This window comes from Algoriphagus ratkowskyi (genome assembly GCF_002150505.1).
Taxonomy (GTDB): domain Bacteria; phylum Bacteroidota; class Bacteroidia; order Cytophagales; family Cyclobacteriaceae; genus Algoriphagus; species Algoriphagus ratkowskyi.
The window spans coordinates 1-115,343 of record NZ_MSSV01000006.1; the positions used below are offsets into that span (position 1 = coordinate 1).

Here is a 115,343-nt window from a genome sequence, read left to right on the forward strand (position 1 = left end):
AATTTATAGGATATGTGACCATTAGCCGTACGCATTCAGGGAGAGATCCTATCGATCTAGGAGTACTGACGCTTGTGGAAGATGCACAGGTATTAGGAGAAGTGATCATTCAAGGGCAGAATCCTCTTGGTGAGATGAGAGGTGATACTACTTCATTCAATGCGAGCGCCTTTAAAACAAAAGAAAATGGTATGGCTGAGGATTTGATAGGGAAAATTCCGGGTGTTACCATCTCCAACGGTGAAGTACAAGCTCAAGGTGAATCTGTACAAAAGATCTTAGTAGATGGACGTGAGTTCTTCGGTTCCGATCCTAATATTGCCTTGAAAAATTTACCAGCAGATGCTATAGATAGAATAGAAATTCTGGATCAAAGATCTGATCAAAGTCGTTTGACTGGATTTGATGATGGAACCTACACTAAGACGATCAACATCATTTTGAGAGAGGATAGAAAAAATGGTCAATTCGGCAGAGTATATGGTGGATATGGTACTGACGATAGGTATACCGCTGGTGGTAGTTTAAATCTTTTTGGTGGAGATAGAAGAGTATCCGTGTTAGGACTATTTAATAATATAAACCAACAGAATTTCTCCAGTGATGACCTTGCTGGGGTAAATGCAAATGCTTCTGGAGGAGGAGGTAGAGGTAGCCGTGGAGGATCCGGTGGTGGAAATAGTAATTTCTATGGAGGAAATGATACAGGTACAATTACAACAAATGCATTTGGACTCAATTTTAGTGACAAATTTGGACCTAAAGTTAACTTCACTGGAAGTTATTTCTTCAATAATACACAAAACACACTGCGTCAAACCACTAATCGTCAGACAGTAATCAACGAGACAACAACTCAAAATTATCAAGAAAGTCTGATTAACTTTGTAGAAAATTTCAATCACAGAGCGAATGCTAGAATCGAAGCAGATTTGAACGATAAAAATTCCTTGGTTATCAGTCCTACTTTCTCTTATAGAACAGGTAATACCTATAGTGACAGGGATGCTTTGACTTTGGCAAATGATACAGATTCACTTTCTTCTTTGCGTTCTATCACAGATGCTTTATCTAGTTCTTTTAGCCTTTCAAATAACATAACTTACCGTTATAAATTTGATAAAAAAGGAAGAACACTTTCTACAGATATAAATACTTCATGGAATAACAGTGACCAAGATTCTGATTTAGGTGGAACTAGTAAAGATTATAACAGGAATTTATTTGATACTACCCTACAACAGACAGATTTGATCTCTAAGGGATTTACCTATCGTGTGAATGCAACGTTGACAGAACCATTAGGAGAAAAGTCAATTGGTACTTTTGGCTATCAGATTAGTAATACTAAAACTGATTCAGACCAAAGGACAAGAGTACTAAACAATGAAAATATTACTGTTCTAGATACTGCTTTAAGTAATGACTTTGAGAACAAGTTCATTACTCAGAGATTAAGAACAGGTTATGCGTACAATAGCAACGGTTGGAATGTGAACTTGAATTTGGATTATCAATATGCAAAGCTTGACAATGAATCTTTCTTCCCTACTGAAGGAGTATTTGTCAAAGATTTCAACAACTTATTGCCAAGTGCTAATCTTAGCTATAGAAATAGAGAGTCGGGGTTAAATTTTAGATTCAGATATAGAACTAGCACAAATGAGCCATCTGTAACGCAGCTTCAAAATGTCGTTAATAACCAAAATCCACTTAGTCTAAGTGTAGGTAATCCAAACTTAAGTCAAAGTTATGCGCAGAACCTAAATGCTAACATTGGTAGATTTAATTTGGAGAAAAACAGTTCGTTCTTCGTGTTTGCAAACTTTACATCTACAGATAATTATATAGGTACGAGTACCTACATCGCATCTACCGATACGTTGATCAATAACGATATTCGTCTTGCTCCAGGTGGACAGATAACTCAGCCCGTCAATTTGGATGGTAATTTCAATGCGAGCATGTTCATGAACTATGGTACACCAATCAAGGGCATCAAAACGAACATTACCTTAAATACTAGAGTGTCTTTCACAAGATCTCCTGGTATTATTAATGGACTTAAAAACATTAATGATAATACTAACTTAGGTCAAGGAGTTTCATTTACTTCTAACATAAGTAAGGATTTTGACTTTACTCTTGGTACCACAGGTACTTACACGATCGTTAATTCAAGCTTGCAAGAAACCTTAGATAATAACTATTACATTCAAGAATCAAATTTGAAACTTTATTATTCTCCAAATGATGGAAAATTATTTGTGGGAAATACAGTAAGTAATAGCTTATATCGTGGTCTTTCTGATGGATTTAATCAGTCAATATGGCTATGGAACATTGAAGCGGGTTACAGATTTGCTAAGAACAATAAGGCTGAAGTGAAATTAGTCATCTTTGACTTGTTGAATCAGAATACTAGTATCTCACGTACGATCTCTGATGTATCGGTATCGGATGTCTATACTAATGTTTTGACACGCTATGGCTTACTTACATTTACTTATATCATTGGTAAATTTAAGAGTGATGCTGCGCCATCTGATCGCCCTCAAAGAGGAGGCCCTCCAGGCGGAGGTAGCAGAACTTGGTAATAGTCCCATCTGTATTCTAAAATATCAAACCGACTGGATAAATTCAGTCGGTTTTTTTTTATCTTTTCTACTAAAAATTAGTATTTTAACTAAATTACATGGTACATGAAGGGTCTATATTTATTTTCTTTAGTTTTCATCTTCTGTTCTTGTGTATCAGAATCTGAGAATGAATCTACGATAACAATAGAAGTAAATGATTTTGAGGAGATCAAACTTAGTTCTGAAAAGCACTATTTTGAGGAGATAATCAATCCTTCAAGTTTGGCGCTACAAGGAGATATGGTACTAATAAGTGAATACCATAATGTCCCAGATGAGTTTCCACGAATTCACATAATCAATTCTAAAGATTGGACTTATGACAAACCTAAAGGAAGGTATGGAAAAGGTCCATTAGAAACCGCTATACCCGAATTTATAGGTTCGAAAGACCCAGATAATTTTTGGGTATATGATTACAATAACAGAAAGATCTCAACTTTTTTATTTAATGACACTATTCTTTTAGCCAGTAGTGATCGGAAAATCACAGATCCAAGTATGGGGCCCATAAGCCTAGTATTAGCTCCAAACGGAAATTACTTGGGGTCTCCAAGGGAGAATGAAAATAAAATACTGGAATTTGTCCCTGAGGGAAAGCTGATTGGTACATACGGAAAGCATGAAAGATTAAAAGAAAAACCTGAGCTAAAAAATTTTCAAATTAGTCTACTTAACGGTGGGCGATTCGGTGGAAATCCTACTATTGGAATTTATGTCATAGCAAGTGTTTATAGAGACTTATTGGAAATATTCGACTATCACACAGCCAATTTTATTTCAGTTATAGGATCAGGTACAAAGCTTCCGGAATTTGAATATCATGAAAGTAAATTTGGTGGAATGCTAAGTTTTGCGCCCGATGTTCCAACTAAATATCAAGGAATTTCCATATCCGAACAATATATTTTTGCTCTCTATTCAGGGTACTCTCCTTTAGACTACTCTAATTCTGGACTAACTGCTAAAGAAATTCGGGTATTTGATTTAGAAGGTAATCCTAAATGGAGATTTATACTAGATAGATCAGTTTCTCAAATTTCCATAAACGAACAGACCCATGAAATCTATGGACTCACTACCGATGAAAATCCTGGGATTGCTGTTTTTAAAATCTCGAAGGTCTTATTGGAGTAACCCTATACAGGGTCTAATTATTCAGTAGGATTTTCTTCTACTTGAAATCTAAAATCATTCTTACGACAATTTTTTAAAGACAAGATACATTTAAGGCAACATGTACGAATAATCAGCTAATCAGTCATAAAGAAATAAATTTGTTAATAATCACAGGCAAAATTGAAATATTTCTTTTTAATTTGAATTAACGTTAATTATTTAAACTTATAATCATGAAAAATGTGTGTTTTTTTGGACTTGTCATAATGGTTATGGCAAGTTGTACGGACCTATCTCAAAATGATAACTTGCTTCAGGAAAAAGACCAGATTGAGTTGGCAAAACCTGAACTTGAAATTGACTTTTCTAATCTTGAATTGAAAATGAAATTTTATGAGCAAAAGAATCAGGAAAGATTGGCCAATGCTACCCATTTGAAGAAAGGCTGTGATTCCAATGTTAAAGTTCCATTGGATTTCTCCAGTATTCAGGAAGCAGTGGATAATGTTTGCGATGGGGGACATGTAATGGTAAGCTCCGGGGAATATTATGAGGAAATTTATATTAATAAACCAGGTGTTAAAATAAAAGCAATCGGAGATGTTGTATTAATCGGAGGATTCATTTTAAATGAATATGCTGATGAAACTACTATTCAAAATTTTAAAATTAAGCTACATGGCGCTATAAATGGAATTTTTTCATACAAAGCAGATAAGCTAAGAATCAGCCAAAATGAGATAGAAGATTTTCCTTTTTATAATAATTATGGAATCCTCTTAGGGAATACTAATGAGTCGATTATTCATAAAAATAAGATTATTCGAACCGGTAATGGTATAACTTTAATGACGGATGATAATTATGAGGGAATAAGTCAAAAAAATGATATTTCCTTTAATTATGTAAACAGTTACTTTATTTCTGGAATTAGTTTTATAGGAAATCTAGATGAAAATTCAATAAAAAATAATACTGTAAGCCTTCACGCTTTTTATAGAGAACGCTTTTTCGGAGGAGGAATTGCTTTAATTAGTAGAGTAAACTCCAATCATTTTATTAGCAGTGATAATAACCAAATCAAGAACAATAATATAAGTGATGGAACTATAGGTCTTTTAATCACGGATTTCAATTCTGGAAATGAAGTTACAGGGAATGAAATTTCCAATAATTTTATGTACGGAATTTATTCTTTATCCCTTGACGAGGGGGCTAATCCCAATATTTTTAAAAACAATACAGTTCGTGATAACTTTTCCTGTGATATTGTAGATGTTTCAGGTATAAATATTTATCTCAAAAATACTGCGGATTGTACTATTGGAATTTAAAGACACAAAAAAGCCGACTCCATCAGGAGCCGGCTTAGCAATTGGGTGACCAACAACTTACTTTTTAGGAAGAACCACTGAGTCTACAGAGTGTATCACGCCATTTGACTGCCATACATCCGATATAGTAACTTTGGATTCGCCACCATTTTCGTCAGTGATATAAAGGTCTTTACCTTTCATCCAAGCAGTTAACTTTCCGCCTTGAACGGTTGTAAGAACAGCTTTACCATCTCCTTTTTTGATCGCAGCAGCAATTTCTTTAGATCCCATTTTACCAGCAACTACGTGGTATGTAAGGACAGCCTGAAGTGTCGCTTTATTTTCTGGCTTCAAAAGCGTCTCTACTGTTCCAGCAGGAAGTTTCTCAAAAGCCATGTTATCTGGAGCAAATACCGTGAAAGGTCCTGCTCCCTGTAATGTCTCTACTAAACCTGCTGCCTTTACAGCTGCTACTAATGTGGTGTGATCCGCAGAATTCACTGCATTCTCCACTATATTTTTAGAAGGATACATTTCTGCGCCACCAACCATTTTTGTTTTTTCCATTTGAGCAAAAGCCATGTTTGCAGAAAGAAAAATGAAGGCTGCGAAAGCCATTTTGAAGAAATTTTGAATTTTCATAATCGTATTAGTTTGAATTTTTTTTGGTTTCTTTATTTGGGATGAGATACGAGCGCTTTTGCAAGTCTGGATTTAGTGATGTAAAAAATACTACATATTATTATATTCGATTAACGAGATCATGAGCACATTAATCAGTTCATTTATCTTCAGTCCTTTTACTTCAAGACATCACATGGTTTTTGAATTTCTAGCTTATCAAAACCTAAAGTCAACCTTTAGGCTTTCCAAAAGACCCCAAAAGCCTTAGCTTTGCCATTCGAATAATTTGAATCCCATGTACCAAGAGAAAATCGAATCAATTAAGGCCGCTATTGCAGCAGCAGATGCCAATAGCCCAGAAGAGTTAGAAACCTACAGAATGGAGTATATCTCTAAAAAATCTGTGGTGGGAGAGCTTTTTGCAGACATGGGAAAAGTGCCTAATGAGGAGAAAAGAACCTATGGACAGTTGGTAAATGGCGTCAAGCAACTTGCCGAAGAGAAGTTCCAAGAGTTAATCGAGAGAATAAGTCAAACAAATAAGAAGTCTAAAGCCGCTGATATAGACTTAACATTACCTCCTTCCAATCAAAGTCTCGGCGGTATTCATCCGCTGACAGCTACTCGTCAACGAATTATCGAGATCTTCGAGCGTATTGGATTCAATCTATCTGAAGGGCCAGAGATCGAAGATGACTGGCATAACTTTACAGCCTTAAATTTTCCGGAAAATCACCCTGCTCGTGAAATGCAGGATACATTTTTCATCGAAAAGAATCCTGATATAGCACTCAGAACACATACTTCATCAGTACAGGTGCGTGTGATGGAAAATCAGAAACCTCCTATACGTACTCTTTCTCCGGGAAGAGTATACAGAAATGAAGCTATATCAGCGCGTGCACATTGTATTTTCCACCAAGTGGAAGGTCTGTATGTCGACGAGAATGTAGGTTTTGCTGATTTGAAAAATACACTTTACCACTTTGCCAAAGAGATGTTTGGCAAAGAAACCAAAGTAAGATTCAGACCTTCTTATTTCCCATTTACCGAGCCAAGTGCGGAGATCGATATCACTTGTCTGATCTGTGGAGGCAAAGGATGTAACGTCTGCAAAGGATCTGGCTGGGTGGAGATCGGCGGATCAGGAATGGTGGATCCAAATGTGTTGGAAAACTGTGGAATTGATGCTAAAAAATACACTGGCTTTGCCTTTGGTATGGGCATCGAGCGAATCGCCATGCTTAAATATCAGATCAAAGACCTTCGTCTATTCACAGAGAATGATGTGAGGTTCCTAAGGCAGTTTAGGACGGTGCTATAAAAAAATGGAAGGCGTTGAGAAATTATTAGCTTTTTTTTACCACAATGGTCACAGAGTTTTTCGCAGAGAGCGCAACTGGCAATGTTATCCTGCTTCTCCAGAAGCAAGATTATGTGAAATGAGATAGATTGTTGCGTACCAATGATATTTCTCTGTGACTTCTTTGCGTGAACTTTGAACGCTTTGCGGTTTCAAATACCATTGCCACTTCTGAATACGTATAAAATTACCTATTCCTGAAGACTTGAACAGCGGCAAATTTGAGACAAAAAAACAGGTTCAAATCTATGATCTGAACCTGTTTTTCCTTCTCTGCCTGAACTCAGCAGACTCCGTGATAAAAGACTACACCGCTTTTGCTGTTTCCATTTTATAGATGATATTCTCGTAGTCGAGCTTATTCCAATTCTCTGTAATCAGCGGATCAGCCATCACACGATCCATGATTGCTTCCTGTAGTTTTCCTTGAGTATAAGCTTCTGAATACCTCATGTCGGTGAAAGTCACCATAGAATACAATGGAATCCAGTCATTAGGATATAACTCGTATAGCTTGGCCTCTATTTTCTTTCGAAGTACAAACTTCGGGTCAGCCACAGAATCTTTCATTTCTTCAAAATTCTCCATCGCCAATTGGCAGATTGCGTCGGTATCTATTTTTCGTTTTTTCTGGAATTTTTCAAACACTAAATCCCAGGAGTTAGTCCCAAACTTATCGATCAAGCCATTCAAAATTGAGCAATCTTCAAAGCCACAATTCATACCCTGCCCATAGAATGGAACCATAGCGTGGCTCGCATCTCCCATCAGCAGACTAGTTCCTTGTACCCAAGGGAAGCATTCGACATTGATCAGAGCTGAAGTAGGATTTGCGAAGTACTCTTTCTTCAGATCCGGCATCATTTGGTACGCATCGTCAAAATAATTCGAAAATAAGATCTCTAGATCATTCTCGTCATTGATTTTGTCGAAGCATATTTTGGAGCCACTATGCGGCAAAAATAGCGTACAGGTAAATGTCTTATCAGGATTTGGAAGAGCGATCAGCATAAATCTGCCTCTTGGCCAGATATGCAGCGCATTCGGATCCATTGCAAATTCGCCTTCTGCAGTTGCCGGGATCGTTAGCTCCTTGTATTCATGAGTGATGTATTCTTGTTTGTAATTGAAGCGAATTTGCTTTTGCATCGCTAGTCTAAGCGAAGAATAAGCTCCATCAGATCCGAACAACACAGGTGCAAGGACTTTCTTTTCGCCTTCTGGCGTCTGGAAATTGATCTCCTGAGTACGGAAATCTACATCGGTGCATTTATGCTCAAATTTGAAGTGAACTCCCAAGCGCTCGCCTTCTTCTACAAGCAATTGATTGAATTTGCCTCTGGAAAGGGAGTAGATAGCCTGATCTTCTTTCCCGTAAGAAATAAAAGTAGTACCGCCATGCTCATCATGAATCTTACGACCATACATAGGGATGGCCAATGGCATCACTTTGTCTCTTAGACCAACTTCCTCAAGTGCTTTCCATCCTCGATGGCTAAGAGCCATGTTGATTGATCTTTTCCCTTCGTCAAAAGTTGATTTGCGTTTGTCAGGTCTTTTGTCATAAACTTGGACATCTAAACCTTGACGCTTTAGATATATAGCCATTAGTGAACCTATCAATCCGGCTCCTAACACAGTTACTTGATTCTTTTCCATTTGGATTGTTTTATCCACGCTTCCTTTAAGCGAATTTCTTCAGAGATTGTTCCAAAATCTGTGCAAATTGGAATACGTCTAGGAAGCTGTTATAGAGTGGTGTAGGTGCCAGACGAATCACATTGGGATTGCGCCAGTCTCCTACGACTCCTTGTTTATACCATTCATCGAATACAGCCTTGCCTCCGCGATGAATGTGCAAAGATAACTGACAGCCTCTTTCCGCAGGATTTTTAGGAGTAATTATTTCCAAAACCCCTGATTTTCCGCTGATTTCTTCGATTAGATAAGCCAAATATCCTGTGAGCTGTTCTGATTTCTTTCTTAGATTTTCTATTCCCGCATCCTGAAATATATCCAATGATGCCTGATGGACAGCCAATCCTATGATATCGGAATTGGACAATTGCCATCCATCTGCTCCATGCATAGGCATAAAACCTTTCTCCATCTTAAAACGCTGCTCCTGATCATGACCCCACCATCCAGCAAATCGATTCAGGTCAGGTCGCTCTGCAAATCTCTCATGAATAAACACGCCAGAAACGTTCCCCGGGCCTGAATTCATATATTTATAACTGCACCAAGTAGCAAAATCCACATCCCAATCATGAAGACTTAGGGGTGCATTTCCAGCAGCATGTGCCAAGTCAAATCCCGCATAAGCACCCACTTCGTGTGCTGCAGCAGTGATAGCTTTCATGTCAAAAATCTGTCCCGTATAATACTGTAAACCAGCCATATTCACCATTGCAAGGGAATCTCCTTGTTTCCTTATTTCGGCCAAAATATCGGCAGTTCGGAGTGTATGCTCCCCTTCTCGAGGGTTTAGTTCTACAATGGTTTCGGCAGGATCTAAACCATGAAACTTTACCTGTGTTTCCAACATATATTGATCAGAGGGAAAAGCTCCTCCCTCTATGATTATTTTAAATCGCTCTTTGGTTGGCTGATAAAATGACACCATCAAGAGGTGGAGATTCACCGAAAGATTATTCATCGCGACCACTTCGTGCTCATGTGCTCCGACAATCTCGGCCAAAGCTGGTTTCGATTTTTGCTTTACATACATCCAAGCATCTTCTCCATGAAAATGCCCATCTACAGCCATTTCAGACCAATTTGCTAGCTCTTTTGCTATGTAATCTTTTACAGATTTGGGTTGTAATCCAAGTGAATTTCCACAAAAATAAATCGCATCTTTTCCATCTACTTTGGGGAAAAGAAAACGATCTCTGAAAGTAGAAAGAGCATCTTTCTCATCCATCTCCCGAGCAAATTCTTCTGAATATTCGTAGTTCATTTTTTGAAACTGTTGGGTTTATAAATTCTTTATATGATTATGCGTAATCTTGTCCGTACCATAATTTTCTTTCCTTTTTAGGATAAAATACGGATACGGGTGACCGAAGCAGTCTGAATTCAAGTGTTTACCTTCTAATTAAGCTGCGTTTTATCTTTTAGATTTACATAAACTTTAAGTAGTACACTTTAAAGACAAATGCATCCTAGGATTTGTTTAACGACATCGATTTGGAAGCAGCGGTCATCTAGCATCGGACATCATTTCAATTCTCCATCACTGTTCCGCAGTTTTTGCAGGTGTGATTCTCAGAATTCCCCCAAAATCTTTCCTGCACTGGAGGCAGCTGCGTGACAATATCTGTAACCTCGAAAAATTCTTCATAAAGTTTATCACCGCAATTCTCACAATGCCAGATAAATCCATCAATCTCACCTGCTCTTCTGTAGCGCTCGATTACCAATCCAATTGTATTGACAGGACGACGTGGAGAATGAGGTACTTTGGCAGGCAACAAGAATATTTCCCCTTCTCGAATTGCAATATCTTTGGGCTTTCCCTCTTCGATCACTTTCAAGACAATATCACCTTCTAGTTGATAGAAAAACTCTTCTCCCTCGTTCGAATGGTAATCTTTTCTGGAATTAGGTCCACCGACCACCATCACGATGAAATCATCATTTCCTTTATAAACTTGCTGATTTCCAATTGGGGGTTTGAGTAGATGTCTATTTTCATCTATCCATTTTTTAATATTGAAAGGTTGTGAAAAGGCCATATTGCTTATTTTAAGGGTAATATTTATTCCAATCAAGATTAACTTACAAAGGAATCCTCCCTAAAAGTATTAAAAAACATAGGGTTTTTTGACTTACCTTGTCTTAACCCCTAAAAACGATGAAATTGAGCATGACTCAAGTGTCACACACAGTGTGAACATAAATTCTGCGAGATTCCATATGGCCGTTAAAAGAAAAATTATAATCAGATGAAATTCCCTATAATTGACATGCACTGTGATTTATTGTCCTATTTGGCCAAGATACCATGTGCAGATCCTTTTGTAAAAGACGACATAGCCTGTGCTATTCCATGGTTAATTGACGGTGGAGTTCGTATGCAAGTGTTGGCAATTTACACCGACGTAAAGCCTGAAAGCATGAACTTGGCGGCTAGGCAAGCAGTAATTTTTGAAGAGCTTCATCAGAAATACAGCACTGAATTAGCATTAATAGATTCTGGTTTTTTGTTGAATTGGGACAAACAAAACCGCGTCGGAATTAAAGCATCAGTTGAAAATGCTGCAGGTTTTGGCAATGAAACTGCGAGTTGGGAAGAGATCTATCAGCAGTTTGATTTTATACTGGAAAAAGTAAAATCCCTAGCATACATCAGCCTAACGCATCACACCGAAAACCGTTTTGGTGGTGGTAACTACACCAAGGGAATTGGTTTGAAAGATGACGGTAAAAAGTTGTTGGACTACATGGCAGGCAAGAGAATTCCTGTTGATTTCTCGCATACGTCTGATTTGCTGGCAGAGGGAATTTTGAACCATATCGACAGCAATAAGCTGGATATCCCCGTGATCGCAAGTCATTCGAATATGAGGGCAATCTGGAATCATCCAAGAAACCTTACTGATGAATTTGCCAAGGAAATCATACATCGTGGAGGTATTATCGGAGTGAATTTCCTGAGAGCTTTCCTAGATCCAGAAGTTCCAGAGCGCTTATTTGAGCATATTATTCATGGCTTCGAATTGGGAGGAAAAAATGCTATGTGCTTTGGTGCCGATTATTTTTACACCAAAGACTTCGGAGATCCAGCACGCTTGCCTTTCTATTTTCCTTTGGCAGAAAATGCCAGTAAATACCCTTCTCTAATCGAAAGTTTAGAAGACAAATTAAGCGCAACTGATTTGGAAGGCTTGGCCTTTAGAAATTCTTTGGAGTTCTATCGTAAAATCCAATCTTAATGTCGTCTCACCACTTCGTCAAAGATAAGCAAGAACCTGCTATTCTAATTTTGGATGCTGATCACCTTCGATTTGATCAAGTATCTCCTTTGTTAGAATGGGTTCCCACAGTTCTTGTAAGCGAAAAAGCGCTAGAGCAAGTGTTGAGTTGGGGAATTAAAATAGACGTGATTCTTGCATCAACCACTTTTCAACAAGAAAACCAACAACTTCTCGAAGAGCAATACCCCTTGAAATTTATCACAGGTTCGGATGCGGATGATTTGCAAACTGGACTGGATTATCTTTTATCTACGGACCACAAAGCTGTTCATTTGGTAGGAATTTCGCATCTAAAAGCGCTAGATCTTTACAACCAATTGGAGCAGATTAACCTCACAATTATCGATGGGGATTGGAAATATTATCCGGTAAAATCTGGAGTGTTTAAAAAGTGGTTTGCTGAAGGAAATATTCACATCCATGGCAAAGAAGGCATGCCTGTTGAAATCAAAAATGAAAATGGGGAGCTGATCTTGCCCATTACTTATGCGACGATGCTGGAAGTGCCCGAGGGAACAACAGAGATCAAAGCTCCTGGGATTTTCTGGCTTGGGGAGCAGGTTTGTTCATAAACTGATAGAATACCCAAGTTCCAATTATATAGCATAGGACGTCGAGCGGATCTGCAGAATAGGCGTTAGAATAATTCGGGAGGAATAATTCAAAAACTACCGAAAAATATACCAGACCGATGATTAGCTGCTTTTTGCTAAAAGTGAGCTCAGAATACAATGGATGAATCCATCGCATCAGCTGCAAGCAAATTCCATAAACTACAGGCAAAGCCATCAAATCATCACCGTACGCATGATAAATAGGGACAAAGATTCCGAGAGAATTCTCTAAGAATTGATTGATCCAGAAAGCTAAGAAAGCGAAGATAAAAATGGGATGTTTGAAGATGTCTATCATCCCGGCAATGCTGCAATGAGCCACATGATGAATGTCATAATAGCCATGAAAACGGTGTAAAAAACATTTCCGGAATTTTTAAAGAATCGTTTGATCCCAGAATCTTCAGGTTTGATGTAGAACATCCCGCTTTTTTCATTTTTTATATTTTCCACCTCTTTTTTCTGCTGTCGCGCTAAATCTACAGGTGATAAAATCTCTCCGCAATGCTCACATCTATCCTCGTAATTATTTGTCCAAATTGACCATTCTCCACAATTCGGGCATTTCTTCTGACTCATATTTGGGGTTTCTTAGTACTTTCAAAAATTTCTAGGCCAGTTCTTTTTTTGATTTACCAACCAATATTTCGGTCGGCAAACCAAGCACTTCACTTAGACCTCTAATCATATCAACTGTCAGAGCTCTTTTTCCTGAAAGTATCTTCGATATGTTTCCTGCATCTCCCATGATTGGTTCGAGATCTTTATTTTTAAGGTTAAGATCTTCCATCCTATTTTTTATAGCCTCAATGGGGTCTAGAGAAGTCAAATGAAAATTTTCTTGTTCATAGAGCCTGACTAGAGTTACCAACAATTCTAATTCATCACCTTTTTCTGTGCCTTTCTTAGCATCAAATATTTCATCTATTCTAGCTAGATAGTCTTGATAGGTCGAGTCATTTTGGATTATTTTAATCATTATAAGTTAGGTTGAACGGTTAAAACATCTATTCTGTCATATTCTTTATGTCTTCCAAACCATTTGATTTGTAACACTTTGAACTGAAAGCTAAATCTTACAACTAGTCTGAACTTGTTTCCTTTTACATTAAATACTATTCTATCATCACCTACTTGATCAGCTGAGGGATAGGAAAGCTTCACGTCATTAAAATTTGTCCAATTAGCCTTTTCAGCTATTTCATACCATGTATTTAGCCAATCTGAAGCTTCAGGAAAATCTTGCATATATTTCTGCAGAGTAGCTTTTGTGATGACATTCATTACGGTAAATATAATAATTTGTTGTCAAATTGACAATATCCCTACTACCAATCTTTCCTTCTGATTTAAATCCTTCATAATTCTTACTTCAGAATATCCCAGATCTTGCATCAAGCTTGCCACAGCATTTCCATATTTCTCATTAATTTCAAAATATAGTTTGCCGTTAAGCTTCAAGAGTTGATTACCCATTTCAGCGATCCTTCGATAGAAAATCAGTGGATCATCATTACTCACGAAGAGCGCCAGCTCAGGTTCGAAATCCAGCACATTTCTATGCATTTCAGTTTTCTCCTGCTCAGGTATATAAGGAGGATTAGAAACCAAAATATCCAGTTCTGTCACTTCTGGAGTCTGGTTAAGAATGTCACATTTAGAAAAAGTCACTTTTGCATCTAACGCAACAGCATTGTTCTGAGCGATTAGCAAAGCTTCCTCAGAAATATCCACTGCAAAAACTTCCGGATTGTTCATCTCCAATGCCAAGGAAATAGGAATGCAACCCGTGCCGGTCCCTATGTCCAAGATCTTCAAACCAGCATTTCGATTCTCCTTGATAATCAGGTGCACCAATTCCTCCGTTTCATTTCTGGGAATTAAAGTAGCTGAACTGACGAAAAACTCTCTGCCGTAAAAAGGCCCTTTTCCAAAAATGTACTGAATAGGCTCTCCGGTTTTCAATCGCTCCAAATCCTCAAAGATTTTTGAAGGAAAGGAATTCACATCGGCTTCATTTAAAATTTCCGTCCTTCGCCAACCTAAGTGATGCTCAAATAGCCAGCTGACCAAAGATTCAGCCTCTTGCTTATCGTAATCTGTAAGTTTGGAAGCCCAAGAAGTAAGAAGTTCTTGATAAGAGGACATGGATCGTTAGATTTTGGATAGTTGATCTACAAAGGTATTAAAACCAAAATTTCTATTTCAGATGCAAGTCTGAATTCCCAAAGCTCCCTTTTCAATCCCTTTAAAATAGGATTCTGACAGACTCAGAAAGAAAAACTACCTTTGTGGAGAATTTTATTTCTATGAAACTACACAACAACACTATCCGCGGAGTCCATACCGCACTTGCAGCTATTTTTGAAGAAGGTCAGTACGCCGACAAAGTGATCGAAAGAACGCTGAAATCCAACCCAAAATGGGGTGCGCGCGATCGATCTTTCATTGCAGAAACTACCTATGAAATGGTACGTTGGTGGCGTTTGATTAACTATTTGAGCCCAAGTAAGGAGCCTTATGATCTATTTGGAACGTATTGGTTGATGCAGGGTCATAGCCTTCCGCCTTGGGAAGAATTTGCAAAAATCAATCCTGACAAGATCAAAGAAAAGTATGAGAAACTGGAAGATCCAGCTAAGTTGGAGTCTGTTCCTGATTGGCTTTTTGAAAGAGGTCAAAAAGAATTGGGAGACAAATGGGAGGCTGAAATCCACAGTTTGAATCAGGAGGCACAGGTAGTTTTGCGTGTAAATACGCTTAAAATCACCCGTGAGCAGCTGAAAAACAGACTGGTTGAGGATAACATTCATACGCATATTATCAAAGGCTATCCAGATGCATTGATATTAGATGAGCGAACCAACGTTTTCCGTAACGCAGCTTTCAAAGAAGGAATGTTTGAAGTGCAGGATGCATCTTCTCAGCTGGTGGCTCAAGCATTAGCTGTAGAGCCAGGAATGCGAGTGATAGATGCTTGTGCAGGTGCTGGTGGGAAATCCCTTCATATTGCTGCTCTGATGCAAAACAAAGGGAAAGTTCTTTCTATGGATATCGAAGAGTGGAAACTTCAGCAGACCAAACTTAGAGCTCGTCGAGATGGCGTTTCTATCATTGAGCGAAAAGTCATTGAAGGTTCTAAGACTATCAAAAGAATGAAAGAAACTGCTGATAGATTGCTATTGGATGTCCCTTGTTCTGGACTTGGAGTACTTCGCAGAAATCCTGATACCAAGTGGAAACTCAGCGAAGAATCTATAGAGAAAGTACGTAAAACCCAGCAGGAAATCCTGCAAAGCTATCCCTCCATGGTGAAGCCAGGCGGGCAAATGGTCTATGCTACTTGCAGTATTTTACCCTCAGAAAATCAGGATCAAATCGCCATATTCCTTGCCAGTGAAGCTGGAAAAGATTTTACCTTGATCGAAGATCAGAAAGTCCTAGCGCAGGAAAGTGGCTTTGATGGCTTCTATATTGCGAGGCTTCAGAAAAAGGAAGCTTAATACTATTTCTTAAACTTACCTAAATATGGGATCTTCAAAATATAATTGCTGATCCCATATTTTTTTGCACTTATCTGGTTTCGCATAAGAATTTGTTTTTAACTTTGACGTGCAAATAGGGTTCCTACATACCAATATTTGCCATGAATACAAATTCAGATAAATTCCTTTATGAAGCACTCACTTACGACGACGTGCTTCTTGTCCCAGGTTATTCAGAAGTCCTTCCCCGCGACACGAATACCTCTACCCAACTCACCAAGAAAATCAGGCTTAACATTCCTCTAGTTTCCGCTGCTATGGACACTGTCACTGAGGCTGAATTGGCTATTGCCATCGCGCTTGAGGGCGGTCTTGGCTTTGTTCACAAGAACATGACCATAGAGCAGCAGGCGGCACAAGTACGTAAAGTAAAGCGCTCTCAGGCGGGAATGATCCTAGATCCTATCACCCTTCACATAGATGCGAAAGTTCGAGATGCTGAGAACATCATGCGCGAATTCAATATTGGTGGTATTCCTGTAGTCGATGAAAATAAGATTCTAAAAGGTATCATCACCAACCGTGATCTTCGCTTCATAAAGGATCAAGAGCGTCCTATTCGGGAGATTATGACAACTGAAAACCTGATTACTGCCAAATCTGGAATTTCACTGGAGCAGGCAGAGGAAGTACTTCAGGAATATAAAATCGAGAAACTTCCGATAGTAGATGATGAATATAAACTATCAGGACTCATCACGTACAAAGATATTCTGAAAAGAAAGGACAAGCCAAATGCTTGTAAAGATGAGTTTGGAAGACTACGTGTAGGTGCGGCAGTAGGTGTGACTGCAGATATCGTGGAGCGCGTAGAAGCATTGATGCATGCAGGTGTAGATGTGGTTTCTATCGATACTGCTCATGGACACTCCAAAGGTGTAATCGAAACGTGTAGAAGAATCAAAGCTGCTTTTCCTGATCTCGAAGTTATCGTAGGAAATATTGCAACACCAGAAGCAGCTATCGCTCTGGCTGATGCAGGTGCCGACGCGGTGAAAGTAGGCGTAGGCCCAGGGTCTATCTGTACTACTAGAATCATTGCTGGTGTAGGTGTTCCTCAATTATCAGCTGTGTATGAATGCGCAGAGGCTTTGAAAGGCCGTGGTGTTCCTGTCATCGCTGATGGCGGAGTTCGCTATTCTGGTGACTTGGTGAAAGCTATTGCTGCAGGTGGAAGTTCAATTATGATTGGTTCTCTACTTGCCGGAACAGAAGAAGCTCCTGGAGAGATGATTATTTTTCAAGGAAGAAAATTCAAGTCTTACAGAGGCATGGGCTCTTTGGAAGCGATGGAATCTGGTTCCAAAGATCGATACTTCCAAGACGCTGAAGAAAATGTCAAAAAGTTGGTTCCAGAAGGAATCGTAGGCAGAGTTCCTTATAAAGGTTTGGTCTCAGAAGTACTTTATCAACTAGTAGGCGGACTGCAAGCTGGAATGGGCTACTGTGGAACACAGACTATAGAGGATCTTCAGAAGAACGGGAAGTTTGTAAAAATCACTGCTGCTGGTGTGAAAGAATCTCATCCACACGATGTGAGCGTAACGAGAGAAGCTCCTAATTATAGCGTAAAAAGTTAATCAATAGCTTTTAAGATATTTATAAATAGTAAGGGCCGGGAATATTCTCGGCCTTTATTTTTTACTACTAACCAATCTACCAATTTTGTAATTTTTCAATCTCAAGAATTAACTTCAAAACTCACATCCCATTCCTCCACTACAGTTACAGATTTTTGAAAATCAGGATGCAGAGGATTGATTAATAAATTATGCTCGCTTGAATAGCTTTTTAGAGGAATTCGGCAAGAGGGGATTTTCAATACTGGAGATATCATCCCTTTTGCCCAGGCTGTACCAAACTCCTGAGTTGATCGATGATGCGGTCTGTTTCTCCAGTCTGATGGCAACTGCGAAGCGTCTAATTCTGGAATTGGAGTCTGAATCTCTAGTACGACAAGCTTCCACTTGCTTTCTGTGACTACAGCTCCTTTGATACTTAGCAATTCTAAGAAATTAAGTGAGGAAATACTGCATACGTAGATTATCGGGGTGCCGAATTGATTCCATCTTCCAGCTCCGAGGCCAAAGCCAAGTGAACTTCTACCTGCAAGATTTTCAATCAATCGAAAATATCTCACAGCCTATAAAATCGCTCCCCAGGACATCGCTTCCATCGCCTCATCCACATGATCAACTCCATAAGGACTCTTCATTAGTGTAGATGGCTTTTGACCACCTAGGGAAGTATTCTCAGTATGAAGCCATTGGGAAAGCAACTCCTCAGTACCAAATAGCCTGATGCCTTTGGCAATCACTTGATCCATCTCCAGAATATTCTTAGTGAGTATTTTATTGAGTTTTCTGTCTTCTTTGCGCCAGCGAGAAAGCGTACTAGGATCTACTTCTAGCATCTCTGAAACGTCCTGCTGGGTAAATTCCAGAAAGTCAAATATCTCGCCTGTATCGTGAAATGAAACGGCAACATCATAAATTGCTGCTGGCTCGCTGACCATGGATAAAAGCTCTTGGAAAAAATAATAAGAATCGTGACCTGTGCGTATGGTCTCAGCTCCTGCCTTACCAAACGAAATCTTCCAAGTGTGTGTCATGGCTATTCTTCTAACTCACACTAAGTTACAAATATCTATTGCAAATACAATATTCCAGTATTGTATTTGCAATAGATGTCTAAAATTCAATTATGCGAGTAGCTGCTTGATCTCATAATCCTGCAGATGCGAATTGAGCCATCCAGCTTCCAGGGTAGCTCCATATTTTCTGTAGAAATTGATTGCTGGTTCATTCCAATCCAATACTTGCCACATCATACCAGTGCAATTTTCCTCTAAGCATTTTGCCATGATTCGGTCAAAGAGCAATTTCCCTGCTCCATTTCCTCTTTCAGATTCCGTGACGATCAAATCTTCCAGATAAATTCTTCTTCCTTTCCAGGTGCTGTAGCGATAGTAGTAAATCGCCAGGCCGACAATCTCAGAAGTCTCCGCTTTTATGCAGACAAACGTGCCAAAAACGGGATTTTCACCAAATCCATCGGTCTCCATCATCTCAAGTGTATTGGACACTTGCTCAGGTGCGTTCTCGTAAATTGCGAGTTCATTTATCAATTCCAATATCCGTGGAAGATCCTCTATTTTTCCTTCTCTTAGCGTATACATGTTCAAAGTTTATAAATCCGTTTAATTTTGGGAAAGGCTAATTTAATCAAATCCGAGAAACAATGTTTTTAGCAATAGATGCGGGGAATTCAAATGTGGTGTTTGCGCTATACGACGAGGTGAATAAGGGGTGGAAAAATCACTTTCGTATTGAAACCAATGAGGCTAAATTTTCTGGTCAACTGCACAAAAAAGTACCAATGTATTTTTTGGAGCATGGGATAAGTCCTGGGGATATTACGCGAATAGGCTTCAGCTCTGTCGTTCCTGAGATCAATGAGCAGATTCATCAATTTTGCGAAAATTACTTCGGTACCCAACCTTATCTTATTTCTCCGGCTAGTTATGAAAAACTTTCTATAACATCGCTCAGGCCAAATGAGATCGGTACAGATCTGATGTGTAACGCGTTGGCCGGTTATTCGAAATATAGAAAAGAATTGATCGTAGTAGATTTTGGCACCGCACTTACATTTACAGTGGTGGATGCTAAAGGAGAAATTATTGGTGTTAATATCGTTCCCGGATTGCAAACTGCTATCAAGTCTCTCTTCAACAGCACCTCCAAACTTCCCGATGTCCCTTTAATACTTCCAAAATCTGCACTTGGAAAAGACACTATTCATGCTATCCAGGCAGGAGTTCTTTATGGATATATTAGTTTGGTAAAAGGCATGGTCGAGACCATCAGGGAGGAAACAAACATGGAATTTACTGTAATAGCCACTGGTGGTTTGGTAGAAATTCTCTCGCCTTTGGAAAGGGTTTTTGATGAAATCGATAGGAATTTAACCCTTGAAGGACTTCGATTAATCACCCAAGCCAATCATTAAAAATAGATCTTAACTTGATAGTAATCAGAACAGACTATTTTTAAGATGTCCCTATAGCACCTCACTACGCAGAATCAAGTTGGGATTTGGACAAATTATCCTGTATTGCTCTACTTCCCGTTGAGAACAAACACCAGGAAAGTCCCCAATATTTCCTAGTAAATCCCATATCAACTGAAAATGTAAATGTGGAGGCCAATCGCCATTTTCTGGAAAGGGTCCTACATGAGCTAGCAGTTCTCCAGCCTTTACTTCTTGGCCTATTTTTAATCCTTCTAGATCAGACAGAGTAAGATGACCATACAAAGAGTAGAGCTTTTTTTCTCCTAACTCATGCTCCAAAATGATAGTAGCTCCATAATTCCCAAACCCTGCATTGTCCTGAAAGCTGTGAATTATACCATCCAGTGTAGCGAAAATAGGTGCACCAGCTTCAGTCCAGACATCTACGCCCAAGTGAATATTACGGAAATCAGCTTCTGCGGTGGCAAAAACGGCACTTCTTCTATAGATCGCCCGATGCTCCAAGTATCCTCCAACACCATATTTACTTCCTGAAGCTTTAATCTGATGAGTTACATAGTTGTCGAACGTAGCAGTATTTGCCAAGTCTAAACTATCCAAATCTGTGTTGGTCGGACTGAAATCCAACTTGATCGTATTCTCACTGGTTAGCTTTTCACCCATCATCGGGAAAAAATCAATTTCATTCCAATTCATCCCTCAAGATAAATAATCCTCTTAAAGTGATTTAACTATTTCTCCAATCTCTAAATCTCTTTTCTCTTTTTCTCAGTAATTTTAACCATGCAAACCACTTTCCCTTCTCTCGCTGATATTCAAGCTGCGCACGAGCGTATCCAACCTTTTATTCATCGTACGCCAATTTTGACTTCATCTGCAATCAATGAGATCGCAGGATGTGAGATTTTTTTCAAATGCGAAAACTTCCAGAAAGTCGGTGCTTTCAAAGCAAGAGGCGCTGCAAATGCGGTCATGAAACTTACAGACAAACAGAAATCTAAGGGAGTTGCTACGCATAGTAGTGGTAATCATGCTGCAGCACTTGCTAGAGCGGCCAGAGTTGCTGGAATTCCTGCATATATCGTGATGCCGTCCAATGCACCCGAAATCAAAAAAAGAGCGGTCAAAGGCTACGGAGGAGAGATCATCGAATGTGAGCCGAATCTAAAATCTCGTGAAACTACTTTGGAAGAAGTGGTAGCCAAAACTGGAGCGACGTTCATTCCTCCTTACGACTTTATGGACGTGATCGAAGGACAGGCAACTTGTGCCTTGGAGCTAATCGTGGATCAAGGAGATTTAGACATTATCATGGCGCCCGTGGGTGGAGGTGGGCTTTTGGGAGGTACTGCCCTGACCGCTCACTACCTGAAACCAAACATTGAAGTGATCGCTGCCGAGCCAAAAGGTGCTGATGATGCATTCCAGTCCTTTCACGCAGGAAAAATCATTCCTCAGTCTGGTCCAAATACTATTGCCGATGGCTTATTGACTTCCTTGGGAGTTTTGAATTTTGAATTGATCGAAAAATATGTCTCTGACATTCTATTGGCCACAGACCCACAGATTATAGAAGCCATGCGTCTGATTTATGAGCGGATGAAAATTGTGATTGAACCTTCCTGTGCAGTTCCTTTGGCAGCTTTACTTGCAAATCAAGATCGATTCAGAGGGAAAAAAGTCGGGATAATTCTTTCAGGAGGAAATGTGGATTTGGGTAAGTTGCCTTTTTAGATAAAACTTCACTTTAAGTCATAAATATGAATAACTACTTCTAAAAATAGCTGAGCGCTTATGCAATTTATGCCCAGCTCGAACTTATTATCAGACCTAGGAAGGTGACAGAGAAAGACTCTATCTTATACTTGGATCTACAAATGGTTCTTGATATAATTGAAGATAGCATTGCCAACTCCAAATGTTATCTTCTTTAATCAAAATAAAAAGAAACTGATTATCTTCAGCCTCTTGAAACACAAATGCATACTTACCTACTATGACTGGCTCAGTTATTCTAACACTCGCAAGTTCATAGCTCTCAATTAACTCAATAGCATCTGGAAGTTTCTTTTTTTCCAAACGTTTACTACGTGCCCCCCAGAGTTTAGCTTCAACTTCTTGGCTTGCTATCATAAAGTCATCATCGAAAAAGTAACAAGTCGCAATTTTGTAAAAATCCAAATCTTTAGAATTTAAGAATTTACTCCAGAGCTTTGCTTCAATGGTATATTCAAACAATTCTACTGAAGTTCCGTCATACATGGAACTAAGCACTTTATATTGCTCTTCGGACAACTGAGCGTTACTTTGTTGAGTTGCTATGCCCAAAAGTAATGTGAAGCCAAGAATTAGATTTCTGATGCATTGTTTCATAAATCTTCCAAAACTTTTGGTTTAGATAATTTTTCCCAAAGTTGATATAATACGCTGTATTGCTCTATTTTAAAAAACTTTGGATTTGGGGAAGCTTCCATTTTAGATGAAACTTCCCGTTAATTTCTGGTCACCCAAATGCAAGAACTACCTCATAAATCAAAACCCAAGAATCAAGTTTTTTTGAAAGACCTTTAGTTTGGTCTCACCATTGTCAGCTTCAAAAGATTTACTTTCTATTACAATCCCATAAATAATTTTATCTAAACCCTCGGAAATTATGGGATAAGAAAAGGAATAGGTAGTTCTACCACGAACATAATCCTTATTTTTTTTCAGTTTTTTTCCGCATTTCAATAAATCTAAATCAAGGGTTGATGGTTGACTGGATTTCAGAAAACTATCTATTTGCTTTCTTTGATTAGTGTTGAAAATTTCATTAAAATCAAAATTTAAAATTTCTCCGGCAAAATTCGAGTTTTTAGGATTCAACTTCTCATAAGAATCATAATTTAAAATTTTCCAATCCAAGAAATCTGCATTTAGAGAATTATCATCAATTTCACTTACGAGATAATTGATCAGATCATATTCTTCCGAAAGATTATCACGGGAATCCGAAAATCCCAACAACAATAGACTAACAAGGATCGCTTTTAGCATCATCACTCTATACTTTTAGCTAACACGTATATTTCATACAGCTTAATTTTCCTGTCTTTATCTTTTTCGGTTTTCAGCCTTTCAAAATCCTCCTTGAAAACGATGTAAGTTTTCTCATCATTATCAATAGCAAACCAATCATTGAATTCAATTGTATCGCTATCAACGAGCTCGACTATTTCGATATTTGAAAAGTTTATGTTTAAATTTTCATCCAAGTGAGAATGAGTTAAAACAACATAAATATTAGGATGTCCATATCCTTCAATTCTATAGTTAAAGCTAGAGTCAGAATAAATCATTGAATCCATTAGCCTTATATTTCTATCTGAACTTTCAAACAGAATTATTTTGAAAGAACTTAGATCTTGCTTACTCCTCCTACCGTTACATGAAAAAAGCAAAAATATTATAACTATTGAATTAATTAAGTAAATTCTCATTATTGACAAGATTTAGACAGGTAATTAAAAACATTTTGCCAATTGTCATAAACACTTTTCGACTGCCATGCATTTCACTCTTGTGAATCTTATAATCCAACTCAGTTTAAGGCATTATATTAATCATTTGGCAGAATTCCCCGAGAAAATAGCTTATAGCTTTTGAGTTTGTGATGAATGAATCATTTCCAAGATATGGATGAATTTACCTCAAAAAGTCTGCAATTTCTCCGACTATATTTTAAGCCATATAGTTATGCGAAATATAATTGCCATCATATAGGCTTTTTATCGATTTTAAAAATTAATGAATTCAGGATCAGCAGGTAAATTGCCCTTCTATTCAGTACCTCCAGTAGCAAATTTATCTCATACATTGATAACTCAAATCGGATATCAAAGATCCCGGAACGAGATATTCATCTTGAAAGGTGAAATTATATTTATCAAAATTTAGTGTGAACCAATCCTCGTTTTCCATTTCGCTTTCAAACCACACTGTCATTTTTTCGTGCTCCTTTCGAATAACTTCCGAATTGTTCTGTTCTAAACCTTTAATAACACTATATGCAAATTAGGATTCTCAAAACCTTGCTAGAGGAAAATCTATTCAATTGGGGGAGGATGATTTTTAAAAGAGTTAGTAGCATGAAAAATATCATTTCTTAGGTTGATAAAAACAGTTAAACAACCATATAATTATTGATATTTTTTATCTCTACTTTTTACCCATCGCCTCATAGATAATATCATGGATATCCGTGCGGATTCCCTCTTTTAGCAACTTCGTATTGGTAGCATCTGGATAAACTCGATTGGAGAGGAATACATAAATCAAATTATTATCTGGATCTGCCCATACAGAAGTGCCGGTAAAACCAGTATGCCCGAAAGTAGATTTTGGTGCTAAATCACCTGCTGATCCACCACTTCCCACTTGAGTGTTCGGCTTATCCCAACCCCAGCCTCTTCGGCTTTGGCTCGATTGACTTTTAGTGAATTTCTCTATTGTTTTTGGACTGATCAGATTCACATCGCCATAATATCCTTTGTTTAGCATCATCTGCATCATCACTGCCAAATCATTTGCGGTGCCAAAAAGCCCCGCATGCCCAGCCACTCCACCATACATAGCTGCACCTTGGTCATGGACATAGCCTTGCACTTGTCTTTTTCTCCATGTGATATCATTCTCAGTAGGTGCGATGTTATCGATTGGCATTTTCAAAGTAGGATTAAAAGTCATCGTAGAAAGGCCTAATGGATGATAGAAATTCTGATCTAAAAAGGACTCAAGCGGTTGATTAACTACACTCTCCACTACTGCTTGCATCAGATACATCGTAAGATCAGAATATACATAAGTATGCTTACTTGCTCCTCTAGGGATCGGGGTGATCTTAGATTCTTTTGTCCAGTGCCAGATGCTATCCCGCAAGGCATCCATTCCATACATGTCATTAGATACGGGGCGAGTAAATCCCGCAGAAGAGGCAGGTTTATAATAGTCTCCTCGCCACTGTCCTGCTTCAACTGTTCTGGCATAATAAGGGATAAAAGCAACCAAGCCTGCTTCATGCGCCATCACATCACTGAGGACCATTCTACCCTTATTAGTGCCTTTTAGTTCAGGCAAGTAATCTTCTAGAGAATTTTTCATGTTTATCTCTCCTCGGCTCTCCAAAAACATGACCGCTTGTGTGGTTGCCAAAACCTTAGTGATCGATGCTAAATCATAAACCGTTTCAGCATTTACCTTTGGACTTGCCTTGTATTCTAAATTCCCATAGGATCTTTCAAAAACAACTTTTCCATCTTTCACTACCAGCACATTTGCGCCAGGAGTAGCTTGAATTCTAATTGCCTTCTCTGCTACTGCATCAATTTTATCCAGGATTTTTCCATCCAAACCAACACTTTCAGGTGTGCCATAAGATAGTCGATTACTGGCTGCTAAATATCCTCCTACTCCATGAGAGAATTGCCCATTTATAGTAACAGGCAAAATACCTTTTGCAGCTCTAGCTCCAAATAATATTTGAGGTGCAAGCTTCTGGGTTACTACATTATTCTCGTAAGCAAAAACCACATTTCCAAGTCCCTCCAATTGTTGAGAAGCATAAGCATTACCAAAAAGTACGGTCACTACCTTCTGTCTTTTTTCTAAATCTCTGATCAGCTGCACATCGGCAGGAGCTACCCCAAACTTTCGTGATGGACTATTCGTCACTCCCATCATGCCAACCACTACTACATCATAATCTTCCAACTTTTTGATGGTGTTGTTATGGGTAGTCTCATTTGCAGCTTTTTCTATGTTGAAATGATCAAATTTTGCATATTTACTTAGGTATTTTTTAAATTCCTTCCCATCGTCCCCAATACTCAAGCTCGCAAAGGTTTTTAGATCAAGTTGTTTAAATGGGAGTAAATCGTCCTTATTTGTAGCAACAGTGAAGGCATCTGCATACAGATCCTCAATGATCCTTTCAGTTTCAGGCGTATCCAGCCTTTCCACAAGTTTGTAAGTATCTATCGGTTTATAGTGATTAAGACTAGACCAATACTTAGCACGTAGAATCTTCTTTACTCTTCGATCAATTTCCTTTTCAGAAATTCTTCCATCTGCTACCGCCTGCTTAATAAGTAATTTAGCCTTTGGCACATCCTGAGAGTAGAGTAACACATCATTTCCAGCTAATAGGGCTTTCAGGTCCACTTCTCCAGGAGAATTGGCAATCGCAACTCCTCGCATATTCAGGGCATCGGTGAAAATCAAGCCTTGGAAATTCATCCTGTTTTGAAGCAAATCAGTTACTACTTTTTTGGAAAGACTGGTAGGTATATTTCCTGCACCATCCAAACTGGGAACATTCAAATGAGCTACCATCACTGACATCAAGTTCTCCTTAAATAGCTCTTGATATGGATATAAATCAATGTCCCAGATCCGGTGTTCTGGATTTTTGATCACAGGTAGCGTATAATGACTATCCGCTTCGGTATCTCCATGGCCAGGGAAATGCTTGGCATTTGCAATAACGCCATTGTCCTGAAGGCCCTTCATGTAAGAAACAGCATGCTTGGCAACTAAATGTTTTTCACCTCCAAAAGCGCGATAACCAATCACAGGATTGTCAGGATTGGAATTAACATCCACTACGGGTGCAAAATTAATATGCATACCAAGCTCCTTAAATTGCCTAGCCATCTCTTTACCCATTGCATACACCAACTTTTCATCCTGAACAGCTCCTAAAGTCATTGCTTTTGGAAAATCAGGAATTGAATCTAAGCGCATGCTAATTCCCCATTCAGCATCCATGGCAATGAAAAGAGGAGTTTTTGATTGAGCTTGATAGAGATTAGTTAAGCGCGCTTGCCTATCTGGACCTCCTTGGAAAAAAATTAAACCTCCAAGGTTTTCAGTTTTTATCAGATTGCTGATTTCATTGATATGCTTTTGACCTTGATTGGAGTAAGCCGCTACCATAAATAACTGCCCCAAACGCTCTTCAAAATTCATACTATTAAATACCGAATCTACCCAATTGAGTTGAGCGACTGGATCACGTGAAACCAGAGGATCTTCAATTAATAATGACTCGTCGAGTTTTCCAGAGGAAAATAAAACTGCTATAAATCCAATTGCGAAGACTCTCCAAAGCTTGCTGCTCATTCCCAGGTTAATTTTTAATCCTTAACTTTTAAAATAAATTTGTATATCGATTGAATCGATTTCTTTCGGCTCTTGCAAACCAATTAAGCCCAGCGGCGATTCCATTTACGGAGATTGGGACTTATATAGTTGAAGATACTGAAAGATAAGGTAACATTCGGCCCTAAATCAGGTTAAAAAGATCATAAATTTGATATCTAGACGATCTTCAGGAACTTATTCCCCTGTTGTGCTTTTACTTAACGTGAGACACACTATAAAAATTACTTTGTCATGATTTCGAGCATCTGTAAGTCTTCACTAAATGTGAAGAATATAAGCTATTCGAGATTCTCCCGAAGAAAAATCGGGAAGGGCTATATTACTGACGAAAAACAAATTATAACCATATGAAATTCCCATCTGTATTTCGTACTGCCGCTCCAATGAGATTTGATATCAAACCTAGATATTACGATCCTGTGCGTGAGGAGATTGAGCAAAGAACCTCTCAGATCAAAAAAGATTTGGAAGCTCAGGGACTTCTCGAGAGAAGTGATGGATCTTCTCAGGATATTGGTTCCTATGGTGCAGGCATTCGTGGCTCTTTTTCGCAGCACAAAGGAATAAAGGAGCGTGATGGAGAAAACATGTTCGCTTCTACGGCGATGATAAGAACCTTCATTTTTTTATTGCTTCTTGGATCCATATTTGGCTACGTTTATTTAGGTCCCGTGATTTTCGAATACATAGCATATGTTGCAGCGCTTATAGGAGCGATTTATTTTTTCTTCAGATTAAAACCCAAGAAGAAAAATGAGTGATGTCATCAAGCTCCTTCCCGATGCGATAGCCAATCAAATCGCAGCTGGAGAAGTAGTCCAAAGACCAGCTTCCGCACTTAAAGAACTCCTCGAAAACGCGGTGGATGCTGGTGCTACTCAAGTGCAAGTGGTGGTAAAAGAATCAGGTAAGCAATTAATACAAGTTATAGATAACGGAAAAGGTATGTCTGCTACAGATGCTCGAATGAGTTTTGAGCGTCATGCTACATCTAAAATCAGGAGTTCAGCGGATCTATTTTCTATTAGAACTTTCGGATTTCGCGGCGAAGCTTTGGCCTCTATCGCTGCGGTAGCTCAGGTAGAATTAAAAACTCGCCAAGCAGAATCTGAACTTGGAACCTTGATTCAAATCGATGGTTCTGAAGTCAAAAGGCAGGAGCCTTTTGCAGGAAATGTGGGAACCTCAGTTTCCATGAAAAACCTGTTTTTCAATGTCCCTGCTCGCAGAAACTTCCTAAAATCAAACCCTGTAGAAATGCGTCACATTGTGGATGAATTTCAGCGGGTGGCACTTTCTTATTCCGAAATTGGCTTTTCCCTATTTCAGCAAGATCTAGAAGTATATAGCCTCACCCCAGGCAAGCTTAGTCATAGAATAGTTGGGATTTTTGGCAAAAACTACCAAGGTCAACTTGTGCCTTGCGAGGAAGAAACACCGCATGTAAATGTGAAAGGCTATATAGGGAAACCTGAAAATGCCAAGAAAACCCGTGGCGAGCAGTTTTTCTTTGTGAATAACCGATTCATCAAAAGCAGCTATCTGAACCACGCCGTAAGTTCAGCTTTCGATGGATTACTGCAATCCGATCAGCATCCATTTTATGTGCTCTTCCTAGATATAGATCCCTCACATATCGATATCAATGTCCATCCGACTAAAACTGAAATTAAGTTTGACGATGAGCGGACGATCTACGCGGTGATCCGATCTGCGGTCAAGCAAGCCTTGGGTGCGCATCATGTCGTTCCTTCGCTAGACTTTAGTTTGGATGTGAACTTCAACGAGAAGTGGGACCAGGATCCACAGAAAAAGGAACAAGTGGATCGGGAATACAGCTACAAATCATTCAATACACCCGAATTCAAACAAGCCAGTACTTCGGGTTGGGAAAGATTATTTGAAGGCACTCAACAACCGACGAGAGATATCAATCGACCTACGCATACAGAAGAGACCGAAGTTCTGACTTTTGAAAGTCGTGCAAAACCAGATGAAACAACTGATTCCATTCCAAGGCCTTCTGAGTCAGAATCCACTGGAGCTACTTTCCAGGTGGAGCTCAGCTATGTGGTCGCTCAGATGTCCACAGGATTTCTGATCATTGATCAGCAGACTGCCCATGAGCGTATTCTTTACGAGCGTTATTTACGTCAGCTGACACTCGCTCAGGGGACTTCTCAGCAATGTCTTTTTCCTGCCACCGTCAATCTTGGACCTTCTGATTATGCATTGGTGATGGATATCATGCCAGAGCTTCATAGCTTAGGCTTTATGGTTTCGGAGTTTGGAAAAGACACGGTTCTCATCCAGGGTGTACCTGCTGATATTCCAGTCAAAAATGAAAAGGAGCTTTTCGAAGGGCTTCTTGAACAATACAAACATTTTAAAAGTGAGCTTTCGCTCGACACAAGAGAAAACCTAGCGCGTTCTTTAGCGCGCAAATCGTCTTTGAAAAAAGGGCAAAAACTGAAATCACAAGAGATGGAAACGCTGGTAGGCCAGCTGTTTGCATGTCAGAATCCGAATTATGGATTGGGGGGAAATAAGACCTTTGTGAAATTAGATTTAAGCAGTATTCAATCGTTTTTCGGCAAATAGCATGTTCAGAAATATTACTCCAGTAGTCAAAAATCTACTTATCATCAACGTAGGGCTACTAATTGTTTCCCAATTTATCTTTCCACAGTTGAGTGAGTGGTTTGCGCTTTATTACATTCATAGTCCATATTTCCAGCCATTTCAGTTTCTGACGTACATGTTTATGCATGCAGATTTCTGGCACTTGTTCGGTAATATGTTTGGACTTATGATTTTTGGACCTTTACTAGAGCAATTTTTGGGGCCAAAGAAATTGCTGATATTATGGATGGTTTGTGGTATAGGTTCTGGCGTTCTTTACTCAGGATATACTGCTTATCGTATGAATAATTTGGAAGCAAAAGTGGTTGCGTTTCAAAGTAATCCTGATCCAGATTCCTTTAATAAATTGGTGCTGGAAAATCGCGGTTTTTTCCAATCTTCAGTCTTCGATTTTGTGGATGACTATAGCCGTAATCCAAATGATCCAAATAAAATCAGTCAGGCAAAGCAAACACTGGATGCTATTTTGGAGATCCAAGGAAATGTGCCGATGGTGGGGGCCTCAGGTGCTCTATTCGGTATTTTGATAGCATTTGCTATGCTTTTTCCCAATACGCAATTGTTTTTGCTGTTCCCTCCGATACCGATTAAGGCAAAATATATGGTGTTATTCTATAGCCTTTATACTATTTACAACGTATTTGTGAATAATCCGCTGGATAACGTAGCCCACTTTGCCCACCTCAGCGGACTGGTGATTGGCGGTGTATTAATTTTCTTCTGGAAAAAAGATAGGAACAACTTTTATTAATTATGTACGGTAACTTTTGGGATAACCTTCGGAACGCTTTTAAGCATACTGACAACAGTCTTTTCAAGCTGATTGCGATTAACATTCTAGTGTTTTTTGTGGTGCTTGTATCTAGGATATTTATGACGATCGGCGGATTGGGTGATTTCTACACCACTGCTCTTTCTTACCTGATGATGCCTGCTGCATTGCCTAGATTTGCGTCACAGCCTTGGAGTATTTTTACCTACATGTTTTTGCACGAAGGGATTTTTCATATTCTCTTCAATATGCTTTTTCTCTATTGGTTTGGACTGCTAGTTCATCAGTTTCTTGGAAGTAGGAAGCTAGCCAACCTCTACATTCTTGGAGGACTTGCTGGTGCAATTTTCTATATGCTGATTTATAATTTGTCACCCTATTTCAATACCGGCTTGGACTCGTCGCTCATGCTAGGCGCAAGTGCGGGCGTTTTCGCAATTGTCGTTGGAGCTGCCACGTTAAGCCCAAACACTACTTTTCAGTTGATTTTCTTAGGTGCTGTCAAGATCAAATACATTGCAATTTTCTACGTGATTCTTTCATTTGCTAATTCCGCTGGTGCAAATGCAGGTGGAGAATTAGCACATCTGGGAGGTGCATTATTAGGCTATCTATATATCGTTCAGCTGCGCAAAGGAAATGATTGGGGTCTGCCTGTGCAGAAAGTGGGGATATTCTTTGAGGATCTTTTCTCGGGGAGAAAAAGCAATGTAAAAGTCTCCTATCGCAAAGCGAAAACCTCCAATGGTGGAGGCTTCTCATCTTTTACTAAAAGCAGTAAAGCGGAACCCAAATCGGTCACTACTGATGACGCAACTCAAGAAGAAATCGATCAGATTTTGGATAAAATCGCTGATCGTGGCTATGAGGCTTTAAATAAAGAAGAGAAACGAAAATTATTTGAGTTTTCGAAGAAGTAAAGAAGACGGGAGACACAGAAGACGGGGGACAGAAGAAATCCATCCTCAACCAGTGAATCAAGTTACTATCTTGGCTCTTTTATCTAGGTTCTTGACTCTAATTTCTTGTATCTCAAATCTTATGTCTTGATACTAACATCTTGCTTCTAAAAAATTACAATGGAATCGCTAACCCAACTCTAAATCCAACTTCTCTAGGATATGGGCTTTGGAACCTGAATTCAGTACTCAGCCCAATCGCATCTGTCACTCTGATATAAGCTCCTACGCCTACGTTCGCTCCCTTGGAATTTCTTATTGTCCCTGCTCCATCAGGTTGAGTGTCTTGCCAAGTTTGGCTATATCCCGCCATAAAATATAACTGCGAAGGTCCTTCTGAAACGTAATAGCGTAGGTCTGCACTGAAATTACTTTCCTTTCCCACCTGCGGAAACACAAATGTGTAACTAGGCATCATGGCGAATTTGTCCACAAAAAAGTATTCAATTCCTGCTCCAGCTCCGAAGTTATGATAACGCAAACCGTACGTTCCGAAAGCATGGAAACGTATATTGCCCTGCTCTTGGGATTGTGCCGATGCTACATCATTGAGCATAAAAGTGGCGCAAAAAATCAATAAAGCCTTTTTCATAAAATTAATTTTTTAAAATTCGATAAGAAATTAGCTGGCTAAAGTCAATAAACAAAATCTCAGCCTTCGTTCAACTCAGCCACCTCATTCTTATTGGCCAACTGTCCACAAGCAGCATCAATATCTTGACCCCGGGACTTTCTGACTTTGGCAATAATACCCTGAGATTCTAGTATTCGCACATACATATCTACTGACTCTTGACTAGCCTGACGGAATTCCCCCTCATCGATAGGGTTGTACTGGATCAGATTGACTTTGGATGGTATAAGCTTACAGAATTTCGCCAAGGCTCGAGCATGACGCTCATCATCGTTGATTCCTTCCCAAATTACATATTCGTAGGTGACTTTACGTTTGGTCTTTTCGTACCAATACTTCAATGATTCACCCAATTCCTCTACAGGATTGGTGTCATTGATAGGCATCAGCATAGATCTAGTTTCGTTGATTGCAGAGTGAAGCGAAACTGCTAAGTTGAAGCGAACTTCATCATCAGCGAGCTTGCGTATCATTTTGGTAACGCCCACGGTAGAAACAGTAATTCTTCGTGGCGCCATTCCAAGTCCTTCGGGTGAAGTGATTTTATCGATTGCTTCCAGCACATTCGCATAGTTCAGTAGTGGCTCACCCATTCCCATAAAAACAATATTAGTGAGGGGACGCTGAAAGTATTTTTCTCCTTCATCTTTAATCGCCACTACCTGATCGTAAATTTCATCAGGGTTCAGATTTCGCATGCGCTTCAGTTTTCCCGTTGCACAAAAGTTACAGGCCAAACTGCATCCAACTTGCGAAGAAACACAGGCGGTAATCCGTTTAGTCGTTGGAATCAGAACGGACTCGACGATCATATTATCGTAAAGTTTTACTGCATTCTTGATCGTGCCATCATTGGAGTGTTGCATTAGATCAACCTGAATATGGTTGATTGTAAAATGCGTTTTGAGCATTTCTCGGGTACTCAGCGAGATATTGCTCATCTCATCAAAGTTCTTCAGAGACTTGTTCCACAGCCATTCATATACCTGCTTGGCACGGAATTTCTTATCTCCCTGCGCCAAAAAGAATTCTTCTAACTGCGCCAGAGATAGCTTACGGATGTCTTTTTTCTGAATTGCTTCCATAGACGCAAAGGTAAGACTTTTCGGAGTAGCAAGTAACTAGAGAGAAGTATCAAGATAGGAGAGTCAAGATTCTTTGAAGTGTAGAAAAAAAGGTTTGTTAGATGAATCAGTCATCTTTTGCTCAAGATCATTTTAGAATACGGCTCAAAAACAGTAAAACACATTAAATACAGCTCATTTCTTCTGAATTTTGAACCGTATTTCCAGTCAAATCGAGCTGGTTTTTGTCAATTGAAATTTATAAATCTCTTGTAAGTAGAGAAGATGAATCAATTTAACTTACTAATTGCCCGCCTTTTCCCTACTTTTGCGGCATGAATTACCTTTCGGTCGAAAACCTCAGTAAAGCGTTCGGTGAGCGCAAGCTTTTTTCCAATATCTCTTTTGGCATTTCCCAGGGTCAAAAAATTGCCCTCGTAGGCATTAATGGCGCGGGAAAATCCACGTTGATGAAAATCATCATGGGTTTGGAGATTCCTGATACAGGTCAGGTTGGTACCAATCAGCAGGTGAAAGTGGCATATGTGCATCAAAACCCAGTTTTTGAAGGTACAATGAGCATCTACCAGACTATTTTCGACCAAAGTAATTCTGAAGTGCTCAAGGTGATTGAGGATTATCATAAAGCCATGCTGGAAGCAGAACGTGGCATTGATAACTCGGATAAGATGTCCGTGCTTTTCGAGAAAATGGATGCCTTCCAAGCCTGGGATTTTGAATACCAAGTGAAAGAAGTGCTCGGCAAATTGGGTCTTCACGATACCGAACTTCCTGTGGGAACACTCTCCGGTGGTCAGCGTAAGCGAGTTGCCTTGGCAAAAGCTATCTTGGAAAAGCCTGATTTATTGCTGCTTGATGAGCCTACCAACCACCTTGATCTTGAAACAATTGAATGGCTGGAAGACTATTTGGCGAAAGCTAACCTTGCGCTTTTCATGGTAACTCACGATAGGTACTTCCTAGAGAAAGTAACTAATGAGATCCTTGAACTTGATCAGGGTAAAATACACCGCTACCAAGGAAACTATGGCTACTTCCTCGACAAAAAAGAAGCTCGGATGGAGAATGAGGATATAGAATTAGAAAAAGCAAAAAGCCTTTATAAGAAAGAATTAGACTGGATTCGCCGTCAGCCAAAAGCTAGAAGTACCAAAGCAAAATACCGCGTGGATGCTTTCGAAGAAACGAAGGAAAAAGCTTCTCAAAAGCGTGAGGAACGCGATATTCAATTGACCGTAACGACTCAGCGTCTTGGAAATAAGATCATCGAGATCGATAAAATGACCAAAGCATTTGGTGATAAGACGGTTGTCAATGACTTCTCTTATACTTTTAAGAAGAAAGATAGAGTAGGAATTATCGGTCCAAACGGTGCTGGCAAGACTACTTTCCTCAACATGATCACTGGGCAGATGGCCCCTGATTCTGGAAAAGTTTCCATAGGACAAACTACTGCTTTTGGTTACTACAAGCAGGAAGAAAGCAGTTTTGACGAAGAAAAGCGTCTATTAGATATTGTGAAGGAAGTCGCCGAAGTGGTAACTATCGCCGGAGGTTCTGAGATCACTGTTTCTCAATTTTTGACACAATTTGGTTTTCCTCCAAAGCAACAACATACGCCAGTTGCAAAATTGAGTGGTGGAGAGCGCAGAAGACTTCAGTTACTGATGGTTTTGATCAAGAATCCTAATTTCCTGATTCTCGATGAGCCTACGAATGATCTGGATTTAATGACTTTGAACACGCTAGAGGAGTTTTTGGATACGTTCCCTGGCTGTTTGATCATCGTTTCCCACGATAGATATTTCATGGATCGCTTAGTGGAGCACTTGTTTGTTTTCGAAGGAGAAGGCGAGATTTCTGATTTCCCAGGGAATTATTCTGAGTTTAGGGAGATTGAAAAGGGGCAAAAAGATCGAAGTCCGAAGACTGAAGACGGAAGTAAATCAGCAAATAGCCAGAAACAAGAGGAGAAAGCTGAGGTAAAAGATTCGCCTCCTGTGAAAGCAAAAGCGAGCTTTAAGCAAAAAACCGAATTTAAGGAGGTGAATGCTTCCATGGCTAAACTTGAAAAAGAGAAAGCCGAACTCACCGAGAAAATCAGTGGAGGGAATTCTGATCATGAGGAGTTGATGAAAATCTCCTCGCGCATGCTGGAAATCGATGCTAAATTGGAAGAATTGGAACTGACTTGGTTGGAATTGAGCGAATTGGAGGGGATTGAGTAGGATTCCTTAGCACGTCATTGCGAGGATGGATTTTTGCCATGGCTTTATCAGGGCCTTTCCCATCCGAAGCAATCCTTCTAAGATTTAGCAGACTGCCTGCCCTTAATGAGGCGGGCTTCGGTATAGAAAGTGATGTGGTAGTTGATAGTTGGTCATAAATTCCTTCTAATGAAGAGACTGCTCTTTTTGCCAAAGGCAAAACTGGTAATAGCCCCGAATGCAGCGCAGCGAAATTCGGGGCTAATTCAGCGCGAAAGTTCATGCGAGTGCCAACGGCACGATCGGTAATTACCACCTAACTACCTCAATCCCACACGTAATTTCAAGTTATATTCAATTTCGTATCCCTCTAATGGCTGATTTACTACCAAACTAAGAGTATTCAATACCGATCGTGCCTTTGGCACTCTATACTATATCGATTAGGTTTCGATACCCAGAATTGCATTCTGGGCTTTTACCGGCCTTGCCTTTAGCAAGGATCCCGCAATACATAGCAAGTTTTATTTTATGGAAAAGTGGTTCGCAGTGAAGCAAGAATTGCCCGTCATTGAGAGACCTAATATCAAAAATAAAAATTATATGATATCCAACTAGGTCGAAGCAATCTCAGTCATAATAACAGATTGCTTCGGAATTGAAAGTTAGGTGGTAGATGAATGTTGTCGATATATTCCTCACAATGACGTGTAACTCGCAATGACGTAGAAATCTATTGTCTTATGTCTAGCTACTAGCGTCTAAAATTCAATACAAAAACGCCACTTTCACCCCACCATACCAATTCTGCGTTGGAGCAGGCTGATAATATCTTCCGCCGAAAGGATTTAGGTCATTACCCAGTGAGTAGCTTTCATTCAGCAGATTGTCCACACCGGCGAAAGCTTCCAGTTCCCACTTTCCAGCAAAACTTTTTGCCCATCCGAAGCGCAGATTCACCAAATTATACGCATCCTGATAAACCGTATTCGCATCGTTGAGCGGAAGTTCGCTGACATATTGATGTGTGAAATTCAAATAGATTCCTGGTTTCGTTCGCAAATCCAAACGAGTAACTAAAGTGGTTTCTGGTACCCCAGTCAGCGCATTTCCAGAAAAATCATTGTCTCCTTTTTGGTAGTCTTTGAACGTGAAATAATTCCCTGTGAATGAGGTTCCAATTTTTAGATCCCGAATGAACGTGACTTCATTTCTAATAAACGCATAGTCAATAGCCGCTTCTATTCCTTTTTGATCCGTGGAACCTACATTTCTGAATAGCACAACACCTTGTGGATTCGTGTAGGTAGTGATCGTTTGATCGAGTATGAAGTAAAATGCAGTCAGGTCCAGATTCAGCTTTCCTTTGCCCATTCTATAGCCGACTTCATAATTGATTCCTTTTTCGGCTTCCAAATCCAGGTTTAGACTTCCTTCATTCGTCCGAACTTCGTCGATTGTCGGTGGAGAAAAGCCGCTGCTAATACTTCCATATACTCCAGAGAAATCATTGAACTGATAATTCAGCGCAAACCTTGGAACGACAATCGGATCGAATTTTCTTGTCTGCAGACCTGTGGCTCCTCCAGAAGCGTCGATTTGTCGATCAATCTCCATGCTGCTGAAATTCTCGCTAAGTGCAAAAGTCAGCATAAAGTCTTCAGTCAAATTCCATTCAGCTTGTTGGAAGAAGAATCCCTGAGTTGCTCTTAATTTATCTGCAAACCTTACTGTGTCTGCTGCTCCATTCACATTTCCGAAATTCTGCGCATCTGTAAGGCTCGTTTGATATTCACCACCTGCGATTATTCTCAGATCTTTTCCAGCCAATTTTCCATCATAAGTGAACTTCGTTCTTCCACCAAATCCAAAGCCCAGTTCCTTCTTATAATCCAAAATGAAAGGATTTTCAAAGTCATTGGTATTCATGTAAAGTGTGGTCGAGTTCTTTATCTTCGGAGAGAATCTATACAAATGTCCAATAGATGCGAAAACAGATTGCTGTGAAATCGAGCTGTTTTGCTTCACTGATCCAGGCCTTGCCTGTGTAGGATCTTCCGCCAGTTGATCTGCATTCAGTGCTCCTGGGATCTGATAATTTAGGTCAGAGATTAACAATTGTGTTCTAATTTCTTGTTTATCAGTAACGGAGAAAAAACCTCCCAACTGAAAGACCTGTCTGTCCATAGCACTGTGCTCACGATATCCATCTGCTTTTTGGCTTACATACGAAGCCTCAAATCCACCATTCCCCACTTGCTGAGAAATCCCTAGCTTGTATCTGGACATCCCAAAATCTCCGACCATAAAATCTGCTGTTACCCTTCCTCCAATAGGATTTGCTTGGCTGTATAAGTTTATCACTCCGCCATTTCCTGCTCCATAGATAGATCCTGATGGCCCTTTTATAACTTCGGCAGTTCGGATGTTGGATAGGTCAAGGAGGTTTAAAGCAGTTGTCCCGTCAGGAGATGTAAATGGAACTTCATTCCAATATACTTTCACATTTCGTACACCAAATGGGGCACGTAGCGAACTTCCACGAATGGAAATTCTATAACTGGCTGTAGCGCGTTCCTCGATGCGGATTCCTGGTTTGGTGTTGAATGAATTGACTATCGAAGTCTCATTGAAGCGGTTGAAATCTTGCTCCGACACTAGCGCTATAGCTGCTGATTGCTCCATAAGTGGACGCTCAGATTCGAATGCGGTAACTGTAATTTCGGAAAGATTGAGTGATTTTTCAACTAATTCAACAACATGTTCTCCTACTCCTAATGAAGCAGAGAAGGCTTCAAAACCCGATTTGAAAAATGTAAAAGTCTGAACTTCTGACCCTGAAAATGCTATGATTCCAGAAAAGTTACTGACTTGATTTTGACCATTATCAGCCCGAACACGCACATTTTCCAGCGGAGTTTGAGTTTTTGAATTCACGACTTTAATTCGGACTTGTGCCTGCGTCATGAAAGAGATCAAAAGAAAAATTATAGTGAATAGTTTACCCATGCTGCAAGGTAAATGCTTTCTCTTTGACAATGAAAAATGAATACACTAAAGGTTAATCTTCATGTTTAAAAATCAGTTTCTATTTCCAAAATTCAGGCAAAAGCCCTAATATTCTGATCTAATTCAATCCTAATGAAAAATACACTCTGGCTACTTCTACTAGTAAGCCTTTCTTTCTGTACTGAAAAAGCAACTCCTCCTGCACCTGTTTTGCCAATTCCAAACGAACATCAAATCGCTTGGCAAGAGTTAGAATATTATGGTTTTATTCACTTCAACATGAATACCTTCTCCGATAGAGAATGGGGTTTTGGTGATGAAAAACCAGAAATGTTTAACCCCTCAGAACTTGATACCCGTCAATGGGCGCGAGTGGCTAGCGAAGCTGGAATGAAAGGTCTGATCATTACTGCAAAGCATCACGATGGGTTCGTAATTTGGCCATCGGCCTATACCGAGCATTCTGTGAAAAATAGTCCGTGGAAAGATGGGCAGGGTGATTTGATCAAAGAGCTAGCGGAAGCTTGCAAGGAATATGGGCTGAAATTCGGAATTTATTATTCCCCTTGGGACAGAAATCATCCTGACTATGGTAAGCCAGAATACATCACCTACATGAGAAATCAACTTAAAGAGTTGCTCACTAATTATGGAGATATTTTCGAAGTGTGGTTTGACGGGGCTAATGGCGGCGATGGCTGGTATGGTGGTGCAAATGAAACTCGAACGGTAGATAAATTTAGCTATTACGGTTGGGATGAGACAATTGATCTGGTTCGTGAGCTCCAGCCTGGTGCTATGCTATTCAGTGATGCGGGTCCCGATGTACGCTGGGTTGGTAATGAGCACGGCTTTGCATACGAGACTACATGGTCAAATCTAATGCGGGATTCTGTCTATGCTGGCATGCCTGAGTTTTCTGAAAAATGGGCAACAGGACAAGAAAATGGAACACATTGGGTTCCAGCCGAAGCAGATGTATCCATTCGTCCAGGATGGTATTACCACAAATATGAGGATCACAAAGTGCGCACCTTACCTCAATTGCTAGAGATTTATTACAATAGCATAGGGAGAAATGCCTCCATGCTGATCAATTTCCCGGTGGACACTAGAGGTTTGATCCATGAAAATGATGTAGAAGCAATCATGAAACTCGCGGAAAAGGTGAAAGAAGATTTTGCTGTGAATCTAGCCTCCCAAGCTGTAGGTACTGCAAGTGAAGATCGTGGAAATGGCTATGAGGTAGAAAACGTATTAGATGAGGATTATGAGACGTATTGGACAATTGCTGACGACTCAAAGGACGCAGAAATTACACTAGAATTTGGGAAAGAAATCACCTTCAATCGATTGCTACTACAGGAATATACGCCGCTAGGCCAGCGCGTGAAAGCCTTTGTTTTGGATAAAGAAGTGAATGGAAACTGGGAAAAAATAGCTGAAGGGACAACTATTGGTTATAAAAGAATCTTAAGATTTCCGGATGTCACAGCAAGTACCATCCGAGTTAGATTTACTGATGGAAAAGACATTCCTGTGATCTCTGAAATTGGGGTTTATAATGCTCCGAAGCTTTTGCTTCCTCCAAAGTCAAAACGCACTCAGAATGGGGAATTGACCTTAACCTCTCCAGACGATGGGCTACTAATCTATTACACTACAGATGGCTCGGAACCTAGTGCTGAAAGTCAAAAGTATGAGTCTCCACTTGACTTGCAGCAAGCTACCACTTTGACGGTTGTGTCTTTAGATCCTATTTCAGGAGGAAAAAGTGAATCAAAACGCATTGACTTGGATGTAGCAAAATCGAAGTGGAACGTAGCAGTTAAGCAAGCTGTAAAAGCGATAGACGAAGATAATGCGACTTATTTCAGCAGTGAAAAAAATGAAATGACCGTTGATTTAGGTGAAACTCTTTCACTAAAAGGATTTACCTACATGCCAATGCAGGCAAGATATCCGAGTGGATTTATCACCAATTACATCTTTGAGGCAAGTATTGACGGCAAGAGTTGGAAGTCGGTTGCTGCTGGTGAGTTTTCCAATATTGCCAATAATCCTATTCAGCAATTTGTACGTTTTGAAGAAGTGAAAGCACGATATATTCGCTTGAAAGCAAGTAAAACAGCAGATGGGAATGTTGCGACCTTCGCAGAAGTAGGTATTCTGACAAAATAAATACGAAATATTAGCTATATAAATACTAACCGTCAAAATCAAAAGAGATGGAATTTTTATTTGATTTGGCTACATTCCACTCCCAATCTTTAAACCCAAACCTATGAACAGACGAATCGCCCTAAGGCATCTTGCGCTCATATCTGGAGGACTTGCTTTAATTCCTTCCTGTGATTTTAGCTCAGATGATATCCTAGCTGCCTATGAGAACCTAAAGGTAACAGCTTCTCAGAAGCAACTTTTGGGATCCATATCAGACACAATTATTCCAGCTGGTGAGTTAAAAGGAGCTCTAGAATTAGAAGTTCCTGACTTCATCTTGGTGATGGTGAACGATTGCATGACCGAAGAAAACCAACAACTCTTTAGCACAGGGCTTGCAGCATTCCCTGATTTTGCTAAAAACACAGCTGGTAAAAAATATGACCAACTCAGTACTAAAGAGAAAGAAGATTTAATTCAAACAGGCATTGACCTTCAGCCGGCAGAAAATTCTGAAGGAGAAAAGGATAAAGCCGTTTCTTATTTCCTGAACACTACCAAGCGACTAACTATGCAAGGATACATGGCTTCTGAATACATTCAGACAGAAATTATTCCTTATTCATTAATCCCAGGCCCATACAATGGAGCTTCCTTAATCTCAGAATCACAAAATCCTAGAATCAATGGCTAATCTGAATATTAGAAATAAACAAGATCGAACATATCAGGCCATTGTCGTAGGTTCAGGAGCTAGTGGAGGATGGGCAGCCAAGGAGTTTGGTGACTTAGGAGTAAAAACGCTCTTGCTCGAAAGAGGAAGAAACGTTGAGCATATCAAAGATTATCCTACCACAAATATGCTTCCATATGAATTTAAACATAGAGGAAAACTTCCTCAGAAAGTTCTTGACGAGAATCCTATTGTAGCTAAATGCTATGCCTTCGGGGAAGATTCAGAGCACTTTTTTGCTAAAGATGCTGAGCAACCTTATATACAAGAGAAGCCATTTGACTGGATCAGAGGATATCAGGTAGGGGGGAAATCTTTGCTTTGGGCAAGACAGGTTCAGCGTTGGTCAGACTATGATTTCGAAGGACCAGCCAGAGATGGATTCGCAGTTGATTGGCCGATTCGTTACAAAGACATAGCTCCCTGGTACAGCCATGTGGAGAAATTTGCTGGAGTTTCAGGGAATAGAGATGGGATAGACACACTTCCTGACGGAGAGTTTTTGCCAGCTTACGACTTGAATATCGTAGAGAAGCATTTTGCCGAAAAGTTAAAGGAAACTTACGGCGGAGATCGTCATATGATCTCTTCTCGTTGTGCGCACATACATGAGCCGAGGCCAGAATTCGCCGCTCAAGGGAGAGCTTCCTGTCAAAACAGAAATCTTTGCCAGCGAGGATGCCCATTTGGAGGATATTTTAGTAGTAATTCTTCTACTATTCCTTGGGCATTGAAAAGTGGTAATGTGACGCTTAGACCCGACTCAGTTGTTCATTCTGTGATATATGATGATGAAAAAGGCAAAGCAACTGGAGTAAGAGTGATCGATGCCCACACCAAAGAAGTGGAAGAATTCTATGCTGATGTCATTTTCATTAATGCGGCTGCGGTCAATTCTAATGCGATTTTAATGAATTCCACTTCCGCTAGATTCCCTAACGGGCTCGGTAATGATAGTGGGGTTTTGGGAAAATATTTTGCTTTTCACAATTATAGAGCTGGCGTAAGTGCTGCTTATGATGGATTTACAGAATACACTACATCTGGTGGTCGCCCTACAAGCGGCTATATTCCTCGATTCCGAAATGTGAAAAAGCAAGAAACAGATTTCCTTCGTGGTTATGCCGGCGGATTTAGTGCTTACCGAGGTGGAGGCTACGTGGCTGATGCTAGAGTAGGTATGGATTTGAAAAACAGTATGCTTAATAAAATGCCTCCAGATGGACCGTGGAGAGTAGGTTCCCACATGATGGGCGAGACTATTCCAAAGGAGAGCAATTACATAGCTTTGGATAAAGACAAACTTGATCCTTATGGCCTACCGACCTTACAATTCAATGTAGAATATGATGATAATGATGAGAAAATGATCATTGATTACCAAGAGCAAATCTCCGAAATGTTCTCTAAAGCAGGTTTTACGGATATTTCTGTTCGTGATGACCATAGAGTTCCTGGCTTGGATATTCATGAAATGGGTGGGGTGAGAATGGGAAAAGACCCTAAAACCTCCATGCTTAATGGAAATCATCAGCTTCATGCCGTACCAAATGTATATGTAACAGATGGAGCTTCCATGACCTCAACGTCAACTCAGAATCCTACGTTGACCTACATGGCCTTTGCTGCAAGAGCTGCTCATCATGCTGTAAATGAAAGTAAAAAAGGATAAAAATTTAATTATTTCTACAGTAAAACCCCTTGGGAATATTTTTCTCTCAAGGGGTTTTTTCATCTAATATGAATAAATTGAAATGCTTAAATGTTCTGATATTCAGGAGTTTTTGTTTTAAATAGTAGGATTATTGCATTAATATTCTCCGATTTGAACAAAATAGGAGTTAATGCGTGTTAAAAAGCAGGTTTATAAAGCAGCCCAAAAAAAATTATGAAAATTGGCATTGTTTGCTATCCGACTTTTGGTGGTAGTGGAGTAGTAGCGACAGAACTAGGTAAAGGATTAGCCAAAATAGGTCATGAGGTTCATTTCATTACTTACAAACAGCCTTCTCGTTTGGACTTTTTCAGTGAGAATTTATATTACCACGAAGTTGATATAAAAAGCTATCCCTTATTTGAGCATGCACCCTACGAACTTGCTTTGGCGAGTAAAATGGTGAGTGTGGTCAAATATGAAAAGCTGGATCTACTTCATGTACATTATGCTATACCTCACGCATCTGCAGCTTTTATGGCGAAGCAGATACTAAAAACCCAAGGAATTCAAATTCCTGTAGTGACTACACTTCACGGAACGGACATTACGCTGGTGGGTAAAGACCCAAGTTACGAGCCTGTGGTAACTTTCAGCATCAATCAGTCTGATGGTGTGACGGCGGTTTCAGAAGATTTGAAGAAAGAGACATATGCTTTCTTTGATATTAAGCGTGATATTGAAGTGATTCCAAACTTCATAGATTTGGATCGGTTCAAGAGACAGAAAAAGGAGCATTTCAAATTGGCTATTTGTCCGCATGATGAAAAGCTAATGGTGCATACATCCAATTTCAGGAAAGTGAAGCGTGTGGAGGATGTGATTCAGGTTTTTTATGAAGTTCAAAAGGAAATTCCTGCAAAATTACTTTTAGTCGGTGATGGACCAGAGCGAGATAGAATGGAGCGACTGTGTCGTGAATTAGGGACTTGTGATGATGTTCGTTTTTTAGGGAAATTAGACGCCGTAGAAGAAGTTCTTTCAGTTGCAGATCTCTTTTTGATGCCTTCAGAAAAAGAAAGTTTTGGTTTGGCAGCCTTGGAAGCCATGGCCTGTGAAGTTCCAGTTCTATCATCCAATGCTGGAGGAATCCCAGAATTGAACGTTGACGGAGTTACAGGTTTTGTTTGTAACATAGGAGATATCCAACAGATGAAGGAAAAAGCCCTCTATATTTTGGATGATGCTAACCTTCCTAGATTTAAAGAAAATGCCCTTGCAAGGGCAAAGGAATTTGATATTTCTATGATATTGCCACATTATGTAGCTTATTATCAGAAAACAATTGCGTTGACCATGGCACAAATTTGATTATTATCTGATTAATGTCAATAAAATCGAGGGGACAAAACGCAGTTTTGAATTACCTTTGTTGAATATCCCTAATTGAGTATAGTTTTATTTAGTAGCGTATGAAAAAGATAGGAAGATTGGATAAGCCAGATAATTTTGGCACCGCCCAAATTTTCTCTAACCCAATTCTTGAGAAAATTTCCAGAACAAATATATTAGTGCCAATTACGATGTTTATCATTCTAGGAATAATTTCTATTTATTTCGGAATTCAAAAAACATCTGTAGGGATAGGTACTGCGATTTTATTATTTGTATTCGGATACATTGGATTTACCTTGGTTGAGTACATGATGCACAAGCATTTTTTCCACATGGAGCCTAATACGCCTATTAAGGACAAATTGCAGTATACGGTGCACGGAATTCACCATGATTATCCAAAAGACAAAGATAGATTAGCAATGCCTCCATTTGTGAGTGCAGCCTATGCAGCAATTTTGTACTTGGTGTTCAAATTGATAATGGGGAATTTAGCCTTCTATTTTCTACCTGGATTTTTGTTAGGTTATGCACTTTATTTGGGCATTCACTATTTGGTCCACGCGATTCAGCCACCTAAGAATTTCATGAAAGTTCTTTGGGTTCACCATGCTATTCACCATTACAAAGATCCTGATGTAGCATTCGGCGTTAGTACGCCCTTATGGGATTATATTTTGGGTACAATTCCCAAGAAGGATAAATAGTACAAACCTCTCAGCATTTGGGAGGTTTTTTCTTTAAGATCAATGACTAAAATCTCTATAATTGGCCTCGGTTGGATAGGTTTGCCTTTAGCTCAGTTGCTTCAAAAAAGTGGGCAGGATGTAGTAGGCAGTACCACTTCAGCACAAAAGCTAGAAAAGTTGAAAGACCAAGGAGTTGAAGCAATTCACTTTTCGCTAGTCCCTTTTCCGCAAGGATTAAGTTTTCAAAAATTATTTAAGAGCGAAGTTTTAGTTATTAATATTCCTCCCAGAACCCGTTCAACTGATGGGAAATTATATTTGGAGCAATTGAAATTTCTGCGAAGCATAGTAGACCAATCTGATATTCAAAAAATCATCTTCGTATCTAGTACCGGGGTATATCCGAATCTTAATCAAGAGGTAGCTTATTCAGAAGAAGAACTGATCACTACGCAAACAGCTGGAAACATTATTCAGTTGAAAGGAGAAGATTCATTTAAGGGGGACAAAGCGCTTACGATTGTTAGATTTGGAGGACTATTAGGTGATGATAGAATTCCAGGTAAGTATGTGGCTGGTCGAGAAAATGTGAACAGCAACAATCGCGTGAATTACATCTACAGAAACGATGCAGTAAGAATGCTTGCTTGGATAATTGAAAAGGAGCTTTGGAATGAGGTGTACAACGGCGTAGCTCATTTGCATCCGACGCGTAAGGAAGTATATGAGAGAAATGTGCTGGATCTTGGACTGGAACCTCCAAAAAGCTACTTGAAGGTATCGGAGGGAAAAGACAGATTGGTATCTGGAAATAAAATTATGAAGACAGGCTTTGAGTTCGACTACCCTAACCCTTTGGATTTTCCTTATTCGATAGAAAGCTAATGTAATCGTGATCCGTTTGGAACAGTCCTCTCTATTGAAGTTAGAACTATATTCCCATCTATATCGCTAAAACCAGTCACCAGGATTTCAGACATAAAATCGGCGATTTGTCTTGGAGCTAAATTGCAGACACAAATTACCTGTCGCCCAATCAAATCTTCATCAGAGTAAAGTGTAGTTATCTGTGCAGATGATTTTCTCAAACCTAGTTCATCACCTAAGTCAATCCAAAGTTTAAAGGCAGGCTTTATTGCTTTTATAAACCGTTCAACCTTCGTTATTGTGCCTACGCGTAATTCTATTTTGTCAAAATCTTTGTAATCAATCGTTTGCATAGTCATTTTTTTTCCTAATTTTAGGTAGCGTTTAAAACCCAATGTAATATAAGAAGGTAACGTACTCCAACAATGATTGAAATAACGAAATATCCTTTTAAGAAACTTGCTATATTCAGCCTATTTGCTGCGGGATTCTGCTTTTTTGCAGGAGAATCGTTGGCTCAGAGCGATAGAGACAAGATGGAGGTGGAAAATACAAAGCCAATAGATAGGCCCAATATTGATCATTCTACAGATATAAAAGATAATTCTTTACAAAGTAACTCAGTGCAACCTTCGGTAATTATTAATAGAGAAAAAGTCCAGCAACCTGTTAAAAAAGAAGGGAATATCAGTGGCGAAGGTAAAAAGTTAGAAACTGTTCCTTCTACATTATCTTTTAATATCTTCCTCTATATAGTGGATAAATTCAAAGTAAATTAAAGGTAAATTTTATTCATACATAAAAAAAGAGACTTTATTTAAGTCTCTTTTTTTATGTCAATTTTCTAAAACAAATGCTTTCAACTCCTCGAGGGTAATCATTCCTTCATAATAGGCACGACCAAAAACGGAAGCCGATACTCCCATATCTTTAAGCCGCTTAAAATCATCGATACCTCTTACTCCACCACTTGCTGCAAGATGAATTTCAGGAAATCTATCTCTAATAGTTTGGAAAAGAGCAAAGTTAGGTCCTTCCATTACCCCATCTCTTGAGATGTCGGAGCATTTCAGGTACTTCAATCCCCTCTGGTAGAAGAAATCTATATGATCAAACAGGTCAATCTCGGTTTTCTTTAGCCATCCTCTAATTTTGATTTTGTTATCAGCAGGATTAATATCAGCAGCCAAATTAATTTTTTCGCGTCCATAGGAAAGTAAAAATTGCTCTAAGCGGTCTGGATGATTTGCGGCTATTGAACTTACGGTAATTGTGGCTGCCCCAAATTCAAAACATTTGATCACATCTCCATGAGTTGATATTCCTCCAGTATAATCAACTTTCAAAGAAGTATATCCTGCAATAGCTTCTAGAATATGGTAATTTTTTGGTTCTCCTCTACGTGCACCATCTAAGTCCACCAGATGAATTCTTTGAATTCCTATTGATTCAAAAGCTTGCGCAATTTCTAATGGATTATTCGAGATCACTTCCTCAGTAGAAAAATCGCCTCTTTTGAGTCTGACACATTTTCCATTAATTAGCCAGACGGACGGAACAATTTCAAACATGTTTATAAAATTCAGAGTGGTTATTGGTAATGAAATTCAAGTTTAAGAATACAGAAAGGTAGTTTTTGGAAACTTCACCAATATGCAAATCTTTTGTAAGTTTTGAATATAAAGTTTAGCTAGAAGTATCTAGTCTGGGATAGTCTTTACAGTTTCAATATCTCAATTTAGCAATTTTTCCTTTAGCGCCAGATGCCCATACCGTACCATCGGCATGTCCCAACTTTACTGCATGGAACCCATCTTCAGAAATAGGCTGCCAATTAAGCCCTGCATCCTTAGAATAATCTGAGCCAGCGGGACCTACTGCAATTAACCATTTTTGCATAGAGAAGTAAACTACTCCAGACCTATAACCTCTAGGACCTTCTTTCGGGACAACCCATTCATTTTTGCTAGAAACATAGACTCCTGCAATACCTTCTAGCTGATCTTCTTTCAAATAATCACCTCCTACTGCTACGATTTCCCCTCCACCCATACTGGTTAAAGAGAAAATGCCCTGTGATGATTCTCCTTGAATAAATGGCGTATCAAATTTTTCCCAGCTTACTCCCATATCTTTTGAAAAATGGAGATTCGATTGCGCCCCTCCAGTTCCCAGCCAAAGTGAGTTGCCCTCTGCAAGCAGGGAGGTAGCACTCGCGGCAAATGCAGCTTCTCCTTCTGCTGCACTAGGAAGTGAATCTACTGGATACCAAGTCTCTCCTTGATTCGCGGTCTGGAGGATAGTCCACTTTCCATTTAATGGATCGCCTATTACAAAACCTCGTGTTGGTGACGAAAAACTTATTCCATCCAAAAAAGCCAAGTCATTTTCTTGATGCTTCAGTATCCAAGATTTACCTCCATCCTCTGTTTTGTAAATTACGGCTGGTTGCCCAGCGGAAACTACCAAAGCACTCATCGCATCAAATGCATGAATAGATCTAAAATCAACTGTGTCCAGCCCTGCTATTATTCCGTGATCCCAATTTTTGCCGCCGTCTATAGTTCTTAGCCATACACCACCGCTTCCGCTAGCCCATGCTATTTCATCAGTGAGTGGAGAAAGACCTCTTAAAGATGCTTCTATAGGCGTCTCAAGAACTTCCCATCCTGTAGGCATGTCCGCTAGATTCTCATCAGATTTTTTGCAGGAAAAAAGCGCTACCAATAATGATAGCGCTAGTAATTTTCTTTTAATCATTTTTTATAAAATCAGACTATATCAACTTTTCGATAGGCTTGGATTAATGCTTTTTCACCTTCTACTCCTGGAGAGGCGTTACCATGCTCCATTCCCATCACACCCTTGTATCCTTTTTCATTGATGAATTTGAACACATTGGTATAATTGATTTCTCCTGTTCCTGGTTCCTTACGTCCAGGATTATCTCCAATTTGAATATAGGCGATCTCATCCCAAGTCTTCTGCATAGTCGCGATGAGGTTACCTTCATTGCGCTGCATGTGGTAGACATCATAAAGGATTTTGCACGCAGGACTATCCACTGCCTTACAAATCATGTAAGACTGATCAGCATGACGTAGGAAAAGATCAGGGTTATCACTTAATGGCTCCATCACCATTACTAAACCCTCTTTCTCCAATACTTCAGCTCCACGCTTATAGGCTTCTATGACATTACCTGTCTGCACGCCCATGGGTAGATTCCTTTCGAAATAGCCTGGAACCACGGTCATCCATTTTGCGCCAACTCGCTTTGCTACTTCTACAGATTTCTTACACGTATCCACAAATAAGTCTTCATGCTCTTTCTTTCCTGTGGTAAGGGCTGTCTTCCAGTTTTCTCCACCTTCTATGACAAAAACACCCATTCTCATGCCCAATGATTCTAGCGTTTTGCCAATAAGCGTTTGCTCTTCTACAGATCGTTTGAGCATATTATTATCCTCTAATGATCTGAAACCTTGGTCTGCCATGAACTTTAACTCATCGACAATACCACCTGGTGCGGAATTTTTAAACATTCCGAAGTGGGGAGCAAAGTCCATATTGAAAGTTGGCTCAGCTTTTCCTGCCGCAAATGCTGGCATAGTCATCGCTCCAGAAACACCCAAAAGGGTGCTTCCTAGGCCAACTTTTTTTATAAATCCTCTTCTTTCCATGATTAAATAACTTTGGTTTTTCCAGGAATAGCATGAGGATAATATCCATCTGCTCCAGGTAATACTTTAGGCATAGCATCCCAAGCAAGTTTCTCAGGCATTAAATCAATAGTACCATTGATGGCTTCATCGAAAGTCAACGGCTTACCAGAATAGGTTGCATACCTACCCATGATTGCAGTCATTGTGCTATTTGCAGCATTGTGGGCATCAGCAAATTTGTATTCTCCATTGAATAATGCAGCCCAAAGCTGATCATGCTCAACCTGGTAAGGGTTAGGCTGGTTTTTACGATCATGCTCATAAAGAACATTACCTTTCCAATCTTTCAGTGTGCCATAATTACCAGCACTTAAATAAGCTGTTCCTTTGGTGCCTTGGAAGCTTTCATCGACGCGGTTTTGTGCACCTGGGAAGTGACGACATTCACTGTGAATCACAGATCCATCAGCATATGTATAGGTTAATACATGGTGATCATAGATCTCACCATGTTCTTTTCCGGTACGGATAAGGCGACCTCCAGTTCCTTCTGCTTTCACAGGAGGACCTTGTTTTACCCAGTTGGCGACATCAATGTTGTGAACATGTTGCTCGTTGATATGATCTCCGCATAGCCAGTTGAAGTAGTACCAGTTTCTCATTTGATATTCCATCTCTGTTTGGCCAGGCTGACGCTCACGAACCCAAACACCACCATCGTTCCAGTAAACTTGACCATTGATGATTTCACCAATGTCTCCATTATGAATACGCTTGATAGTTTCTATATAATTCGCTTGGTAATGCCTCTGAAGACCTACTACCACGTTTAATTTTTTAGCTTTTGCTTCTTCAGCAGCTTTCAATACTTTTCTAATACCAGCTGCATCTACTGCTACTGGCTTTTCCATAAACACCTGCTTTCCCTGTTTTACAGCTTCTTCGAAGTGCATAGGTCTGAAGCCGGGAGGTGAAGCAAGTATCACTACGTCCGCCTGTGCTATTGCCTCTTTGTATCCATCGAAACCAACAAATTTCATTTCCTCTGAAACAGCAAGTTTTTCTGCGTATTTTTCGTTCAAAGCATTATAAGCAGTATCCAACCGGTCTCTGAAGGCATCTGCCATTGCCACTATTTTGATATTGTGACCGGTAGCTAATGCCTGAAAAGCAGCTCCAGTACCACGACCACCACAGCCAATCACTGCTAGTTTCAATTCGTTGACAGGAGCAGCATAGGCGCCCGGCAATACAAAATTAGAGGCCATCAATCCGCCAGTAAGTAAAGCGGAGGTTTTGATGAAATCTCTACGTGTGTTTTCGATTTTCATAAGTATAGGTTAAGGGGTTAATAATCAGTTATTGGTTTGGCTTGGTAATAAGCCATAATTTCTTCTGGACTAGGAGGGGAAAGTGGTCGAACTAATCTCAAGCCTAAGAATGGAGCTTCTGGAAACCACCATTGACTTTTAGGGATTTGTGGATCAATTCGTTTCCAATCTGGAGAACTTATAAAACGCTTGGTCGAACTCAATTCGGAAGTCTCTGTATCGTAGCTACCGCCACGGACCACTCTAGGATAGAGCTTAGTCGATGGGTTTGTAGGATTATCTGATGTAGATGATGCGTAGAACTCAGGATCATATTGATCTGAAGTCCATTCTAGCACGTTGCCATAAATATCGTATAGCCCCCAAGGGTTTGGTTTCTTTTTACCAATAGGATGTGTTGTCTCAGCGGAATTCTCTCTTATCCAAGCATAGTCACCTAATTGAGTAGGGTCGTCTCCATAAAAAAATCGAGTTGTAGACCCTGCCTTAGCAGCATATTCCCATTCTGCCTCAGTAGGAAGTCTATAGAAAATTCCAGTTTTAAGATATAGCCAATGGCAAAATTGGATAGCTCCATACTGAGTCATTCCTATTGCTGGCTTACCTTCTTTTCCCATCCCAAAAGTCATATCCAAATAAGGCATACTTGGTCGAGTCAATCCATCGACGATCTCACCTATTGGACCTTCAGAAATTGCCAATTCATAGTTTTTATCCAAGAAAAGCTCAAAAGCATCCCAAGTCACTTCATGGGTGCCCATCCAGAAGGGAGCTATTTTTACTTTATGAGCTGGCTTTTCATCTGCTTGACTGTCAGAACCCATGGTATAGGTTCCTTCCGGAATAGCTGCCATTTGAAAAGTAACTTCAGTTCCTGGGATTTTCTGTGTATAGGATTCAAAGTTGGAATCATTATCATCAAAGCTCATCAGCATTAATGCTCCTATGGCTATGTATTTTGTATTCGTATTAATCATGATTGAAGAAAAATTCTTTAACATTAAATATACTCGTATTGTATTTTGTATTTAGTCCGTTTTTGATGGATGGAAAGAAAAGATGCTTACAGTAGAATCATCCAAATATAATAGCATCATCCCATTGTTTGTCAATATTTTACGTATGTTCCCTCTGATATTTAAGCCACTTTGAGATTTAGGGGTGTTGGTAAATTCTCCGGCACCATTTCCCAGCAACACTACTCCGTGGCTAGCATCATATTTACCAAAATACAGTTTACCGTATCCCGTATTTCCTCCAAGTACCATATCCAAATTCCCATCCCCATTTACATCCATCGCTTCGGAGGCAAACACAGGAGAGAACTGCGTTTGAATAGGGAGCGCTTTTGACTCAAATTTACCCGCTGCGTTTCTGACAAAATAAGTAGTCTCTAGGCGGTTAATGAAAATGGAATTTGCTCCCTCACGCTCTTGAGCAGTGAAAAGCTCATTCATCTTCACGTTGGAGAAAGACTTGAAGTCTAAGTATCTTTTCTTAAGAAAAAGGACTTGGCCTAAAATCTCGTCCCTACTAGCTGCCGGATATTTTTCACCTTGAGTGAAATATCCTAGAAAAGCATCAATCGATCCATTTGAATCAAAATCCTTATAGAGAATTTCTGCTGATTGAGAGCTACTCGCTCTGATCTGTGAATTTGTCCCGAGGTTTCCTGCCAAAATCTCCACATTTCCATCTCCATCCCAATCTGCTAAAGTCAAATTATTCCAGAATCCAAATTCATGCTTTTCGAAGAAATTCAAGGTGGTTTCTTTCCATTTATTTTCTTGGAAAGAAAAAATCTGAATTGGCATTGCCTCCCCTAATAGGATCAATTCTGGCTTTCCATCTTTGTCCAAATCGGTCATCCCAGAATCGGTTAACATACCAAGATTGACGAAAGTTGGAGCAAGATCTTTTGTCTGATCAGAGAAATTCCCTTTGCCATCATTGATCCAGATCCTTGCGCCTAGAGAGGTGGGGAATTGTCCTGGGATTACTCTAGCACCTACGAACAAATCTGGAATGCCATCAAAATTGAAATCCCCAACTTTCACAGTTCCTGTAGGGAATGCTTCATTTGGAAGTGCTTCTTTTGCTAAGATGAAATTACCTTTCCCGTCATTCAGATATAGCCGATCTCGCAGTGCATCATCGCCAAGATTGAATTCATACACTCCACCACTTGCCACATACAGATCTAAATATCCATCTCCATTAGCATCAAAAGAATTTGCATCCGAATCTTCGGAGTTAGCAGCTGAGGTAAAACTGCTCGATTTCTGCTTTACAAAAGTTCCATTTGAACTTTGGAAGTAAATAGAAGCTACAGCATTTGATCCAGCGCCAACAAACAAATCTTCTCGTCCATCACCGTTTAAATCAGCGAGAACCATCGCTTTGCCATTTCCAGAAATAGGATTGATCAGTAGTGGTTGTCTTTTATAATCATTGAACTGTCTGCCTTTTTCAGTAGCCAATCCAGCCTTCTCTGTCAACAAATAAGTAGTGGATTCTGGCTTAGGAATGGAAAAATTTGTAGCGTCACTTTCACTCACATGCAAGGATTGATTTGCAGCAACATTATATTTCTTCGAAGTTTTTCCCCCAGGCCAAGTGATTATCAATGAGTCTATTTCTGAAAATTCACCGAGTCCAAAATGCAGGGTAGATGTCACCGACGACTGATATCCTCGATATGGGTTTTGCTCCAAAAATTGAATATTCGCTCCTGTGAAAATATTAACTTTGGCTCCAAAAGCAGAGGAGTTTGAACCTAGACCTGTAAGCTTCAACTTCAAATAATTCCCGCCATTTTGCTGAGCTGCTTGATTTTCATAGATCGAAGCCGGCGAGTTGATATTGTTGATGATAAGGTCTAAATCGCCGTCATTGTCGAGATCACTATAAGCTGCACCACTACTATTTGCAACCTGATTGATTCCCCAGGCTTTGGTTTGATTTTGAAAGGATAGGTTTGTTTTGTTTTGAAATATGTAATTCGTCAAATTAGATGAGGGCATGTTTTTTACTAAATTCAGCAAGTCCTCACGCTTTAATTGTCCTCCTGAGGTTTGAACATAATTGTCCATGTACTTCAAAAAATCCTGGTTGTTGTAATCACGTAAATAGCCGTTGGTGATGAAGAGGTCTTTCCAACCGTCATTATCAAAATCAGCAAAAAGTGAAGACCAACTCCAATCAGTATTGGATATTCCTGCTAGTTGTCCAATTTCCTGAAATGTGCCATCTCCTGAATTTATATGTAGCATATTTCGCATGTACTGGTGGTGAAATCCTTTGCTTACATTCAGTTCAAAAAGCTCAAAATTATCCGGAGCAAGCAGAAGTTTTTGTCTTTCATTACCCTCAGGCAGCATGTCAAGCGTGAAGATGTCCACCAAACCATCGTTATTGATATCAGCAATATCGTTTCCCATAGAGAAATGAGAAGTGTGTCCTAGCCGCTCGAGGATTTCATCTTTGAATGTCCCGTCTTTCTGGTTTATGTACAGATAATCTGGCATAGAGTAATCATTGCCAACATAAATGTCCGGCCAACCATCCTGATTTACATCTGCTATGGCTAATCCAAGGCCATAAGAAAGGCTAGAGCTAGAAATTCCAGCTTTTTGGGTGATTTCTACAAATTTCCCGTTTTTATTTTCAAATAGCTGTGAACCAGCTTCATGTTTTTCCTTAAGTAGCACCTTTGTCAAATTCACATCCTGATTCTGGATGGACTTTGTATTGTGATTTAGGATAAAAAGATCTAGATCTCCATCGAGATCAAAGTCAAAAAAGCTTGCTGAGGTGCTTGGAGAATTAGATGCTATTCCATATTCTTCGGCCATTTCCTTGAAAATAGGAACGCCATTTTCATCATTTCCCTGATTTACAAAAAGTTGATTTTTTCGCTTCTCAGGAGGTAAATTCCCTGAGTAACACTGATAGATGTCTAATTTATTATCACCATTTATATCGACCAACACAACACCCGTTTTCCAAGGCCCAGATCTTCCAAGTACTCCGGATGCATGAGCTGTTTCTTTGAATTTGAGGTCACCTTGATTAAGGTATAGTTGATTGCCACTTACATTGGCAGAAAAATAGATATCCTCCAGTCCATCACCGTTAAGATCTCCCACAGCTACACCGCCACCGTTGTAGAGGTACTCATACATGAGGACGTTTAGATTGAGGGTTTCTTCGATTTTATTGGAAAAAGTGATCCCCGTCTGTTCTGGAGCCAACAAATTGAATAAAGGAGGAGTATTTGATTCGCTGAGGGATTCAGTATTTGCTATTTTATCCGACTCAGAGCAGGATATTGCAACCATACTGATTAACAAAGCTGAAAGTAGATTTCGGTAATGCATAATTTAAAATAATCTAAGCCACCCCAAATGGAATGGCTTAGATCAAATTTATAAGAATACTCGCTTTATTCTATTCCAGGATTCTGGACAAGGTTAGAATTTCTGTTAATCTCATCTCTATGAATTGGGACGAAATACATTTTATCCAACCAAGTTCTATTTTCTTTTCCTGGATCAATAGGAAGAACTTTGTAAACATAGTTGTATATCGTAGGATCATAGCGATAAGTAGCAAGCGTCTTTCCTGGTTTAAATGTACCAGTGATATTTATGATATTCGCTTTACGACCCAAAGTCTCATTTGCTATCATCCAACGACGTGTATCATGGTATCTTTGCTCCTCGTAAGCCATTTCAATACGTCTTTCATTTCGGTAAGCTTGTTTCAGAGCATCTCCTGTAGCAGTGACAGCTGGCTGACCTACTCTAAATCTTATTTGATTCAACCAAGCTTTAGCTTCAGCTTCCTGACCAAGTTCGATAGAAGCCTCTACATAATTTAATACAGCCTCCGTATAGCGTAAAATAGGCCAAGGAATTTGTTGCCATGTATTCTGATCAACGATTGCTGAGCTTGGATCAGTGAATTTTCTGATATAGTATCCTGTGTAACTGCCATTCCAATCCTCTATAGGACTATTTCTAGTGTCTAGACCGAAATGAGTTTCTACAGATCCAGAGCTATTAGTTTTCTCATACGTACCTGATTGAATTTGACCCAAAGGATCTCTAGACTGGTTGGCAGAGGATCTAGGTTTCCACTGAGATCCGTCGTACAGGATAGATGCGTAAAAACGAGCATCTCTGTTTTCATAAGGAGCAGCTGCATGCACAGGATTATTCCAGTCAAACTTGGTTCCATCCATCATTTCATAGTCGTCTACTAGCAATTGTATTGGGCTATTTCCGGCCCAGTTATTATAGCCATTAGGACCATTGAAAAGACCTTGACGTCCACCATTTTCTTGTTTAGCATTTATAAAATACCTCGCCATGATCAACTCTTTTTCTCCACCATTTCTAGATAGAGAGTTGTTCATGTAGTTGGTGATGCCTTCTGCGTGTGAAACAGGCGCAGAAAGACCGTACAAATTACCAGATCCTTTTGATATCACAGCCAAAGCAGCTGCTTGAGCTTTCTGCCATCTTTCAGTTCTGTTCCCGCTAGTATAAGCTATCAACTCTAAATTTTTGTAACCAGCTAGAGTTGCAGACTTGCTTGATGCTGTAGGGCCATCATGGAGATCACTAGCTGCATATAATAGCACTCGTGACTTTAACGCCAGAGCTGCTTTTTCACTAGCTCTACCTGCAGCCATACTTTTTCCGGCCAGCAAAGTAGCAGAAGCATCCAAATCTGCAACTATGAAATTAACAACTTCCTCATAAGTAGCTCTTGGTGCCTCATAAGTTTCCTCGCCTAATCCATAAGGACGATCAACTAAAGGAACCCCGCCATAATACCTTAGTAATTGCTGGTAATAATAAGCCCTCATAAATTTGGCTTCACCTAGCAGTTTGTCTACAACTCCGCCATCATTTGGAAATTTTGGATCTGAGAGATTTTGGATTGCTATGTTTGTTCTACGAATGAAGCTATACATATTGCTCCAACTGTAAGTGTTGTTAACCCAACCTAGGTCAGCTGAGTTTACTCTAGACTCTGTCACAGTCGTAATACCACGTCCAGGGTGAGTAAACATAGCCTCATCAGTCAGAGAAGCAAGCATCTGCTCGTCAAATCCTCCATTACCAAATCCTTGGTAAGAACCAGTCACAAATGCCTCTGCTAATGCAGGGTCAGACCATACGGCTGATTCTGAGATTTCAGTTAATGGTTCTGTGTTAAGGAAATCACTATTACAGCTGGCAATAGTTAAGCTTGCCGCTGCTAGTATTATTAAGTGTTTTATATTTCTTTTCATTTTTTGTGTTTTTTAGAATGAAACAGAAAGACCAGTGTTCAGCACCCTAGCTTGAGGATAATACTGCCCAGTAGCAGCGTCAGACTCAGGATCATACACTTTCGTCTTACTCCATGTGATTAGATTAAGTCCATTCACATAAAAACGTGCATTTTTGATTCCAATTCTCTCGGTAATACTCGAAGGAATATTGTATCCAATCTCTACGTTCTTCAATCTCAAGTAATCAGAACTTCTAAACCAATAATCGTTTCCTGAAGAATAGTACTGATCATTTCTATTCGCAAGTCTTGGATCTACACTGCTCGGATTATCAATAGTCCATCTATTATCATAGACGTCAGATAGGAAATTACCGATATTACCAGACTCTCCCGCACTAATGTACTGTCTCGCTCCGGCTGCACCTTGTACCAAGATAGATAGATCTAAACCTTTCCAGTTTGCAGTAAAGTTGACACCGCCTTGGAAAGTTGGGATTGTATTTTGGTCTAAACGAACTCTATCGTCAGGAGTAATTTTACCGTCACCATTGTAATCCTTATACTTCATATCACCTGGACGTAAAGTATTGGTGATCGCTTTATAATCTAACGTTTCAGCATCGATTGATTGTTGATCAGGGAATACCCCATCATACTGATAAACTAAGCCGGTATTCATAGGTCTTCCAGTTGACATTTGCCATTCTGGAGCTCCTGGTGATTCATCCCAGAATAGTATATTATTCTTGGCATAGCCACCATTTACGCTAGCAGAATACTGAAATTCACCTTTGCCTCCTCTTATACCGATGTTTAAGTCAAACCCTTTGTTTTCTACCTCACCAATGTTCTCTGCAGGAAGGTTAAGTCCAGTAGACTGAGGGACAGAAGCATTTCTTTGCCACAGGATATTTGTACGCTTGTTATAGAATAAATCAAATTCGAAGAACATCTTACCTTGAAGAAACTGACCTTCAAATCCTAAGTTGGAATTGTTTGCAATTTCCCAAGTAATAGCTTCATTAGGAACTCTTGTTTCGAATAACGTTTTAGTCTCAGATCCACCAATGATGTACGAGTTAAATCCGTAGGTAGATAGGTATTGGTATTCTAATAAACTACCTCCACCATACGCAATCTGATCATTACCTAACTGACCCCAAGAACCTCTGATTTTGAAGAAGTCAAAGGTCTTACCCAATGAATTTTTCCAAAAACTCTCTTCAGAAACAACCCATCCTAACATCAAGCCTGGGAAGAAACCAAATCTAGTATCCTCAGGGAAGATGTAAGATCCATCGTATCTCCAAAGGAATTCAGCTAAATATTTCTCTTTGTAGTTGTATGCAACTCTACCGAAATAATTCAAACGAGCTCTGTTAAATGCTCCACCACCGTTATCTTTTTGAAGGTCACCACCAGCAAACATTTGATCGATTGCAGTTGAAATAAAGAATCTTCTATAAGCATTGAAATTATTACCTTCAATAGTCTCACGGTTTACACCCGCTACTATGTTTAAGCTGTGAATGTCATTGAACTTCTTATCGTAATTGAGGACCCCGCCTAATAATACATTCAATTGTTGCTCAGTAGATTCTCTCAAGTTTGGCTCAGCAGGACCTCTTTTGCTTGGAACCAGTACTGGTGTAACACCATCAGCTTCAAAACCACTTCCTTTTTGATACAAAGTCCAAGGAATCTGCCAAGTTTTGGTGGCCTGTATATACTTATCAACTGCTGCAGTTCCAGTAAATTTCAAACCTTCTACTCCAGGTATTTTGATTTCCAAAGTACCTGTAGTCTGAATGTAGTCTCTCTTATCTTTACCGTATCCAGATAGATCAGTTGTAATCACAACTGGATTTTCACCGTTTTCGATATCAGGACCTGGTAATCCATTTGGCCAATATGCTGGCTGATTTGGCTTACCTCTCATTTGCATACGGAAGATTGCATTTACACTTCTAGTTGGTGAAGATCTCAGCTCTTCCCTTGCTAATATGCCGATACCTACTTTTACATACTTATTTACATTTGCATCCAAATTGATACGGAAATCGTATTGTTTATAGCCTGTAGCAGAATTCTTGTAGTATCCATCTTGATCTTGATAGCCTAGGGAAGTTAAGTATTTCACATCCTCACTACCTCCTACCAGCTGCAGATTATACATGCTTTGAGGAGACCAGGTTTTAAGTGTCTCGCCATACCAGTCGGTGTCAGGATAGTTCCATTGATCAGTACCGTTTTGGTACAACTCTATTTCATCAGGAGAATATGGTGCTTTTCTTACCTGACCATTTGGCCGAGTGTATAGTCCATTTTGCTTATAAGCTGCATTGGCTGCTGCCCATTCTGAAGTAGGAAGCGCATAAATATCTAATTCATTCAGCGAATTTGCATATTCTGCAGAATTAGCCAAAGCAGGAAGCAATGCGGGCTGAGCCCAACCCTGATTTACTTGAAAGGTCAACTCAGGAGCACCTACTGAACCTCTTTTAGTAGTTACAAGGATTACACCGTTTGCAGCTCTTGATCCATAGATCGCTGCAGAGGCATCCTTCAATACAGAGATACTTTCGATATCATTAGGATTAATTCGATCCAAACCACCCGCTCTTGCAGGAATACCATCGATTACTATCAAAGCACTGTTGTTACCAAGTGTATTAGATCCACGAATTCGAATACTTGATCCGTCATTACCAGGCTCACCGCTTCTATTGACTGCTACTACACCCGCCATACGACCGGCAATTGAGTTTGAAAGATTCAAAGCAGGTGACTTGGTTAGTTCCTTACCTTTTACAGAAGATACTGCTCCTGTAATTGTTTCCTTTTTCTGCTCACCATAACCTACTACAATCACTTCTTCTAGTGATTTAGTATCTGGTAGTAAGGTGAGATCAAAAGTAGTTTTAGACCCAACTACAACTTCCATCTGAGTAAAACCAATAAATGATAATACTAGGACATCCGTTGGACCAGAAACATTAAGTGAAAATTTACCGTCAATATCTGTGACAGTTCCATTTGTTGTGCCTTTCACGAGGATAGAGGCACCTGGCAAAGGTAAATTGTCCTCTCCAGAAATTACTACACCAGACACCTCCCGGGTCTGTGCTAGTGCTGTGCTAAACAGTCCAAGACATAAAATTAATGTCATGCTGAATAGCTTTAAATGAGTAAAGTTTCTCATTGGCATAGGGGTTTATTAGGTAATTAATAAAATTTAACAATCTAATGTCCCTCTATGCATTTGTAAAAGCAAACTGTTTCAGTGAATAATTTCCTCAACCTTCACATATAAGTCCATTTTCTTTTGTCTAAACAGCAAAAAATAGATTATTCTTAGAGTGGTTGGACAATTTGGCGAATTTGATGGGTTTCATTAAATTAAAAAAAATAGAAAACGATTCAATTGTGCAATTCAATCGTTTTTTATAATCGATTGACTACCGATTTTTTTGGAAGTCTTAAAGACCACATTCCCCTCAAATCTCCCACATTAAAATCTCTTGCCATATCCTCAGAATAAATGGAATCTATCTTACTTAATACGGATGCTTCTATTTCATTTGAACTTCCATGACATGCCAAACAAAATTCTGAAGAAATAACAATTGCCTTTGTATACAGCAAAATCTCTCCACCCTCGATTTTTTGGATATTGGGATTATTTTCTATTCCGTTTTCTGCATTATATTGGTAAGCTTCTAGAATTGGCAACTCTTCTTCTGTAGGTAAATTAGCTTGGTTCCTGGCTTTAGTTGAAGTTCGTCTGATTGATACTCCATATTTATCACTTAGGTCTTTTACTATTGGACCAGCATTTACATCACAAAATGCTACAGCGCCAAAAGTACCCTTTTCGGATACGGCCTGATGTAGACTTTCCATCAGCTTCTGCTGAGCTTCACTACTAATTGAGTCTCCCCAGATCATAGCCTCTTGGGTGATGTCGGAATCAGAAAGCTTCTTAGCTTCCATAGAGCTATTCACTTCATCAAACACACTTTTAGAAATTCGCTCTTGTGGTCCACATGCAATCAGAAGAAAAGAAAAAATTAGAAAATTTAGGAGTTGCTTCATGAGGAGAGGTAGGTATTACTAGATAAAACTACTAATTAGAATGTCTGAATGTTTCTTTTTGCTTGATTTTACCAAATATAAAAGGCCAAAGTTGGATGCTTTTACTTTATTCAATGAAGCAGCAATAAGATGATTCCTTAAATAATTAATGCCTAATAATTAAATATGCTAGATTAAGGCATAACTCTTAGGAAATATTATCCTTTTGAGAAGACTTGAAATAACTTATTTTTGTTTACTTCAACTATGTGCATGCAAAAAACTTTTGGTCTATTTTTAATTGGAATGCTATTTAGCACACAGCTTTTTTCTCAATCCTGGATCAGGATGCAGAGCTGGGGATTAGACTTAGAATCTATTACGTGGATAGATGCAAATGTTGGATTTACGGTCGGCGAAAACCTCATTATTAGAACCTCAGATGGAGGAATTACTTGGGAGGAGCTACCGATAAGTATTGAAGGGAAACTACTTGACGCGGCATTTTGGGATGGGAAGACAGGTATTGTCGTGGGTGAAAAAGGACAGATATTAAGAACGCTGGATGGAGGAAATACTTGGACTCAACTACCATCAGTAACGACCAATGCACTGAACAGCTTAGCGATATTATCTGAAAATAGAATTCTTGCCATTTCAGATGCTGGAGAAATTCTGCTTTCTACAACAAAAGGAGCGACTTGGTCAAAAGTCATCTCTGGAACAAGCCAGAGTTTGAATGACATAACCGCTATAAATGTAGACACTGCCTACGTAGCAGGGAATCAAGGATTGATTTTGAGAACATATGATGGAGGTGATAAATGGAATTCTTTGAATACTGGGATAGCTACCAATCTAAATGGACTCGCGTTTTCTACCCCACTCATTGGATATGCGGTAGGTGATGCAGGTATTATCATAAAGACAGTAGATGCGGGAGAAACTTGGACTAAGCAGCCTTCCTCAGTGAGTACAAATTTGCAAAAAGTAGCAATCAGTCCTTTGGACATAAGGATTGTCACTGTGGTGGGAGATGTTGCAACTTCTTTACGATCTGCTAATTCTGGGCTTACTTTTGCCAAAGCAAATCTAGGTGCTACAAATTCTCGAAATCTAACATCTTTGGCTTTCAAGCCAGCTAGTAATCTTGCTTTCGCAGTTGGTCAAGATGGCTACCTCCTTTCCTCTACTAATTCTGGCAGTACATACACCCAGCGGTTGGCAGGGATCCGAAATGATTTTTCAGCTACGGATTTCAAAACTGATAGGGCTGGACACATTGTTGGTAAAAAAGGAGCAGATTATATCACTAGCAATGGTGCTACTAGCTTGGTTTATCGACCTGTTCCAGAAGAAGTAGACATTGTGGGGATGGATTACTGGAACACTTCTTTTGGCTATGTGGGAGCTGCGGCAGGAAAAATTTATAGAACGGGAAATGCCGGAACTACTTGGTTTTCAGTATCAGCCCCTACGAAAGAAACAATTACTGGTTTTTATCTATTTGCACCTTCAGTACTCTATATAACTGGAACAAAAGGGTATATGGCCAGGTCTTTTGACTCAGGAGTAACTTGGGATGCAGCAGGAATCATTACAAATACCAGCGAAAATCTCCGTGACATTTCCTATTTTGATTATCAGGTAGGTTTTGCTATGGGGGATAATGGACAGATCAGCTGGACCAATGGCGGAAATGTATGGGAGAACCTTCCGAAATTGACTTCGGAAGACTTAAACGCATTATCGAAATTAGATTCCAACACTGCTGTAATTGTAGGCGATGCAGGAGTAATTTTGAAGTCTGTGGATAAAGCTAAAACATGGAAAAAGATCACTACTCCCCATACTGAAAATCTACATTCTGTGGATTTTTGGGATGAGTATTTAGGCTTTATCTCTGGTGACAACGGTCTAATTCTTCAGACGAAAGATGGAGGTGAAACGTGGGTCAAGATACCCAGTGGTACTACTCGAAAACTTACTGGTATTAGTGTCGGTACGCCCACCGTAGCTTTTGCTGTTGGGGATGACGGTACAATTTTGAAGTATGAGTGTATTCCACCTATTGCTCTGAGCGAGATTACAGGTGAGAATAAAGTATGCCTCAGTACGGCAAACTATTCAATTACGGATTCTAGCGTCCCAGGTGCTCAATTTGTCTGGCGAGCAGATGGAGGTGAAATTATTTCAGGTCAAGGAACCAACCTGATCGAGGTGTTGTGGAAAACTCCCGGAAGAAATGGGGTGTATGTAAGCATGGAAAATTTCTGTGGAAATGGCAATACTTCCTCGATGGAAGTCATTATTTCAGCCATTCCTTCTGCTTCAGTTCAAGTAACAGGAAATGGGACTGTTTGTGTGAATGAATTCACCATTTATACACTGCCAAAAATAGATGGCTTGACCTATACTTGGGAAGCAACTGGAGGAGAAGTCGTAGATGGCCAGGGTTCTTCTGTCGTTCAGGTTAAATGGAATGAATATGGAAACCAAGAATTGCGAGTAGTGCAAGAAAACACTTGCGGAAAAGCTACCGCTCTCTTAAAAATGATAACAGTGAGTAAGACTCCCGACCAGCCCGGAGTGATTGAAGGAGAGAATCAAATAGGTTTGTGGGTAACAGAATACCAAATTCCTACCCAAGGTGAAGTTAATTTCATATGGAAAATATCAAATCTAGGTGGTACAATTCTTCAGGGCCAAGGTTCTGACAAAATAAAAGTTCGATGGGAAAAAGAAGGTGATTTCCAACTTAGTGTCACTGCGGAAAATGAATGTAATGAAGGAGTAGCTAGTGTCCTGGATGTCAATGTCAATATAATTACTGCCATTCCAGAGAAGGAAGATTTAACCCTTAGCATATTTCCTAACCCTTCCTCAGGTACGGTTAACCTTGATTTGGGTACTGGGAATTACAAAAGTATCTATGTTGTAAATGCTTTTGGGCAAATCATTCAGTCAGTTGATCTTGCTCCTGAACTTAAAAAGATTACCATAGATCATTTGCCTAGAGGGATGAATTTAATCCAGCTTTATACTGAATCTAGTGTAGTGGTAAGAAAGGTACTAGTTCACTAAAGCTAAATTACATTTTACTGCTCTCCCCGAATATTCACATATTGGAAAATATCTCCAACGGTGCTGTTTTTAATGAAAGCTTTTTTCAAAATAGCCTCAGGAAAATAACCAGCTTTCTCGAGAACATTCATGGATTGTCCATTGAAGTCGTAGACTTGGGCAAAAATGCGTTCGATGTCGAATTTCTCAAATATAAACTTGGTATAGAGTTTCACTGCTTCGGTCGCTATGCCTTTTCCCCAATATGGCTCACCAATCCAAAAGCCCAGTTCCATGTTTGTGCGCAGCTCATCTTTTCCTCTCTCAGAACCTATAGATCCTGCTAATTTTCCCTCAAATTCGACAGCAAAATTTTGTGGAGGATTGAATTTCTGGTTGTGCTCAATCCAATGGCGAGCATCATGAATAGTGTATGGCTGAGGATAACTATCCTTTAAATTCATTGCGATTTTTGGATTATTGGCCATAGGATAGAGTTGATGAAAATGAGTTTCATTCCAACTCACTAGACGTATTTCTCTTTCTCCTGTAATAATCATAAAAGTATGATGGTTAATTCTTCAAGATAATAGGCAATTAGCAGAATCAATAAAATTCAACTGGATATTATACAAATCTCCAGCCTAATCTTCTAATCCGCTGTTATTCATCCGGTCTAAATTTTCTGCAAATCTCAAAGCGGATATAAAATCCTCAATATGTCCATCCATAACCTCGGGGAGGTTATACACAGTTTTATTGATTCTATGATCGGTAACTCTAGACTGTGGGTAATTGTAGGTTCGGATTTTGTCTGATCTATCGCCTGATCCGACCATTAACCTTCGCTGTGCACCTACAGCATCGTTATGTTTTGCAAGCTCTATTTCGTACAGTCTAGATCTTAATACTTTGAGTGCTTTCTCAAAGTTCTTGATTTGCGACTTTTCATCCTGACAGGTCACGATTAGTCCTGAGGGCTCATGCGTTAATCGCACTGCCGAATAAGTCGTGTTGACAGATTGGCCACCTGGACCAGATGAACAGTAGGTATCCTTGCGTACATCATTCATATCGATGTTCACCTCTACCTCGTCCATCTCTGGCAATACAGCTACTGATGCTGCAGAAGTATGTACTCTACCTTGAGATTCAGTAGTAGGTACGCGTTGTACGCGGTGTACGCCAGACTCATATTTCATGCGACCATATACATCATCGCCACCAGAAATAGTAGAAATGATTTCTTTGTATCCACCTGCTGAGCCAAAAGTTAAATCCAATACAGTTAACTTCAGATTTTCACGTTCGCAGAATCTTTGATACATACGGAAAAGATCGCCTGCGAATATAGAAGCTTCATCACCTCCGGCACCACCTCTGATTTCAAGAATGCAATCTTTAGCATCATTTGGATCTTTAGGTATCAAAAGCTGCTTGAGATCATTTTCAAGCTCTTCCTTTCGAGGTCTCAGCTCGTCCAATTCACCTTTTGCCATTTCTCTGAAATCTGGATCCTTTTCCTTATCGAGGACTTCTTTGGAACTGACAATATTTTGCAAGACTAGGCTATACTCATCATAGACAGCTACAATTTTCTCTAGGTCTTTGTATTCTTTGGTTAGTTTAGCATACTTGCTCATGTCTGTCATAGACTCTGGCATAATGATCAACTGACCTACTTCTTCAAAACGTTCTTTGATTGATTGTAATTTGTCTAGCATAGTTTATAAATCGCTGCGCAAAAGTAGGTAAATTTATCGGGAGGCTGAATATTCATCCTTACTATTAACATGCAAAAGGAGTAGCAACTAGATTAGATTTTACCTCTTAAAGCCATGAATTTTATCAAAAACACACATATTGGAATTTGTCTCCTTTTCATCTTTGGGTGTGAAGAAGAAAAACCCATCAATAGGTGCATTGACACAGCCAAAATTAAAAATGGCGCTTGTACTTTTGACTATAATCCTGTCTGTGGCTGTGATGGTATGACTTATTCAAATCAGTGCATCGCAGAAAATTCTGGAGTTACTTCTTGGTCTGTAGGCAATTGTAAATAAAAAAGGCTGCCCTGATGGACAGCCTTAGTATATTATTCTACTGTTACAGACTTCGCCAGATTCCTTGGCTGATCTACGTTACAGCCACGCATCACAGCGATATGATAGGAAAGTAATTGAAGGGGTACTACTGCTACGAGTGGAGCAAAAGCCTCGTGAGTTTCGGGGATTTCGATCACATGATCTGCAAGTGCTTTTACTTGTGTGTCTCCCTCAGTGACTACTGCGATCACTTTACCTTTTCTAGCTTTTACTTCCTGTATATTACTTACTACTTTTTCGTAAGAACTATCCTTAGTTGCAATAAAAAAGACAGGCATTTCCTCATCTATCAACGCAATTGGGCCATGCTTCATCTCTGCCGCTGGATATCCCTCTGCATGTATGTAGGAAATTTCTTTTAGTTTTAATGCACCTTCTAGAGCAACAGGAAAATTATACCCTCTGCCTAAATAGAGCGCGTTCCTTACATCCTTGTATTCTTCAGCAATGTATTTTATTGCATCGTTTGTTTTCAATGCTTGCTCTACTTTCCCTGGAATTGCTTCTAGTTCATGTAGCAACTGGATATATTTATTTTCTGGCAAAGTTCCTCTTTGGTATCCAAGCTTGAGTGCCATCATCGCCAAAACAGAGATCTGAGCGGTAAAAGCTTTTGTTGAAGCTACGCCGATCTCAGGACCTGCGTGTGTATAAGATCCTGCATGGGTCGTTCTAGGGATAGATGAGCCCACCACATTACAAACTCCAAAAATCGTTGCTCCCTTAGATTTAGCTAGCTCAATGGCTGCCAAGGTATCAGCTGTCTCACCAGATTGGGAGATAGCAATGATAAAATCTTTTTCACCTACGACAGGATTTCTATACCTGAATTCAGAAGCATATTCTACTTCCACCGGCACTCTCGCAAATTCTTCAAAAAGATATTCTGCCACCAATCCAGCGTGCCAAGAAGTACCACATGCTGTGATAATAATTCGCTCAGCATTTTGGAATTTATTCATATAATCCCGTAAACCGCCAAGAACTAGGCGTCCAGATTTGGCATCTAACCTACCTCTCAAGCAATCTGCAATTGACTTAGGTTGCTCGTAGATTTCTTTAAGCATGAAATGGTCATATCCACCTTTCTCGATGGCTTCTAATTCCATTTCTAGTTTATTGATGTATGGGTTGGTCTCAACATTCTCAATCGTTTTAATCTGAAGTCGATTGTTTCGAATTATGGCTATTTCAAAATCGTCTAAATAGACGACCTTATTTGTGTATTCAATAATTGGAGTAGCATCGGACGCTAAGAAATATTCGTCTTCACCTACACCAATAACCAATGGAGAGCCTTTTCTAGCGGCAATCAATGTATCTGGTTCTTCCTTATTAATCAATACAATAGCATAAGCGCCGACTACCTTATGGAGTGCAAGTCTCAGCGCTTCTTCTAAGCTACAATGATTATTCAGCTGAATATCCTCTATGAATTTTATAAATACTTCGGTATCCGTATCTGATTGAAAAGTGTATCCTTTTTTAAGAAGGTCCTGTTTTAACACTTCGTAATTTTCAATGATACCATTGTGAATCATTGCGATTTTCTCTGACGAAGAATAATGAGGATGTGCATTGGCATCTGTGGGCTCTCCGTGTGTAGCCCAGCGAGTATGGCCTATACCTATGGTAGATCCTAAATCTGTAGAAGATTCTAGATGCTTCTCAAGTTCGGATACTTTACCCTTCTTCTTGTAGACACTTAGGCCATTCTTATCCAATAGTGCAACACCAGCACTATCATAACCTCTATATTCTAATCTTCTAAGTCCTTTGATGATAATAGGCAAGGCTTCTTGTTGCCCTACATATGCTACGATTCCACACATATTGAAAAATTCTTATGTTTTGTTTTAACTTCTGCAAAGAAACAGCTTTCATGCCAAAAAAAATAATCCACTTCCTATAAAAAGAAAGTGGATTATCAGGACTTGTTCGAAATGGCTTGTATTACCTCGATTTGGAGTATATTACTTTTACTTTTATTTTATTTTTATCAACTACAAACTGTCGCAAGGACTTTTTGAAGTCATCTCCGTTCGTTGCAGGTAAATCTCCATAGAGCAACCAGTCTTTTCGTGTAAGTTGACCTCGAAATAATGCATTGACATAAGATGTAATGTATTGACTATAAATTTTATCTTCTGAATCGTAAATCAATGCTGTGGGACTGATTGTATTAGGGATCTCTACCCCATCTTCATTAGTGTAAACTTGAACAGAACCATCCGTTTGCACTGTTAATGGGGCGCCAGTAGAAGTTTTTAGAATTTGATTTTTATCATCCGTAAAATACATAGTGAGGCCCAATGGTGGCACTTGAGTACTTGGCTGAGGTTCTAATTCCCCTAGCTCTAAAACTACTTGATTGAATGTGATCCCTGAAAGTGAGTCTAGAAACGTATCAAATGGACTGGTGTCAAGTTTTATCACCATGCCGAGTCCAGACTTCATACCTACCAATGGACCTACATTGTAAGCCTTTTTTACTTCCGTTACCACTTGAGTAGGGGTTCCACTTCTATCACTGTCAATACCACTAAAACCTCTCGCAGCAGCTATGGAGCCATCAGAAAGCCTTATGCTTGCGGTAATACCGTAGCCTTTAGAGGCTGTATCACCTTCATAATGATAATATGTTAGTATTCCAGTACCAGATCCTAATCCTACACCAATCGATGCATTATCTCCTTCTCTACCTTTAATGACTACTCCTGGAAAATAATCCCTGAAGGTAAATACATTGTCAAAATAGAGACCTGCCTTCATCTCTGCAAAAAGCTCCTTTGCAAAATCTGGTGCCACTTTGAAAGAAACTAAAGTGTCTGTCTTTTCTCCGAATACAATTTCCCCAGATGCTATTGGAGAAGCTTCATAATTCAACTCATCGGTATTGTAATATATAGTATCGAGGATTTGCTCTGTGAGTTTATGCACAGAGTAATATTTACCTTTATCCAAATTGCTTCCATCAATACTTCTGATATTCAAATAAAAGAATACCGAGTCCAATAATGCATCTTCTTCTGGAAGAGTTGCTTGAGTGTCAAATGAAAGTCTGGTATAACCTTTTCCAGATGTTTTCCCAAAGAAATCATCCTGTTCCTCTCCCACCACCAATACAATTTGGTTGGTGGTATTAAAAGAATCCATTAATACCACTTCAGCAGATAATTCAAATTCTTCGAAAACCACACCGATTTGATTGTTTCCCGGAGCAAGCTCAATGCCTACAGTAGCAGGATCACTACAAGAACTGATAAGGAAAAGGGATAAAATTGCCCCAAGAGCCAGATTAACGGGCGAGGTTGGTATATATGTCGTAGAGCTCCTCATGAGCTTGTGCTTCTGATTCTGTTTCAATACTGATTTCAAACTTTTTGTCTTTTGAGATACCCTCGATTAGTTCGTTTAATTCTGCGGACACTTGACCGCCTTTGACTATTAAATCGGCATATTCCATACCCATTTTAATAAATCCTGTGTAATCTTTGCTCATCAAAGGTGCTAAAATAGCGTCATCTATATCCACCATCTTAACCTTGTTTAACAAATCATCGCCAAAGGTATGGGAAAATCCATTGTTATAGACCGCGAAAACGGATTTGGTGTTCTTAAAGAGCGGCTCACTTTTGTAAGTTGTCTTCAAATACATAGGTATTAAGCTAGTCATCCAATCATTGCAATGCACGATATCTGGAGCCCAACCTAATTTTTTAACTGTCTCAATAACTCCTTTGCAAAAGAAGATAGCACGTTCGTCGTTATCCTCGTAGAAGTTTTTCTGCTTATCATGGAATACGTGCTTTCTATGGAAATAGTCTTCGTTATCAATGAAGTAAACTTGCATTTTTGCATTAGGAATGGAAGCGACTTTAATAACTAGCGGCTTCTCTTCATCACCAACTGCGATATTTATACCAGATAATCTTACTACTTCATGCAATCTGTTTTTTCGCTCGTTGATCAATCCAAACCTCGGTACTAATATTCTGATCTCCATACCGCGCTCTTGCATAGCTTGTGGTAGGGCTCTTAAGAAGTTAGCAACTTGAGAAGTTTCTAGAAAAGGATTGATTTCACTTGCAACGTAAAGAATACGTAAATTGGACATAGTTATCGGATTTTAATGTTTAGGGTGAAAAACAGCTTTGCAAATGTACAAAAAAAAGATGAAATGCCTTGTTTTTCTAATTATTAATATAATTTTGGCGCTATTTACCCATTCTAAACCCTTTACCAGTGCAAGTAGTCCAAACTGGAGCCGATTGGAACAAATACTGGCTTGAATTCATCAAAAACGATAAATCTATAGGTTTAGTCCCAACTATGGGAGCGCTTCATGAGGGTCATCTCGACCTTATTAGAAAGGCTAGACTGGAAACCGATAGGGTAATCGTTTCGATCTTTGTGAACCCCACTCAGTTCAATAATCAGGAAGACTATGATAACTATCCTTCCACCTTGGAACAGGATTTAGCTAAACTTAAGATTGAAAATGTTGACTTTGTTTTTATTCCTAATATAGATTCAATTTATCCTGAAAAGCCGAAAATGAACATCAGCTTTGGTAAGCTTGAAACTCTTTTGGAAGGAGAATTTCGACCAGGACATTTCAATGGAGTAGGATTAGTAGTTTCCAAATTGTTTAATATTATTAAACCACATAAAGCTTTTTTTGGACAAAAAGATCTTCAGCAAACTGCAATCATCAAGCAATTAGTAAAAGAACTATCTATGGAAATTCATCTCGAAATTGTCCCAACAAGACGAGAAGATGATGGTCTTGCTATGTCCTCAAGGAATGTGCGCTTATCACCTGAGGAAAGGCGGAAAGCACTGATCTTGTATAATAGTCTGACACAGGCAAAGCAGGAACTTTTAGACGGGAAACAATGGTTTGATGTGCAAAACAAAATCATACAGAATTTTGAGGAAATGCCACTGGTGAGTTTAGAATATTTTGAACTGATTCATCCTGAAAGCTTTATGTGTTACACAGATTTTGACATAGATCAAAAATCATCTATATGTGTGGCTGCTATTTTAGGGAAAATTAGATTAATCGACAACCTGCCAATAATTCCTTAATTTTGCCGCAAAATTAATTCAATGCAAATTCAGGTACTGAAATCTAAGATTCACCGGGTGAAGATTACCCAGGCGGAATTGCACTATGTTGGCTCTATTACCATCGATGAAGATCTGATGGATGCAGCCAATCTTATAGAAAATGAAAAAGTCCAAATTGTCAATGTTAACAATGGCGAACGTCTAGAAACCTATGTCATCACAGGCGAAAGAGGTTCAGGACAAATATGTATGAATGGACCTGCCGCTAGGAAGGTACAAGTGGGGGATATTATCATTATCATATCTTATGCAGGAATGGAATTAGCAGAAGCTAAAAATTTCAAACCTGTTTTGATCTTCCCTGACGAGCAAAATAAGCTGATCTGATGGGTCAGAAATACATCAAACAATTTTTCCAGATTGCAATTTCACTTGGAATTGCAGTCTGGATTTTTTGGTTTTTGTACAAAGACATTGCTTTAGAGTCGTTGCTGGATCAAATCGAATCAAGTAATTGGAGTTGGATAATACTTTCTCTTACGATCTCCATGGCAGGATATCTCCTGAGAAGTTGGCGTTGGACTCTACTGATCGATACTGAAGAGGGAGAGCAAGTGACACTTGCCAGATCATATCATGCAGTAATGATTGGTAATTTGGTAAACATGCTGATACCAAGAGCTGGAGAAGTAGCGCGTTGTGGCGTCCTCACAAGAACAAATGGCGTTTCTATGGGCTATTTGTTCGGGACGGTCATCGTCGAAAGAAGTATAGATCTCATCTGTCTTCTCGGTACTATATTTTTAGCTTTTATAATAGAGAAAGAGTTGTTCTTAAATCTTGCTAGTCAACTAGTCGATTTAGACTCCTTAGGGCAAATGATTCTCTCAAACCTCCCAATAGTATTTGGAGGAATAGCCATTTTCGTACTCTTAATATGGTATATTTTTCGTCGATTTCGAGATCATGGATTGATCAATAAGCTTCAACATTTTTTTAGAGAGATTCTTTCTGGTCTTAAGCGAATTGGCAAATTGTCAAACCCAATAGGTTTCTGGATTAGCTCAGTTTTACTTTGGGTCATTTATTTTCTCACCATGTACACCATTGCCTTCGGGATACCGAGTACTGCCAATTTGTCCCCAGGAGAGGTGCTCTTAGTTATGGTAATGGGCAGTATTGGCATGATAGCTCCGGTTCAGGGGGGTATTGGTACTTTCCATGCGCTAGTGGCCTTTATTTTGATACAGCTTGGAATCTCAGAAGTTGATGGTAAAATCTTCGCAGCAATTATCCACGGTACTCAAGTTCTATTAGTATTAGTAGTAGGCCTTGTCAGTTGGATAATAATGATGAAATTGCCCACTTGGACAAAACCTGAGCAAGCTAAACACGTATTCAATCCTGCAAACACTACTAATTTATGATACTTATTTTAATCGTCGTCGTATTCGGCATTGCTGGCTTTGTGGTTAGCAGAAAGCTCAAAAGCAAGTTTAAGAAATATTCTCAAGTAGCTCTTAAAGCAAACCTATCAGGTGCAGAAATAGCCAAACTCATGCTTGCTGACAATAACATTTCAGATGTACAAGTTCTCTCTGTAGAAGGACAGCTGACAGATCATTACAATCCTGGAAATAGAACGGTTAATCTTAGCCCTGACGTCTATTATGGCAGAAATGCTGCTGCTGCTGCGGTTGCATCTCACGAGTGTGGTCACGCTGTTCAACATGCTACTTCCTACACTTGGCTTAATCTTAGATCCACGTTGGTTCCTCTTCAGAACAGTGCCGGGAAGATTTTAAATATTGTTTTGATAGCTTCCCTATTTGGTAATTTTGCATTAGGATTACCCTACGAATGGGCTGGATATATTATTGTAGGTGCATATAGTGTATTGACACTCTTTACTATTGTCACTTTACCAGTTGAGTTCGATGCTAGTAACCGTGCGCTCGCATGGATTGAAACCCGGAACATAGTGACACCAGATGAATATGCAATGTCCAAAGATTCACTGAAGTGGGCGGCCATGACCTATGTAGTAGCAGCTTTGGCATCAATGGCAACTTTAGCCTATTATATTTTCATGTTTTTTGGAAATAGAGATTGATACAGGTCAAATAAAATTTTGGAAGAGGGGCAAGCTTTGCCCCTCTTCTTTTTTTGCCATATATTCCTTGCAGATATTTAAACCCATATAGAATATTATGCATTTTGAACTTACAGAAGAGCATCTCGCAGTGCAAGAAGCAGCGAGAGATTTTGCAAGAAACGAGCTACTTCCAGGAGTAATCCAAAGAGATATTGAGTGTAGATTCCCAGCCGAAGAAATCAAAAAAATGGGAGAGCTCGGCTTCATGGGAATGATGATTGATCCCAAATATAGTGGTGGTGGCATGGATACCGTTTCTTATGTCATAGCAATGGAAGAACTGTCCAAAATTGATGCGTCCGCTTCTGTGGTCATGTCAGTGAACAATTCTTTGGTATGTTGGGGAGTTGAAAAATATGCTTCGGAAACGCAAAAAGAGAAATATCTAAAACCTCTGGCATCTGGTCAAAAACTAGGAGCATTTGCTTTATCGGAGCCAGAAGCAGGTTCTGATGCTACCTCCCAAAAGACCGAAGCCTATCTTGAAGGCGATCACTACGTCTTAAACGGCACGAAAAATTGGATAACTAATGGGTCCAATGCTGATATATACATAGTTTTTGCGCAAACAGATCAAAGCAAAGGTCATAAGGGAATCTCAGTATTTTTTGTAGAGAAAGGCTGGGAGGGATTTACTCCAGGACACAAAGAAGATAAGCTTGGCATCAGAGCTTCTGACACTACTTCACTAATGTTTACAGACGTAAAAGTACCTGTTGAAAACCGAATTGGAGAAGAGGGTTTTGGATTCAAATATGCAATGGAAACCTTGAACGGAGGTAGAATTGGAATTGCTGCCCAAGCACTTGGTATCGCTGCTGGAGCCTATGATCTTGCATTGGCCTATTCTAAGGAACGAAAGACATTTGGAAAACCAATCAGTGAACATCAAGCGATCCAATTCAAACTTGCCGACATGGCCACAACCATTGAGGCTGCTAGATTATTGGTGTATAAGGCTGCTTGGTTGAAAGATCAAGGAGAAGATTATTCACATGCTTCTGCTATGGCAAAACTTTATGCATCTCAAATTGCAATGGATGTAAGTATTGAGGCAGTACAGATACATGGAGGTTACGGGTATGTGAGGGAATATCACGTAGAGCGCCTTATGAGAGATGCCAAAATCACTCAGATTTATGAAGGAACTTCAGAAATTCAAAAAATAGTTATATCCAGAGGTATCCTCAGATAACGTCATTCTGTTAAGAAAATGGTAAAGTGACATATATTTATATCCATTCTTATTTTTTTTAACACCATTGGTAGAATATATATGAATATTCGTTAGAAAAATTATATTTTTGATGTTACGTTTTTTTAATAGTTATTCATGGAATATTACAACAAGGTTATTGAATCAGTCAATGTTAGGTTTATACGGGGAAATAATTTCCGAGTAGAAAAGCCTATTACAGTGAATGACTATGCTGAACCTGATAATACACTGATTTTGCTTCACCATGGCACGCTTAAATTTGGTGATGACCAAGAGCTTCTAAACGAAGGAGAAGTGCTGTTTCTTCCTGCTGACCAGAAGACGAAACTCACGATTGGAAATAGTGCCAAGAAAGGAGAAATATCGAAAGATCAGTTTCAGGAAAGTAAGAAAAAGTATCTGCAGAGTATCAGCTTCAGAGATATTAAAAGCTCAGAAGATGATTGCGTTTCTATTCTTGGATTTGAATCCAAAGTATTCGACGTAGTTAATTTTTTTAATTCGTTAGATATTCCGCCATTTATCATTCGATTCAATGATCGATTGGCGACGATTATAGAAGATCTGATGAAGGAGGTAGAAGTGAGTAATGTGGGGAAAGAAAGAGCATTAAAGTCTCATACAGAATTACTGGTAATCGAGTTACTTCGTCATATTCTAAAGAATAGATTATTCTTGGAAGAGCTATCTACGAATGCTACCTACTTCAAAGATCCACGTTTGATAGATTTATTCAATTTTATCAAAACAAATCTTGGTGGCGACTTATCCAATAAAATCCTGGCTAAAGTTGCGAATGTATCAGAAGATTATGTGGGACAGTATTTCAAAATGCTGACTGGCATCAATCCCCAGGACTATATCGAATATCAAAGAATGGAGGCTGCTGTAGAACTTTTGCGAACTACCAAAAAGTCAATACGAGATATAGGTAAAGAAGTAGGGTATAAAGACACTGCTTATTTCTGCCGAAGATTTAAGATGATGTATGGTGTTCCAGCCGGTAAAATGAGGAGAAGAGAATCTCTAATTAACGTTTAAAGGAAGATTTAAAAGTTCCTTAAAGTTTAAGACCTCGGCCAAAAAGCTGGGGTCTTTTTCTATAGCATTGCCGATGACTAGCAGGTCTGCACCACTTTCAAAGGCAATCTTGACTTTCTCCAAAGAATCTAATCCTCCCCCAACTATTATTGGGTTATTAATATCCTCCTTCACTGATCGAATGACTTCGGCACAGACAGGCGATTTCGCGCCGCTTCCAGCGTCCAAGAAAAAGTATTTCATTCCCAGATAAAGCCCTGCCAATGCAGTTGCTTTGGCTAAGTTGGGTTTGGAATTGGGTAATGGTGTAGTTTGACTTATGTATTGTACACTCGTGATTTCTCCTCCATTCACAAGCATATATGCTGTGGGAAGAACTTCCAATTTCATCTTTTTTACGATTGGTGCAGCAAGAACTTGATGACCAATCAGGTATTCTGGATTTCTGCCTGAAATCAAACTAATGAATAAAATAGCATCGGCCTCTTCAGCCAGTTGCATCTGAGATCCTGGGAATATAACGACAGGTATTTCTCCTGCAATTTTCTTAAGTGAGATAACGACTTCCCTAAAATTATCCCGATTAAGTTGACTTCCGCCCACAAATATCAGATCTAATTGAGAATCCTTAATCCAAGTAAATTCATCTTCAAAAAATACTGAATTTTTTAATTTGTCTGGATCAACCAACCAAGCTAAACCTTTTCTGCCTGACCTATGAAAATCATTTAGAATCTTACCGACTCTCTTGTTCGACTTTGGTGTCATCTGTATGAGTAGCGAATAGATTTGGAAGAAACTTTTCTTTAGCAAAAGCAAGTCCTAATACCAGAAGTCGCTGACCCATACTTGGCCAAAAACCAGAGTTTGAACTGTCCATTAGCTTTTTCTCTAATTCCTTGGTCAGCAATCCTTCTCTTTCTAGCACGTAAAGAGCTTCTTGAGTTTTCTTATTTTTTCGCTTGCTTCGCCTATTGATTAGGACGAATGTAATTAATCCGCCTACCAAGACGACTCCCCCAATTTTTATCCAATCTTCAGATTCAGCTTTGAATAGCTCAATTTGTCTGGCCAAACTCTTTTCCAGTTCTTTTTCTTTCTTCTCTAGTTCCTTACTCATTCTCTTGACGTTTTCTGAAAATTCTAGCTCTGAATATAAATCCTTTTAAACCTTTCTGCATTTTATCCTGAGTGGAATCATTATCTCTAATGAGATAAAGAATGATCAGAATTAATAGATATAGCAAGCCTACAAGCAAAAATCCCATGTAAGGAGATTCGAAGTATTGACTTAAGAAAACGGCAAGAGACAAACTCAAGAAAAACAAAAATAACAAGAGGCTTCCTCCCATTAAAATTAAAATCACTAGACGAGATATAATCCCAGATACTTGCTCCTGAATTTCCAGCTTGACCAAATCTATTTTGGTCTCTACAATACCTCTAACAGTTTGAACTATTTCCCCTAATCTTAGCATAATTAAAAACTTGTGAGTTTCTACAATAAAATATGACACAATATACTTCAATTGCGAGAAGCAAAAAAATCATGCAATCACATCAATTTCTTGCTCTTCATAGAACTTATATCTCAAAACTAGTTCCAATGCGAAAGCAATCGCCTCATTGATTGTGAATTGTTGACAAAGTGATTGGTCAATTTCTTCCAAACGGCTGTAGAAGGATGTAGCAAGGGGTATTTCCATGTCATTATTTATTCTCTCGCTCGTATTTCTGTATTCATAGGCTTTCTCTTCCTTCAAAACTTTGCAGATAATGAGGTCTTTCTTGCCATATTTGGTTCTACGAGCAGAGGTAGCAAACAGCCTACAAATCATACCTCTTTTGCTGTGGTTTCCACAAAAGCCTTTAGTACCATCAGCTGACTGCGGTTTATAAATCACACAACTGGAATCATCCTCCATATTTTCAACCATAATCAAGGTAGATTCGGCTAAACCTTTATCATATAGATCAAAAGCTAATGGGAGAAATTCTAATGGTGAAGCAGGTACTTTTGGATTTGCACAACAAAAGCCACATCCTGACAGGCATCCTAATCCACTTTCTGCTACAAATTGCTTAGTTTCTGACTCCAGCTCAGTGAAGACCTTTAGCGTTGCAATGGATTTTTCGGCAAGATTCATCTCCTTATTTTCAGATACTGCGCAAAAGTACATCAGACTGTACTTATTGATTCTGAGGAGTAACTATTTTTTTTTACATTGAAAGTCAGTGTATTACCAATACAAAAGTCTAATAGTGGGATATTCACTGTCCATTTCACTTAATAGATCGTTTTCTTTAATAAAAAGATTAATATGAGTAACGAAGAAAATCAAAACGCAGAAGATAAAATCCGCCTTGCTTTCAAAGAAAAGGACTGGAATGAAATCAAAAGCGCAGATTCTTGGGTGATTTTTAAAGTCATGTCTGAGTTTGTGGAAGGCTTTGAGAAGCTGGCCAAAATCGGACCTTGTGTTTCAATTTTTGGGTCAGCAAGAACTGCTAGGGATCACCAGCATTATAAAATGGCTGAAGATATTGCTGCCAAGCTCGTACGTCATGGCTACGGTGTGATCACGGGCGGTGGGCCGGGAATCATGGAGGCAGGTAACAAAGGGGCTCATTCTGAAGGAGGAAAATCTGTCGGACTCAATATCGTTTTGCCCTTCGAGCAATTCGATAACATTTACATCGACCGTGATAAGCTGATGACCTTTGACTATTTCTTTGTCCGTAAAGTGATGTTCATTAAATATTCTCAGGGTTTCGTAGTTCTTCCTGGAGGTTTTGGCACTATGGATGAGTTATTCGAAGCGCTTACATTGATTCAAACTAATAAAATAGGAAAGTTTCCAATTGTATTAGTGGGCAAAGAATATTGGTCCGGACTGGTAGATTGGATCAAAAAATCGCTGCTTAGTCATCATTATATTAATGAAGTTGATCTAGAGCTTTTCTCAGTAGTTGAAGATGCTACTGAGGCGGTACAAGTGATCGATGACTTCTATAACAAGTATTTGCTAAGCCCAAATTTCTAATTTCCACCTATTACGCTTCTATCTTAGCTGCTAAGAAACATAATTTTAATTAATGAACAAATCACATTTACTTCCACTTTACCTGCTAATTCTTCTCTGCCTTGGAATGGCAGGATATGCCATCTGGAAGACACCTTCAGAAATAGTTTTAGAGCCTAGTGTGGCAAATGTGCATATGCTACAAGATATGCCTTTGGCATCAAGAGATACTATTAAGCTTTTTGATCTTCCCAGAGTGCTAACATTTGCGGGAGAAAAAGTGCCGTTGGAGATAGAAGATGTTAAGGAGAGATTGGAGCGAGAAGTTTACGTGAATGCTTACTGGCAATCTAATATGATTTTGTTGATGAAGCGTTCTAGCAAATTCCTTCCTGAAATCGAGCAAATATTAAAAGATAGTGGCATTCCAGACGACTTCAAATACCTAGCTATGGCCGAATCCGCACTTATGAATGTTGCTTCTCCTGCTGGCGCAAAGGGGTTTTGGCAGATTATGGAGGATACAGGAAAGGAATATGGTCTTGAAATATCCAGAGATGTGGACGAGCGGTATAACCTAGAAGAGGCGACGCTTGCAGCTTCTAAATACCTTAAAAAGGCACATGCAAAATTCGGAGATTGGACTGCTGTGGCTGCTAGCTATAATATGGGACAGGCTGGATTTTCGCGTAGACAAGATGACCAATTTGCAAAAAACTATTACGACTTATACCTCAATGATGAAACAAGTAGGTATTTATTCAGAATTTTGGCGTTTAAGGTAATTTTCGAAAATCCTGGTGAGTTCGGATTTCATATGCGCAAGTCAGACTTTTATACCAACCCTTCTATGAAAAAGATAACTGTAAACTCTGATATTAAGAATCTTGCTAGTTGGGCACATGCTCAAGGAAGTACCTACAAAGATTTGAAGCTTTATAACCCATGGCTTCGGGACAAAGATTTGAATATTAAGCGCGGAAAAAGTTATAATATACTTTTGCCAGAGTGAATCAAAAAATGAAAGGCTTCTCTTATTGGTTAATAGGAGATATTAGTTACAGAATCCTGCTTGCGTAATTTTACGCTAGTAGAAGAAATAGAATTAGATAAGTTTAGAAATTACAGAGTACATCCTTGAACCAATCCTGATTACTTGAGTTATTGAGGTTGAAGTTTACTATCGTGTGCAGATGAAAATCTGTACCTTTGCCGTCTAAAATTGCCATCCTACAATATGAGTCAAGTCACTCCTGCAAAGGAAGAGTACATCGAGATTTTTGGTGCCAGAGAGCACAATCTGCAAAACCTAGATCTAAAGATTCCAAGAAATAAACTAGTGGTAATCACTGGTCTTAGCGGAAGTGGTAAAAGTTCATTGGCATTTGATACCATCTATGCTGAAGGACAGCGGAGGTATATGGAGTCTTTTTCAGCTTATGCCAGATCCTTCCTTGGCGGGATGGAGCGACCAGATGTAGATAAAATCAACGGTCTTTCACCTGTAATAGCCATTGAGCAAAAGACCACCTCCAAAAATCCACGTTCCACTGTGGGTACGGTGACAGAGATTTATGATTTCATGCGTTTACTTTTCGCTAGAGCAGGCGAAGCGTATTCTTATTTGACTGGATCCAAGATGGTGAGGCAGACCGAGGATCAAATTATTGAATTGCTTTTCACAAATTTTTTAGATCAAAAACTCTATATCCTAGCACCAGTGGTCAAGGGACGAAAAGGCCATTATAGAGAACTCTTTGAGCAGGTTAGAAAAATGGGCTTTTCAAAAGTGCGAGTAGATGGTGTAGTTATGGAAGTGGAGCCAAAAATGCAAGTGGATCGATACAAAATCCACGATATTGAAATTGTCATTGACCGAATTATTGCGGAAGAATCAGATCGTTTTCGAATCACACAATCCTTGAAATCCGGCTTACAGCATGGTAAAGGAGTAATTATGATTCGTGATGAAAAAGGAGAAATTCATCACTTTTCAAAATATTTGATGGATCCAGAGACAGGGCTTTCTTACGAAGAACCTGCCCCAAATACTTTTTCTTTTAATAGCCCATATGGAGCTTGTCCTACTTGCAATGGTTTGGGTATAACAGAGGAAATCACGCGTGAAAGCATAATTCCAGATTCCAAACTCAGTATCACTCGAGGTGGAATCGCACCGCTTGGTGAATATCGAGATATTTGGATCTTCAAGAAAATAGAAGCTATCCTGAAGCATTACAAATGCAGTATGAGTACGCCGATAGAGAAGTTGCCACCCGAAGTGGTGGATATACTTCTCAATGGAGATAAGGTGGAGGTGGCTGTAGATTCCGTGAAATATCCAGGTACAAAGTGGCACACGACATTCGAGGGGATTATTAACTTTTTGAAAAAATATCAAGAAGGCAGTTCAGATAAAATTCAAGATTGGGTGAGTGAATTCACCATTACGCAGACCTGTCCAGACTGTCATGGCTATAGACTTAAACAAGAAGCGCTTCACATCAAAATAGACGATACCCACATCGGGCAGCTAGCCGTGATGGACATTCGTTCACTAGGGACTTGGTTTGAAGGATTGGAAACAAGACTTTCAGAGAAGCAAAACGTGATCGCTTCTGAAGTTTTGAAAGAAATTCGTAAAAGAATCGGTTTCCTACTAGACATAGGTCTAGATTATTTGTCTCTTAATAGACCGCTTCGTACACTTTCAGGTGGCGAAGCTCAGCGAATTAGATTGGCTACGCAAATAGGAACCCAATTGGTAGGTGTACTTTATATATTGGATGAACCTAGTATCGGTCTACACCAACGCGACAACGAAAAATTAATTCAAGCACTTCAAAGTTTGAGGGATCTGGGTAACTCAGTTCTGGTGGTGGAGCATGACAAAGACATGATGCTAGCCTCAGATTACCTGTTAGACATGGGGCCAGGAGCGGGGAGGCATGGAGGACATATCGTAGCAGAAGGTACGCCAGCCGAAATTCTAAGAACAGATGGCCTTACGGCAAAATATTTAGCAGGAAAGATTGGCTTACCAGTTCCAAAAGAAAGGAGAGAAGGCAAAGACAGGTCACTTGTGATAAAAGGTGCATCAGGTAATAATCTTAAAAACATAAACCTCACTCTTCCACTTGGCACTTTAATCTGCATTACTGGAGTCTCAGGAAGTGGGAAAAGCACCCTGATTCACGAGACACTTTATCCTATCCTGAATCAGCATATTTATCACTCCAAAAAGAACCCTATGCCCTACAAAAGTGTAGAAGGGTTAGAGCATTTAGATAAGGTAATTGAGGTGGATCAGTCGCCTATTGGCAGAACGCCAAGATCAAATCCAGCTACATACACTGGGGTTTTCTCTGATATTCGCACGCTTTTCACCGAATTGCCAGAGGCCAAAATAAGAGGATACAAGCCTGGAAGATTTTCCTTCAATGTAAAAGGAGGAAGATGTGAAGATTGCGAAGGCGCAGGGATGAAACTCATTGAGATGGATTTTCTCCCAGATGTGCATGTACCTTGCGAAACTTGCAAAGGCAAGCGCTATAATAGAGAAACTTTGGAGATTCGCTACAAAGGAAAATCAATTTCGGATGTGCTAGACATGACTGTAGAACAAGGGGTAGAATTTTTTGATAAACTTCCAAAAATCCTTAGAAAGATTAAAACATTGAATGATGTGGGACTAGGTTATATTACCCTTGGACAGCATGCCACTACATTGTCAGGAGGCGAGGCTCAGCGTGTCAAATTAGCGACAGAACTTTCCAAAAAAGATACCGGAAAGACCTTTTATATACTTGATGAACCTACAACTGGACTTCATTTCAAAGATATAGAGTTACTGATGCTTGTAGTAAATGGACTAGTAACTAAAGGCAATACTGTACTGATCATAGAACATAATATGGACGTGATAAAAATGGCAGATTATATTGTGGATTTAGGGCAAGAAGGAGGAAATAAAGGTGGGACAATTGTAGTGCAGGGTACTCCTGAGAAAGTAGCAGCTGCAGCGAGTAGCTACACAGGTAAATTCCTCAAAATGGAATTAAATAGCTAACAAGGGTTGTAATCAAGGGTATCCTCCTTTTATCAAATTAAGAAGCAGTAGCCAAATTGGATATTTATCTTTGGGTGATTATGAACAGAACAAAGCTGTATTGGTTGCTTCAAATAGTTGGATGGGGCGGTTTTGCCTTAGTGAGTATTTTTTTAGCGAATTTGTCTCAAGGAGTTTCGGCGGTTCAAATCTGGGCATTTATTGTACTTGCAGCGACCAACCTTATATCTACTCATTTTTTACGCTACATAATCAAAAATTACAATTGGTTTAAGTTAGGAATTAGTCAGCTCTTTTTCCAATCCTTCCTTTCTATTATTGCGCTTTCATTAGCCAATTTCGTTGCTCAAATCTTAATAAATATTGCTTTTGGTACGCTAAACCCGGTAGAAGATTTTAAGATTCTTGTGATATTGGCTAACATTTTTCAAGCGATTCTTTTGTATGCGCTATGGTTTGTAATGTATTTTCTGGTGCATTTTTTGGATAATTATAATACCACCTTGAAGTATGAAGCAAAGATTAATGAGATTAGATTGAATCACCTGAAAAGCCAACTCAATCCACATTTTATATTCAATGCGCTAAATAGCGTCAGAGCTCTGGTGGATGAAGATCCAATCAAAGCAAAAACTGCCATCACTAGAATCTCGAACATGTTACGCTTTTCTCTGATGATGGACAAAAAACAAACCATAGAATTTGGTGATGAACTAAATACCGTAAAAGATTACTTGGAACTTGAAACTATCAGGTTTGAAGAAAGGCTTAGGGTTGTTTATCAAATTGAAGATGAGTCATATAGCTACAAAATCCCGCCTATGATGCTCCAGACTATTGTAGAAAATGGAGTTAAACACGGGGTGTCAAATCTAGTGAAAGGTGGTACGATAGAAATCAAATGCAGAGAAGGATTGCACGATGATTTGTATATTCAGGTCAAAAATAGTGGTCAACTTACGCATCAGCCTTCTTTGAATTCTAACGATGAGCAAGGACATGGGCTGAGTAATACAGTACAAAGGCTAAAGTTAATATATGGTGGTAAAGCAAGCTTCCGTATCTTCAACTCAGGGAATCAATTCGTAATCACAGAAATAAAAATCCCGAAACAAAAAGTTACATTCGAATAACAAACTCAACAAAAATGCGAGCCATTGTAATTGATGATGAAAGATTAGCACGCAAAGAGCTAATCACCCTTTTAAATCAACTTGAAAGTGTAGAAGTAGTAGGTGAAGCGGTAAACGTGGATGATGCTAAAGAGAAAATTGAACAGCTCAACCCTGATGTCATTTTTCTAGACATCCAAATGCCTGAAAAAACAGGTTTTGAGCTTCTAGAAGAACTAGACAATGTTCCTCATGTGATTTTCACCACAGCTTACGATGAATATGCGCTGAAAGCTTTTCAGGTAAATGCTTTAGACTATCTTTTAAAACCAATCGAGCCAAAGCGCCTAGAAGAAGCGATCACTAAGCTCCAAGGAAAAATTGATGGTTTTAACAAAAGCGAAGAAACACCTTCATCTCATAGTCAAAAGAAACTGACTCTCGAAGACCAAGTATTCGTCAAAGACGGTGATAGATGCTGGTTTGTGAAACTTTCAAATGTGCGTTTGTTTGAGTCTGATGGCAACTATATTAAAGTCTATTTTGACAATTTCAAGCCAATGATTCATAAATCGTTAAATGCTTTAGACGAGCGCTTAGACGAAAAATCATTTTTTCGTGCAAGTAGAAAGCATATCATCAATCTTGGTTGGGTTGAAGGAATAGAACCATGGTTCAACGGTGGCTTAGTAGTCACACTTAAAGGTGGTGATAGAATTGAAGTAAGTAGAAGACAGGCAGCTAGATTTAAGGAAATGATGAGTCTTTAATGTTTCATGTCCATAAAAAAGCATTTGATTTCAAAGAAAAATTATGTAACTAGTAAGTAAATAGACTAATCATTCAGAATTAATAGGTTCACATCCAAAAACGCAATATCTGCCAGCTACTTATGAAAGAAGAGAGGATTTTAATCGTCGAAGATGATATCAGTATTGCAGAAAATATTCAGGAAATATTAGAACTATTAGGGTATGTAAATACTGACATAGCAAACTCTGCAAACCAATGCATTAAAATTATCAAGAAATATCGTCCTGATTTAATATTCATGGATATTAAACTTAAAGGTGATAAGGATGGTATAGAACTTGGAGAAATCGTTAAGCAAATGGTAGACGCGCCGTTGGTTTACGTTACTTCATATTCAGATCCCACAATCATTGAACGTGCAAAAAGAATAAATCCTGCTGGATTTATAGTAAAGCCATTCAATACAAATGACATTCATGCTATAGTTGAGATCGTTCTTTACAATAAGAGAACGAAGCCAGTTGCTGAAACAGCCGCAGTAAGTATTAATGGAGATAGTCCTTTTTTAGTAAGTGATGCTGTTTTTATTAAAGCAGATAATGCTTTTGAGCGGGTTTCTTATGATGATATCTATTATATAGAAGCCAATGGAAATATGGTGACAATTTTCACCAAAAAGAGAGATTATAATATTAGAAAATCTATGAAGGAAATAGAAGAAATTCTCCCTTCTCAGTTATTTCTTCGAGTACAGAAATCTTTTATCGTTCACTTGGGACAAATAGAAAGCTTCAATACTAAAGAAATCACCCTTCAGTCTGGAGCTGTTATACAGGTAGGAAGACAGTATTACAATAGCTTCTTAGCCAAACTAAGTACGATTACAGAAAGTTAAAAAAAAGGTGGGTGATTACCCACCTCTTTCGATTAACAAATCAACCAAATCTACTCTTACGAGTAATCGTGATGGGAATTTCCCCCATTAATGTTATCAAAGGACCGAATTTTCGGTCCTTATTTTTTTGAACATATAAGCATTTATGGCTTCTGAATCTGATGTCATATCCCTAGTGTAAGTTGAATCAGAAAATTCAATACGAGCAGTATGCTGTATAAGATTTGTCTCTACTTTGGCTTTCCAAACAATGGTAATTGCCATCATAAGGCCTAATGCAGCACAAACGTTTTTTTGGGAAAATAGTGAAGTAATCATGGCAGTAATAGTTGGTTCAATTTCTATAATAACTATAAGCCAAAAAACGACCCAAAAATACAATTGGTTTAAAATCAGCGCTTTATGTAAGAACGGGCTTAATTGTCTGTTCGATTATGAACATCAAAAAGTCAGAGATGGACAATTGTTTGTAAAAGAGTAGGTTACAACTTAGGGTGTTCTTTTTTATATGGAAAAACTGATAAGGCTATTGGTACCTCCTCTTCAAGTATCTCAAGTGAAACTCTTCTTCAAAACTTTCCCAGTCTAAGCTGTCTTGGTAAGACTCAAAATATGAATTAGGAATATTTATTCTGTACAATTTGTACTCTTCCTCTTGATTACTTAAAACTAAAACTGAGTCAGAACTATCAACTATTCGCCACTTTCCTAACTTCTCATTTTCAAAATTATATAAGTAAATTGTGTCAAAGTGATATTCATATTTTCGAGGAATCGGACCATAAGACGCATGATTTAAAACGAATTCAATCTCATTAATGTAAAGTTCAAAATAGCTGGAGTCTTCTTGTGTTGACCACCAATGCCCCAAAATGTCTTTGTTCGTTTTTTCCTGTTTACATCCTAAAGTAAAGGATAGGATTAACACCAAAACGCATATTGGTTTCATAGCTTTAGAAAAAAAACTCCATTAATCAATCAATATTTCAAATAGGATGCAAAGAAGCCGCTTCTAATGGAAGCGGCCTTTTAATTCTATGTTTCATCTACAACAAGTCATTCGCCAAATTCGCCAGTTCAGAACGCTCTCCTTTCTCCAGTTTGATATGTGCATACAGCGGATGATCTTTGACTCGATCTATAAGATAAGATAAGCCGTTGGATTGTGAATCCAAATATGGTGTATCAATCTGGAACACATCGCCTGTGAAGATAATCTTAGTGTTTTCCCCAGCTCTGGAGATAATAGTCTTGATCTCGTGCGGAGTCAGATTTTGCGCTTCATCCACGATAAAGAAGATATTAGACAGGGAACGACCTCGGATATATGCCAATGGTTGAATCACCAATTTCTCCTGATTCACTAACTCCGTTATCTTCTGAAATTCCTTATCGGTTTCCTTATATTGATTTTGAATAAATTTCAAGTTGTCCCAAAGAGGCTCCATGTAGGGATTCAACTTAGACTTCACATCCCCTGGCAGAAACCCTATATCCTTGTTACTCAACGGAACAATAGGCCTAGCCAAAAATATCTGCTTATAATCTCGTCTTTGTTCCAAAGCTCCCGCTAAAGCCAGTAAAGTCTTACCTGTTCCTGCAACTCCTTGGATTGAAACTAAGCGGATATTGGGATTCAATATCGCATGCATGGCGAAGGTCTGCTCAGCATTTTTTGGCTTGATATTGTACGCTAATTTCTTATCTACACGCTCAAGAATATCCTGATCTGAATTGTAATAGGCCAAAACAGAATTCTTATCGCTTTTTATGATGTAGTAAGCATTTGATTGTCTTTTTTTATTACCTAATATAATTTTTGCATCTATACTTCCTCGATCATAAAGTATGTTGATGTGTGCTGGATCGATATTATCGAGGATATATTTCCCAGTATTTTCCAGCTCATTGATATTCTTGATCTTACCTGTTTCATAGTCTTCCGCAAATAGATCAAGCGATTTAGCTTTCAGGCGTAGATTGATATCCTTGCTTACCAAAATTACTTTTCTTCCCTTCTCGTTCTGCTTGAGATAAAGTGCGCAATTCAGAATTTTATGGTCATTTTTCTCCTCACCAAAAATCTCATTGGCATTCATCGTATTTTCGGGATTCATCAGGACTCTAAAGTTCCCCTTTGACTTTCCGTTTAGGGGAGTCCAATTGTGAATCATGTGATCCTGCGAAAGTTTATCCAACAATCGGATGAATTCCCGGGCTTCAAAATTCTTGGTGTCATTGCCTTTCTTGAATTGATCAAGTTCCTCCAGCACCGTGATCGGTATGACCACATCGTGCTCAGCAAAATTCATAATGGAGTTATGTGCATAGAGGATCACCGAAGTATCCAGCACAAATATTTTCCGGTCGTTATCGGATTTGGCTCTAGGCATGCGCAGGTAGTATTGTGGTACGTGGTGATTTAATTTAGAAAAATAATCGGGCTATTGGCAACGATTCAAGAAGAATTTGTAGTTAAATAAATGTTAACATTCTTTATACGGTTGACTGTCAATTCAATAAAAAAAGGGCAGAATTTGTCATTCTGCCCTTTTTCATAAAATAGCTCTTTTTTAATCTAGCAATGCAGCAATATCTTCTTGGCCTAAGCTCTTCATAAAGCTTTCTTCCGTATTGATCAGTTCGCCAGCAAGTGCTAGCTTCCTATTCTGCAAGGCCATAATTTTCTCTTCCACAGTTCCTCGCGTGATGAATTTATAGATGATTACCTTATTTTCTTGACCGATTCTATGTGCTCTATCTATTGCCTGAGCCTCCACAGCAGGATTCCACCATGGATCTAGTAAAAATACATATTCTGCTTTGGTCAAGTTCAAACCAACTCCACCAGCTTTTAGAGAGATCAAGAAGACTTTAATCTCTTCCTGCTCTTGGAATTTTTCAACCTGAGCCTGACGATCTTTAGTAGACCCATCAAGGTATGCATAAGGAATCCCTTGCTCTTCCAAGTACTCCTTCACAATAGCTAGATGCCTTACAAATTGACTAAACACAAGTACTTTGTGCCCTTCGGAGATCGTGGATTGAAGCATGTAAGTCACGTCCTCCAGCTTGCCAGATTCCCCTTCATAATCATCCCGAACTAACTTGGGATGGTTCGCAATTTGACGAAGCTGAGTTAAACCTCGTAGCAAAGTGAACTGTTGATTATTTCTACCTGTGCTCTGAATATCCGAGATGATTTTCTCTCGATAGTAGTTTTTTACTTCCTCATAAACCTCTTCTTGCTCCGTAGTCATATCAGAGTACTTCACATTGGTGATTTTCTCTGGCAAGTCCGTCGCCACCTGAGATTTCAGCCTTCTTAAAATAAAAGGCTTAATCATCGCGTGGAGTTTTGCAGACTTCCCTACATCGCCTTGTTTTTCGATTGGCAACAAGAACTGCTTTTTAAAGCTATTTTGATTGCCAAGTAAGCCAGGATTGATGAAGTTCATCTGTGACCATAGATCCATCGTGCTATTTTCTACAGGCGTACCTGTCAGAATCAATTTTTGCTTGCTTTTCAGCTGATTCACCGCTGCTGCAATATTACTTCCAGGGTTTTTTATCGCTTGAGACTCATCTAAAATAATATAGTTGAAATAAAAGCCTTTCAACACTTCTATATCCAATCGAGTGATTCCATAGGAAGTCAGTACCAAATCATAATCTCCAAATCTCCATGGATCTTTGATCCGCTGAGAACCTGAATAGACTAGTATTTTCAATTCTGGAGTGAACTTTTTAGCCTCGAGTTCCCAGTTATAAACCAAGGATGTGGGCATAACGAGCAGCGAAGTCAATCCAGGATTTTCTTCCATCTCATGAGCTAGTAGAGCTAGGGTTTGGACTGTTTTACCTAAACCCATATCATCGGCGAGGCAACCACCAAACTTAAATTCATTCAGGAATCTCAGCCAATTATATCCAGCATGCTGGTAGGGACGTAATGTGCCATCAAACTTCGTTGGCAATTCGTATTCTTCAATTGAGCTAAAATCCCTAAGTCTTTCCAGCTTTCTACTTAAGGTTACTTGTACCAAATTCCCGATTTCCATCTCTCTGGCTAGCGCCAAATGATGTTTGCGTAAAACCATGACATTTTCATCGCCACGATCTTCCATGAAATTGAAAAGCTCAGAGTAGTTTACAAACCAAGAGGCTGGAATAACAGCGATTTCGCCATTTGGTAATTCAAACTCTGTTTTACCTTGCATCAAAAGCTTCCTCAGCTTCGCAAAAGGCACCAGGTAAATACCGAACTTTATCAGTGCTTTGACATCAAACCAATCAATATTCTCATTGACCTCGATCGATATATGTGCTTTGCCAATGTTGTATACCTTGCCCTTGGAATTAGGTTTCTGGACAATTTTGATTTTCTCAGTTTCCAGAAAGTCTTCATTTTCACCAATCCATTCAAAAGCTTCAGTCTTTGGTAAAGAGTCTTTACCTATTTTAAATTCGAGACCTTGATCTCGAAGTAATTTTAAGTATGCCTTTTCTTTTTGCGTACTGCGAATTGTCTTGTAAAATGTATAACTATCGTCTCCTTCTTCCAGTCTTACAGATGCTCCATGCTTTTCAGAGCTTGGTGTCTGCACAGGGAAATCAATATTTCCGTACTTGAATCGAAGCTCGAATACGATTTTATCCTCCTCTAGCTTTTCCCCATCTTCACCGAAAAGTGTTTTTCCAGCTCCTCCAGGCAGATCGCTAATGTTTATAAAAACTTCTGGAGTACCACGCTCTATGTTGATATCAAAGCCGACTGATTCTACGTCAAATTGAGAAATCAAATTGGCCATAAATCCGCGGTAATAGCTAGGCTCAATTCTTTTGTCAATAACGATGAATTTTTTATTTAAAAATGCCCTGAGTTTTTTCCCGTCAATTCCTTTTTCAAAATGAAACAGATTTCCATCAACCACCAACCATCCAGGATCATTACTGATGAAATACCCATTCTTGTATTGCCAGTCAAGTTTTTCACTCTTGAATTTTATGGTAGGCCAGTAGTGTGTGTTTTCCTCATTTTTATGGAAATGAAATAGAACACTAGCCCGCTCTGCATGTACTTTTAATTCTTTCCAAACTGGGTATCCATCAGATCCCATCTCAAAAAGTCTTTTTCCAATTAATAGAGGCATAATTTTGGAACGCTTCTTTTCGATAACCTCTTCGATGGCATCTTGCGTTTTTTTATCCTCTGTTTTAGGATCAAAAATCTTAGCCAGATATTGCTTTGGGCGAATATTCCCTCGCTTAATAAATGGCTTTACCACCACTTCTGGATTCATCGAGTCCATGATTTTTATCAAATCATAGTCTGTCTTATTCATGCCTGAATCAAATTCACTAGCATTAGCAGAACTTATGTTTTGGAAAGCTAAAGAGAGTCTGCCCTGAGGATCTAATTGAACGACAAAAGATTCTATAAGCAGCCCCAAGAACTCATGGCTGTAAATGGAATAAACTAACTGAAAAGGCTTATCAGCATCAACTATCATATAATTTTCGGAAAGACACAACTTCCTATATTGTTGGGGTTAAGCAAAGGAAGCTAAGTCGGGGTTAAGTATCCCAAAAAAGGGAAAAGCAAGTTGAAAATTACAAAAAATACTGCTCAAATTCATGATTTGAGGCAATTTTCTCTCATAAAACATTAAGCCCCTAAAATCGCTGATTCAGATCTTAAGGGACTTTTCATATGCAAACTGAAGATTTTTACTCAGTGAATTGATCTATTTCTTCTTCTTTTACTGGCTTTGTTATTCTATCATTTTCAGGGAAAAAACTGCTCTGAAACATTAAAATCATCGCTACTCCCACAAAAATCGCAGCGTCTGCTATATTGAAAATAGGCCAAAGGGCAGTATAACTGCCTCCCCAAACAGGCAGCCATTCAGGTAGATAGCCCTCCCAAATATCGAAATAAAACATATCTACTACCTGTCCATGAAACCACGGGGTAGATGCATTATAAGGTGCGTTATTTAGCCAGACTCCATAGAAAATGGAATCAATTAAGTTGCCTATTGCTCCACCTAGAATCATAGCTATGCAAACTATATATAAAGTAGGCTGTGTCTTTTCAATAATATGATAGAGGTAATAACCAATGCCAAACATGGCTACCAACCGGAAAGAGGTGAGGAGTAATTTACCATATTCAGAACCCAGTTCCATTCCAAATGCCATCCCAGGATTTGTGGTGTAATGTAATTTAAACCAGTCTCCAAAAATTGGAATCTGCCCAGGTGATCCAAAGTCCATCTGGAAATGAACCAGCATTTTAACCGCTTGATCAACGATGATCACTATCAGTGCTATGCCAAAGTATTTCAGGTATTTGTTCATTATATAGGTTTTGCTATTAGGCTTTTTCTACCAAAACAGCTAGTTCAAAATCATCCATATCAAGCACTGATGCGCCTTCCAACTCTGTCGAAAGCTCCAGTTTCAATGCTTGTACCTCAGTTTGGATGTATTCTCCAAAAGAATTAATTGCGTTATTTACCAACTCATTATCATTAGCAAGCTTGATGTTGATCTTATCCTGAACTTCCAATCCCATGTCTTTACGTAGATTCTGTATGCGATTGACAAGATCTCTTGCGATTCCTTCTTGCTGCAGCTCATCAGATAGTGTCACATCTAGTGCTACTGTCACTCCCTGATCAGATGCTACAGACCATCCTGGAATATCCTGTGAAGTGATCAGTACTTCCTCTAATAAAAGTTCAAGACTTTCACCATCCACATCTACGGAGATTTTACCTTCACGTTCGATTTCAGCGATTTCAGCTTGTTGCCAGTTATTAATAGCCGCCACTACGAAGCGCATTTTCGGTCCGAGTTTCTTGCCCAGTAGAGGAAGATTAGGCTTCACATTTTTCACTAAGATCCCTGAAGCATCATCTATAAACTCAATGTCTTTGATATTCACTTCAGATTTGATCAGATCTTCCAAATGTTGGATTTGAGCTTTTGTTTTCTCTTTTAATATTGGAATCAAAATCCTTTGCAAAGGCTGACGCACTTTCATCTTCTCTTTTTTTCTGAGGGAGTGTACCAAAGATGAAATCGTTTGAGACAGTTCCATGCTTTCTTCCAGATCAGTATTGATCAAAGAAGAATCGGCAGCCACCCAATCCGTCAAATGCACAGAAGCTTTCGCATCTGATCCTGATTCTGTCAAATTCTGATACAACCAATCCGAATAGAATGGTGCAAAAGAAGACATCAACTTGGTAAGGGAAAGCAAAGACTCATAAAGCGTTTCGTATGCTGCCTGCTTATCTGCATTCATCTCACCTCTCCAGAATCTCTTTCTCGCAAGACGTACGTACCAGTTGGAAAGCTGATCTACCGTGAAACTCATGATCGCACGAGTCGCTTTAGTAGCATCGTAATTATCCATAGCTTCTTCTACCTCAGCGATTAAAGACTGAAGTTTAGAAAGAATCCACTGATCTAGTTCTGCTCGCTCTGTGGCTGGTATAGCTTTAGACTTGTCATAGACAAAAGCATCCAAATTTGCATAAAGTGCAAAGAAATTATAAGTATTTTGAAGGGTGCCGAAAAAGCGACGTTGCACCTCAGTCACACCATCCAGATTGAATTTCAAGTTATCCCAAGGATTGGCATTGCTCAATAAATACCAACGCACCGCATCGGGACCATATTCCTTAAGTGTTTTGAAAGGATCGACAGCATTTCCCAATCGCTTGGACATCTTGTTGCCGTTCTTATCCAGCACAAGTCCATTTGCAATTACGTTTTTGAATGCTACGCTATCAAAAAGCATCACTGAAATCGCGTGAAGCGTAAAGAACCAACCACGGGTTTGATCAACACCTTCAGCGATGTAATCTGCTGGATAGTTTGCCTTGAAAATATCCTCATTTTCAAAAGGATAATGCCACTGAGCATAAGGCATCGCTCCAGAATCAAACCAAACGTCTATCAAATCAGCCTCGCGGATCATTTTCTCACCCTTGGCAGAAACCAAAATCACATCATCTACAAATGGACGGTGAAGATCCAGTTCCCTGCCTTCGTATGGGGACTTTTTCATAAAGCCTTTCGCAATTGATTCATCTATCGCAGTTTCCAATTCAGCAATAGATCCTATGCAACGCTCTTCTGTACCATCTTCTGTTCTCCAGATCGGAAGCGGCGTGCCCCAGAATCTGGATCTGCTCAAGTTCCAATCAACCAAGTTTTCCAGCCAGTTGCCAAAACGACCCGTTCCAGTAGCCTCAGGCTTCCAGTTGATCGTCTTATTTAGCTCTACTAATCTGTCTTTGTAAGCTGTGGTTTTGATAAACCAGCTGTCCATAGGATAGTAAAGCACAGGCTTGTCAGTTCTCCAACAATGTGGATAACTGTGCTCATATTTCTCTACCTTAAAGGCCTTATTTTCATTTTTCAGGATGATAGAAATGATCACGTCGGTGCTTTTGAAGTCCGTAGCATTCTCATCATCCTCAGTATAGTTTTTCACATAGAAATCATCTACGCCATATTCTTTATGGGCAGTAATTCCATGTTCAGCTACTTTTTCTACAAGGAATTCACCTACCATCGTGATGAATTTCCCGCGCTTATCCACAATCGGAATATCTTTTCCTTGCTCATCCTTTACGAATACGCCAGGGATATTATTCTGCGCGAGCGTTCTAAAGTCATCCGCACCAAAAGCTTTGGCAAGGTGAACGATTCCAGTACCATCTTCTGTAGTAACATAATCCCCAGAAACTACTGTGAATGCTGGATTTGGCAGTGCCAACCCTGAGATTGGAAATAATTGCTCGTATTCCCAGCCAAGCATATCTTTTCCTTTGAACTCTTCAATAACTTCGAAAGGAATCAGCTTGTCGCCAGCTTTATAATCCTCCAATTTCAGTTCAGCAGCCTTAGGATTTAGGTAAGAGTTAATTCTGGCTTTCGCCAAAATCACCGTGCAAGCGTCGAAAGTATAGGGATTGAAAGTTTTCACTTTCACATAGTCCAAGTTCTCTCCAATCGCCAAAGCCGAGTTAGCTGGCAAAGTCCATGGAGTCGTCGTCCAAGCTATGATATAGGTGTTTTCTTCACCTTTTAGCTTGAACTGAGCGGTGATGGAAGTGTCTTTTACATCCTTGTAAGTGCCTGGCTGATTAAGTTCGTGCGAACTCAAACCTGTACCAGCAGCTGGCGAATAGGGCTGAATTGTATAGCCTTTGTAGATTAGATCTTTGTCGTAAAGCTTCTTTAGCAGGCTCCACACTGACTCGATATAGTTAGGCTCAAAAGTGACATAAGGATCATCCAAATCCACCCAATAGCCGATTTTCTCTGTCAGATCATCCCATTCACTTTTGAATCGCATGACTGTCTCACGACATTTTTTATTGTATTCTTCTACGGATATCTTTTTGCCAATATCTTCTTTGGTGATCCCCAATTCCTTCTCCACCTGCAATTCTACAGGCAAACCATGCGTATCCCAACCGCCTTTGCGCTTCACTTGAAAACCTTGAAGCGTTTTGTAGCGGCAGAAAATATCTTTCAGCGTACGTGCCATCACGTGGTGAATACCCGGAGTACCATTCGCCGAAGGCGGACCCTCGAAAAAAGTAAAGGTCTCCGCGCCATCACGGTTGGTTACTGATTGTTCGAAAATCTGGTTTTCTTTCCAGTACTTCAATACGGATTCCCCGATGCCGGGATAATCCACTTGTTTAAATTCCTGATATGTCTTCACTGAATCCTTTCTTAAGGGCAAGTAGGTGATAATAAATTTTTGGGCGTGTCCCCGTCTAAAAAAGCCGGGGTCGGGCTATCCGCTGTATCCACTCCCCCCGATAACAATCGGGGTGCATGGATGTCGCTACTATCCCTCACGCTTTGAGAGAACATCCCCCTCAAAAGCAGGCACAAAGATAGGAGAATTCCCCCTTTCTGGGACTTTCAATTGGAAAAAATGACAGCTTTCAATAGACGAAGTCACAGTTTCAATTTTTCAATCTTACTATTTTTTGATTTGCTATCTCTTTGGCTCTAATTTATTGGCTTTAAACTCTTAATACTTATGTCTTGCTACTAGGTACTTATCACCAACTCATAACTCACACTTCTTCCTCCACCCTGCGGTAAAAAGACCCCTAACTCAGTTAAGGCCTGCAAATCACGAGTTGCAGTTGCTTTGGAAGCTTTCGTGATCGCAATGAATTTCTTAGCGGTCATTCCTCCTTCAAAACCCGCTGGTCCTTCGACAAGCATTCGATTGATGACTTTCACTTGGCGTTCATTGAGTTCACTTTTATAGCGATCAAAGAATTTGACTTTTTGGAGCGTGAAGTTGATTAATCGCTCTGCGCTCAGCTGAGAATGATAAACTGTGTCCGAAAAGTAATCGAGCCAATCCGAAATTTCGTTAGCGCTTTGTCCACTTTTCAGCGCATCGTAATACTGCTTTTTCTTAGCCTCTATCGTAGTGGAAAGACTAATCAATGTGGCCTGCCCCAATCCTTGATGCAATGCCTTTTCTGCCAAAGCCCGACCAATTCGGCCATTTCCATCTTTGAAAGGGTGAACCGATTCAAAATATAAATGAGTGATTGCAGACCGGATCAGCGGATTGTTTATCGTAGCTGTTTTCCCTGGAGCTGTTTCGTTAAACCAAGAGATAAAGGCGTCCATTTCAGCTGGAATCTGGGTAGAAGGAGGTGCTTCGAAATGCACGGTTTCCTTCCCAATTGTTCCTGAAACTACTTGCATTGGAGCAGAATCTGAACGCCACCGTCCTGCTCGAACGTATCGATTTCCTTCCATTAGCAATTCATGCCACTCGAAAAGTGCTTCTTCTGTCAATTCCTGCGCATAATCTGCTCGCACTTTGATCATCAATTTTGCGATGCCATTAGCACGCTGATCTTTGACAAGCAAAGGTTGCTCCTCATGAATACCAAGGTTCTTTTTGATAGAAGACATCACGTCTGGGCGACTGAGAAATTCACCTTCGATCTCGGAAGTTTTGATTGCTTCCACTACCATCATTTCCAGTAGCAGTTCGGTCTGATTCCCCTCCGACAAACCAGTAAGCACGCCAGACATTTGTCCGGATTTCATGAGAAAATCAAGCAGTATTTTCCCAGACTTACCTTCCTTATAGGTGAATTTTGGCCAATCCGACTGTTCCCAATTATAGCTCATGAGCCGAATATACAACTTATTCGGCTCATAATATCAAGTATTTTGAGCCGAATAAGAGAACTATTCGGCTCACGATTTAAAAAACTTCGAATTTCAGCACTTTTACTCCAGATGCACCAACATTTGAATCCCACTGCTTAAATTTCTAATTCATCCGATTTCTCTATGTATGAAATCGAGCCTGTCTTAGGCAGAAACATCATGACTTTTGAAAACAAATCTATGAAAAATAGGTACTCACTATTAGCGGGAAGTTTGGCTCTAGCTTTTGCCTGCTCCTCTCCAAAAACTACAGAAAAAACAGAAGTCCCTAAACTTTCTGGCAATCCTATTTTCGAAGGCTGGTATGCTGATCCAGAAGGAATTGTGTTTGGAGACGAGTACTGGGTTTACCCTACCTTCTCCGCTGCCTACACTGACCAATTACACTTTGATGCTTTTTCATCAAAGGATTTAGTCACTTGGGAAAAGCATGCGAATATTTTAGATACTGCAGCCATCAAGTGGGCTAGACAAGCGATGTGGGCACCAGCGGCAATCGAGAAAGACGGGAAATATTACCTCTTCTTTTCGGCAAATGACATACAGCGCCCAAGTCGTGATGGTTGGGATCCAAACAATGACATCAATCATTTTGGTGGACTAGGAGTCGCAGTTGCGGACTCACCTGCCGGTCCATTCAAAGACCATATTGGCAAGCCCCTTCTTTCTGAATTCTACAATGATGCCCAACCTATCGACCAGTTTGTTTTCAAAGACATGGATGGCAGCTATTACATGCTGTATGGAGGTTGGAGTCACTGCAACATCGGCAAGCTCAATGCTGATTTTACTGGCTTCGAGCCTTGGGATGATGGTGAGCTTTTCCATGAAATAACTCCTGAAGGCTACGTAGAAGGTCCTTTTATATTTATCAGAGAAGGAAAATATTATTTCCTCTGGTCGGAAGGCGGCTGGACAAATGACAGTTACAAAGTGGCCTATGCTATGTCCGACAATATCAATGGACCATGGGATAGAATCGGAACTATCCTAGAAAACGATACCACAGTGGCTACCGGAGCTGGTCACAATTCAGTCATCCAAAAACCCGGCAGCGACGACTGGTACATGATCTATCACCGCCGACCAATCCCTAATGAAGGTCGTGACCATCGAGTGACAGCAATTGATATAATGAAATTTAATGAAGACGGTACAATCAAGCCTATAAAGATGACTTTTGAAGGAGTCGCAGCAAATCCGATCTTGGAATAAAAACTTGTAATAAATCAATTATCTAAGTCCAGTTGTGAATTTCACAGCTGGACTTTTTTTATTCCTTTTAATTCATAAAAATTATATATTTAAACTACTGAACGCCAACGCATAACTACACTTTTGCATCGAGAGCCATTAGTATTATGATTTTGGCTCATTGTTCAATTAAGATTGGGTTTTATGAAGCTTTTCCCAAAACTCCATTTGTGGTTAATACTACCATTTGTTATTACGTTAATAGGGTTTCAAGGCTACTGGTTTGGCTTTAAAAATGCCCCATTGCATTGGCATTTGCATGGACTCTCAGCCACTATTTGGTATGTATGTTTGATTATTCAGCCTTGGATTTACCACAATCGAACTATTCAAATTCATAGAAAAGTAGGTATGCTTTCACTACTTATAGCTGGATTTCTCATCGCTTCTGCACTGAATATGATCCTGATAAGCTTACCTAACATGAGCGAATTCTCTCCCCTTTATCCTGTTAGGTACAGTCTTGCATTTGTAGATTTGATTTCAATTTCTGGCTTTACCTTGTCGATAGCACTTGCCATAGTCTACGCTCGAAATACACAAGTACATGCCCGATGGATGATTTCGACAGTATTTTGGGTTTTGGCTCCCGGTACTGTACGGTTCTCATTCATTCCATTGGATGCCATATTTCAGCCCAAGAAATTTTCTGACTTCCCATTTGAATGGACTGATGTTTTCATCTGGAATGAAGTACTAATTATTCTGCTCATACTATTTCTGGTGATTAGAGACTACATCAAAGATCACAAAATCTATTTTTCCTATGTTTTGATTTTAACAGCAAATGTTCTTTTCATTCCCATCATCACTGGTTTAAAAGATGCAGCTTGGTTGAGGTCGTTCTTTGACTGAATTAATAACTTGTTAAATTAAAAAGACACCTAAAAACAATGAATTTTAAGGTGTCTTAATTTTAACTCAAAAATTTATCACACCTACAGTAAGCTACTATAAAGTAACCTTCACTTCTTTTTTCTCCCTTCCTCTTATAAAACCAAGAAGTACTTCGTCCTTTTTCTGGAAAGCACTCAATGCACGCAAGTAATTCGTCATATCCACACTAGTGGAATCGCCCATTTTTATATATAAATCTCCATCTAACAAAGAGCTTGTGGGCCTACTTTTGATGAAGAGGCAAAGGAATACAAGGATTTGCTTTCTGAAGGATTGGTGATGCCGACAAGTATGGAGCTATACGTAACAAATGCTGATGGAAGCGAAGCTAGAAAATTAACAGATCTGGGTAAAGCCCATTGGGTACCTTTATTTCATCCATCTGGAGAAAAAATCATTTTCGCTTCAAATTATCAAACGGAACGTGGTTATCCATTTATTCTCTTCATTATTAAACTTGATGGATATGATTTAACCCTATCACACATGATGGGGCTTTTGATGCTTTCCCAGTTTACTCAAATGATAGAAAATACCTAGTTTTCTCCTCAGATAGAAACAATGGCGGACTAGAGACACCATCCTCTTTGTGGCTGAATGGGTAGGAGGATAATTAATAAAAAATTGCCTTTTAGATCAACTTGAAAATTATTCTTAACTTAAAATTTCAAATAAAACCGAAACTTCCTGAACTATGAAAAAATTAAGATCATTATTCTCAATGGTAATTTTGATTACGCTTTTCTCAGGTATGGCAATCTCATCCTGTGGTGGAAAGAAAGATGCCAATGATGAAAAAACAGAAGTATCTGAACATCCAGCTGATTCAGAGCATCCTGCTGATAGTACAGAGCATCCGGCTGATGGAGATAGTACAGAACATCCAAAAGATTAATTTTGAACATTTACTAATCAAAAAGAGGCTGTCGATTGACAGCCTCTTTTAGTTATAACTCATTTTTTCTACTGAAAGTAAATTTGGAATTAACCTTTACCTGTTTTCCATCAATCTCTAGATATGGATATGCCAGGAAGTTTATAGGACCGGCTTCAGGGCTAGGAGTCATCTTCAGATCTCTACCTCTACTCAGTTCTATTCTATTGGCGGGATGACGTCCAAAATAGTAGGTTGCCAAAGCGGTGTATTTATTGGCCTCGGAGATGTCCACTGGCCACCATTTGCCATCCGCATAAAACTCCGCCCAACAGTGGTAACCGTCTATTCCTCCTTCATCACGATCCGATGGGATAGATGCCCCTATAGCAAAGCGAGAAGGAATCCCCACAGATCTAGCCAGAGAAATAAACAGAGAGTGAAATTCAGTACAGTTTCCAGTTTTACTATCACAGGCATAATAAGAATCTCCATTTCCATAATCTCCGACCTTAGCATATTTCATATTATCGATGACGTAATCATAGAGTGCTCGGGCTTGTATTAAATGAGTATCATTAATTTTAACACCTAGTGTTTCCTTAGCTATTTGCTCAAACTGCCCACCCGTAGGCATGAGTTTAGTCGAACCTAAATACAAGGAAACATCAGGTTCATGAGCATTATATGGCCCTTTTTCTTTCCTTTTTACGTGGTAGGCAAGAGTGATTTCCTCACCAGAATTTTCTGGCCCAAGCTCCATGAAAAGAAGTTTGTTGCCGTAGTTTTCCTCACGTATTTCTCTAGTACCTGCTGGTACTTTCTTAGAAACTAATTCTACCTGCTGGAAATCATCAGTTTCACTAATAGGAATCCACATTTTAGCAGGTCCTTCTAGCGTAGGCACCTGGGCAGAATAGTAAAAAGTAAATTCATCACCACCTTCTATCACTCCGAGAAGCCTATTGTTAGATTCTGCCATGGCTACTTTAAACCAAGTTTTATCCTCCTTGTTTTGTTTCCATGAATAGTAGGGTTTGCCATTAAACTTATGCACAGAAGTAGCGGTCACACCCATAGACCCAGGATCGCCTTCCATAAAAAAATCTACATCATAGACATCTCCACTTTCATCTACCAAGTCAACACAGGCAAAATGACTTTTTGGACCTAGTCTGGACAAGTACTCAGTATGTACCCTTACTAGCTTCATTTTCAAATCATGATTCTCATCTTTTATTGGGAAAACTCCACCATTTTTTTCTGTCTGATCAGCTATAAACTTTTTTATACCCTCTTCGATTTCATCTATACTTACTCTCTCAATTTTTTCAGATAGTTCTTCCTGCACTTCCTCTTTGCAGGAAAAAAGCATTAGGACTCCAAATAGAATAAATATGCTAGAGATGGTTTTACTTTTCATAGAAATTCGGGATTTGGGCTAAAGATAGTAATCATTGCTTATGCCTGAAAACAAGTGTAAAAGTGCTAGGTATGTTTTAATTTTGGTTATTCACAGTTGAACTAATAGTTATAACTACGGCAAGGATTGGTTGGCTGAATTTTTGTTTTTAAAAGTTTATAACTAACTCACGAACAGCCATGAGATCTATATATATCGTATTTTTGACTCTATTAGCATTGTCCTCTTGTAGTGGACCCAAAAAGGATTCCCCGATTGACGCAGCCTTTTCCCCGGAAACTGAGCTTATAGAAGCCATTAATACAGAGTGTTTTCAATACATAGGAGAAAAAGATACCGTACGACTCACCACACACATAAATGGAACTAAGCTTACGGGAACACTCGATTACTTTATTTTTGAAAAAGATAAAAATAGTGGTACCATAGAAGGTGAAATCCGAGATGGGTTGATCATTGCGGAATATACTTTTATGTCCGAAGGCGTTACTTCTAAGCGCCAGGTCGTGTTTAAAAATACAGAAGATGGATGGAAAGAAGGCTACGGCGAAATGAAAACTGTGGATGAAATACCTGTGCAGGTCAATTTAGATTCGCTGGATTACAGTCACAATATGGCATTATCTCCTTTTCCATGTGATTAATGCAAGTAACTTCTATTTTGGCTTTCTCGGAGCAAATCCTTAATTTCTAAGCTCAAATCACCCAAGATCTCCTTTTTCAGTGGCTGAAATTGTCAGTCCAAATTCGTTGTACCCTTTTTATACTGAGTTTATGAAATACTATACCCGTTTGGTTTTGCCCTTATTGGTGACTCTAATCCTTGGATTTTCAAAGATTTTCTATGGCGACGTATCTAAAGAATGGGTCGGAATATGGTCATATCTGCCTCACTTTAACACAATTTTGATTATATGCGGATTAAGTTGGTGTCTTTTTGTGTTGTTGAAAGTCATGAAAAAAATCTTCATCAAGCAATATGATATTTCGAAAGAAGACAACCTCAAAGCCAGAAAAGTCCTGACTCAAATCAATATGCTAGTTAAAATTGGCAATTTTCTTATTGTACTTTTAGCAATAGGCTTGATCCTCATTTCTTTCGAATCGGTTAGGAAAGTTGGTGTTGGTTTTTTTGCATCAGCCGGAATAGCAGGTATTATTATAGGTTTTTCTGCACAGAAAGCCATTGGAACCTTGATAGCAGGGATTCAGATTGCTTTTACCCAACCGTTCCGTTTAGAAGATGCGGTGGTAGTGGAGGGCGAATGGGGATGGATCGAAGAGATAAACTTGAATTATATCGTCGTACGTATCTGGGATCTGAGGAGACTGGTGCTTCCTACTACTTACTTTTTGGAAACTCCATTCCAAAACTGGACTCGGACTTCAGCAGACTTGTTAGGATCAGTTTTCCTATATACAGATTATACTATTCCGTTTGAGGAGCTGCGCAAAGAATTGGATCGAATTCTAGAGACCACTCCTCTTTGGGACAAAAAAGTGAAAGTCCTTCAGGTGTCAGATGCTAAAGAACATACGGTGGAGACGAGGATTTTAGTAAGTGCTAAAAACTCTCCTACTGCTTGGGACTTACGAGTTTTTGTAAGAGAAAAAATGATAGAATTCATACAGAAGAATTACCCAGAAAGCCTACCGAAGACAAGAGTTGAGATGATTCAAAAAGACATGAGAAATTAATTTATGAACTAGTAATGTCTAACTTGTTGGCTATGATTGTACTCTGTAATTTTTAATGAGCTTTTAAGATTTTTCTTAAGCAGGTGGCTTGACTCATAGAATACTACATGTTCCAATAATATTCAAATTGAGTGCTGGATCTACCAATAGATAAGTATTGCATTCACTTAGATAATACTTCTCAGAGATGTGATTCAGATTAATAAAAATTTAGAATCGAATATTTTGCTGCTCGAAGGACGCTTAGAAAATTTTATCATACTCAAAAAATGTTTTCTTAAATAAGGCTTTATGGTTGAAGCTTTTTTTTATGATTTCTATTAAAAAATAAATTTATTAGTACCTAATACTATTAGAAACTGAGTGAAAACACATCGCTAAAATATTTTTACTTTCAGGCAATTTTCCTCAATATTTGAAGCAAGGGATAACCCTCCCTCTCTGATTTCTACTATTGGCATTTCCCCATAAAAATGAATAAGTGAGAGAAATCTCATGTGCGCCACCACTATTTTTCAGACCAAGTTTAGAAATAGTCACATCATAGGAATAACCTATGTCAAGACCATTTTCCAGGGATATGCCCACCAAGCCTATAATAGCCTCATTATTAGGCAAGTTGTTTTTGGTTGGAAGTCCACGATACCAAACTCCCAGAACTAAAGGTTCAAGATAGAACTGAGCGCCCACATCCAGTTGATTAAATGGGTCTTGTTGTTTGTAATTGAATGCAAATGATACAGATCGCTCTGAAAGAGCATGCGTGAAGTAATTTCTGGACCCACCACCAAGATCAAATTTTATTCCTCCCTGAGCCGAAAGTTTCATGGGGAGCTTGGAGATTTGTCCCTCTACGAATGAAGTATTTGGTTCAGAAAGATGATGTGCTGATGCGCCTAACCATATTCTTTTGGAGTAAAACATTCCACCCACACTGTAGTCTAAAAAACTGTAGCGGCTATCAATAGGGATGCCATTGAGCTCATCAGTAATCCCGCCGATTGAGCCGTTGATGATATCTATTTGGGTGCCAAATACGAGATCAGAAAAAAGCGCATCGCGCTGCATGTAGCTTACCATACCTCCAATCCTGAAGAACTTATCTTCACCCAATCTCAGCCGGTAAGCATAAGATAGACCTATTTCGTTGGTAGAAAGATTTGCCAAACTTTCCTGGCTGCCGTTGAATAACAATCCTATACCACTATTATAATCAAAAATATAATGATCAATGTAAGCGGAATAAGAATTGAAATTTTGATCTAAGCCAGGCCATTGGTTTCGATAATTTACTCCTATGCGAGTAACCTCACTAGCTCCCGTTAGTGCGGGATTCAAATATAAAGGAGCGGCATAAAATTGAGAGTACTGGGTATCCTGAGCTATTGCATTTGGAAAAATGCAACAAATAGCCCCAATAGTAATGAATACACCAATTATTTTCCTAAACATAGACAACTACGCCATTCCTCTACAAACTTATGCAATAGTAAAATGGCAAAGGTTAAATAATTATGAATTAACGATTTGAAACTTCTAGGGCTTATGATTGGGGCTAACAATCAAATGAATTTCAAACCTATTCTAATTGATAAATAATGCCAAATGCAAATTATTCAATTTCTCGTGTATCTGTTCAATAATTATACCAAAGGAAATGATACCATCTCTTTATTAAATTAAATGTCTAAAACAACCTGATTTTTAATTAAATCCTCAAATTGCTCACGTTTTCTAATCAAATGGGCTTTGCCTTCCCATACCAAAACCTCTGCTGGTCGCAGCCTGGAATTATAATTGGAGGACATACTGATGCCATATGCCCCAGCATTTTTGAATACCAATAAATTTCCCTTTGATACAGAGGAAAGCATACGATCCTTAGCCAAAGTATCTGTCTCACAGATATATCCTACGACATTGTATGGATGTGGCTGTCCTTCAGGATTGCTTAGATTATAGACATCATGATATGCGTCATACATCATCGGTCTTATCAGGTGATTAAGTCCCGAATCCACTCCCACAAATGTGATTTGAGGCGTCTTTTTGACCATATTAGTTTCTACGATAAGATACCCGGATTCACTTACCAGAAACTTACCCGGTTCAATCCAAAGCTCTAACTTTCTGCCATATTTCTCGCAGAACTCATTGAATGCTGCCGACACTTTGGCGCCCACCTCTGCTATATCAGTAGAAGGATCACCAGATTTATAAGCAACTTTAAATCCTCCTCCAAAGTCCAAGAAGGTAAGATCAGGAAAGTTTATCGCGGCTTCAAAAAGCACATTACCACCTCTCAGGAATATCTCAGCATCAAGAATATCAGATCCCGTATGGATATGAAGACCTACGATTTTTATCTTGTATTTCTCTACTACTTCAAGAATCTCATGAAGCTGCTGGATGGAAATCCCAAATTTGCTCTGAATGTGACCAACAGAAATCTTAGCATTTCCACCAGCCATTATGTGAGGATTTATTCGGATGCAGGCTGGCTTGGTATTGCCATAAACTTCACCAAATTCCTCCATCAGCGAAATGCTGTCTAGATTAACCATGACGCCTAATTCTACGGCTTCTTGTACCTCACGGAAGTTCACTCCGCTTGGTGTGTACATAATCTCCGAAGCGGCAAATCCCGCCAACATACAAATCCTCACTTCTTCTATAGAAACCGCATCCACGCCCTCTCCGGCTTTTTTTACCAATTTCAAAATACTGATATTGGATAGCGCTTTGGTAGCATATTTGATCTTCAGTGGAACAGTAGCGAAGGCAGTCTGCAGCGCTTTGATTTGGCTCACTATCTTTTCACCGTCGTAAACATATATTGGTGTGCCGAATTCTTGAGCAATAGATTCTAGACTTACGCCTTGGAGGTGAATAGGGTGTTGAGGTGCGGACATTATCTGTAATTTGTGGGCGAAGATAGCCAAATAACAAAAATAGGAGGCAGTTGCCTCCTATTTTCATACGTTATAGTGTAATTAAGAAAACGCTGTTCTTGAGCATAAATATAGAAGAATGAGATCGAATAGGTCAACACTTCGCCCACTTTACTGCGGTTAAATATTGTTAAGCTCTCATTACAGCCTGATTATAGGATTAAATTTGCACCATGTCGAAGAGTAATATCATCCTTATCGTCGTCTTAATGTCCCTTGCCAGCTTTGGTTTGATGGGCTTCCAATTCTATTGGGTGAAGAATGCTATTCGAATCAATAGTGAGCGATTTGATCAGAATGTTCTTCAGGCGCTCAATGGTACAATTGAGCAGTTAGAGAAGGGAGAGAACTCTGATATGATCTACAGTTTTATATTTCAGGACTCATCGGTACAGAAGTCTCTGTTTGAGAAAATTGATCCCTTGGAAATTCAATATAGATCCAGGCCAAACGCAAGAAATAGACCATCTTTAGTCGACACATTTTTCCAAGAATCAGCACCTAAAGTAAGCCCGACATTCAAGAGAATTTTAGAATCTCGAGGGATGGATAGTAAGGTATTGGATGATTTGGAAACCTTTTTTACTTATTTGACACCAGAAGTTGCTTCAGAGCTCTTCACCCCAGACGAAATGCAAGTATTGCTATCGGAAAAAGAACGCCAATATGACTATTTAAATAGAGTAGAGAACTCTACCAAGCAACGGAGGCCATCCGTTTCTCAACAAAATTTCCAATATGGATTCCTTGAAATGAATCTTACGCCAGATGCAATAGAAAAAATTGCCAAGGCTAATAGGAAGATAGAATTCTTCAATAAAATGTGGGATGAGATGGCAGCTGGACAGCAAGCTATTCTGGATAGATTAGATACTGCACAAGTCCGGAAGTTGTTGAAAGGCTATTTGCTGGAACAGAATATATTGGAGGATTTTGAGTTGGGGCTTATGAAAGATGATGGTTTGATCATGCCTATTGGGAATGTAAAGGAACAGTTCACCTTGGTGCAAAAAGGTATTCAAGCCAAGCTTTTTCCGAATGACATTTTAGGCAAGAATAATTACCTGTATTTATATTTTCCAGAGAAAAGCAACCACGTCATCCGTGAAGTCTGGTTGCCAATTTCCAGTTCTATAGTGTTCATCTTAGTTATTATTTTATGCTTTGTTTATGCAATCAAAGTGATTATTCGACAAAAGGCTCTTTCGGATACTAAGAATGATTTCATCAATAATATGACACATGAATTCAAGACGCCACTGGCTACGGTTAGTTTGGCAGTTGAGGCACTTCAAGATCCCGAGCTGTCCAGTCAGGACAAGTTTCGAGCTAGATATTTGGGTATTATTAAAGATGAAAATAAACGCTTGGTCTCACAGGTAGAAAATGTCCTCCAGGCGGCTGCGTTGGATAAGAAGGATTTCCAACTGAAAATTGAAGAATTAAATTTAGCAGAGATTTTAGAAACTACGGTTGATCATTTTGACCTTCAGGTAGAGAAAAAAGGTGGGCATATCACATTTATCAATGAGCTGAATCAACCTATTATCGAGGGTGATCTTTTTCACATCACCCATATTTTCAACAATTTGCTGGACAACGCAAATAAATATTCTCCTGATATTCCTACGATCATCATAAAAGCTAAAGACGATACCAATCAAGTCTATATTTCCATTACAGATGAAGGAATCGGGATGAATAAAGATGCACAACGGAAAATTTTCGATAAATTCTACCGAGTTCCAACGGGTAATGTACATGACGTCAAAGGTTTTGGCCTTGGATTGTCCTATGTAAAAACTATGCTGGAAGCTCACAAAGGAGTAATACAAGTAAGTAGCGAACTTGGAAAAGGGAGCTCATTCACCATAAACTTACCAAAGAAACAATGAGTAAAGCGAAATTATTAGTGGTCGAAGATGATCCAAATTTGGGAGATATCCTGAAGGAATATTTGGAAATGAAAGGGTATGAACCTACGCTTTGCCGTGATGGTGAAGAAGGTTGGAACAAATACAAAAAAGGGAAATTTGATCTTTGCCTTCTCGACATTATGATGCCGAAAAAAGATGGATTTACTCTTGCGAAAGAAATTAAGAAAGTAGAAGAAAACCTTCCTATTCTCTTCCTGACCGCAAAAAATCAAAAAGATGACATCATCGAAGGATTGAAAATAGGTGCGGATGATTACATCACCAAGCCGTTTAGCATGGAAGAATTACTCCTTCGGGTCAATGCAATTTTAAAAAGAACGCATAAGAGTGAAGATATCAATCCACTGAAAGTATACTCCTTTGGAGGTTTTGTACTTCATTATGATGAGCAATTTTTGGATGGCCCAAATGGACGCCATAAGTTGACTTCCAAAGAAAATGAGCTTATTCGTTTGTTAGCATCCGAGATCAATAACTTGGTGAATAGAAGTCATGCGCTCAAGCAAATCTGGGGTGATGATAGCTACTTCAATGCCCGAAGTATGGATGTGTACCTGAGTAAAATCCGAAAGATTCTGAAAGATGATCCTAAAGTGCAGATCATCACGGTACACGGTGAAGGATTTAAGCTGATCGTGAGTGAAGGGTAAACTCTGTAAAAAGTGAGAAGTATTTATTGTAAGTAGTATAAAACTCAAAAGCCAGAGTGATGTAAAATCGCTCTGGCTTAATTTTTTTCTAAGATCTTGACTCTCAATTCTTGACTCTTATATCTCAATATTTACTTTTTGCTACTTAAATCTAGCTACTTGCTACTCAAACAATCATTTCCGCCCCAATTCCATTTCCTTCAGGGAAAGTCACTTTTTCAGGTGTGATGACCACACCCTTTGCGGGATCTTTGGAAAGCAGCATCGCTCCATCCATGTCCACATAGTCAAGAAGAGGTGCAATATGAGCTATTGCTGTGATACCAACAGACGATTCAGTCATGCATCCTACCATCGTTTTCATGCCCAGTTCTTTTGCCTCACGAATCATTCTAAGACCTGGTGTAATCCCACCAGCCTTCACCAGCTTCACGTTGATTCCATGAAAAAGCCCATGGCATTTCTGCACGTCAGTTTCCACAATGCAGCTTTCATCCGCGATCACAGGAAGTTTGCTATGCTTGAATACTTCCTTCATTCCTTCCAGATCATCTTTTCCCAGAGGTTGTTCCATAAATTCCACTCCTAGCTTTTCCAGCTCCACTGAGTTAGTAATTGCTTGCTCAGCAGTCCATGCGCAGTTCGCATCTATTCTAAAAACTCCATCTGTATGTTTTCTTAGTTCACGGATGATTGCTAGATCATCTGAAGTGCCCAGTTTGATTTTATATATAGGCCAGTGAACTTCCTTCATTTTAGACACCATCTTCTCCATAGTATCAATTCCTATTGTAAAATTTGTAGTCGGAATAGTCTCTGGGTTCAAACCCAAAAGCTCGTATAATTTTTTCCCCTGCTTTTTTGAATATATGTCCCAGGCAGCCATGTCTAGTGCACATTGCGCAAAAGGATTATCTTTGAATACCTCTTTGCCTAGATCCCAAAGCTCCGCAGGTGTTTTCCACTCACCTTTTTCGACTATAGGCCTGAATTTTTCCAAACATTCCGACATATTAGTAATAGTCATACCGTAGAAAGGATTGGTGGTAGATTCACCTAAGCCGTAAAATGCACCATCTTGCAGTTTTACGATGAGAGTATCTTGCACATCTCTACTTTGATGAGCAATGGTGAATGTATGCTTGAGGGGTAGATCAACGACTTGGTAGGATAACTTCATTTGCGGAAAAATTCGATTTGAAGCAAAATTAACGTGTTTTTGCTTGAATGATAAGTAGTATAACATTTTATTGAAGGTAAATAGAAATTATTATGAAAGCCAATTCCAAACTCTCATTCAGCTTGTTTTTGCTGTTTTTGATTTCAATACTTAGTTGTAAAACAGCAAGAATTCCAAGTGCTAATACTACTAGTGTTGAAACTCTTGAATCTGCCTATTCCAAATTTAATGAAGCAGCAATTACTCACAGGAGATTTAAGCATGCAGATCTTCAGCCTCTGATCCAAAGCCATACAGGTGCTTTTCGGGTGTCAAAACTAGGCGAGTCTGTAGAAGGAAGAAGCATTTCTAGCTTGGATTGGGGTAATGGTAAGACAAAAGTGATGCTTTGGTCACAGATGCACGGAAATGAGAGCACGGCTACCATGTCACTTTTTGACTTGTTCAATTTCTTGGAGGCTAGTGGTGACGAATATGATGAACTCCGTGTGCTTTTGAAATCGAGTCTCGATCTTAAGTTCATTCCCATGATCAACCCTGATGGAGCTGAGGAATTCAAGCGAAGAAATGCCCTAGATATAGATTTGAACAGGGATGCTATTTCTCAGATCTCACCAGAGGCGGTGATACTAAAAAGTGCCAGAGATGATTTTGAGCCTGAGTTTGGCTTTAATCTTCATGATCAACAAGTTTACTACAATGCCTTTGGTACACCAAAACAAGCTACAATATCTGTTTTGGCGCCAGCCTATAATTATGAAACAGATGTGAATTATGTACGGACACGAGCAATGCAAACGATAGTGGGCATGAATGAAGTTCTTCAGCAAGTAGTGCCAGGACAAGTAGGCAAATATGATGATGCCTTTGAGCCGAGAGCTTTTGGAGACAACATTACCAAGTGGGGGACAAGTACGATTTTAATCGAATCTGGCGGCTATCCCAATGACCCTGATAAGCAATACATTCGTCAGCTGAATTTTATGATTATCTTGAATGCTTTGGAGCAAATCGCAACCAGAAGCTACGAGCAATACACTACAGCCGAGTACTTCGCTATTCCAGACAACGATTTACAACTTGTTGACCTGCTGCTCAAGGAAGTGCAGGTGCCCGTAAATGGCAAGCACTATCCAGTTGATCTGGCGATCAGAAGGCGAGATAGCACTGCAGGAGATAGCTTTTATGTCACTGGAAATGTAGATGACTTAGGCGACATGCAGGTTTATTTTGGAATGGAGGAGTTTGATGCTACAGGTCTAAAATACGTTGCCGGGAAAGTTTACGAGTCTTCATTTGAGTCGGTGGAAAGCATAGACCATGCGAGGGCAATGGAGCTGCTAAACAAAGGTTATTTAGCAGTGAAGGTGAAGAAAGGCTCTCGCGATGATTTACATAATCTTCCTATTCTTGTTTTAAAAAGTAACGAGACATTTACGGCAGGCTGGAAAACAGGGGAATCAACCAATTTCTTCTTGGAGAAAGATGGTGTCAGAAAGTATGCAGTAGTAAACGGCTACCTGATCAATCTTGAAAACCCGAAAACGCAGGAATTTAAGCAGCGCGTTTATTGAGCGTTAAAAATGTTAAATTGACTTACATATTAGGCTACTTGGCGGGCTATTTGAAACCTGTTTAGATATTTTAATTTCTATTTTAATTTTTAGAATTCATGAAAAATACCATCTCCTCCATTCTTTTTGCAGTTGCCATAGTAATAGCTTCTATTGTATTGGGTAATGCTATTATGAACAGAAATCGTCCTCAAGGAACAATCAATGTTACAGGTTTAGGTGAAAGTAATTTCACCTCTGACTTAGTCGTTTGGGAAGGAAATTTCAGTAGGGAAAGTATCGATTTGAAATCTGCTTATGCGGATTTGGAAAAAGACAAAAAAGCCGTTACAGATTATTTGATCACAAAGGGTATTCCTGTCGAGAAGTTGATTTTCAATGCGGTTAACACTAGTTCAAACTATGATCAGAATTACGCAAATGATGGGAGGTATTTAGGACAAACTTTCAAAGGATATACGCTCAGCCAATCTTTGAAAATAGAATCCAAAGAAGTGGAGAAATTGGAAAAAATCTCCCGTGAGATCACCGAATTGCTGAACCAAGGAATTGCTTTTTATTCCCAATCCCCTCGCTATTATTATACTGAACTGGAATCGCTCAAACTGGAGATGATTGCAAAAGCTACCGAAGATGCTCGTATTCGGGCCGAGAGAATTGCAGAAAATTCCAAAGGAGATCTAGGTGATCTAATCTCTGCTAATATGGGGATCTTCCAGATCACTGGTCAAAACTCAGGAGAAGACTATTCCTGGGGTGGCACGTTCAACACGGCCGACAAAAATAAAACCGCATCGATTACGATGAAGTTGATTTTTGAGGTGGATTAAAAACTTCCGATTTCAAACAATTTTATCTCGAATAGCTTTTACATGATGTGAAAACATTTATCCTTATGTCTCTATTGTCGTCATCTATTATGCTTTATCAGTTTGATAAAAACATCACAACTTCAGATTGGAAGATAGTTGATGATGTGGTCATGGGAGGCATGTCCGAAGGCTCATTTAAAATTAATGAAGCAGGAAATGGTGTATTTGAAGGTTCAGTATCCTTGGAAAACAATGGCGGTTTTTCTTCCCTTAGACATAGAGAAACTTTTCACATTCAGTCTCGGAAGAATGTCAGAATCCATTTAATAGGAGATGGTAGCACTTACCAATTCCGCTTAAAGGCCAACTCTTCTGATCGTCATTCCTACATCGCGGAATTTTCAACAAGCGGTGATTGGGAAACGATAAGTATTACGCTTTCAGCTATGTATCCAGCATTTAGAGGTAGGAAACTCTCTATCGGCAACTTTGATCAAGATCAGATAATGGAAATGGCATTTTTGATTGGCAATAAAAAAGAACAGCAATTCAAGTTGGAAATAAAGTCAATTCAAGTATTCTGAACTTAAGATTGATGCATTGAAAACAGTCATCCTATGATGAGTTTCAAGCTAGCAAAAGGGAAAAAAAAGATGCTTTCATCATGAGGAGGTTTATCTTTGTGTTAGATTGAAAAGATTTGAAAGAGAATAAACATATTAAAACCGCCGTCCATCCAAGAAATTCGCATCGCGATCGATACGATTTCCCGAGTTTAATCAGTTCTCGACCAGAGTTAGCTGAATTTGTTGCAGAAAATAAATATGGAGATCTCAGCATTGATTTCGCAGATCCAAAAGCCGTTAGGGAGCTCAATAGAGCTTTATTGAAGAATTTTTATAAAATAGCTGAGTGGGATATTCCTGATGGCTACCTCTGCCCACCTATTCCAGGACGAGCAGATTACCTTCATTACGTGGCAGATTTGCTTGCGAATAGTAATGATGGCAAAAGACAAAGTGGAGAACAAATTAAAGTTTTAGATATTGGTGTTGGTGCAAATTGTATTTATCCGATGTTGGGAAACTCTATCTACAATTGGAGTTTCATAGGCTCGGAGATAGACGAAGTAGCTCTGGATGCTGCGCAAAATAACCTGTATGCAAATCCGCAATTCCGTGGAAAAATCACGTTAAGACTTCAAGAAAATCCCAGAGAAATATTAGCTGGAATTATCAAATCAGACGATATTTTCGACGTAGTGATTTGTAATCCTCCTTTTCACGAATCTCAAGCGGCTGCCGAGGAGGCGAGCACTAGGAAAGTAAAAAATCTCAAAGGGAAAGTCATTAAGAAAGTGACTTTAAATTTTGGTGGACAGAGTAACGAACTGTGGTGTGAAGGTGGTGAATCAGCATTTATCCAAAAGATGATCCGTGAAAGCATGACTTTCAAATACAACTGCTTTTGGTTTACTACAATTGTTTCCAAAGAGGAACACGTGAAGGAGCTTATTTTGGCACTAAAAAAAGCGAGAGTCTCAGATCGAAAAATCTATGATATGACGCTAGGCAACAAGAAAAGCAGATTTATAGCTTGGACTTTCCAGAATCCTGAACAGCAGGAGAATTGGCGGAATAGAAGGTGGAAATAAATCTGAAATGAAGGATTTAAAAATTTATAATTCTTGCACATTTTAAAACAAAAAACGGCGCTGTGATTTCATTCACAGCGCCATTCTTTTGTCTAGCTACTTGATACTAAAATCTACATTCTAGAAATCAAGCATTCAAAGTACTTTCCACGCTGATTTCCAGATTCAGTACTCGTGAGATAGGACAATTTTCTTCTGCGTCTTTCACCAACTCATCGAATTTTTCTTGAGTAACCCCATCTACTTTTGCCTTTAGCACCAAGTGAGATTTTGTAAGTGTTCCTTCTTCAAATGTAATATTTGCAGTGACATCCAGTTCTGTTGCGGTGAAGCCTGCCTCTTGCAAATTGAAACTCAATTTCATTGCGAAACATCCTGAATGGGCCGCAGCGATTAATTCCTCTGGATTAGTACCTACACCACTTTCAAATCTGGATCCAAACGAATATGGTGTTTTATCTAAGACGTTACTTGCAGTAGTCAAATGGCCTTTGCCATCTTTACCTGTTCCTTGCCATACGGCGGTAGCTTTTCTGATCATGAGTAAAATATTTTGAAGATAAAAGTTATAGTTATGAAAGTAATATTGAGACGCGAAAGTTCAATTGATTAGGTTGGCACCTTTTCAAATTTGACTTTTTCAGGAACATTTTTTATCTGCTTTTTACCTGACAGAGTCTCAAAAACTTCCAAATACTGATCCGTTACAAAATCCCAATTGTAGCGCTGGATAAGCCCTTCTCTAGCAATCGATCTGAAATACGCCATTCTTTCAGTACTACTTTCAGAAGCTTCCACTATATCTTGAACTGACTCGGTTGTCTTTTTAAAATACCATCCATGCTTACCATCTTGTAGCATTTCCTGATTAAATGGCGTGTCCAAGGCTAATATAGCGCATCCAAAGCCTAGTGCTTTTAACATAGCTGGATTAGTTCCCCCATATTCGTGGCCATGGAAGTATGCAAAGCAATGTGAATACCAAGCTGCTAATTCTTCCTGATCAGTAACATATCCTAAAAAAAGTAGTCTATCATCTTCTTTATTTTTCAAGATAGTCGCGTAGTCGTCTTCGA

Annotated in this window: 99 protein-coding genes (1 of these 99 running past the window's edge); 48 read left to right on the forward strand and 51 right to left on the reverse strand. The window is 39.2% G+C overall.

The genetic code is table 11. From position 1 onward, the window contains the following. From BVH02_RS07985 to BVH02_RS07995, 3 genes are all read left to right on the forward strand, one after another. A partial coding sequence (locus tag BVH02_RS07985) for an outer membrane beta-barrel protein (RefSeq protein ID WP_143244192.1) occupies window positions 1–2,597 on the forward strand: 2,597 nt, incomplete at its 5' end. Window positions 2,598–2,702: 105 nt separating this feature from the next. Then, window positions 2,703–3,776: a BF3164 family lipoprotein gene (locus BVH02_RS07990; RefSeq protein ID WP_086500885.1), complete on the forward strand. Its 1,074-nt coding sequence runs from the start codon at window positions 2,703–2,705 to the stop codon at window positions 3,774–3,776. Between the two features lie 215 nt (window positions 3,777–3,991). Then, window positions 3,992–5,092 carry a right-handed parallel beta-helix repeat-containing protein gene (locus tag BVH02_RS07995; protein WP_086500886.1) on the forward strand — a complete coding sequence of 367 codons (1,101 nt, stop codon included), beginning with the start codon at window positions 3,992–3,994 and terminating at the stop codon, window positions 5,090–5,092. Window positions 5,093–5,149: 57 nt separating this feature from the next. On the opposite strand, the gene BVH02_RS08000 is transcribed toward BVH02_RS07995, so the two are convergent. Further along, on the reverse strand, window positions 5,150–5,716 hold the full coding sequence (locus BVH02_RS08000; protein ID WP_086500887.1) for a fasciclin domain-containing protein: 567 nt from the start codon (window positions 5,714–5,716) through the stop codon (window positions 5,150–5,152). 277 nt (window positions 5,717–5,993) lie between these two features. Between BVH02_RS08000 and pheS the strand changes: the two genes are divergently transcribed. After that, window positions 5,994–7,022, forward strand: a complete 1,029-nt coding sequence (gene pheS, locus BVH02_RS08005; RefSeq protein WP_086500888.1) for a phenylalanine--tRNA ligase subunit alpha — start codon at window positions 5,994–5,996, stop codon at window positions 7,020–7,022. Window positions 7,023–7,367: 345 nt separating this feature from the next. On the opposite strand, the gene BVH02_RS08010 is transcribed toward pheS, so the two are convergent. From BVH02_RS08010 to BVH02_RS08020, 3 genes are all read right to left on the reverse strand, one after another. After that, entirely contained in the window at window positions 7,368–8,720 is a 1,353-nt protein-coding gene (locus tag BVH02_RS08010; RefSeq protein ID WP_086500889.1) for an FAD-dependent oxidoreductase, read from the reverse strand. Between the two features lie 25 nt (window positions 8,721–8,745). After that, complete coding sequence (gene kynU, locus BVH02_RS08015; protein ID WP_086500890.1) at window positions 8,746–10,023, reverse strand: kynureninase; 1,278 nt, start codon at window positions 10,021–10,023, stop codon at window positions 8,746–8,748. 265 nt (window positions 10,024–10,288) lie between these two features. Continuing rightward, a complete protein-coding gene (locus tag BVH02_RS08020; RefSeq protein ID WP_086500891.1) occupies window positions 10,289–10,801 on the reverse strand; it encodes a 3-hydroxyanthranilate 3,4-dioxygenase in 513 nt (170 codons plus the stop codon). A gap of 210 nt (window positions 10,802–11,011) precedes the next feature. Between BVH02_RS08020 and BVH02_RS08025 the strand changes: the two genes are divergently transcribed. After that, the gene (locus BVH02_RS08025) at window positions 11,012–12,001 is read left to right on the forward strand and encodes a dipeptidase (RefSeq protein ID WP_086500892.1); all 990 of its coding nucleotides are present in this window, start codon (window positions 11,012–11,014) and stop codon (window positions 11,999–12,001) included. Next, the gene (locus tag BVH02_RS08030; protein ID WP_086500893.1) at window positions 12,001–12,615 is read left to right on the forward strand and encodes a thiamine pyrophosphokinase; all 615 of its coding nucleotides are present in this window, start codon (window positions 12,001–12,003) and stop codon (window positions 12,613–12,615) included. The genes BVH02_RS08025 and BVH02_RS08030 overlap by 1 nt, the downstream gene beginning before the upstream one ends. Here BVH02_RS08030 and BVH02_RS08035 read toward each other — a convergent pair. Genes BVH02_RS08035 through prmC form a run of 5 tightly spaced genes read right to left on the reverse strand, consistent with a single transcriptional unit; the run spans window position 12,569 to window position 14,805 of the window. Further along, window positions 12,569–12,955: a magnesium citrate secondary transporter gene (locus tag BVH02_RS08035; RefSeq protein ID WP_086500894.1), complete on the reverse strand. Its 387-nt coding sequence runs from the start codon at window positions 12,953–12,955 to the stop codon at window positions 12,569–12,571. The two genes, BVH02_RS08030 and BVH02_RS08035, sit on opposite strands and share 47 nt — an antisense overlap. Beyond that, window positions 12,952–13,236 (reverse strand): hypothetical protein, encoded by a 285-nt coding sequence (locus BVH02_RS08040; RefSeq protein WP_086500895.1) that lies wholly within the window; start codon window positions 13,234–13,236, stop codon window positions 12,952–12,954. Before BVH02_RS08040 ends, BVH02_RS08035 begins: the two co-directional genes overlap by 4 nt. A 31-nt stretch (window positions 13,237–13,267) precedes the next feature. Next, window positions 13,268–13,636 (reverse strand): helix-turn-helix domain-containing protein, encoded by a 369-nt coding sequence (locus BVH02_RS08045; RefSeq protein WP_223271832.1) that lies wholly within the window; start codon window positions 13,634–13,636, stop codon window positions 13,268–13,270. Next, window positions 13,636–13,941 carry a type II toxin-antitoxin system HigB family toxin gene (locus BVH02_RS08050; protein WP_086500897.1) on the reverse strand — a complete coding sequence of 102 codons (306 nt, stop codon included), beginning with the start codon at window positions 13,939–13,941 and terminating at the stop codon, window positions 13,636–13,638. The genes BVH02_RS08045 and BVH02_RS08050 overlap by 1 nt, the downstream gene beginning before the upstream one ends. Window positions 13,942–13,965: 24 nt before the next feature. Then, the gene (gene prmC / locus BVH02_RS08055; protein ID WP_086500898.1) at window positions 13,966–14,805 is read right to left on the reverse strand and encodes a peptide chain release factor N(5)-glutamine methyltransferase; all 840 of its coding nucleotides are present in this window, start codon (window positions 14,803–14,805) and stop codon (window positions 13,966–13,968) included. A 161-nt stretch (window positions 14,806–14,966) separates the two neighbouring features. Between prmC and BVH02_RS08060 the strand changes: the two genes are divergently transcribed. Next, a complete protein-coding gene (locus BVH02_RS08060) occupies window positions 14,967–16,160 on the forward strand; it encodes a methyltransferase domain-containing protein (protein ID WP_086500899.1) in 1,194 nt (397 codons plus the stop codon). 143 nt (window positions 16,161–16,303) lie between these two features. After that, window positions 16,304–17,782, forward strand: coding sequence for an IMP dehydrogenase (gene guaB / locus BVH02_RS08065; RefSeq protein WP_086500900.1), 1,479 nt, complete (start codon window positions 16,304–16,306; stop codon window positions 17,780–17,782). A 101-nt stretch (window positions 17,783–17,883) separates the two neighbouring features. On the opposite strand, the gene BVH02_RS08070 is transcribed toward guaB, so the two are convergent. The 3 genes from BVH02_RS08070 to BVH02_RS08080 all read right to left on the reverse strand — a co-directional run bounded on the left by BVH02_RS08070 (window position 17,884) and on the right by BVH02_RS08080 (window position 19,380). Further along, complete coding sequence (locus BVH02_RS08070) at window positions 17,884–18,342, reverse strand: RES family NAD+ phosphorylase (RefSeq protein ID WP_086500901.1); 459 nt, start codon at window positions 18,340–18,342, stop codon at window positions 17,884–17,886. A gap of 3 nt (window positions 18,343–18,345) precedes the next feature. Next, the gene (locus BVH02_RS08075) at window positions 18,346–18,813 is read right to left on the reverse strand and encodes an MbcA/ParS/Xre antitoxin family protein (RefSeq protein WP_086500902.1); all 468 of its coding nucleotides are present in this window, start codon (window positions 18,811–18,813) and stop codon (window positions 18,346–18,348) included. Between the two features lie 90 nt (window positions 18,814–18,903). Then, window positions 18,904–19,380 (reverse strand): GNAT family N-acetyltransferase, encoded by a 477-nt coding sequence (locus BVH02_RS08080; protein ID WP_086500903.1) that lies wholly within the window; start codon window positions 19,378–19,380, stop codon window positions 18,904–18,906. 62 nt (window positions 19,381–19,442) lie between these two features. Here BVH02_RS08080 and BVH02_RS08085 point away from each other — a divergent pair, with 62 nt between their 5' ends. Then, window positions 19,443–20,213: a type III pantothenate kinase gene (locus tag BVH02_RS08085; RefSeq protein ID WP_086500904.1), complete on the forward strand. Its 771-nt coding sequence runs from the start codon at window positions 19,443–19,445 to the stop codon at window positions 20,211–20,213. 51 nt (window positions 20,214–20,264) lie between these two features. Here BVH02_RS08085 and BVH02_RS08090 read toward each other — a convergent pair whose 3' ends face one another. Continuing rightward, the gene (locus BVH02_RS08090) at window positions 20,265–20,933 is read right to left on the reverse strand and encodes a peptidoglycan DD-metalloendopeptidase family protein (protein ID WP_086500905.1); all 669 of its coding nucleotides are present in this window, start codon (window positions 20,931–20,933) and stop codon (window positions 20,265–20,267) included. 87 nt (window positions 20,934–21,020) lie between these two features. Between BVH02_RS08090 and BVH02_RS08095 the strand changes: the two genes are divergently transcribed. Further along, window positions 21,021–21,971, forward strand: coding sequence for a pyridoxal-phosphate dependent enzyme (locus tag BVH02_RS08095; protein ID WP_086500906.1), 951 nt, complete (start codon window positions 21,021–21,023; stop codon window positions 21,969–21,971). A gap of 120 nt (window positions 21,972–22,091) precedes the next feature. On the opposite strand, the gene BVH02_RS08100 is transcribed toward BVH02_RS08095, so the two are convergent. The 4 genes from BVH02_RS08100 to BVH02_RS08115 all read right to left on the reverse strand — a co-directional run bounded on the left by BVH02_RS08100 (window position 22,092) and on the right by BVH02_RS08115 (window position 27,395). Further along, the gene (locus BVH02_RS08100; protein ID WP_086500907.1) at window positions 22,092–22,610 is read right to left on the reverse strand and encodes a hypothetical protein; all 519 of its coding nucleotides are present in this window, start codon (window positions 22,608–22,610) and stop codon (window positions 22,092–22,094) included. Between the two features lie 159 nt (window positions 22,611–22,769). Continuing rightward, entirely contained in the window at window positions 22,770–23,141 is a 372-nt protein-coding gene (locus tag BVH02_RS08105; protein ID WP_143244193.1) for a hypothetical protein, read from the reverse strand. A gap of 134 nt (window positions 23,142–23,275) precedes the next feature. Beyond that, window positions 23,276–23,716 carry a hypothetical protein gene (locus BVH02_RS08110; RefSeq protein WP_143244194.1) on the reverse strand — a complete coding sequence of 147 codons (441 nt, stop codon included), beginning with the start codon at window positions 23,714–23,716 and terminating at the stop codon, window positions 23,276–23,278. Between the two features lie 718 nt (window positions 23,717–24,434). Next, entirely contained in the window at window positions 24,435–27,395 is a 2,961-nt protein-coding gene (locus BVH02_RS08115; protein ID WP_086500910.1) for a glycoside hydrolase family 3 N-terminal domain-containing protein, read from the reverse strand. A gap of 389 nt (window positions 27,396–27,784) precedes the next feature. On the opposite strand from BVH02_RS08115, the gene BVH02_RS08120 reads away from it, so the two are divergent. The 4 genes from BVH02_RS08120 to BVH02_RS08135 are packed head-to-tail and all read left to right on the forward strand — an operon-like array spanning window position 27,785 to window position 31,772. Beyond that, a complete protein-coding gene (locus BVH02_RS08120; protein WP_086500911.1) occupies window positions 27,785–28,198 on the forward strand; it encodes a hypothetical protein in 414 nt (137 codons plus the stop codon). Beyond that, window positions 28,191–30,038, forward strand: coding sequence for a DNA mismatch repair endonuclease MutL (gene mutL / locus BVH02_RS08125; protein WP_086500912.1), 1,848 nt, complete (start codon window positions 28,191–28,193; stop codon window positions 30,036–30,038). Before BVH02_RS08120 ends, mutL begins: the two co-directional genes overlap by 8 nt. Before the next feature lies 1 nt (window position 30,039). After that, complete coding sequence (locus BVH02_RS08130) at window positions 30,040–30,831, forward strand: rhomboid family intramembrane serine protease (RefSeq protein ID WP_086500913.1); 792 nt, start codon at window positions 30,040–30,042, stop codon at window positions 30,829–30,831. 2 nt (window positions 30,832–30,833) lie between these two features. Then, a complete protein-coding gene (locus BVH02_RS08135) occupies window positions 30,834–31,772 on the forward strand; it encodes a rhomboid family protein (RefSeq protein WP_086500914.1) in 939 nt (312 codons plus the stop codon). Between the two features lie 154 nt (window positions 31,773–31,926). Here BVH02_RS08135 and BVH02_RS08140 read toward each other — a convergent pair whose 3' ends face one another. Both BVH02_RS08140 and rlmN read right to left on the reverse strand, forming a co-directional pair. Next, the gene (locus tag BVH02_RS08140) at window positions 31,927–32,403 is read right to left on the reverse strand and encodes a porin family protein (RefSeq protein ID WP_086500915.1); all 477 of its coding nucleotides are present in this window, start codon (window positions 32,401–32,403) and stop codon (window positions 31,927–31,929) included. A gap of 59 nt (window positions 32,404–32,462) precedes the next feature. Further along, on the reverse strand, window positions 32,463–33,530 hold the full coding sequence (gene rlmN, locus BVH02_RS08145) for a 23S rRNA (adenine(2503)-C(2))-methyltransferase RlmN (RefSeq protein WP_086500916.1): 1,068 nt from the start codon (window positions 33,528–33,530) through the stop codon (window positions 32,463–32,465). A 314-nt stretch (window positions 33,531–33,844) separates the two neighbouring features. On the opposite strand from rlmN, the gene BVH02_RS08150 reads away from it, so the two are divergent. Further along, window positions 33,845–35,758 carry an ABC-F family ATP-binding cassette domain-containing protein gene (locus BVH02_RS08150; protein WP_086500917.1) on the forward strand — a complete coding sequence of 638 codons (1,914 nt, stop codon included), beginning with the start codon at window positions 33,845–33,847 and terminating at the stop codon, window positions 35,756–35,758. Between the two features lie 747 nt (window positions 35,759–36,505). Here BVH02_RS08150 and BVH02_RS08155 read toward each other — a convergent pair. Beyond that, the gene (locus tag BVH02_RS08155; RefSeq protein ID WP_086500918.1) at window positions 36,506–38,746 is read right to left on the reverse strand and encodes a TonB-dependent receptor family protein; all 2,241 of its coding nucleotides are present in this window, start codon (window positions 38,744–38,746) and stop codon (window positions 36,506–36,508) included. Between the two features lie 132 nt (window positions 38,747–38,878). Here BVH02_RS08155 and BVH02_RS08160 point away from each other — a divergent pair, with 132 nt between their 5' ends. From BVH02_RS08160 to BVH02_RS08185, 6 genes are all read left to right on the forward strand, one after another. Next, complete coding sequence (locus BVH02_RS08160) at window positions 38,879–40,927, forward strand: alpha-L-fucosidase (RefSeq protein WP_086500919.1); 2,049 nt, start codon at window positions 38,879–38,881, stop codon at window positions 40,925–40,927. A gap of 103 nt (window positions 40,928–41,030) precedes the next feature. Next, complete coding sequence (locus BVH02_RS08165; RefSeq protein ID WP_086500920.1) at window positions 41,031–41,603, forward strand: gluconate 2-dehydrogenase subunit 3 family protein; 573 nt, start codon at window positions 41,031–41,033, stop codon at window positions 41,601–41,603. Then, window positions 41,596–43,314 (forward strand): GMC oxidoreductase, encoded by a 1,719-nt coding sequence (locus BVH02_RS08170; protein ID WP_086500921.1) that lies wholly within the window; start codon window positions 41,596–41,598, stop codon window positions 43,312–43,314. The genes BVH02_RS08165 and BVH02_RS08170 overlap by 8 nt, the downstream gene beginning before the upstream one ends. 216 nt (window positions 43,315–43,530) lie before the next feature. Next, entirely contained in the window at window positions 43,531–44,667 is a 1,137-nt protein-coding gene (bshA, locus tag BVH02_RS08175) for an N-acetyl-alpha-D-glucosaminyl L-malate synthase BshA (protein ID WP_086500922.1), read from the forward strand. 101 nt (window positions 44,668–44,768) lie between these two features. Further along, window positions 44,769–45,398: a sterol desaturase family protein gene (locus BVH02_RS08180; protein WP_086500923.1), complete on the forward strand. Its 630-nt coding sequence runs from the start codon at window positions 44,769–44,771 to the stop codon at window positions 45,396–45,398. A gap of 42 nt (window positions 45,399–45,440) precedes the next feature. After that, a complete protein-coding gene (locus BVH02_RS08185) occupies window positions 45,441–46,265 on the forward strand; it encodes an NAD(P)-binding domain-containing protein (protein ID WP_086500924.1) in 825 nt (274 codons plus the stop codon). Here the strand turns inward: BVH02_RS08185 and BVH02_RS08190 are convergent. After that, entirely contained in the window at window positions 46,262–46,600 is a 339-nt protein-coding gene (locus BVH02_RS08190) for a tRNA-binding protein (RefSeq protein WP_086501004.1), read from the reverse strand. The two genes, BVH02_RS08185 and BVH02_RS08190, sit on opposite strands and share 4 nt — an antisense overlap. A gap of 72 nt (window positions 46,601–46,672) precedes the next feature. On the opposite strand from BVH02_RS08190, the gene BVH02_RS08195 reads away from it, so the two are divergent. Continuing rightward, complete coding sequence (locus BVH02_RS08195; RefSeq protein ID WP_086500925.1) at window positions 46,673–47,026, forward strand: hypothetical protein; 354 nt, start codon at window positions 46,673–46,675, stop codon at window positions 47,024–47,026. A 57-nt stretch (window positions 47,027–47,083) separates the two neighbouring features. Here the strand turns inward: BVH02_RS08195 and BVH02_RS08200 are convergent, their stop codons facing one another. From BVH02_RS08200 to BVH02_RS08240, 9 genes are all read right to left on the reverse strand, one after another. Further along, window positions 47,084–47,818, reverse strand: coding sequence for a 1-(5-phosphoribosyl)-5-[(5-phosphoribosylamino)methylideneamino]imidazole-4-carboxamide isomerase (locus tag BVH02_RS08200; protein WP_086500926.1), 735 nt, complete (start codon window positions 47,816–47,818; stop codon window positions 47,084–47,086). A 154-nt stretch (window positions 47,819–47,972) separates the two neighbouring features. Beyond that, window positions 47,973–49,007: a WD40/YVTN/BNR-like repeat-containing protein gene (locus BVH02_RS08205; RefSeq protein WP_086500927.1), complete on the reverse strand. Its 1,035-nt coding sequence runs from the start codon at window positions 49,005–49,007 to the stop codon at window positions 47,973–47,975. Between the two features lie 11 nt (window positions 49,008–49,018). Continuing rightward, window positions 49,019–49,930: a hydroxypyruvate isomerase family protein gene (locus tag BVH02_RS08210; protein WP_086500928.1), complete on the reverse strand. Its 912-nt coding sequence runs from the start codon at window positions 49,928–49,930 to the stop codon at window positions 49,019–49,021. A gap of 2 nt (window positions 49,931–49,932) precedes the next feature. Then, entirely contained in the window at window positions 49,933–51,243 is a 1,311-nt protein-coding gene (locus tag BVH02_RS08215; RefSeq protein ID WP_086500929.1) for a Gfo/Idh/MocA family protein, read from the reverse strand. Between the two features lie 17 nt (window positions 51,244–51,260). Further along, window positions 51,261–52,220, reverse strand: a complete 960-nt coding sequence (locus tag BVH02_RS08220) for a formylglycine-generating enzyme family protein (RefSeq protein WP_086500930.1) — start codon at window positions 52,218–52,220, stop codon at window positions 51,261–51,263. A 51-nt stretch (window positions 52,221–52,271) separates the two neighbouring features. Further along, a complete protein-coding gene (locus tag BVH02_RS08225; RefSeq protein ID WP_086500931.1) occupies window positions 52,272–55,622 on the reverse strand; it encodes a VCBS repeat-containing protein in 3,351 nt (1,116 codons plus the stop codon). A 65-nt stretch (window positions 55,623–55,687) separates the two neighbouring features. After that, the gene (locus tag BVH02_RS08230; protein ID WP_086500932.1) at window positions 55,688–57,547 is read right to left on the reverse strand and encodes a RagB/SusD family nutrient uptake outer membrane protein; all 1,860 of its coding nucleotides are present in this window, start codon (window positions 57,545–57,547) and stop codon (window positions 55,688–55,690) included. Window positions 57,548–57,559: 12 nt separating this feature from the next. Further along, entirely contained in the window at window positions 57,560–60,700 is a 3,141-nt protein-coding gene (locus tag BVH02_RS08235; protein WP_223271831.1) for a SusC/RagA family TonB-linked outer membrane protein, read from the reverse strand. 275 nt (window positions 60,701–60,975) lie between these two features. Further along, complete coding sequence (locus BVH02_RS08240; protein WP_086500933.1) at window positions 60,976–61,626, reverse strand: Tll0287-like domain-containing protein; 651 nt, start codon at window positions 61,624–61,626, stop codon at window positions 60,976–60,978. A 252-nt stretch (window positions 61,627–61,878) separates the two neighbouring features. On the opposite strand from BVH02_RS08240, the gene BVH02_RS08245 reads away from it, so the two are divergent. Continuing rightward, entirely contained in the window at window positions 61,879–64,689 is a 2,811-nt protein-coding gene (locus BVH02_RS08245; protein WP_158093868.1) for a YCF48-related protein, read from the forward strand. Window positions 64,690–64,703: 14 nt separating this feature from the next. On the opposite strand, the gene BVH02_RS08250 is transcribed toward BVH02_RS08245, so the two are convergent. Then, window positions 64,704–65,228 carry a GNAT family N-acetyltransferase gene (locus BVH02_RS08250; RefSeq protein WP_086500935.1) on the reverse strand — a complete coding sequence of 175 codons (525 nt, stop codon included), beginning with the start codon at window positions 65,226–65,228 and terminating at the stop codon, window positions 64,704–64,706. A gap of 84 nt (window positions 65,229–65,312) precedes the next feature. Further along, on the reverse strand, window positions 65,313–66,392 hold the full coding sequence (gene prfA, locus BVH02_RS08255) for a peptide chain release factor 1 (RefSeq protein ID WP_086500936.1): 1,080 nt from the start codon (window positions 66,390–66,392) through the stop codon (window positions 65,313–65,315). Between the two features lie 114 nt (window positions 66,393–66,506). On the opposite strand from prfA, the gene BVH02_RS08260 reads away from it, so the two are divergent. Then, window positions 66,507–66,731 carry a Kazal-type serine protease inhibitor domain-containing protein gene (locus tag BVH02_RS08260; protein ID WP_086500937.1) on the forward strand — a complete coding sequence of 75 codons (225 nt, stop codon included), beginning with the start codon at window positions 66,507–66,509 and terminating at the stop codon, window positions 66,729–66,731. Between the two features lie 32 nt (window positions 66,732–66,763). Here BVH02_RS08260 and glmS read toward each other — a convergent pair whose 3' ends face one another. The 3 genes from glmS to BVH02_RS08275 form a co-directional block, all read right to left on the reverse strand. Continuing rightward, window positions 66,764–68,605: a glutamine--fructose-6-phosphate transaminase (isomerizing) gene (glmS, locus tag BVH02_RS08265; RefSeq protein ID WP_086500938.1), complete on the reverse strand. Its 1,842-nt coding sequence runs from the start codon at window positions 68,603–68,605 to the stop codon at window positions 66,764–66,766. Between the two features lie 121 nt (window positions 68,606–68,726). Next, complete coding sequence (locus BVH02_RS08270; protein ID WP_086500939.1) at window positions 68,727–70,112, reverse strand: DUF4270 family protein; 1,386 nt, start codon at window positions 70,110–70,112, stop codon at window positions 68,727–68,729. Continuing rightward, window positions 70,072–70,890: a glycogen/starch synthase gene (locus tag BVH02_RS08275; protein ID WP_086500940.1), complete on the reverse strand. Its 819-nt coding sequence runs from the start codon at window positions 70,888–70,890 to the stop codon at window positions 70,072–70,074. The genes BVH02_RS08270 and BVH02_RS08275 overlap by 41 nt, the downstream gene beginning before the upstream one ends. Before the next feature lie 128 nt (window positions 70,891–71,018). Between BVH02_RS08275 and panC the strand changes: the two genes are divergently transcribed. The 6 genes from panC (at window position 71,019) to BVH02_RS08305 (ending at window position 76,264) form a co-directional block, all read left to right on the forward strand. Further along, window positions 71,019–71,867, forward strand: a complete 849-nt coding sequence (panC, locus tag BVH02_RS08280; RefSeq protein WP_086500941.1) for a pantoate--beta-alanine ligase — start codon at window positions 71,019–71,021, stop codon at window positions 71,865–71,867. A gap of 21 nt (window positions 71,868–71,888) precedes the next feature. Further along, window positions 71,889–72,236: an aspartate 1-decarboxylase gene (gene panD / locus BVH02_RS08285; protein ID WP_086500942.1), complete on the forward strand. Its 348-nt coding sequence runs from the start codon at window positions 71,889–71,891 to the stop codon at window positions 72,234–72,236. Further along, window positions 72,236–73,276, forward strand: coding sequence for a lysylphosphatidylglycerol synthase transmembrane domain-containing protein (locus tag BVH02_RS08290; protein WP_086500943.1), 1,041 nt, complete (start codon window positions 72,236–72,238; stop codon window positions 73,274–73,276). The genes panD and BVH02_RS08290 overlap by 1 nt, the downstream gene beginning before the upstream one ends. Next, window positions 73,273–73,962, forward strand: a complete 690-nt coding sequence (locus BVH02_RS08295; RefSeq protein ID WP_086500944.1) for a zinc metallopeptidase — start codon at window positions 73,273–73,275, stop codon at window positions 73,960–73,962. The genes BVH02_RS08290 and BVH02_RS08295 overlap by 4 nt, the downstream gene beginning before the upstream one ends. A gap of 97 nt (window positions 73,963–74,059) precedes the next feature. After that, the gene (locus tag BVH02_RS08300) at window positions 74,060–75,199 is read left to right on the forward strand and encodes an acyl-CoA dehydrogenase (protein ID WP_086500945.1); all 1,140 of its coding nucleotides are present in this window, start codon (window positions 74,060–74,062) and stop codon (window positions 75,197–75,199) included. A 138-nt stretch (window positions 75,200–75,337) separates the two neighbouring features. After that, on the forward strand, window positions 75,338–76,264 hold the full coding sequence (locus tag BVH02_RS08305; RefSeq protein ID WP_086500946.1) for an AraC family transcriptional regulator: 927 nt from the start codon (window positions 75,338–75,340) through the stop codon (window positions 76,262–76,264). Here the strand turns inward: BVH02_RS08305 and BVH02_RS08310 are convergent. The 4 genes from BVH02_RS08310 to BVH02_RS08325 all read right to left on the reverse strand — a co-directional run bounded on the left by BVH02_RS08310 (window position 76,250) and on the right by BVH02_RS08325 (window position 78,444). Then, the gene (locus BVH02_RS08310; protein WP_086500947.1) at window positions 76,250–77,032 is read right to left on the reverse strand and encodes a phosphoglycerol geranylgeranyltransferase; all 783 of its coding nucleotides are present in this window, start codon (window positions 77,030–77,032) and stop codon (window positions 76,250–76,252) included. The two genes, BVH02_RS08305 and BVH02_RS08310, sit on opposite strands and share 15 nt — an antisense overlap. Next, window positions 77,001–77,384, reverse strand: coding sequence for a hypothetical protein (locus BVH02_RS08315; RefSeq protein ID WP_086500948.1), 384 nt, complete (start codon window positions 77,382–77,384; stop codon window positions 77,001–77,003). Before BVH02_RS08315 ends, BVH02_RS08310 begins: the two co-directional genes overlap by 32 nt. Continuing rightward, a complete protein-coding gene (locus BVH02_RS08320) occupies window positions 77,377–77,742 on the reverse strand; it encodes a phage holin family protein (protein ID WP_086500949.1) in 366 nt (121 codons plus the stop codon). The genes BVH02_RS08315 and BVH02_RS08320 overlap by 8 nt, the downstream gene beginning before the upstream one ends. Before the next feature lie 69 nt (window positions 77,743–77,811). Continuing rightward, window positions 77,812–78,444: a YkgJ family cysteine cluster protein gene (locus BVH02_RS08325; RefSeq protein ID WP_223271830.1), complete on the reverse strand. Its 633-nt coding sequence runs from the start codon at window positions 78,442–78,444 to the stop codon at window positions 77,812–77,814. Window positions 78,445–78,585: 141 nt separating this feature from the next. Between BVH02_RS08325 and BVH02_RS08330 the strand changes: the two genes are divergently transcribed. The 6 genes from BVH02_RS08330 to BVH02_RS08355 all read left to right on the forward strand — a co-directional run bounded on the left by BVH02_RS08330 (window position 78,586) and on the right by BVH02_RS08355 (window position 86,116). Next, window positions 78,586–79,308: an LOG family protein gene (locus tag BVH02_RS08330; protein WP_086500951.1), complete on the forward strand. Its 723-nt coding sequence runs from the start codon at window positions 78,586–78,588 to the stop codon at window positions 79,306–79,308. A 52-nt stretch (window positions 79,309–79,360) separates the two neighbouring features. Then, window positions 79,361–80,299, forward strand: a complete 939-nt coding sequence (locus BVH02_RS08335) for a lytic transglycosylase domain-containing protein (protein ID WP_086500952.1) — start codon at window positions 79,361–79,363, stop codon at window positions 80,297–80,299. Window positions 80,300–80,524: 225 nt separating this feature from the next. Further along, entirely contained in the window at window positions 80,525–83,356 is a 2,832-nt protein-coding gene (gene uvrA, locus BVH02_RS08340; protein WP_086500953.1) for an excinuclease ABC subunit UvrA, read from the forward strand. 80 nt (window positions 83,357–83,436) lie between these two features. Continuing rightward, the gene (locus BVH02_RS08345; RefSeq protein ID WP_086500954.1) at window positions 83,437–84,489 is read left to right on the forward strand and encodes a sensor histidine kinase; all 1,053 of its coding nucleotides are present in this window, start codon (window positions 83,437–83,439) and stop codon (window positions 84,487–84,489) included. Between the two features lie 14 nt (window positions 84,490–84,503). Next, window positions 84,504–85,238, forward strand: coding sequence for a LytR/AlgR family response regulator transcription factor (locus BVH02_RS08350; protein ID WP_086500955.1), 735 nt, complete (start codon window positions 84,504–84,506; stop codon window positions 85,236–85,238). Between the two features lie 122 nt (window positions 85,239–85,360). Continuing rightward, entirely contained in the window at window positions 85,361–86,116 is a 756-nt protein-coding gene (locus BVH02_RS08355) for a LytR/AlgR family response regulator transcription factor (protein ID WP_086500956.1), read from the forward strand. A gap of 526 nt (window positions 86,117–86,642) precedes the next feature. On the opposite strand, the gene BVH02_RS08365 is transcribed toward BVH02_RS08355, so the two are convergent. From BVH02_RS08365 to BVH02_RS08390, 6 genes are all read right to left on the reverse strand, one after another. After that, entirely contained in the window at window positions 86,643–87,065 is a 423-nt protein-coding gene (locus BVH02_RS08365; RefSeq protein ID WP_086500958.1) for a hypothetical protein, read from the reverse strand. 97 nt (window positions 87,066–87,162) lie between these two features. Further along, window positions 87,163–88,509, reverse strand: coding sequence for a PhoH family protein (locus tag BVH02_RS08370; protein WP_086500959.1), 1,347 nt, complete (start codon window positions 88,507–88,509; stop codon window positions 87,163–87,165). A gap of 180 nt (window positions 88,510–88,689) precedes the next feature. Next, window positions 88,690–91,629 (reverse strand): DEAD/DEAH box helicase, encoded by a 2,940-nt coding sequence (locus BVH02_RS08375; RefSeq protein ID WP_086500960.1) that lies wholly within the window; start codon window positions 91,627–91,629, stop codon window positions 88,690–88,692. Window positions 91,630–91,846: 217 nt separating this feature from the next. Further along, window positions 91,847–92,479, reverse strand: a complete 633-nt coding sequence (locus tag BVH02_RS08380) for a lipoprotein signal peptidase (RefSeq protein WP_086500961.1) — start codon at window positions 92,477–92,479, stop codon at window positions 91,847–91,849. A 16-nt stretch (window positions 92,480–92,495) separates the two neighbouring features. After that, entirely contained in the window at window positions 92,496–95,870 is a 3,375-nt protein-coding gene (gene ileS / locus BVH02_RS08385; protein ID WP_086501007.1) for an isoleucine--tRNA ligase, read from the reverse strand. A 338-nt stretch (window positions 95,871–96,208) separates the two neighbouring features. Further along, window positions 96,209–97,321, reverse strand: coding sequence for a Fic family protein (locus tag BVH02_RS08390; protein WP_086500962.1), 1,113 nt, complete (start codon window positions 97,319–97,321; stop codon window positions 96,209–96,211). Window positions 97,322–97,543: 222 nt separating this feature from the next. Between BVH02_RS08390 and BVH02_RS08395 the strand changes: the two genes are divergently transcribed. The 4 genes from BVH02_RS08395 to BVH02_RS08410 all read left to right on the forward strand — a co-directional run bounded on the left by BVH02_RS08395 (window position 97,544) and on the right by BVH02_RS08410 (window position 100,409). Continuing rightward, entirely contained in the window at window positions 97,544–98,578 is a 1,035-nt protein-coding gene (locus tag BVH02_RS08395; RefSeq protein WP_086501008.1) for a glycoside hydrolase family 43 protein, read from the forward strand. 183 nt (window positions 98,579–98,761) lie between these two features. Continuing rightward, window positions 98,762–99,472 carry a hypothetical protein gene (locus BVH02_RS08400; RefSeq protein ID WP_086500963.1) on the forward strand — a complete coding sequence of 237 codons (711 nt, stop codon included), beginning with the start codon at window positions 98,762–98,764 and terminating at the stop codon, window positions 99,470–99,472. Between the two features lie 333 nt (window positions 99,473–99,805). Next, entirely contained in the window at window positions 99,806–100,054 is a 249-nt protein-coding gene (locus BVH02_RS08405) for a TolB family protein (RefSeq protein ID WP_205635717.1), read from the forward strand. A gap of 154 nt (window positions 100,055–100,208) precedes the next feature. Beyond that, the gene (locus tag BVH02_RS08410) at window positions 100,209–100,409 is read left to right on the forward strand and encodes a hypothetical protein (RefSeq protein ID WP_086500964.1); all 201 of its coding nucleotides are present in this window, start codon (window positions 100,209–100,211) and stop codon (window positions 100,407–100,409) included. Between the two features lie 52 nt (window positions 100,410–100,461). On the opposite strand, the gene BVH02_RS08415 is transcribed toward BVH02_RS08410, so the two are convergent. After that, a complete protein-coding gene (locus tag BVH02_RS08415) occupies window positions 100,462–101,811 on the reverse strand; it encodes a transglutaminase-like domain-containing protein (protein ID WP_086500966.1) in 1,350 nt (449 codons plus the stop codon). 179 nt (window positions 101,812–101,990) lie between these two features. Here BVH02_RS08415 and BVH02_RS08420 point away from each other — a divergent pair, with 179 nt between their 5' ends. Together BVH02_RS08420 and BVH02_RS08425 are read left to right on the forward strand one after the other, a co-directional pair. Next, complete coding sequence (locus BVH02_RS08420) at window positions 101,991–102,455, forward strand: hypothetical protein (RefSeq protein ID WP_086500968.1); 465 nt, start codon at window positions 101,991–101,993, stop codon at window positions 102,453–102,455. 310 nt (window positions 102,456–102,765) lie between these two features. Then, a complete protein-coding gene (locus tag BVH02_RS08425) occupies window positions 102,766–103,509 on the forward strand; it encodes a mechanosensitive ion channel family protein (RefSeq protein ID WP_223271829.1) in 744 nt (247 codons plus the stop codon). 408 nt (window positions 103,510–103,917) lie between these two features. Here the strand turns inward: BVH02_RS08425 and BVH02_RS08430 are convergent, their stop codons facing one another. Further along, window positions 103,918–104,961: a PorP/SprF family type IX secretion system membrane protein gene (locus tag BVH02_RS08430; protein WP_086500970.1), complete on the reverse strand. Its 1,044-nt coding sequence runs from the start codon at window positions 104,959–104,961 to the stop codon at window positions 103,918–103,920. A 227-nt stretch (window positions 104,962–105,188) separates the two neighbouring features. Then, window positions 105,189–106,421 (reverse strand): diaminopimelate decarboxylase, encoded by a 1,233-nt coding sequence (gene lysA, locus BVH02_RS08435; RefSeq protein ID WP_086500971.1) that lies wholly within the window; start codon window positions 106,419–106,421, stop codon window positions 105,189–105,191. 212 nt (window positions 106,422–106,633) lie between these two features. On the opposite strand from lysA, the gene BVH02_RS08440 reads away from it, so the two are divergent. Next, window positions 106,634–108,355: a sensor histidine kinase gene (locus BVH02_RS08440; RefSeq protein WP_169712835.1), complete on the forward strand. Its 1,722-nt coding sequence runs from the start codon at window positions 106,634–106,636 to the stop codon at window positions 108,353–108,355. Next, window positions 108,352–109,047, forward strand: coding sequence for a response regulator transcription factor (locus BVH02_RS08445; protein WP_086500972.1), 696 nt, complete (start codon window positions 108,352–108,354; stop codon window positions 109,045–109,047). Before BVH02_RS08440 ends, BVH02_RS08445 begins: the two co-directional genes overlap by 4 nt. Window positions 109,048–109,213: 166 nt before the next feature. Here BVH02_RS08445 and BVH02_RS08450 read toward each other — a convergent pair whose 3' ends face one another. Continuing rightward, window positions 109,214–110,227, reverse strand: coding sequence for a dipeptide epimerase (locus BVH02_RS08450; RefSeq protein WP_086500974.1), 1,014 nt, complete (start codon window positions 110,225–110,227; stop codon window positions 109,214–109,216). 92 nt (window positions 110,228–110,319) lie between these two features. Here BVH02_RS08450 and BVH02_RS08455 point away from each other — a divergent pair, with 92 nt between their 5' ends. From BVH02_RS08455 to rlmF, 4 genes are all read left to right on the forward strand, one after another. Then, window positions 110,320–111,801 carry a M14 family zinc carboxypeptidase gene (locus BVH02_RS08455; protein ID WP_086500975.1) on the forward strand — a complete coding sequence of 494 codons (1,482 nt, stop codon included), beginning with the start codon at window positions 110,320–110,322 and terminating at the stop codon, window positions 111,799–111,801. A gap of 98 nt (window positions 111,802–111,899) precedes the next feature. Continuing rightward, window positions 111,900–112,631: an SIMPL domain-containing protein gene (locus tag BVH02_RS08460; RefSeq protein ID WP_086500977.1), complete on the forward strand. Its 732-nt coding sequence runs from the start codon at window positions 111,900–111,902 to the stop codon at window positions 112,629–112,631. A gap of 65 nt (window positions 112,632–112,696) precedes the next feature. Further along, on the forward strand, window positions 112,697–113,197 hold the full coding sequence (locus BVH02_RS08465) for a CIA30 family protein (RefSeq protein ID WP_086500978.1): 501 nt from the start codon (window positions 112,697–112,699) through the stop codon (window positions 113,195–113,197). A 116-nt stretch (window positions 113,198–113,313) separates the two neighbouring features. Beyond that, complete coding sequence (gene rlmF / locus BVH02_RS08470) at window positions 113,314–114,267, forward strand: 23S rRNA (adenine(1618)-N(6))-methyltransferase RlmF (protein WP_086500979.1); 954 nt, start codon at window positions 113,314–113,316, stop codon at window positions 114,265–114,267. 127 nt (window positions 114,268–114,394) lie between these two features. Here the strand turns inward: rlmF and BVH02_RS08475 are convergent, their stop codons facing one another. Both BVH02_RS08475 and BVH02_RS08480 read right to left on the reverse strand, forming a co-directional pair. Beyond that, window positions 114,395–114,808 carry an OsmC family protein gene (locus BVH02_RS08475; protein ID WP_086500980.1) on the reverse strand — a complete coding sequence of 138 codons (414 nt, stop codon included), beginning with the start codon at window positions 114,806–114,808 and terminating at the stop codon, window positions 114,395–114,397. Window positions 114,809–114,876: 68 nt separating this feature from the next. Beyond that, window positions 114,877–115,343 carry the final stretch of a glycosyltransferase gene (locus BVH02_RS08480; protein WP_086500982.1) on the reverse strand. It continues 709 nt past the right edge of the window, so only the last 467 of its 1,176 coding nucleotides appear in the window; its start codon lies off the right edge, out of view — the gene reads right to left on this strand; it ends in the stop codon at window positions 114,877–114,879.

Bases quoted from the DNA above. Each gene is read 5' to 3' on its own strand.
- BVH02_RS08400 (WP_086500963.1), top strand. From the start codon at position 98,762: ATGAAGCTTTTCCCAAAACTCCATTTGTGGTTAATACTACCATTTGTT.
- BVH02_RS08440 (WP_169712835.1), top strand. From the start codon at position 106,634: ATGTCGAAGAGTAATATCATCCTTATCGTCGTCTTAATGTCCCTTGCC.
- BVH02_RS08210 (WP_086500928.1), bottom strand. From the start codon at position 49,930: ATGGAAAGAAGAGGATTTATAAAAAAAGTTGGCCTAGGAAGCACCCTT.
- BVH02_RS08060 (WP_086500899.1), top strand. From the start codon at position 14,967: ATGAAACTACACAACAACACTATCCGCGGAGTCCATACCGCACTTGCA.
- BVH02_RS08425 (WP_223271829.1), top strand. From the start codon at position 102,766: ATGAAAAAAATCTTCATCAAGCAATATGATATTTCGAAAGAAGACAAC.
- uvrA (WP_086500953.1), top strand. From the start codon at position 80,525: ATGAGTCAAGTCACTCCTGCAAAGGAAGAGTACATCGAGATTTTTGGT.
- BVH02_RS08100 (WP_086500907.1), bottom strand. From the start codon at position 22,610: ATGAAACAATGCATCAGAAATCTAATTCTTGGCTTCACATTACTTTTG.
- BVH02_RS08315 (WP_086500948.1), bottom strand. From the start codon at position 77,384: ATGAGTAAGGAACTAGAGAAGAAAGAAAAAGAACTGGAAAAGAGTTTG.
- BVH02_RS08335 (WP_086500952.1), top strand. From the start codon at position 79,361: ATGAACAAATCACATTTACTTCCACTTTACCTGCTAATTCTTCTCTGC.
- rlmN (WP_086500916.1), bottom strand. From the start codon at position 33,530: ATGGAAGCAATTCAGAAAAAAGACATCCGTAAGCTATCTCTGGCGCAG.
- BVH02_RS08310 (WP_086500947.1), bottom strand. From the start codon at position 77,032: ATGACACCAAAGTCGAACAAGAGAGTCGGTAAGATTCTAAATGATTTT.
- BVH02_RS08235 (WP_223271831.1), bottom strand. From the start codon at position 60,700: ATGACATTAATTTTATGTCTTGGACTGTTTAGCACAGCACTAGCACAG.
- BVH02_RS08140 (WP_086500915.1), bottom strand. From the start codon at position 32,403: ATGAAAAAGGCTTTATTGATTTTTTGCGCCACTTTTATGCTCAATGAT.
- BVH02_RS08200 (WP_086500926.1), bottom strand. From the start codon at position 47,818: ATGTTTGAAATTGTTCCGTCCGTCTGGCTAATTAATGGAAAATGTGTC.
- BVH02_RS08190 (WP_086501004.1), bottom strand. From the start codon at position 46,600: ATGCAAACGATTGATTACAAAGATTTTGACAAAATAGAATTACGCGTA.
- BVH02_RS08040 (WP_086500895.1), bottom strand. From the start codon at position 13,236: ATGAGTCAGAAGAAATGCCCGAATTGTGGAGAATGGTCAATTTGGACA.
- BVH02_RS08205 (WP_086500927.1), bottom strand. From the start codon at position 49,007: ATGATTAAAAGAAAATTACTAGCGCTATCATTATTGGTAGCGCTTTTT.
- BVH02_RS08420 (WP_086500968.1), top strand. From the start codon at position 101,991: ATGAGATCTATATATATCGTATTTTTGACTCTATTAGCATTGTCCTCT.
- BVH02_RS08325 (WP_223271830.1), bottom strand. From the start codon at position 78,444: ATGTACTTTTGCGCAGTATCTGAAAATAAGGAGATGAATCTTGCCGAA.
- lysA (WP_086500971.1), bottom strand. From the start codon at position 106,421: ATGTCCGCACCTCAACACCCTATTCACCTCCAAGGCGTAAGTCTAGAA.
- BVH02_RS08120 (WP_086500911.1), top strand. From the start codon at position 27,785: ATGAAATTCCCATCTGTATTTCGTACTGCCGCTCCAATGAGATTTGAT.
- BVH02_RS08330 (WP_086500951.1), top strand. From the start codon at position 78,586: ATGAGTAACGAAGAAAATCAAAACGCAGAAGATAAAATCCGCCTTGCT.
- BVH02_RS08390 (WP_086500962.1), bottom strand. From the start codon at position 97,321: ATGAGCTATAATTGGGAACAGTCGGATTGGCCAAAATTCACCTATAAG.
- BVH02_RS08025 (WP_086500892.1), top strand. From the start codon at position 11,012: ATGAAATTCCCTATAATTGACATGCACTGTGATTTATTGTCCTATTTG.
- BVH02_RS08220 (WP_086500930.1), bottom strand. From the start codon at position 52,220: ATGATTAATACGAATACAAAATACATAGCCATAGGAGCATTAATGCTG.
- BVH02_RS08160 (WP_086500919.1), top strand. From the start codon at position 38,879: ATGAAAAATACACTCTGGCTACTTCTACTAGTAAGCCTTTCTTTCTGT.
- BVH02_RS08135 (WP_086500914.1), top strand. From the start codon at position 30,834: ATGTACGGTAACTTTTGGGATAACCTTCGGAACGCTTTTAAGCATACT.
- BVH02_RS08150 (WP_086500917.1), top strand. From the start codon at position 33,845: ATGAATTACCTTTCGGTCGAAAACCTCAGTAAAGCGTTCGGTGAGCGC.
- prmC (WP_086500898.1), bottom strand. From the start codon at position 14,805: ATGTCCTCTTATCAAGAACTTCTTACTTCTTGGGCTTCCAAACTTACA.
- BVH02_RS08410 (WP_086500964.1), top strand. From the start codon at position 100,209: ATGAAAAAATTAAGATCATTATTCTCAATGGTAATTTTGATTACGCTT.
- BVH02_RS08170 (WP_086500921.1), top strand. From the start codon at position 41,596: ATGGCTAATCTGAATATTAGAAATAAACAAGATCGAACATATCAGGCC.
- BVH02_RS08180 (WP_086500923.1), top strand. From the start codon at position 44,769: ATGAAAAAGATAGGAAGATTGGATAAGCCAGATAATTTTGGCACCGCC.
- BVH02_RS08405 (WP_205635717.1), top strand. From the start codon at position 99,806: ATGGAGCTATACGTAACAAATGCTGATGGAAGCGAAGCTAGAAAATTA.
- BVH02_RS08090 (WP_086500905.1), bottom strand. From the start codon at position 20,933: ATGAATTGGAATGAAATTGATTTTTTCCCGATGATGGGTGAAAAGCTA.
- BVH02_RS08260 (WP_086500937.1), top strand. From the start codon at position 66,507: ATGAATTTTATCAAAAACACACATATTGGAATTTGTCTCCTTTTCATC.
- BVH02_RS08300 (WP_086500945.1), top strand. From the start codon at position 74,060: ATGCATTTTGAACTTACAGAAGAGCATCTCGCAGTGCAAGAAGCAGCG.
- BVH02_RS08225 (WP_086500931.1), bottom strand. From the start codon at position 55,622: ATGCATTACCGAAATCTACTTTCAGCTTTGTTAATCAGTATGGTTGCA.
- kynU (WP_086500890.1), bottom strand. From the start codon at position 10,023: ATGAACTACGAATATTCAGAAGAATTTGCTCGGGAGATGGATGAGAAA.
- BVH02_RS08215 (WP_086500929.1), bottom strand. From the start codon at position 51,243: ATGAAAATCGAAAACACACGTAGAGATTTCATCAAAACCTCCGCTTTA.
- BVH02_RS08020 (WP_086500891.1), bottom strand. From the start codon at position 10,801: ATGGCCTTTTCACAACCTTTCAATATTAAAAAATGGATAGATGAAAAT.
- BVH02_RS08155 (WP_086500918.1), bottom strand. From the start codon at position 38,746: ATGGGTAAACTATTCACTATAATTTTTCTTTTGATCTCTTTCATGACG.
- BVH02_RS08455 (WP_086500975.1), top strand. From the start codon at position 110,320: ATGAAAGCCAATTCCAAACTCTCATTCAGCTTGTTTTTGCTGTTTTTG.
- BVH02_RS08375 (WP_086500960.1), bottom strand. From the start codon at position 91,629: ATGATAGTTGATGCTGATAAGCCTTTTCAGTTAGTTTATTCCATTTAC.
- BVH02_RS08460 (WP_086500977.1), top strand. From the start codon at position 111,900: ATGAAAAATACCATCTCCTCCATTCTTTTTGCAGTTGCCATAGTAATA.
- BVH02_RS08240 (WP_086500933.1), bottom strand. From the start codon at position 61,626: ATGAAGCAACTCCTAAATTTTCTAATTTTTTCTTTTCTTCTGATTGCA.
- BVH02_RS08320 (WP_086500949.1), bottom strand. From the start codon at position 77,742: ATGCTAAGATTAGGGGAAATAGTTCAAACTGTTAGAGGTATTGTAGAG.
- BVH02_RS08355 (WP_086500956.1), top strand. From the start codon at position 85,361: ATGAAAGAAGAGAGGATTTTAATCGTCGAAGATGATATCAGTATTGCA.
- BVH02_RS08010 (WP_086500889.1), bottom strand. From the start codon at position 8,720: ATGGAAAAGAATCAAGTAACTGTGTTAGGAGCCGGATTGATAGGTTCA.
- BVH02_RS08370 (WP_086500959.1), bottom strand. From the start codon at position 88,509: ATGCCTAGAGCCAAATCCGATAACGACCGGAAAATATTTGTGCTGGAT.
- BVH02_RS08415 (WP_086500966.1), bottom strand. From the start codon at position 101,811: ATGAAAAGTAAAACCATCTCTAGCATATTTATTCTATTTGGAGTCCTA.
- BVH02_RS08030 (WP_086500893.1), top strand. From the start codon at position 12,001: ATGTCGTCTCACCACTTCGTCAAAGATAAGCAAGAACCTGCTATTCTA.
- BVH02_RS08035 (WP_086500894.1), bottom strand. From the start codon at position 12,955: ATGATAGACATCTTCAAACATCCCATTTTTATCTTCGCTTTCTTAGCT.
- BVH02_RS07990 (WP_086500885.1), top strand. From the start codon at position 2,703: ATGAAGGGTCTATATTTATTTTCTTTAGTTTTCATCTTCTGTTCTTGT.
- BVH02_RS08000 (WP_086500887.1), bottom strand. From the start codon at position 5,716: ATGAAAATTCAAAATTTCTTCAAAATGGCTTTCGCAGCCTTCATTTTT.
- BVH02_RS08110 (WP_143244194.1), bottom strand. From the start codon at position 23,716: ATGAGAATTTACTTAATTAATTCAATAGTTATAATATTTTTGCTTTTT.
- BVH02_RS08380 (WP_086500961.1), bottom strand. From the start codon at position 92,479: ATGAACAAATACCTGAAATACTTTGGCATAGCACTGATAGTGATCATC.
- BVH02_RS08270 (WP_086500939.1), bottom strand. From the start codon at position 70,112: ATGAGGAGCTCTACGACATATATACCAACCTCGCCCGTTAATCTGGCT.
- BVH02_RS08305 (WP_086500946.1), top strand. From the start codon at position 75,338: ATGGAATATTACAACAAGGTTATTGAATCAGTCAATGTTAGGTTTATA.
- BVH02_RS08450 (WP_086500974.1), bottom strand. From the start codon at position 110,227: ATGAAGTTATCCTACCAAGTCGTTGATCTACCCCTCAAGCATACATTC.
- BVH02_RS08275 (WP_086500940.1), bottom strand. From the start codon at position 70,890: ATGTCCAATTTACGTATTCTTTACGTTGCAAGTGAAATCAATCCTTTT.
- BVH02_RS08465 (WP_086500978.1), top strand. From the start codon at position 112,697: ATGTCTCTATTGTCGTCATCTATTATGCTTTATCAGTTTGATAAAAAC.
- pheS (WP_086500888.1), top strand. From the start codon at position 5,994: ATGTACCAAGAGAAAATCGAATCAATTAAGGCCGCTATTGCAGCAGCA.
- BVH02_RS08430 (WP_086500970.1), bottom strand. From the start codon at position 104,961: ATGTTTAGGAAAATAATTGGTGTATTCATTACTATTGGGGCTATTTGT.
- BVH02_RS08115 (WP_086500910.1), bottom strand. From the start codon at position 27,395: ATGAGCAGCAAGCTTTGGAGAGTCTTCGCAATTGGATTTATAGCAGTT.
- BVH02_RS07995 (WP_086500886.1), top strand. From the start codon at position 3,992: ATGAAAAATGTGTGTTTTTTTGGACTTGTCATAATGGTTATGGCAAGT.
- BVH02_RS08195 (WP_086500925.1), top strand. From the start codon at position 46,673: ATGATTGAAATAACGAAATATCCTTTTAAGAAACTTGCTATATTCAGC.
- bshA (WP_086500922.1), top strand. From the start codon at position 43,531: ATGAAAATTGGCATTGTTTGCTATCCGACTTTTGGTGGTAGTGGAGTA.
- BVH02_RS08290 (WP_086500943.1), top strand. From the start codon at position 72,236: ATGGGTCAGAAATACATCAAACAATTTTTCCAGATTGCAATTTCACTT.
- BVH02_RS08345 (WP_086500954.1), top strand. From the start codon at position 83,437: ATGAACAGAACAAAGCTGTATTGGTTGCTTCAAATAGTTGGATGGGGC.
- BVH02_RS08095 (WP_086500906.1), top strand. From the start codon at position 21,021: ATGCAAACCACTTTCCCTTCTCTCGCTGATATTCAAGCTGCGCACGAG.
- BVH02_RS08185 (WP_086500924.1), top strand. From the start codon at position 45,441: ATGACTAAAATCTCTATAATTGGCCTCGGTTGGATAGGTTTGCCTTTA.
- BVH02_RS08475 (WP_086500980.1), bottom strand. From the start codon at position 114,808: ATGATCAGAAAAGCTACCGCCGTATGGCAAGGAACAGGTAAAGATGGC.
- BVH02_RS08395 (WP_086501008.1), top strand. From the start codon at position 97,544: ATGAAAAATAGGTACTCACTATTAGCGGGAAGTTTGGCTCTAGCTTTT.
- BVH02_RS08245 (WP_158093868.1), top strand. From the start codon at position 61,879: ATGCAAAAAACTTTTGGTCTATTTTTAATTGGAATGCTATTTAGCACA.
- BVH02_RS08350 (WP_086500955.1), top strand. From the start codon at position 84,504: ATGCGAGCCATTGTAATTGATGATGAAAGATTAGCACGCAAAGAGCTA.
- BVH02_RS08165 (WP_086500920.1), top strand. From the start codon at position 41,031: ATGAACAGACGAATCGCCCTAAGGCATCTTGCGCTCATATCTGGAGGA.
- mutL (WP_086500912.1), top strand. From the start codon at position 28,191: ATGAGTGATGTCATCAAGCTCCTTCCCGATGCGATAGCCAATCAAATC.
- BVH02_RS08075 (WP_086500902.1), bottom strand. From the start codon at position 18,813: ATGACACACACTTGGAAGATTTCGTTTGGTAAGGCAGGAGCTGAGACC.
- BVH02_RS08365 (WP_086500958.1), bottom strand. From the start codon at position 87,065: ATGAAACCAATATGCGTTTTGGTGTTAATCCTATCCTTTACTTTAGGA.
- BVH02_RS08230 (WP_086500932.1), bottom strand. From the start codon at position 57,547: ATGAAAAGAAATATAAAACACTTAATAATACTAGCAGCGGCAAGCTTA.
- BVH02_RS08295 (WP_086500944.1), top strand. From the start codon at position 73,273: ATGATACTTATTTTAATCGTCGTCGTATTCGGCATTGCTGGCTTTGTG.
- guaB (WP_086500900.1), top strand. From the start codon at position 16,304: ATGAATACAAATTCAGATAAATTCCTTTATGAAGCACTCACTTACGAC.
- BVH02_RS08445 (WP_086500972.1), top strand. From the start codon at position 108,352: ATGAGTAAAGCGAAATTATTAGTGGTCGAAGATGATCCAAATTTGGGA.
- BVH02_RS08085 (WP_086500904.1), top strand. From the start codon at position 19,443: ATGTTTTTAGCAATAGATGCGGGGAATTCAAATGTGGTGTTTGCGCTA.
- BVH02_RS08050 (WP_086500897.1), bottom strand. From the start codon at position 13,941: ATGAATGTCATCACAAAAGCTACTCTGCAGAAATATATGCAAGATTTT.
- prfA (WP_086500936.1), bottom strand. From the start codon at position 66,392: ATGCTAGACAAATTACAATCAATCAAAGAACGTTTTGAAGAAGTAGGT.
- panD (WP_086500942.1), top strand. From the start codon at position 71,889: ATGCAAATTCAGGTACTGAAATCTAAGATTCACCGGGTGAAGATTACC.
- BVH02_RS08130 (WP_086500913.1), top strand. From the start codon at position 30,040: ATGTTCAGAAATATTACTCCAGTAGTCAAAAATCTACTTATCATCAAC.
- BVH02_RS08045 (WP_223271832.1), bottom strand. From the start codon at position 13,636: ATGATTAAAATAATCCAAAATGACTCGACCTATCAAGACTATCTAGCT.
- BVH02_RS08080 (WP_086500903.1), bottom strand. From the start codon at position 19,380: ATGTATACGCTAAGAGAAGGAAAAATAGAGGATCTTCCACGGATATTG.
- glmS (WP_086500938.1), bottom strand. From the start codon at position 68,605: ATGTGTGGAATCGTAGCATATGTAGGGCAACAAGAAGCCTTGCCTATT.
- BVH02_RS08250 (WP_086500935.1), bottom strand. From the start codon at position 65,228: ATGATTATTACAGGAGAAAGAGAAATACGTCTAGTGAGTTGGAATGAA.